Annotated in this window: 78 protein-coding genes and 3 pseudogenes; 32 read left to right on the top strand and 49 right to left on the bottom strand. The window is 62.2% G+C overall.

The annotated features are described in order from the left end of the window. The first annotated feature begins 361 nt into the window (after positions 1–361). From V5B39_RS06345 to V5B39_RS06325, 4 genes and pseudogenes are all read left to right on the top strand, one after another. A complete protein-coding gene (locus tag V5B39_RS06345) occupies positions 362–1,330 on the top strand; it encodes an IS5 family transposase (RefSeq protein ID WP_332342080.1) in 969 nt (322 codons plus the stop codon). Between the two features lie 137 nt (positions 1,331–1,467). Next, positions 1,468–1,899, top strand: coding sequence for an IS200/IS605 family transposase (tnpA, locus tag V5B39_RS06340; protein ID WP_332342079.1), 432 nt, complete (start codon positions 1,468–1,470; stop codon positions 1,897–1,899). Positions 1,900–1,995: 96 nt separating this feature from the next. After that, positions 1,996–2,403 (top strand): DUF2502 domain-containing protein, encoded by a 408-nt coding sequence (locus V5B39_RS06335; protein ID WP_332342078.1) that lies wholly within the window; start codon positions 1,996–1,998, stop codon positions 2,401–2,403. Positions 2,404–2,468: 65 nt separating this feature from the next. Further along, positions 2,469–3,545, top strand: a pseudogene (locus V5B39_RS06325) (ISAzo13-like element transposase-related protein). 335 nt (positions 3,546–3,880) lie between these two features. Here V5B39_RS06325 and V5B39_RS06320 read toward each other — a convergent pair. From V5B39_RS06320 to typA, 3 genes are all read right to left on the bottom strand, one after another. Further along, the gene (locus V5B39_RS06320) at positions 3,881–4,777 is read right to left on the bottom strand and encodes a SphA family protein (RefSeq protein ID WP_332342075.1); all 897 of its coding nucleotides are present in this window, start codon (positions 4,775–4,777) and stop codon (positions 3,881–3,883) included. Positions 4,778–4,883: 106 nt separating this feature from the next. After that, positions 4,884–6,488 (bottom strand): 4-hydroxyphenylacetate 3-hydroxylase family protein, encoded by a 1,605-nt coding sequence (locus V5B39_RS06315; protein ID WP_332342074.1) that lies wholly within the window; start codon positions 6,486–6,488, stop codon positions 4,884–4,886. 86 nt (positions 6,489–6,574) lie between these two features. After that, entirely contained in the window at positions 6,575–8,413 is a 1,839-nt protein-coding gene (gene typA, locus V5B39_RS06310; protein WP_332342073.1) for a translational GTPase TypA, read from the bottom strand. Between the two features lie 516 nt (positions 8,414–8,929). On the opposite strand from typA, the gene V5B39_RS06305 reads away from it, so the two are divergent. Further along, entirely contained in the window at positions 8,930–9,439 is a 510-nt protein-coding gene (locus V5B39_RS06305; protein WP_332342072.1) for a phasin family protein, read from the top strand. A 368-nt stretch (positions 9,440–9,807) separates the two neighbouring features. After that, on the top strand, positions 9,808–10,083 hold the full coding sequence (locus V5B39_RS06300) for an ArsR family transcriptional regulator (RefSeq protein ID WP_332342071.1): 276 nt from the start codon (positions 9,808–9,810) through the stop codon (positions 10,081–10,083). A 299-nt stretch (positions 10,084–10,382) separates the two neighbouring features. On the opposite strand, the gene V5B39_RS06295 is transcribed toward V5B39_RS06300, so the two are convergent. From V5B39_RS06295 to gpmI, 3 genes are all read right to left on the bottom strand, one after another. Continuing rightward, complete coding sequence (locus tag V5B39_RS06295) at positions 10,383–11,822, bottom strand: DUF294 nucleotidyltransferase-like domain-containing protein (protein WP_332342070.1); 1,440 nt, start codon at positions 11,820–11,822, stop codon at positions 10,383–10,385. Positions 11,823–11,970: 148 nt separating this feature from the next. Then, positions 11,971–12,978, bottom strand: coding sequence for an MBL fold metallo-hydrolase (locus tag V5B39_RS06290; protein WP_332342069.1), 1,008 nt, complete (start codon positions 12,976–12,978; stop codon positions 11,971–11,973). Between the two features lie 146 nt (positions 12,979–13,124). Continuing rightward, complete coding sequence (gene gpmI, locus V5B39_RS06285) at positions 13,125–14,771, bottom strand: 2,3-bisphosphoglycerate-independent phosphoglycerate mutase (RefSeq protein WP_332342068.1); 1,647 nt, start codon at positions 14,769–14,771, stop codon at positions 13,125–13,127. A 277-nt stretch (positions 14,772–15,048) separates the two neighbouring features. On the opposite strand from gpmI, the gene V5B39_RS06280 reads away from it, so the two are divergent. Further along, positions 15,049–16,226 (top strand): IS3 family transposase gene (locus tag V5B39_RS06280; protein ID WP_332342067.1). Its coding sequence is split into 2 segments (ribosomal slippage): positions 15,049–15,310 and positions 15,310–16,226, totalling 1,179 coding nucleotides; the frame shifts between segments, so codons are not numbered across the junction. Between the two features lie 74 nt (positions 16,227–16,300). Here the strand turns inward: V5B39_RS06280 and V5B39_RS06275 are convergent. From V5B39_RS06275 to ppa, 3 genes are all read right to left on the bottom strand, one after another. Continuing rightward, positions 16,301–16,639, bottom strand: a complete 339-nt coding sequence (locus V5B39_RS06275; protein WP_332342066.1) for a P-II family nitrogen regulator — start codon at positions 16,637–16,639, stop codon at positions 16,301–16,303. A gap of 82 nt (positions 16,640–16,721) precedes the next feature. Further along, a complete protein-coding gene (locus tag V5B39_RS06270; protein ID WP_332342065.1) occupies positions 16,722–18,332 on the bottom strand; it encodes an NAD+ synthase in 1,611 nt (536 codons plus the stop codon). Between the two features lie 70 nt (positions 18,333–18,402). Further along, positions 18,403–18,951 carry an inorganic diphosphatase gene (ppa, locus tag V5B39_RS06265; protein ID WP_332342064.1) on the bottom strand — a complete coding sequence of 183 codons (549 nt, stop codon included), beginning with the start codon at positions 18,949–18,951 and terminating at the stop codon, positions 18,403–18,405. A 331-nt stretch (positions 18,952–19,282) separates the two neighbouring features. Between ppa and V5B39_RS06260 the strand changes: the two genes are divergently transcribed. Both V5B39_RS06260 and V5B39_RS06255 read left to right on the top strand, forming a co-directional pair. Further along, positions 19,283–20,581 carry a S8 family serine peptidase gene (locus V5B39_RS06260; RefSeq protein WP_332342063.1) on the top strand — a complete coding sequence of 433 codons (1,299 nt, stop codon included), beginning with the start codon at positions 19,283–19,285 and terminating at the stop codon, positions 20,579–20,581. Between the two features lie 257 nt (positions 20,582–20,838). Then, the gene (locus V5B39_RS06255; protein WP_332342062.1) at positions 20,839–21,084 is read left to right on the top strand and encodes a hypothetical protein; all 246 of its coding nucleotides are present in this window, start codon (positions 20,839–20,841) and stop codon (positions 21,082–21,084) included. 32 nt (positions 21,085–21,116) lie between these two features. On the opposite strand, the gene V5B39_RS06250 is transcribed toward V5B39_RS06255, so the two are convergent. The 7 genes from V5B39_RS06250 to V5B39_RS06220 all read right to left on the bottom strand — a co-directional run bounded on the left by V5B39_RS06250 (position 21,117) and on the right by V5B39_RS06220 (position 27,825). Further along, entirely contained in the window at positions 21,117–21,824 is a 708-nt protein-coding gene (locus tag V5B39_RS06250; RefSeq protein WP_332342061.1) for a glutathione S-transferase family protein, read from the bottom strand. A gap of 243 nt (positions 21,825–22,067) precedes the next feature. After that, the gene (locus V5B39_RS06245) at positions 22,068–22,433 is read right to left on the bottom strand and encodes a Na+/H+ antiporter subunit G (RefSeq protein WP_332342060.1); all 366 of its coding nucleotides are present in this window, start codon (positions 22,431–22,433) and stop codon (positions 22,068–22,070) included. Then, positions 22,430–22,699 carry a K+/H+ antiporter subunit F gene (locus V5B39_RS06240; RefSeq protein ID WP_332342059.1) on the bottom strand — a complete coding sequence of 90 codons (270 nt, stop codon included), beginning with the start codon at positions 22,697–22,699 and terminating at the stop codon, positions 22,430–22,432. The genes V5B39_RS06245 and V5B39_RS06240 overlap by 4 nt, the downstream gene beginning before the upstream one ends. Then, positions 22,693–23,184: a Na+/H+ antiporter subunit E gene (locus V5B39_RS06235; protein WP_332342058.1), complete on the bottom strand. Its 492-nt coding sequence runs from the start codon at positions 23,182–23,184 to the stop codon at positions 22,693–22,695. Before V5B39_RS06235 ends, V5B39_RS06240 begins: the two co-directional genes overlap by 7 nt. Then, positions 23,181–24,695, bottom strand: a complete 1,515-nt coding sequence (locus tag V5B39_RS06230) for a monovalent cation/H+ antiporter subunit D (RefSeq protein ID WP_332342057.1) — start codon at positions 24,693–24,695, stop codon at positions 23,181–23,183. Before V5B39_RS06230 ends, V5B39_RS06235 begins: the two co-directional genes overlap by 4 nt. Beyond that, on the bottom strand, positions 24,692–25,030 hold the full coding sequence (locus tag V5B39_RS06225; protein ID WP_332342056.1) for a Na+/H+ antiporter subunit C: 339 nt from the start codon (positions 25,028–25,030) through the stop codon (positions 24,692–24,694). The genes V5B39_RS06230 and V5B39_RS06225 overlap by 4 nt, the downstream gene beginning before the upstream one ends. Continuing rightward, a complete protein-coding gene (locus tag V5B39_RS06220) occupies positions 25,030–27,825 on the bottom strand; it encodes a monovalent cation/H+ antiporter subunit A (RefSeq protein WP_434735657.1) in 2,796 nt (931 codons plus the stop codon). Before V5B39_RS06220 ends, V5B39_RS06225 begins: the two co-directional genes overlap by 1 nt. Positions 27,826–28,260: 435 nt before the next feature. Between V5B39_RS06220 and V5B39_RS06215 the strand changes: the two genes are divergently transcribed. The 4 genes from V5B39_RS06215 (at position 28,261) to V5B39_RS06200 (ending at position 33,134) form a co-directional block, all read left to right on the top strand. Continuing rightward, positions 28,261–29,415 (top strand): ABC transporter substrate-binding protein, encoded by a 1,155-nt coding sequence (locus V5B39_RS06215; protein ID WP_332342054.1) that lies wholly within the window; start codon positions 28,261–28,263, stop codon positions 29,413–29,415. A 157-nt stretch (positions 29,416–29,572) separates the two neighbouring features. Then, positions 29,573–30,607 (top strand): branched-chain amino acid ABC transporter permease, encoded by a 1,035-nt coding sequence (locus V5B39_RS06210; protein WP_332342053.1) that lies wholly within the window; start codon positions 29,573–29,575, stop codon positions 30,605–30,607. After that, positions 30,604–32,379 (top strand): branched-chain amino acid ABC transporter ATP-binding protein/permease, encoded by a 1,776-nt coding sequence (locus tag V5B39_RS06205; protein WP_332342052.1) that lies wholly within the window; start codon positions 30,604–30,606, stop codon positions 32,377–32,379. The genes V5B39_RS06210 and V5B39_RS06205 overlap by 4 nt, the downstream gene beginning before the upstream one ends. Continuing rightward, positions 32,376–33,134, top strand: coding sequence for an ABC transporter ATP-binding protein (locus tag V5B39_RS06200; RefSeq protein ID WP_332342051.1), 759 nt, complete (start codon positions 32,376–32,378; stop codon positions 33,132–33,134). Before V5B39_RS06205 ends, V5B39_RS06200 begins: the two co-directional genes overlap by 4 nt. Before the next feature lie 84 nt (positions 33,135–33,218). On the opposite strand, the gene V5B39_RS06195 is transcribed toward V5B39_RS06200, so the two are convergent. The 6 genes from V5B39_RS06195 to V5B39_RS06170 form a co-directional block, all read right to left on the bottom strand. Further along, complete coding sequence (locus V5B39_RS06195) at positions 33,219–34,691, bottom strand: DEAD/DEAH box helicase (RefSeq protein WP_332342050.1); 1,473 nt, start codon at positions 34,689–34,691, stop codon at positions 33,219–33,221. A gap of 111 nt (positions 34,692–34,802) precedes the next feature. Then, positions 34,803–36,884 carry a DUF1631 family protein gene (locus V5B39_RS06190; RefSeq protein WP_332342049.1) on the bottom strand — a complete coding sequence of 694 codons (2,082 nt, stop codon included), beginning with the start codon at positions 36,882–36,884 and terminating at the stop codon, positions 34,803–34,805. A gap of 268 nt (positions 36,885–37,152) precedes the next feature. Further along, entirely contained in the window at positions 37,153–37,590 is a 438-nt protein-coding gene (locus tag V5B39_RS06185; protein ID WP_332342048.1) for a DUF2784 domain-containing protein, read from the bottom strand. Next, entirely contained in the window at positions 37,587–38,036 is a 450-nt protein-coding gene (locus V5B39_RS06180) for an RNA-binding S4 domain-containing protein (protein ID WP_332342047.1), read from the bottom strand. The genes V5B39_RS06185 and V5B39_RS06180 overlap by 4 nt, the downstream gene beginning before the upstream one ends. A 22-nt stretch (positions 38,037–38,058) precedes the next feature. Continuing rightward, entirely contained in the window at positions 38,059–38,628 is a 570-nt protein-coding gene (locus tag V5B39_RS06175) for a response regulator transcription factor (protein WP_332342046.1), read from the bottom strand. A gap of 4 nt (positions 38,629–38,632) precedes the next feature. After that, complete coding sequence (locus V5B39_RS06170; protein WP_332342045.1) at positions 38,633–40,006, bottom strand: ATP-binding protein; 1,374 nt, start codon at positions 40,004–40,006, stop codon at positions 38,633–38,635. A gap of 425 nt (positions 40,007–40,431) precedes the next feature. Here V5B39_RS06170 and V5B39_RS06165 point away from each other — a divergent pair, with 425 nt between their 5' ends. After that, positions 40,432–41,016, top strand: a complete 585-nt coding sequence (locus tag V5B39_RS06165; RefSeq protein WP_332342044.1) for a hypothetical protein — start codon at positions 40,432–40,434, stop codon at positions 41,014–41,016. 143 nt (positions 41,017–41,159) lie between these two features. Here the strand turns inward: V5B39_RS06165 and V5B39_RS06160 are convergent, their stop codons facing one another. The 4 genes from V5B39_RS06160 to V5B39_RS06145 form a co-directional block, all read right to left on the bottom strand. Then, the gene (locus V5B39_RS06160) at positions 41,160–43,772 is read right to left on the bottom strand and encodes a DEAD/DEAH box helicase (protein ID WP_332342043.1); all 2,613 of its coding nucleotides are present in this window, start codon (positions 43,770–43,772) and stop codon (positions 41,160–41,162) included. A gap of 136 nt (positions 43,773–43,908) precedes the next feature. Further along, positions 43,909–44,130 carry a hypothetical protein gene (locus V5B39_RS06155; protein WP_332342042.1) on the bottom strand — a complete coding sequence of 74 codons (222 nt, stop codon included), beginning with the start codon at positions 44,128–44,130 and terminating at the stop codon, positions 43,909–43,911. Next, positions 44,111–45,883, bottom strand: coding sequence for a site-specific DNA-methyltransferase (locus V5B39_RS06150; RefSeq protein ID WP_332342041.1), 1,773 nt, complete (start codon positions 45,881–45,883; stop codon positions 44,111–44,113). Before V5B39_RS06150 ends, V5B39_RS06155 begins: the two co-directional genes overlap by 20 nt. A gap of 214 nt (positions 45,884–46,097) precedes the next feature. Further along, entirely contained in the window at positions 46,098–47,720 is a 1,623-nt protein-coding gene (locus tag V5B39_RS06145) for an ABC-F family ATPase (RefSeq protein WP_332342040.1), read from the bottom strand. A 120-nt stretch (positions 47,721–47,840) separates the two neighbouring features. Here V5B39_RS06145 and V5B39_RS06140 point away from each other — a divergent pair, with 120 nt between their 5' ends. From V5B39_RS06140 to V5B39_RS06130, 3 genes are read left to right on the top strand one after another with little or no spacing between them, the layout of a single operon-like run. Next, positions 47,841–48,215, top strand: a complete 375-nt coding sequence (locus tag V5B39_RS06140; protein WP_332342082.1) for a helix-turn-helix domain-containing protein — start codon at positions 47,841–47,843, stop codon at positions 48,213–48,215. Between the two features lie 18 nt (positions 48,216–48,233). Continuing rightward, positions 48,234–48,509, top strand: a complete 276-nt coding sequence (locus V5B39_RS06135; protein ID WP_332342039.1) for a DUF2281 domain-containing protein — start codon at positions 48,234–48,236, stop codon at positions 48,507–48,509. Next, positions 48,493–48,912, top strand: a complete 420-nt coding sequence (locus tag V5B39_RS06130; protein WP_332342038.1) for a putative toxin-antitoxin system toxin component, PIN family — start codon at positions 48,493–48,495, stop codon at positions 48,910–48,912. Before V5B39_RS06135 ends, V5B39_RS06130 begins: the two co-directional genes overlap by 17 nt. Positions 48,913–49,102: 190 nt before the next feature. Here V5B39_RS06130 and V5B39_RS06125 read toward each other — a convergent pair whose 3' ends face one another. The 11 genes from V5B39_RS06125 to amrB all read right to left on the bottom strand — a co-directional run bounded on the left by V5B39_RS06125 (position 49,103) and on the right by amrB (position 59,030). Then, on the bottom strand, positions 49,103–49,723 hold the full coding sequence (locus V5B39_RS06125) for a LysE family translocator (protein WP_332342037.1): 621 nt from the start codon (positions 49,721–49,723) through the stop codon (positions 49,103–49,105). Further along, positions 49,716–50,240 carry an HD domain-containing protein gene (locus tag V5B39_RS06120; RefSeq protein WP_332342036.1) on the bottom strand — a complete coding sequence of 175 codons (525 nt, stop codon included), beginning with the start codon at positions 50,238–50,240 and terminating at the stop codon, positions 49,716–49,718. Before V5B39_RS06120 ends, V5B39_RS06125 begins: the two co-directional genes overlap by 8 nt. A 106-nt stretch (positions 50,241–50,346) precedes the next feature. Continuing rightward, the gene (locus V5B39_RS06115; RefSeq protein ID WP_332342035.1) at positions 50,347–51,333 is read right to left on the bottom strand and encodes a sterol desaturase family protein; all 987 of its coding nucleotides are present in this window, start codon (positions 51,331–51,333) and stop codon (positions 50,347–50,349) included. Beyond that, on the bottom strand, positions 51,330–52,073 hold the full coding sequence (locus V5B39_RS06110) for a polysaccharide deacetylase family protein (protein WP_332342034.1): 744 nt from the start codon (positions 52,071–52,073) through the stop codon (positions 51,330–51,332). Before V5B39_RS06110 ends, V5B39_RS06115 begins: the two co-directional genes overlap by 4 nt. Next, positions 52,070–53,056 (bottom strand): YncE family protein, encoded by a 987-nt coding sequence (locus V5B39_RS06105; protein ID WP_332342033.1) that lies wholly within the window; start codon positions 53,054–53,056, stop codon positions 52,070–52,072. Before V5B39_RS06105 ends, V5B39_RS06110 begins: the two co-directional genes overlap by 4 nt. Positions 53,057–53,144: 88 nt before the next feature. Next, positions 53,145–54,992 carry an Hsp70 family protein gene (locus tag V5B39_RS06100; protein ID WP_332342032.1) on the bottom strand — a complete coding sequence of 616 codons (1,848 nt, stop codon included), beginning with the start codon at positions 54,990–54,992 and terminating at the stop codon, positions 53,145–53,147. After that, a complete protein-coding gene (locus V5B39_RS06095) occupies positions 54,989–55,549 on the bottom strand; it encodes a DUF2760 domain-containing protein (RefSeq protein ID WP_332342031.1) in 561 nt (186 codons plus the stop codon). The genes V5B39_RS06100 and V5B39_RS06095 overlap by 4 nt, the downstream gene beginning before the upstream one ends. Positions 55,550–55,965: 416 nt before the next feature. Continuing rightward, a complete protein-coding gene (locus V5B39_RS06090) occupies positions 55,966–56,628 on the bottom strand; it encodes a hypothetical protein (RefSeq protein WP_332342030.1) in 663 nt (220 codons plus the stop codon). Beyond that, complete coding sequence (gene amrS, locus V5B39_RS06085) at positions 56,625–57,734, bottom strand: AmmeMemoRadiSam system radical SAM enzyme (RefSeq protein WP_332342029.1); 1,110 nt, start codon at positions 57,732–57,734, stop codon at positions 56,625–56,627. Before amrS ends, V5B39_RS06090 begins: the two co-directional genes overlap by 4 nt. Further along, positions 57,719–58,267, bottom strand: a complete 549-nt coding sequence (amrA, locus tag V5B39_RS06080) for an AmmeMemoRadiSam system protein A (protein WP_332342028.1) — start codon at positions 58,265–58,267, stop codon at positions 57,719–57,721. Before amrA ends, amrS begins: the two co-directional genes overlap by 16 nt. Next, positions 58,257–59,030 (bottom strand): AmmeMemoRadiSam system protein B, encoded by a 774-nt coding sequence (amrB, locus tag V5B39_RS06075; RefSeq protein ID WP_332342081.1) that lies wholly within the window; start codon positions 59,028–59,030, stop codon positions 58,257–58,259. Before amrB ends, amrA begins: the two co-directional genes overlap by 11 nt. A 182-nt stretch (positions 59,031–59,212) precedes the next feature. Between amrB and ispD the strand changes: the two genes are divergently transcribed. The 3 genes from ispD to V5B39_RS06060 are packed head-to-tail and all read left to right on the top strand — an operon-like array spanning position 59,213 to position 60,964. Continuing rightward, complete coding sequence (ispD, locus tag V5B39_RS06070) at positions 59,213–59,911, top strand: 2-C-methyl-D-erythritol 4-phosphate cytidylyltransferase (RefSeq protein WP_332342027.1); 699 nt, start codon at positions 59,213–59,215, stop codon at positions 59,909–59,911. Next, positions 59,908–60,387 carry a 2-C-methyl-D-erythritol 2,4-cyclodiphosphate synthase gene (ispF, locus tag V5B39_RS06065; RefSeq protein ID WP_332342026.1) on the top strand — a complete coding sequence of 160 codons (480 nt, stop codon included), beginning with the start codon at positions 59,908–59,910 and terminating at the stop codon, positions 60,385–60,387. The genes ispD and ispF overlap by 4 nt, the downstream gene beginning before the upstream one ends. Before the next feature lie 55 nt (positions 60,388–60,442). Beyond that, positions 60,443–60,964: a hypothetical protein gene (locus V5B39_RS06060; RefSeq protein WP_332342025.1), complete on the top strand. Its 522-nt coding sequence runs from the start codon at positions 60,443–60,445 to the stop codon at positions 60,962–60,964. Here the strand turns inward: V5B39_RS06060 and V5B39_RS06055 are convergent. The 3 genes and pseudogenes from V5B39_RS06055 to V5B39_RS06045 all read right to left on the bottom strand — a co-directional run. Further along, the gene (locus V5B39_RS06055; protein ID WP_332342024.1) at positions 60,961–62,016 is read right to left on the bottom strand and encodes a transporter substrate-binding domain-containing protein; all 1,056 of its coding nucleotides are present in this window, start codon (positions 62,014–62,016) and stop codon (positions 60,961–60,963) included. The two genes, V5B39_RS06060 and V5B39_RS06055, sit on opposite strands and share 4 nt — an antisense overlap. 256 nt (positions 62,017–62,272) lie before the next feature. After that, on the bottom strand, positions 62,273–63,682 hold the full coding sequence (locus V5B39_RS06050; protein ID WP_332342023.1) for a DUF2252 domain-containing protein: 1,410 nt from the start codon (positions 63,680–63,682) through the stop codon (positions 62,273–62,275). A gap of 127 nt (positions 63,683–63,809) precedes the next feature. After that, a pseudogene (locus tag V5B39_RS06045) lies at positions 63,810–64,421 on the bottom strand (IS3 family transposase); the annotation flags it as partial. A 255-nt stretch (positions 64,422–64,676) separates the two neighbouring features. Here V5B39_RS06045 and V5B39_RS06040 point away from each other — a divergent pair. The 10 genes from V5B39_RS06040 (at position 64,677) to arsC (ending at position 72,968) form a co-directional block, all read left to right on the top strand. Beyond that, entirely contained in the window at positions 64,677–64,874 is a 198-nt protein-coding gene (locus tag V5B39_RS06040) for a hypothetical protein (protein ID WP_332342022.1), read from the top strand. After that, positions 64,874–66,493, top strand: a complete 1,620-nt coding sequence (locus tag V5B39_RS06035) for a carboxyl transferase domain-containing protein (protein ID WP_332342021.1) — start codon at positions 64,874–64,876, stop codon at positions 66,491–66,493. Before V5B39_RS06040 ends, V5B39_RS06035 begins: the two co-directional genes overlap by 1 nt. Positions 66,494–66,503: 10 nt before the next feature. Further along, complete coding sequence (locus V5B39_RS06030; RefSeq protein WP_332342020.1) at positions 66,504–67,298, top strand: enoyl-CoA hydratase/isomerase family protein; 795 nt, start codon at positions 66,504–66,506, stop codon at positions 67,296–67,298. Positions 67,299–67,355: 57 nt separating this feature from the next. Then, on the top strand, positions 67,356–69,386 hold the full coding sequence (locus V5B39_RS06025) for an acetyl/propionyl/methylcrotonyl-CoA carboxylase subunit alpha (RefSeq protein WP_332342019.1): 2,031 nt from the start codon (positions 67,356–67,358) through the stop codon (positions 69,384–69,386). Then, positions 69,383–70,306 carry a hydroxymethylglutaryl-CoA lyase gene (locus V5B39_RS06020; protein ID WP_332342018.1) on the top strand — a complete coding sequence of 308 codons (924 nt, stop codon included), beginning with the start codon at positions 69,383–69,385 and terminating at the stop codon, positions 70,304–70,306. Before V5B39_RS06025 ends, V5B39_RS06020 begins: the two co-directional genes overlap by 4 nt. Further along, a complete protein-coding gene (locus V5B39_RS06015) occupies positions 70,303–70,551 on the top strand; it encodes a DUF1289 domain-containing protein (RefSeq protein WP_332342017.1) in 249 nt (82 codons plus the stop codon). Before V5B39_RS06020 ends, V5B39_RS06015 begins: the two co-directional genes overlap by 4 nt. Before the next feature lie 2 nt (positions 70,552–70,553). After that, positions 70,554–70,745 carry a DUF1289 domain-containing protein gene (locus V5B39_RS06010; RefSeq protein ID WP_332342016.1) on the top strand — a complete coding sequence of 64 codons (192 nt, stop codon included), beginning with the start codon at positions 70,554–70,556 and terminating at the stop codon, positions 70,743–70,745. Continuing rightward, positions 70,745–71,659 (top strand): MBL fold metallo-hydrolase, encoded by a 915-nt coding sequence (locus V5B39_RS06005; protein WP_332342015.1) that lies wholly within the window; start codon positions 70,745–70,747, stop codon positions 71,657–71,659. Before V5B39_RS06010 ends, V5B39_RS06005 begins: the two co-directional genes overlap by 1 nt. 285 nt (positions 71,660–71,944) lie before the next feature. Further along, positions 71,945–72,556 (top strand): CBS domain-containing protein, encoded by a 612-nt coding sequence (locus tag V5B39_RS06000; RefSeq protein WP_332342014.1) that lies wholly within the window; start codon positions 71,945–71,947, stop codon positions 72,554–72,556. Positions 72,557–72,614: 58 nt separating this feature from the next. Beyond that, positions 72,615–72,968 carry an arsenate reductase (glutaredoxin) gene (gene arsC, locus V5B39_RS05995; RefSeq protein ID WP_332342013.1) on the top strand — a complete coding sequence of 118 codons (354 nt, stop codon included), beginning with the start codon at positions 72,615–72,617 and terminating at the stop codon, positions 72,966–72,968. 101 nt (positions 72,969–73,069) lie between these two features. On the opposite strand, the gene selD is transcribed toward arsC, so the two are convergent. The 6 genes and pseudogenes from selD to V5B39_RS05965 all read right to left on the bottom strand — a co-directional run. Further along, complete coding sequence (gene selD, locus V5B39_RS05990) at positions 73,070–74,182, bottom strand: selenide, water dikinase SelD (RefSeq protein WP_332342012.1); 1,113 nt, start codon at positions 74,180–74,182, stop codon at positions 73,070–73,072. Positions 74,183–74,288: 106 nt separating this feature from the next. Continuing rightward, on the bottom strand, positions 74,289–74,495 hold the full coding sequence (locus V5B39_RS05985; RefSeq protein WP_332342011.1) for a heavy-metal-associated domain-containing protein: 207 nt from the start codon (positions 74,493–74,495) through the stop codon (positions 74,289–74,291). A 35-nt stretch (positions 74,496–74,530) separates the two neighbouring features. Then, positions 74,531–76,777, bottom strand: a complete 2,247-nt coding sequence (locus tag V5B39_RS05980; RefSeq protein WP_332342010.1) for a heavy metal translocating P-type ATPase — start codon at positions 76,775–76,777, stop codon at positions 74,531–74,533. After that, a complete protein-coding gene (locus tag V5B39_RS05975) occupies positions 76,774–77,580 on the bottom strand; it encodes a sulfite exporter TauE/SafE family protein (RefSeq protein WP_332342009.1) in 807 nt (268 codons plus the stop codon). The genes V5B39_RS05980 and V5B39_RS05975 overlap by 4 nt, the downstream gene beginning before the upstream one ends. A 117-nt stretch (positions 77,581–77,697) precedes the next feature. Next, complete coding sequence (locus V5B39_RS05970) at positions 77,698–78,591, bottom strand: recombination-associated protein RdgC (RefSeq protein WP_332342008.1); 894 nt, start codon at positions 78,589–78,591, stop codon at positions 77,698–77,700. A gap of 191 nt (positions 78,592–78,782) precedes the next feature. Next, positions 78,783–78,944: pseudogene (locus tag V5B39_RS05965) on the bottom strand (IS5/IS1182 family transposase); the annotation flags it as partial. A 142-nt stretch (positions 78,945–79,086) separates the two neighbouring features. On the opposite strand from V5B39_RS05965, the gene V5B39_RS05960 reads away from it, so the two are divergent. Continuing rightward, positions 79,087–79,335 (top strand): hypothetical protein, encoded by a 249-nt coding sequence (locus V5B39_RS05960; RefSeq protein WP_332342007.1) that lies wholly within the window; start codon positions 79,087–79,089, stop codon positions 79,333–79,335. Positions 79,336–79,343: 8 nt separating this feature from the next. On the opposite strand, the gene V5B39_RS05955 is transcribed toward V5B39_RS05960, so the two are convergent. The 3 genes from V5B39_RS05955 to V5B39_RS05945 are packed head-to-tail and all read right to left on the bottom strand — an operon-like array spanning position 79,344 to position 84,084. After that, positions 79,344–80,399, bottom strand: coding sequence for a 2-oxoacid:ferredoxin oxidoreductase subunit beta (locus V5B39_RS05955; protein ID WP_332342006.1), 1,056 nt, complete (start codon positions 80,397–80,399; stop codon positions 79,344–79,346). Between the two features lies 1 nt (position 80,400). Beyond that, the gene (locus V5B39_RS05950; protein WP_332342005.1) at positions 80,401–82,239 is read right to left on the bottom strand and encodes a 2-oxoacid:acceptor oxidoreductase subunit alpha; all 1,839 of its coding nucleotides are present in this window, start codon (positions 82,237–82,239) and stop codon (positions 80,401–80,403) included. Between the two features lie 9 nt (positions 82,240–82,248). Beyond that, positions 82,249–84,084, bottom strand: coding sequence for an FAD-dependent oxidoreductase (locus V5B39_RS05945; protein ID WP_332342004.1), 1,836 nt, complete (start codon positions 84,082–84,084; stop codon positions 82,249–82,251). Between the two features lie 252 nt (positions 84,085–84,336). On the opposite strand from V5B39_RS05945, the gene V5B39_RS05940 reads away from it, so the two are divergent. Further along, a partial coding sequence (locus V5B39_RS05940; protein WP_332342003.1) for an alpha-amylase family glycosyl hydrolase occupies positions 84,337–85,941 on the top strand: 1,605 nt, incomplete at its 3' end.

Below are 85,941 nucleotides of genomic sequence, written 5' to 3'. Positions count from 1 at the left end.
CATGCCTGTGGGCCGCCAGTATCGGGTAGATCGCCTCCCATTCTTCGTCGCTGATTTCGAGCCGGTTCACCATCGCCAAAAGGCTTTAACCTTCGCAGTAAACGGTGCTTGTGTCAACAGAACCTAACTCCTTCAACAAAGAATGGAGAGTAGTCAGGGTGGGTCCCGACTATCCCTGGAGATGCTCGGCAACTACTACTCGGCGCCCCTACCGAAGGGCACCAGAAAGCCTAAAGACATTTATTGTCGATCATAAGGTTAAAACCACCGGCTTTAGCCGGTCAGCTTTAGCTGGGCGTTGGTGTAGTATATTAGCATGAATACCCGGGGTTCCGGGTTGGGTGGCAAAAGGAGGTGCGAGATGGCGATGCGGGTGAAGCCGGACACGGACGAGGTGGTGCTGAAGCAGCGGTATCGGGTGACGAATTGGTCGGAGTACGACCGAGCGCTGGTCAATCGCGGCAATCTGACGATCTGGTTCGACGATGAAAACCTTCGAGACCACTGGACGCCACCGCCGCCGGTGGGGCGCGGCACCCCTGGGCAGTACTCGGATCTGGCCATCCAGACATGCCTGACGATCAAGGCGTTGTTCCAGTGGCCTTACCGGGCGACGGAAGGATTGGTGAGGTCGCTGATGGGCTTGTGCCACTTGGACCTGCCGGTCCCGGACCACAGCTATCTGTCGCGACGGGCGGCGGAACTTTCGGTGAAGATTCCGCGCCGGCCGCGCCAGGGGCCGACGCATGGGGTGGTCGATTCGACCGGGCTGAAGATTTTCGGCGAAGGGGAATGGAAGGTACGCCAGCACGGGGTCGGCAAGCGGCGCACGTGGCGCAAGATCCACCTGGCCGTAGACGAAAGCACCCAGGACATCATCGGCATTGAAGTGACCACCGCTGACTGGGGCGATAGCGAAATCCTGCCCGGCCTGCTCGATCAGATCGAAGGCGAGATCGCCCAGGTATCGGCCGAGGGTTCCTATGACAGCCACGGCTGCCACGCCGCCATTGCCGAGCGGGGCGCTCGTGCCGCCATTCCCCCGCGGGAAGGTGCCGTCGCCTGGGGAGACGATCATCCCCGCGATGCGATCCTCCAGGAGATCGACACCAAGGGAAAGAGCGTCTGGAAGAACGAGAGCGGCTACCACCGGCGCAGCCTCGCGGAAAACAGGATGTACCGACTGAAGCAACTGGGCGACACCCTATACTCCCGGACCTTCGAGCGGCAAGTCACTGAAGCCCACGTCAGAGCTGCGATCCTCAACACCTTTACCTACCTGGGCATGCCGGAATCTGTCCGGGTAGGGCAAATCGCGCCTACTGCATGACGAAGGGCAGAAAAAGAGGGAGGGCTTGCCGAAAGCCAGGAATATAACCATACGGGATATCCATCCGGAGTTCATGCCAATATACTACACCAACGCCCTTTAGCTGCGAAAATATGCTGCGCTAGGGGAGGTGCGGCATGGACTACAGATATGGCAGCCCTACGGTATTTCAAATCGAATACCACTTTGTGTGGGTGACGAAGTACCGGTACAAGGTGCTGACGGGAGAGGTCGCGGAGCGAGTACGAGAGTTGGTCCGGGAGACGTGTGAGGCGTTTGAGATTCGGATAGTGAAGGGTGTGGTGAGCAAGGACCACGTGCACATCCTGACGAGTTGCCCGCCGACGATGGCGCCGAGCGAGATCATGAGGCGGATCAAGGGGCGGACGTCGAGCAAGCTGTTGGAAGAGTATCCGCGCCTGAGGAAGAGGTACTGGGGTCGGCACTTCTGGGCCAGGGGGTACTTCTGTGCGACGGTAGGGCAAATGACGGACGAGATGATCAGGCAGTATTTGGAGCATCACTTTGAGCCCAACGCGAATGACGATTTCAAAACGGAACCCAACTAGGACGCGTCGTTTAGGCGACGCGTATCCGGACTTTCAGTCCGCAAGATAAACCCACCGGCTTTAGCCGGTGGTTGTTTAGTCGGGTGAACTAAGAACTTGACCCCAGTAAGCGTTTTGGCGTACAACCCTTTCAATCTGCGTCGCTACGCTCCGACTGTCGAGCTTGCCGTGGGATACCACAACTTCAACGAAAGGCCATCAACTTTGAAAAAACTTCTGCTAGGTACTTTGATTGCAGCCTCGCCATTGTTTGCCAATGCAGGCGATATTAACGTGAATCTCGGCAACGTGCGCGTCCAGGCCCCGGGCGTCACCGTAACCTTCGGCACCCGCGACAATCGTGGCTATTACTGGGATGGTTACGACTACCGCGACCCCAGGTACTGGAAAGATCACAATGGCCCACGTGGCGAGAAGTACTACACCGGACGCGGCAACAATGGCGTCCCGCACCAAGGTGGAGGACACTGCCCGCCGGGCCAGGCCAAGAAAGGCAACTGCTAAGGGACTTGCCACAATTTAACCGAAGAATGTGTTCTCATACGACGATACGTTTTCCGGAGTAAGTAATGGAACTGACCGATGCGCTGAAGCACCTTGACCAAGCCACGGCGAAGTCTTTGAAAGGTGCCGCGCGGCGAGGATTCATGGCCGGCATCGTGCAGGCGCTGGGACGTGGTGGCCAGACGCGTGCCATGCGCGAGCTGGGATGGTCGGGGTGGTCTATCCGCAAGGGGTTGAGGGAGTTGGAGAGCGGGATAGTCTGTGTGGATGCGTCCTCACTCAGAGGCCGTTAGCCGGTCGAGAGCCGCTTGCCTCATTTGCTCGACGACATCAAGGCGATTGTGGATGGGCAAAGCCAAACCGACCCGCAGTTTCGCAACCAGCGCTTGGACACCTGGCTTTCGGTGAAGGAAGTGCGCCGGCAGCTCATCGTCCAGAAGCACTCTGCTGACGAAGAGTTACCCAAACAGGAGGCGCTGCGGTTACGTCTCAAGCGGCTGGGGTATTCCCCCCGGATGGTCGCCAAGACGCGCCCCTTGAAAAAGATTCCCCAAACCCAGGCGCTGGACCACGATTTCCAGCCCGAGGCACGGGTCACTCCGGTCGGCATTTTCGTGCCCGAGCACGACGACCTCCATCTCTTTGCAGTCACGACGAAGGTTACCAGTGATGGCCTGGCGGACTGTCTGGAGACCTTTGGGGAGGAGCAGCGGCACTGCTTTCCCGAGGTGAACACGCGGCTCCTCAACCTCGATAATGGCCCCGAATGCCATAGCCGCCGAACCCCATTCATGGCCCGGATGGTGGCCTTCGTCGAGAAGACCGGACTCACCATCCGACTGGCCTACTATCCGCCGTATCACAGCAAATACAATCTCATCGAACGCTGCTGGGGCATCCTGGAGCACCACTGGAACGGGGGGCTACTCGACTCCATCGATGCCGTACTGGGCTACGCCTCATCCATGACTTGGAAGGGCAAACACCCGCTCGTCCGCCGGATGGATACCGCCTACGAAATGGGGGTCAAACTGACCAAGGAGGCCATGCATACGCTTGAAACCAAGATTCAGCGACTGCTTGGAGTGGAGAAATGGTTCGTCGACATCCAGCCAAGTTCGGTAACACTATCCACCGGTTAAATTCCGGGAAGTCCCTTTGTTGCCAACAGGGCTACGGCTACCCTCCGCACCAATCTGCTGGGTACGCGTCGTAGGGGGCTAAACGCTTACGGCTGAAGTCGTTCCGGGTTCTCAAGCATGGCACGCCGTCGCAGGACACGTTTGGTCAGGTGTTTCGCGTTTTGGAAGCGGCGACGTTCGAATCTTGCTTCCGGCGGTGGATCGACCGCATCGTCGGCGCGGCCAAAGGCGTCGTGGCGTTTGATGGCAAGACGGTGAGAAGATCGCAGGACGGATCGAACTGCCGCACAGGCCAGCTCAGAAAAATGCCTGAGCAGATACCGGATCGCGCCTTATCAAAAGGCGGTGACGAATTTGAAGAAGAACTTGTTGCCCTGAAAGCGGTTTTCGACACGGGTTTCGTGATTCCAGCTAGCGACGAAGCTCATCCCCTTGTAGTCGTACTTGACTGCCGGGCCGTAGGCGAAGACCTTGCTGCGGTTGCCGTCCGGGTGGACTGTCCGGCCATTCCGCTCGTCGTCGCTGGTCTGGGTCAGATAATAGCCGGCCAGGCCGACGGCCCACGGCCCGAAGTGCTGAGCAAGCAGGTAGTCCATGTGGAAATCGTTGCCGGACTGGTAGTGGGTGTCGAGGTTCCTGGTCTTGAGGTTGTACATCAGCTTGGCAGAGGCTTCGAAACCACCCTGATTGAGGTAGGTAAAGGCGAAGATGGGCTCGAAGCTGTAGTAGTTGGCGCCGATGCTGTCGGTAGGGTTGGTCTTGCTGTACTTGCCGGTGGGCAGGTAGATGTCGATGCCGACGGTCAGGTGCCAGTCCGGCGGGAAATGCCAGCCGATGATCAGGGGGTCGATGACGATGTCGCCGAGGCCGAAGGCGCTGCCGTTGCCGATGCCCGGAATCGGGGTGTGCAGTCGCTGGTCAACCAGCGGCACGATCGCATGCACCGCCCAGTCGCCCCCGAGGATCTTCTGCTGGGTGACATGGATGAAACGCAGGGCATCGAAAGTGGCGCTGACCTTAAGCCCCGGCACCTTTTGACTGTCGTTGGCGCGATAGTCGCCCTGGTAATGACCGAGGTAGTTGATGAAATAGTTGCCTGCCGGCGGCAGGGCGCCGACCATGAAGTTCTCGGAGCCGTTCGGGTATTGGTCGGGACCCTCCTTGGCCAGAATCGACGGGCTGGCCAGCAGGGCCGGCAGGGCCAGGAGCAGAAGTCTTTTCGCGGTATTCATCTCTTGTATTTCCCCCCTTGTTGTTGTGCTCCGCGGTGGAGTGTGGCGACCAGTGACGGGCCTGGCGAAGCGAAATGCAATCATCCATTCCGGCAATGCCGGGCTCTCAAGCCTTGCCGGAGTGCGGCAGCGGTACCATGATCGCCTGCCCCGGTGGCGAACAGCCGGCATCACAACAGCGTCCGGGTTGGCGGTTACGCGTGATCGCACGCGCTTCATGCAGTACGCCACGGTCCAGCAACCTTTCCACCAGCTCAACCTTGTTGCCGAGCGGGTAATTGCGCCAGATCTCCTGTTTCATGGCGGCCGGCGAGCCGCCACCGTGCAGACTAATCACCGAATACCAGCCGCCCTGATACGATGCGGTCAGATCCTCGATGAAGCGGGCAACTGCGATGCGCTTGTCGTAGGGCACGTCGGGATGGGCGCGCAGCACTTCGGCGAGGGTCGCAGCGCTTGCCGGGTTGTGGTCTTCGTCGGGGCCGGGCAGCGCGACGATCAGACCACCCGACACTTCGTGCGCCAGGCGATGCATGTCGTAGATCTGGGTGGCCAGCAGTAGTTTGCCGACGTTGGCAAAAACTGCTTCGGGCATGAAACTGCCGCTGTAGGGGTCTGGTGTCCCGTAGACGCTGGCGGCGACGCCGCAGGCGAAAAAGCCCTCGGTGATCTTGATCAGTTCGACCATCGGTTCGCGCAAGCTGGCCTGGCGGCCCGGATCGAAGCCGTTGGCTTCGCACATCAGAGCGCCGGCGCCGATCAGGAGGTCGCCGAAGCCGGCACGCGCGGCGATGCAGCTATGGCGGTGGTGGGTCGCGTAGTGGTAGGTCAACGCTCCGGAATGCTCCCACTCGCCGGCAAAGAATACACGCTCCCAGGGGACGAAAACGCGATCGAAAATGAGCACCGCGGTCGATTGCCCGTAGCGGCGTGAAAACAGGGCCGCACCGTGTTCCAGCTTCTCGCCGGGGCGGCCGGCCGGTCGGGCGACGATGGTCAGTCCCGGCGCATCGACCGGCAGCGCACAGCAAACCGCGAAATCGGCATCGGCCGGACCCATGTTGCGGCTGGGCATGACCAGGAACTCGTGCATGTACGGCGCGCCGGTCACGATTGCCTTGGTCCCGGAGATGACGATTCCCCGAGGATTGCGCTCGACGACGTGGACGTAGGTGTCCGGGTTTGCCTGTTGATGTGGTCGTTTCGAGCGGTCGCCCTTGGCGTCGGTCATGGCGATTCCCAGCGACCAGTCGCTCGCCTGCACTTCTTCGAGATAGGCCGCGAAGCGCGCCCGATGTTCGTTGCCACCGCGCGCGTCATCGATTCTGGCGCTAACCTGATGGATCGCGTTGAGTGCATCGTGGGCCAGATAGCGTTGTGCGCAACCGGTCTCCTGACAGAGGAGGCGCACCGCTTCGAGCTTGTTCAACAGGTCGCCTGCAGATTCGTTGATATGCAGCATGCGATTGACGGTCGCGCCGCTGCCGGTCTGCATGGCAGTCATCAGTGGGGTTTTGTCCGGATCGCGCGCGAAATCGTAGCTGACGGCAAGCGCGTTGATTCCCGGCTGCAGCGTTGGCGCGTCGGCAACCGACGCGATCGGTTCGCCATCGACGTAGACCTTCGGTGTGTAACGGCGCAGTGAGTCGCGGTACTCATCGCCGCTGATCAGTCGGCTGGATGGCCTGCCACTGGAATTGCTGTCGGTCATCGATTTACCCTGACTCGGTGTTGGCTGATCGAAGCATGTCCGGATAATACCTTCACGCTGGCCGGGAAATATCTAGGGTCTATGATCTATTCGCGTGCAGCCCGGCGGCGCTCGTTGTCGGTGAGCAGGCGCTTGCGGATGCGAATGCTCTTCGGCGTGATTTCGACCAGTTCATCGTCGTCGATGAATTCGACCGCCGACTCCAGCGTCAAGGCGACCGGCGGCACCAGGCGAACCGCTTCGTCGTTTCCCGAGGCACGTATGTTGGTCAGTTGCTTGCCCTTGATCGGATTGACGACCAAGTCGTTTTCACGGCTGTGGATACCGATCACCATGCCTTCATAGAGCTTGTCGCCGGGAACGGTGAACATTCGTCCGCGCTCCTGCAGTTTCCAAAGCGCGTAGGCGACGGCCTCGCCTTTCTCGGCGGAGATCAGGACACCGTTGCGGCGGCCCGGAATGTCTCCTTTGACTACCGCATATTCGTCGAAGACATGACTCATCAGGCCGGTACCGCGGGTCAGGTTGAGGAACTCGCCCTGGAAACCGATCAGTCCGCGTGCCGGGATGCGATATTCGAGACGGACACGACCCCGTCCATCGGAAGACATGTCCTGCAATTCGCCACGGCGATAGCCGAGCGCTTCCATGACGCCGCCCTGATGCACTTCCTCGACGTCGAGGGTGAGCAGTTCGTAGGGTTCGCAGGCTTCCCCCCCGATCTCCTTGATGATCACTTTTGGACGCCCGACTGCGAGTTCATAACCCTCGCGACGCATAGTTTCAAGGAGGATTGTCAGATGCAACTCGCCCCGGCCGGAGACCAGGAAGCTGTCGGTATCGGTGGTCTCCTCGACACGTAGGGCCATGTTGGTCAGCAGTTCCTTGCGCAGGCGTTCGCCGATCTGGCGACTGGTGACGAATTTGCCCTCGGTGCCGGCGTAAGGCGAGTTGTTGACCATGAAGGTCATGTTCAGCGTTGGCTCGTCGATGCGCAGCATCGGCAGTGCTTCGGGCTGATCGGTATCGGTGATCGTGCAGCCGATCGAGAGATCGTCGATTCCCGTCACCAGCACGATGTCGCCAGCGATCGCTTCGTCGAGCGGCACCCGTTCGAGACCGCGGAAACCGAACACCTGGCCGACCTTGGCAGTCTTTGGCGTGCCATGTTCAAACCTGCCCTGGCCGTCAGCCTGTCCGTACATCACGATCACCTGCTGCGCTGGCTTCAAACGCCCGCGTTGCAGGCGGCCAATCCCGATGCGTCCTACATAGCTCGAGTAATCGAGGGCGGAAATCTGAAGTTGCAGCGGCCCGTCGATCTCGTCGGCATGCGGCGGCGAAACATGCTTGAGAATGGTTTCGAACATCGGTCGCATGTCGGGCGATGGCTTCGACAGATCCAGTGTCGCGTAGCCGTTGAGTGCGGACGCGTAGATCACCGGGAAATCGAGCTGATCGTCGTTGGCGCCGAGTTTGTCGAAGAGGTCGAAGGTGTGATCGATCACCCAGTCCGGCCGCGCGCCGTCGCGGTCGATCTTGTTGACCACCACGATCGGTTTCAAACCGAGGGCCAGCGCCTTCTTGGTGACGAAACGGGTTTGCGGCATCGGCCCTTCGACGGCATCGACCAGCAACAGGACACCGTCGACCATCGAAAGGACCCGCTCAACCTCGCCGCCAAAGTCGGCGTGTCCCGGCGTATCGATGATGTTGATATGCACGCCCGCATAGTCGACCGCCAGATTCTTGGCCAGGATGGTGATGCCCCGTTCCTTTTCGAGGTCGTTCGAGTCCATCATCCGCTCGGTGATCTGCTGATGGGCCGAGAAGCTGCCGGCCTGAACCAGCAGCTTGTCCACCAGGGTGGTCTTGCCATGGTCTACGTGGGCGATGATGGCGATATTGCGGACGGCGCGGGACATAGGGGGTTAAGCCTTTGAAGAAGGGGCGCTATTCTAGCACGGGCGGGCGCTGCCCGTTGTGCCGCGGAAACGGTGGGGTGTGAATGAACGTGTTGGGAGGTCCCAACAGGGTTCTCTTCCCGGCAAGGGGGAGGGTGATCACCGATGTCTCAACGCCTTTCCATCGAACAAGGGACTTCGACCAGCACTTTCATTCGCACCCGAAACGGCGGCAGTGGCACTATCGCCTTGCCGCCTGGGCCGACTGGCTTGCGCATGCAATTGGGCGGTGCTAACGGCCATGACGTTTCCGGCACACCCGATCATCACGGTCATGACCGTTGCCTTTCCTTGCAGCCGGAATCGCTCGATGAGGCACCGGTAGCTTGGCGGTCTGAGCAGCCATGTTGCGACGCAACAAAAGGCTTGACAAGCGCTCATTAACAGTTAGAATCCAGTCTTCGCTGCGCTGCAGCAATTGACCTCAGGTGATGCGAACCCGCCGGGGCAATATTTCGCAACCTCAAGGAGCATGGTATGTACAACCCGATAGAAAAATTCACCAGTGCCGCCAATTTTGATGCGCTCATGACAGCGGTCAATACTGCGCTGGATGGCATTGGCCAGTTGGCAGCATTGAACTTGCAAACGGCACGGGCCGTCGCCGAGCGCGGTCACGAAAACCTCAATGCCCTTACCGAGGTTCGGGACCTGTCGGGCTTGCTGGCCCTGCGACAACCGATGGCCATGGCCGCTGTCGAGCAGTCGATAGCCTACTCGCGGCGTGTATACGAAATCTACAACGAGTTCTCGAATGCCTTTGTCGATGTCTACGAAGGCCAGGTCGGTGGCCTCGGCCGCGGTCTGGTGGAGACGCTGGCCAAGAGCCGCCAGAAGCTGTTGCCGGTTGTCGACTTCGCGGTTGGGACTGCGAAATCGCTGCTCTCGAAGGCCGGCCAGAACGATGACCAGGGCGTCAAATTGCTGACGGACAGTTCGGCAGCAATTGGTCAGGTAGCAGCAGTTAAGCGGATCAAATCCTGCTGATCCTGTTTTCAGGATACTTATTCGAGGCGTGCCGCTTTCGTAAAACCCGGTGCCGGGCACCGGGTTTTTTTTCGCCGCACGACGACAACTTTCTCAGGAATCGTCGACCATCAAGGTCGTTCGCGTTTCCTTTCTCCGCTTGCCGAACAGGGGCGGCGCGTCGGTCGCCGGTGCGAACTGCACAGCAACGGTGGTATGTCTGTGGGCTGGCACAAGACGACAGCGAAGCGCTTGTCAGCGGGATCGCTATGCGGTAAAAACGGACAGGATTACTGGAAGGAATGTTGGAAGGAATTGCCAGAACCGAATCTGCGGCGCAAACTGCCATACCTTTCCAGTTCGCGAAGGCATTTTTTGGGGATAGTCAGATGACCGAAACGATTGTTGCTTACCTGAGAGCCAATGCGGAGCAACTCGATGTGGATATGGCCGAAGCGCTCAATATCCCGATTGTCGAGTTACGCGAGCAGATCGCCCAGCTCGCTGCATCGGGAGATGTAATCTGTTGCAGGGTAACCCGCTTCATCGATGGCCGGAAGATCGAGGGCATCAGTTGTCGCCTCTCGTGCGATCCGCCGACGCCGGCGCGCGGACGCAAACCGGGCGTAAAAAAGGACGACGATTCGGAGGTGAACCTGTTTTAATGTGGAAGTCGCGTCAGCGATTCATGAATCTCCCCTTCCCCTTGCGGGGGCGCAGGCGGGGTTTCGCGGAGCACTGCTCCGCGCCGCCGTCCGGCCCGCGATGCAACGCGGGCCGTGGGAGGGGTCGGGGGAGAGGGAAACGGTCATGACTTTCATGATCGGGGGTGCCTGGAAAAGTCATGACCGTTAGGTGGGCGCACGCAGCCGTCCACATGCTGCGGTGCCATGCGTTATGAACAACCTGCGTTCAGGCGGGAGTTCACACGACAACCGTGCCCTGGCATGACGCCGCCAGGTCATCATCTGAGCAGATGCAGCTTGAAATGGCCCTTGATGAACTCCTGGAATTTTGCGACGCCTTTCAAGGCGATTTGCAGCCTGCCGAACTCCATCATGTTCAAGCGCTCGAGCGGGATGTAGTTGTCGGGCTTGCGCCCTTCGCTCAGGGCTTCCACCTGTCCGCGCAGGCGCATCAGGACCAGGAAGTCGAAGCTCTCGGCAATGGTGGCCAGCATTTTCTTGTTGACCACCTTCTCCCTGAGCAGCGTTTCCAGGCGTTGATGGGTGCTGCCCTCGAGCTTGCCGGCCTGAATCGCCAGCGCCTTGACGCCCTCGGACAGCGCAAAGATGCCGGCTTTCTTGATCTCCAGCATGCCCGAGTGCTCCCCGTCCTTTTCGCCCTTGATCTTGCCAAACCAGCCGATCGGGGGGGCAAAGCGCAGAGTGTTCTCGACCATGCGCATCAGGAACAATTCGTTTCGCTGCACGTGCTTGTAGACCTGTGTCTTGAGCTGCTCTTCAAAGGACGGGTCGCCGTAGATGGTGCGGATGTCGACAAAAGTGCCACAACTGAGGACGTGGCTCGGAGTGGGTGCCTGCAACCAGCGGTCGAGTTGATCGCTCCACTTGCCGAGGCTGCGTCGCCACTCCTTGTTGTTCGCCATGATCCCGCCTGTGCAGGGGGGAATGCCAATCGCAATCAGCGAATCGATCAGCACCTGCGAGAACTCTTCAATTTTCCGGATCTCGTCAGGCCCCAGTTCGTCGCCATAGATGATCGCATTGTCCTGGTCGGTGAGTAAGGTCTGTTCACCGCGCCCCTCACTACCCAGCACGACAAAGGCGAAGCGTTCCGGTAGGTCGGAGAAGCGATTCTGGCGAATGAGGGCAATCAGGCGCAGGAGAATCTGATCGTTAAGATGGGCAATCATGCGCACCACGTCGCGCGTCTTGGTACCGCTGCCGCTGAGGTGAAGGACCAGGTCCTGGATTCTCGTGTAGACTATTTTCAGTTCTTCGAGGTCTCGGGCATTCTCGATATCGAGTACCAGTTGATGCGGAGAGTGTGATTGCAGGCGAATGATGTCGCTGTCAGTGATGATTCCCGAGAGTTTGCCCTGGCCGTCGACGACTACCAGACGATGGATCCGCTCGCGTGACATCCGATACAGGGCTTCGTAGAGCAGATCGTTCTCGCCAATCACCGACAATGGGCGGTTCATGATCGCCAGGACAGCGAGCGTAGACGGATCGGTGCCGGTGGCGACGACCTTGTTGCGCAGGTCACGGTCGGTCATGATGCCGCTAGGCAGATGGTTTTCACAGACCACGACGCTGGAGATGTTCTTCTCCCGCATGGTTCTGACCACCTCGACCAGCGCGTCATCCGGTTCGCAGGTCACTACGGTGCGCTGACAGAAATCCTTTACCGGGCGAAAAAACTGACCTTCTTCAGCCATCGGTCGCTGCTCCTTGTGTCTTCTGGTTGATCTGGCGCACGCGTCGGGGTGGCTGTCACAACCGGCCAGGCGGCCAAAAAGCGCGATTCTAGCATTCGCGGACAGGGTGAGCGATGCCCACGCAATATCCAGTCGGGAGCAAGGGGGGCTACTCGCGGATCGGCCCGAACTCGATCGGCACCCAGGCGTAGCCTTTCCTTTCGCTGCGGACGTGGCCAATGCCGGGGAAGGGCAGGTGCATACCGGCGACCAGCAGCTTTTCCTTCGCCGTGCGAGCGAACATGGCCTTGCGCGTGGCGATCGCCTGTTTCTTGTTGACATCGAACTCGATGACGACTTCGGGACGCGAGAACTGTACCGAATGACTATGCACGAGGTCGCCCCAGATCAGCAGTTGTTGACCGTTCGAGGCAACCAGATAGGCGCTGTGCCCAGGAGTGTGGCCAGGAGTGGCGACACTCCTGATACCGGGAACAATCTCGCCATCGGCAGCGAAGACCTTCCATTTGCCAATTTGCTGGTACGGTGCAGCGGCGTCCTGTGCCATTTTGAAGAAGGGCTGTGCATCCTGTGGTGCCTTGGCGGCAACCTCGCTGCTCAACCAGAAGTCATTGTCGGCCTTGGCCGACCAGATCTCGGCGTTGGCGAAGGCCGGTTTGCCCTCGGGGGTGACGAGTCCATTGACGTGGTCGCCGTGCAGGTGGGTGATCAGCACCGTATCGACCTGTGCCGGATCGTAGCCGGCGGCCTTGAGGTTATCGATGAGATAGCCGAGCGAGGGGCCAAACTTCTTGGCCGCACCGGTATCGATGAGCACGAGTTGCTGGCCGGTGTTGATCAGGTAAGCGTTCACCGCGGTCTGCATCTGCGGGCCCTTGACGAAAATCCGTGCCAGGAGGCTTCGGATCTCCTGTTCGCTGGCGTTTTTCAGCAGCTTGCTGTCGACATCTATGTATCCATCATACAACGTGGTGATCTCGAAAGCGCCGACCATCACCCGGTAATAGCCAGGCACCTGGGTCTTCTGCAGCGCTGACGCTGCGCCCGCAAGGTTGGAGCTGAAGAGCAGCAGAGCGGTAATGAGCGCGGCAAGAAGCGAGGCGAGGCCGGCGCGCTGACTGCTGCGGCCCGGCACAAGACAAACTGGAACTGACATCGAATTCTCCATCAATGACGAAGGTATTGCCGTTGCGGCACTGCAATTATCCCAAGGGTGCGGGCTCCCTGGATACCGGGTACCTGTCCGCTCGCACCCCTGGGCGCCGTGGGTTTCCCCGGCGCCGCCTGGTCTTTCCTGAGCTTTTATCCCTGTCCGACCTCCAGCAGGCTTTCATCCCACTTGGCGTGCTTCTCAAAGCCGAGCAGGTGGGTGATCGTCGCGGCGATGTTCGACAGACCAGCGCCGGGCAACGGTCTGAGGCCCAGCTTGCCGCCAGTGACTGCGTCATAAAGGATGAACGGTACCGGATTGAGGGTGTGCGAGGTCTTGGCCTTGAACGATCCGTCCGGGTTCTGTGCCGGTTGCCTGGTCTTCTTGTCGATTTCGTACATTTCGTCGGCGTTTCCGTGGTCAGCGGTAATCAGCGCCACGCCACCGAGCGCCTTGACGACCGGCAGGATGCGCGCCAGTTGCAGATCCACGGCCTCGATGGCCATGGTTGCCGCACGGAAACTGCCTGTGTGGCCAACCATGTCGCCATTCGCAAAATTGCAGCGCAAGGTCCGGTACTGGCCGCTCTGCAGGGCTTCGATCATGGCGTCGGCAATCTCTGCAGCCTTCATCCATGGTCTCTGTTCGAAGGGTACTACGTCGCTGGGCACTTCCTGGTAGGTCTCGCCGTCAAATTTATTTGAGCGGTTGCCATTCCAGAAATAGGTCACGTGTCCGAATTTTTGCGTTTCGGAACAGGCAAACTGGGTAATGCCGGATTTGGCAAACCACTCGCCCATGGTATCGAGGATGGCCGGCGGATCGACCAGGAAGCGCTTGGGGAGCTTGAGGTCACCGTCGTATTGGAGCATACCGGCATAGGTCACGCGGGGCATGCGGACGCGATTGAACTTGTCGAAACCCGCTTCTTCGAAAGCACGCGTGATCTCGATCGCGCGATCACCGCGGAAGTTGAAAAAGATCACCGAATCGCCATCCTCGATGGTCCCGATGGGTCGGCCATCACTGGCAATGACGAACGCAGGCAGATCCTGGTCAATCGTTCCCGGCAACTTGACGCGCAGTGCCTGCACGGCTGCCGATGCGCTCTCGTACTGCTCGCCGTTGCCAAGAACATGCGTTTGCCAACCTTTCTCGACCATGCTCCAGTTCGCTTCGTAGCGGTCCATGGTGATGTTCATGCGGCCACCGCCCGAGGCAATACAGGCATCGAAGCCATCGCGGCTGATTTCTGCGAGGAAGGCCTCGAAAGGCAGCACGTATTCGAGCGCGCTGGTCTCGGGAACGTCACGCCCGTCGATCAGAATGTGAATCCGCACCACCGGCACGCCTTCCTCTCTGGCGCGCAGGATCATCGCCCGTAAGTGATCGATGTGGCTGTGCACATTGCCGTCGGAAAACAGGCCGATGAAGTGAATCACTCCACGGCCAGCCTTGGCTCCGGCAATGATCTGCTGCCAGGCAGCGCCTTGCCATATCGAGCCGGAGGCAATGGCGTCAGCGACCAGCGATGCGCCCTGGCTGTAGACCTGACCGGCACCGATGGCATTGTGGCCGACCTCGGAATTGCCCATGTCTTCGTCGGAAGGCATGCCGACAGCGGTGCCATGGGCGCGCAAAGTGATGTTCGGGTGGTTGGCGAAAAGATGATCGAGGGTCGGCTTTCTGGCAGCCGCAATCGCACTGCCGACATCGGATTTGGCAATGCCGTAGCCGTCCATGACGATCGTCACGATCGGGCCCTGAATACCAGGGAAAGAGGCAGACTTCTGCAACATGATGGAGTCCCGGGAAAGTAAAGAGGTGTGAGCACAGGCCGCGGATCGGAAAGCCGCGGCAACGACCCCAGTATACTGCAAGCCATGCGCCCCGAATTGACAAACAATCCCAGTAACTCCTCAGGTAGTCGCTCGTGATCTGGCGTTGGATTTCAAACGAAGCGTGGCTGAGGGGCGTGGCCTTGGAAAGTCAGAGTCAGCGCGTGGAAGTGAGCTTCCCCCGAAATTTCGTCTGCCCAGGGTGACCTAAAATTGAGTCACTTTTGGAAGGCAAGACATGAAGATACCGAAGCAAGCCGATACGACCGAATTCAAGGAACTGGCGGTCAAACGGGTCAAGGATGGTCAGAGCATCCGTGCCGTGGTCAAGGAACTTGGGCTGGGCGACCAGACCTTGCGTCACGGGATAACAGCGTCAGCAGAAGGCCAGCTCAATGGAGCGGGGAGCAGAGTGGTCACACCCGAAGAGAGGGAGCTCTCCAGGCTGCGAGCCGAAAATGGCCGTCTCAAGCGGGAGAACGAAATCCTCAAAAAAGCGACGGCGTCCTTCGCAAGGGATGTGCTGTGAAGGACGCCTGGATTGCCGGGCAGGGAAATGCGTTTGCACTGACCGAAATGTGCGACGTGCTCGATGTCAGCATCAGCGGCTATCGTGCCTGGAAGCGTGGCGGCAGGCCGGATCGTCAGCGCCTGACCGACCGCCAGATGCTGGCGCTGATCTGCTCGATTCATGTCGAACTCAAAGGAGCCTACGGCAGCCCGCGCATGACGCGCGAGTTGCGCACCCGAGGCTTCTCGGCCAGTCAGGAACGGGTCGAACGGCTGATGCGCGACAACGGCATCCGCGCCCGCCACAAGCGGCGCTACCAGGTCACGACGGACTCCAGGCATGGTCTGCCAGTAGCAGAGAACCTTCTCTCCAGAAACTTCACCCCGGCGGCGCCGAATCAAGTCTGGACGTCGGACATCACGTATCTGTGGACAGATGAAGGTTGGCTCTACCTGGCCATCGTGCTCGACCTGTTCAACCGCGAAGTCGTCGGCTGGTCGCTCAAGCCCCGCATGACCGCGGACATCGTGACCGATGCGCTGACCCTGGCCTGGTTCCGCAAGAAACCAGCGCCGGGGCTGCTGCACCACTCCGACCGGGGAAGCCAGTACGCCAGTCACGCGTTTCAGGACAAGCTCAAGGAATACGGCATGATTTGCTCGATGAGCCGAAAAGGGAACCGCTGGGATAACGCACCGACGGAGAGCGGGTTCAACCGCTTCAAAAACGAGCGGGTCCATGGCGTTCGCTACGCCACACACGCCGGGATCAAAGCTGCGGCCTTTGAATACATCGAGGTCTTTTACAACAGAAAACGGCAGCATTCGACCCTCGGCTACAAGTCGCCAACGCAGTTCCTGGCGGCTTGGCTCAGCGGGCAACAGGAAGGAAAACTGGTCGCATGAAACCTACCCTTTGGCAGACGAAAAACCGAGGGAAGCTCACTTTCATGATCGGGGGCCTGGAAAAGTCATGACCGTTAGATCGCAGACTCGTCGAGTTCGCCGGTGCGGATGCGCACGACCTGATCGACGGTGCTGACGAAGATCTTGCCGTCACCAATCTTGCCGGTACGCGCAGCCTTGACGATGGCGTCGATGGCGTTGTCGACCGCGCTGTCGGAAACGACAATCTCGATCTTGACCTTGGGCAGAAAATCGACCACGTATTCCGCTCCGCGATAGAGTTCGGTGTGGCCTTTCTGGCGGCCAAAGCCCTTGACCTCGGTGACGGTGAGTCCGGTAACGCCAATTTCCGACAGTGCCTCGCGGACTTCGTCGAGCTTGAATGGTTTGATGATCGCTTCAATTTTTTTCATGGCCTCTGCTCCAGGGAAGATCGTAAGGAAATCGTATCAGAAATCAGGCGTTCGCAAGTGATCAGTAGACTTGCGAACGCCATCAGTAGAGGTCGCGGTAGCGGTTGGTGATCGGATAGCGCCAATCCTTCCCGAAACCGCGCTGCGTGACACGGATGCCGACCGGCGCCTGCCGTCGCTTGTATTCGCTGACCTTGAGCAGATGCACGACACGGCGTACATCGGCTTCGGCATGACCACGGGCAATGATGGCACGCGGACTGAGATCCTTCTCCATATACGCTTCGACGATGGCGTCGAGCACTTCGTAAGGTGGCAGACTATCCTGATCGGTCTGGTCGGGTTTCAACTCGGCCGATGGCGGACGGTCGATGATCCGTTCGGGAATGGCGTAGGCGACGGTATTGCGCCAGCGCGCGAGACGGTAAACCAGTGTCTTGGCTATGTCCTTGATCACCGCGAAGCCGCCGGCCATGTCGCCGTAGAGCGTGCAGTAACCGACGGCCATTTCCGATTTGTTGCCGGTGGTCAGTACCAGCGAACCGGTCTTGTTCGAGATGGCCATCAGGACCATGCCGCGAATCCTGGCCTGCAGGTTTTCTTCGGTGGTATCGGCCGGCAGGCCGGCGAACTGCTTGTCGAGCATGCCGCCGAGCGTCTGCATCGCCGGTTCGATGGCGATTTCGTCGTAGCGTACGCCAAGCAGGCGGACCATCTCGCGCGAGTCCGAGAGGCTGATTTCGGCGGTGTATGGAGAAGGCATCATCACCGCACGGACCTTGTCGGCACCCAGTGCGTCGACCGCGATGCACAGGGTCAGCGCCGAGTCGATGCCACCCGACAGGCCGATGATGGCGCCGGGAAAGCCGTTCTTGCCGAGGTAATCGCGGACTCCGAGGAGCAGGGCCTGATAGACCTCGGCTTCGAGGCACGGCGCCGGAACGATGGTGCCTGGCTGCGGCTGGCCATCGACGAAGTCAACGATGCCCAGAGCCTCCTCGAACTGTGCCCACTGGCAGCAGAGCGCACCTTGTGAGTCCAGTACGAACGAGCCTCCGTCAAAGACCAGTTCGTCCTGTCCGCCGGCCAGATTCGCGTACACCACCGGCAGGCCGGTGCTGGCAGTGCGCTGACGCAGGACTTCGGTGCGCCGCTCGCGTTTGCCGATATGATAAGGCGAGGCGTTGAGGACCAGCAGGATCTCGGCGCCAGCCTGTCGGGCCAGATCGGCCGCACCGGCTTCCCAGACATCGGCGCAGATATTCACGCCGCAGCGAACGCCCTTGATCGTCAGGATACAGGGGGCGTCACCGGAGTCGAAATAGCGCTCCTCGTCGAACACCTCGTAGCTCGGTAGCCGCTGTTTGTAATAGGTGGCGACCCGCCTGCCGTCGTCAATCAGTGTCGCCGCGTTGTAACAGCGTGGACCACGTTTCTCCGGGTGTCCCACGAGCAGCGCGATGCCAGGCAGGCTGGCGGCCAGGGTCGTCAGTTCGCGGTCGCAGGCAGCGCAGAAGTCGTCGCGCAGCAGCAGATCCTCAGGCGGGTAACCGCAGAGCGCCAACTCCGGCGTCAGCAGCAGGTCAGCGCCCTGTCGCCGGGCGCGTTCGGCAAAATCGACGATGCGTTCACGGTTACCGGCGAAGTCACCGACGGTGACATTGATCTGGGCAATCGCAATTTTCAGGGACATGAGAGCAGGTACCCGCCAAAGGGGCGCGCACACGCCAGTCGGCGTGCGCAGTGGAATCGTTCAGAGAGGTTCAGAATGCCGGCTTCTCTTTGGCGTTCGCGTAGGCCCTGACACCGTCGATGATTTCCTTCTTGGCTTCGTCACTGCCGAGCCAGCCTGCGACCTTGACAAATTTGCCACGTTCGAGATCCTTGTAATGGGCAAAAAAGTGCGAGATCTGGTCAAGAATGACCTGCGGAAAATCGCGCGGCGATTCGATGTCACGATACATCGACGTCAGACTATCGACCGGGACAGCCAGCAGCTTGGCATCCGGCCCGGCCTCGTCTTCCATCGCCAGCATGCCGATCGGGCGGCAGCGCACGACCACGCCGGGGGGTAGCGCAAACTGGCTCACCACCAGCACATCGACCGGATCACCGTCGCCGGCAATGGTGTGCGGGATGTAGCCATAGTTGCAAGGGTAGTGCATGGCAGTGGACATGAAACGATCGACGAAGACCGCGCCGCTCTCCTTGTCCACTTCGTATTTCACTGGATCGGAATGCATCGGAATCTCGATGACGACATTGAAATCGTTGGGGAGTGCCTTGCCAGGCGGCACGCGATCTAGGCCCATTGGCGTGATCTCTCTACTGGTTGCGGGAGCTGTGATTATAACTGTCTATCGGTACGCCAGTCACCGCTGACGCGATCGCCACGGTATGGCTGGCGACCTCGTACGTCGCTGGCCAGCAAGGCAGATTCCCCCTTTCCGATGATCACGCTCCAGACCGGGCGGCAGGGGCCGATGCTTCCTTGAAGTTTGTCAATCTGTGAACTAATCTCTTTTAAAGCATTAGCTTGAGTGTTCTTTATCGAGCCGCTCCGGAGGCTGCTCAAGTTCGCGATGAGCCGCCGATCGGGAACGGTCGAGAGTTTCCTTGTCCATCCCTCGAAAGGAGAAAATCATGTCACAGCAAGCGACATTTTCGGCTGCCAGTGCGAACGAGTCTGAGCAGACGACCGGGCGTTATCTGATCACTTTTCGTGAAGACGATGTTGCCAAAGGTCTGGGGACGATCGAGAAGCGGGCTGCAGTCGCTGGCCTGCCGAGTGCAGCCGATTTCGCCGATTCGGCGATCGATATGGAACAGGTGGCGAGGGCAGGCGGAGCAGTCTTTCCGACCTTGGGAATTGCGCTGGTCACCCTTGATCCCGATGCCCTGAACAGCCTGATGACGGCACAGGCAGAAGACGGCGACGGGGCGATTCTCGATATCGAACCGGAGCGCATGTTCTACGCCATCGGCGAGAGCGGTTCATTGTCCGGTGCTTACCTGGAGGGTTATCGGGATGCCGTCGACAACCTCTACCAAAAAGCCATGGCGATGGCCGCCGAGGAGCGATTGGGCGCCATGGCGACCTTTGCTGACGATGCATTATCGACCTGGGGTCTGAAAGCGACGCGCGCGATCCACTCGTCGCGTACGGGCAGCGCCATGAAAGTGGCCGTGCTCGATACCGGCATGGACCTGCAACATCCTGATTTCCGAGGGCGGCGGATCGTCACGCAGTCCTTCGTCTCGGGGGAAGCCGTCCAGGACGGGCACGGGCACGGAACCCACTGCATTGGGACCGCCTGTGGATACAAGGATGCCAGCGGCCGGCGCTACGGAATTGCTTGGAAAGCAGCCATTTACGCTGGCAAGGTCTTGAGCAATTCCGGGAGCGGGTCGAGTGCGGGCATCATCGCGGGTATGGAGTGGGCGATCAATAGCGGCTGTCAGGTCATCTCCATGTCGCTCGGCAACACCACCCCGACTCCTTCTACCGCTTACGAAACCGTGGGTCGTCGCGCGCTCCAGAAAAAATGCCTGATCGTCGCTGCGGCGGGCAACCACCGGTCTGCAGGCACCGTTGGGCAGCCAGCCAACAGCCCGTCAATCATGGCCGTCGGCGCCGTGGACAATGGGCTTCGGCTGGCATCGTTCTCGTGTGGATCGGGACCGGCTTCGGGCGCCAATGTCGATCTGGTCGCTCCAGGGGTGGCCGTCTATTCATCAACCAAGCTGCCGACACGATATGCAAGCTGGAACGGGACCAGCATGGCGACGCCGCACGTAGCCGGAGTTGCGGCCCTGTGGGCGCAGATGTCGGCGGCCAACCGTGGCGCTGCACTATGGCAGGTGCTCACCTCACGAGCGGTTCGTCTGCCGCTGCCGACGAGTGACGTCGGCAGCGGCCTGGTGCAGTCGCCGCTTCCCTGATGCGGCCAGGCAGGGTCGCTTCGCCTGATTTGCAAGCGGCCCTGCGGGTAGTCGTCATGGCCCTGATCGGCAGAGGGAAGTTCCCTTGCAGCGATGCGAGGGATTTTTTCACCCTGGCGCATGGTTTGTCAGCCGGTCATGGGAAGAAACCAGTGCGATCGTCGGCGGCCGACTTGCCGACGATCGCCTCCTTGTGTCAGGCTATGCAGGTTTACTACCGCAAGTAAGGGTATGACCGAGGGTTGGAGGGAAGTGAAATGAACGAAGAGCTGCTTGACGCCGTGATCGTCACGATTGATGACCAGCATCTGGAATCGATTCAAACAGTGGCGGATGCTCTGGTCCTCGCCGGGATGCAGGTTTCGGGCGTCTTGCCCACGGTGGGCATCATTTCCGGCAGCGTGGCGCGCGCTGCCATCGGTACGCTGAAAACCATTCGCGGGGTGGCAGAGGTCGAACTCGACCAGGAGATGCGGGCCATCGGCAGCCATCGGCAGCCATGATGCCCGGATCATGAGGGTCGCAGCCCAGGGCCTCAGCCCCCCCGCTGGCGCGACTGACCCATTTCAACCATCCGGCGCGCTTCTGCGGCGAACTGCTGTGCCTGCTCGTCGTTGGCATGGCGATCGATCGCTGACGGCGGCGTATTGATTCCTTTCTGTACCGCCGGGCGGGCGCGGATCTGTTCAAGCCAGCGTTGTAGCTGCGGCAGGTCATCGATGTCCACGCCTGACCAGCGATGCGTACGTACCCAGGCCCAGTTGGCGATGTCGGCGATCGAGTAGTCGCCGGCGAGAAACTCGTGCTCCTTGAGATGACCATCGAGAACCCGGAAAAGTCGCCTGCATTCACCCTGATAGCGATCAATCGCAGCGGTGATCTTTTCCGGAAAGTAACGGAAGAAGACGTTGGCCTGGCCCATCATCGGTCCGATCCCGCCCATCTGGAACATCAGCCACTGCAGGACTCGTGAGCGGCCTTGGGTGTCGTCGGGTATCAGACGGCCGGTCTTTTCCGCCAGGTAGAGCAGGATGGCACCAGATTCGAAGACCGCAAAATCGTCTTCAGCACGATCGATGATTGCGGGAATTCGACCGTTCGGATTGATGGCCAGGAACCATGGTTGTTTTTGTTCGTTATTTGACAGGTTCAGCGTGTGCATCGTGTAGGGCAGGGCGAGTTCCTCAAGGGCAATCGAGATCTTGTGCCCGTTGGGAGTTGCCGCAGTGTACAGATCGATCATTTTCTTTGTGCCTCGTAAATTTCTGGGCCAGGCCAAGACCCGGTTCGGATGGCAGGCAGGCGAGCATCCACGAATCTTACAATATTCGTAACTGGCAAAGGGATGGAAGCCCCCCCTCTCCAACCCCTTCCACGGCCCACGCGGCATCGCGGGCCGGCTGCGGCGGCGCGGAGCAGTGCTCCGCGAAACCCCGCCTTCGTTCCCGCGAGGGGGAAGGGGCCTATCGGTATCTCCCAACACTTTTCACGGGCCTTCCTGGCGTTCTTCCCTGGTCCGCTCCCGTTGCTTGCCGTCGTCAGCCCTCCTCTGTCGGTGCAGCGCTGCCTTGGCCAGCAGGTGTGCGGTCACGGGGGCGGTGATGAACAGGAAGAACAGGATTGCCAGCTCGTGCAGGCTGATGCCGCCGCTGATGCCGCCGTTCTCGCGGCTGGAAAAGAAGATCGCCGAAGCGAGCAGCAGCGCCCCGACGCCGAGCGTCGTCGCCTTGGTCGGGCCGTGCAGACGCGTCAGGAAATCCGGCAGGCGCGCCAGACCGATCGAACCGAGCAGGACGAACAGTGCGCCGAGGACGATCAGGGCGGCGACGGCGGCTTCGCTCAGCGGGCTCATTCGATGATGTCTCCGCGCAGCAGGAACTTGCACAGCGCGACGGTGCCGACGAAGCCGAGCAGCGCCAGCAGCAGCGCTGCCTCGAAGTAGGCGGTGCTCGCACTGCTGATGCCGAACAGCACCAGGAGCGCGATGGCGTTGATTCCCAGCGTGTCGAGCGCCAGGATGCGGTCGCTGGCGTCGGGTCCGCGCAGCAATCGATAGAGGTTGAGCGCCAGCGCTGTGCCGATCAGGACGAAGGCGATCTCGATGGCGGAATTCAGCATGCAAAGATCTCCTTGAGCGGCGACTCGTAACGCGCCTTGATCTCGCGCACCAGCGCCAGCGGATCGGGCGCATCGAGCGCATGGATCAGCAGAATCCAGCGTTGCCGGTCGACGTCGATCGACAGCGTGCCGGGGGTCAGCGAAACGACGCTGGCAAGCAGGGTGGCAACGAACGGGTCGCGCAGGTCGAGCGGCACTTCGACGAAGGCTGGCGATAGCCGGTGCAGCGGCCCGATGACCTGGCGTGCGACCCGCCAGTTGGCGGTGACGATGTCGAGCGCAAAGATACCGAGGAAACGCAGCGCCGGGCCGGGTCGCACCAGGCGCGGTGGGTCCGGCCAGAAGGGTCGGGTCAACCGCGGCACGACGATGGCCAGCAAGGCGCCGAGCAACAGCAGGCCGGCCGATGCAGCGTTGGTGATCACCGTCCATAGCAGAAAGACGGTCAGCGACAGGAAGGGCCGCGGGAACAGCCTGTCGATCATCGCGCCGCCTCGCGTAAGGAGGTCGCCAGGGTCGGCCCGAGCACGCCGGCGACATACGCGCCGGGCGCCTGCAGTTGGCTGGCTGTGCGTTCGGCGTAGGCAGCCAGCGGGCGCGCGGCCATGGCCAGCAACGGTCCGGCGGCGACCAGCAGCAGCGTTGCCGTCGCTCTCTGCCAGGCGATTGCTCCGGTCGGTGGCGGTGCGGCAAGCGTCGCCGGCTTCCAGATCATCAGGCAGCCGTCGCGAGCGAGGGCGATCATGACGATGAAACCCGACGCCAGCAACACGCTCCAGATGGCCGTCCCGGCCGGGGCGGCACGCAGGGTGGTCAGCAACATCAGCTTGCCGACGAAGCCGGAGAAAGGCGGCAGTCCGGCGGTGGTCGCCGCGAGAATCAGGAAGGCGACTTGCAGCCAGATCGGCAGTGGCGATCCGGAGCGGAAGTGATCGGCCGCGTCGCCACGCCGTTCGGCGATGACGCCGGCCAGCAGGAAGAAGGCGGCACCGGCCAGTGTCGAATGCACCAGGTAAAAGAACGCTGCCGCAGCGACCTGGGCGCTTGCCTGCGCCGGCGTCAGCAGCAGCGTGCCGGCGGAGAGCAGCACCAGCCAGGCGGCGAGAACGCGCAGACGGCTGGCCGTGAGGACGCCGAGCGCGGCGAAGATGACGGTGGCGATCGCCAGCGCGGTCAGCCAGTAGCCGAGCAGATCGGGGATGGCCGGCGTCAGGGCGATTGCCTGCACGCGCAGGAGGGCGACGATGCCGACCTTGGTCATGATCGCAAACAGCGCGGCGACCGGCGCGCCGGCGGCGCTATAGGTATGCGGCAGCCAGAACGACAGCGGCAACAGCCCGGCCTTGAAGACGAAGACGGCGACCAGCAGCGCAAACGCCAGCCGGGCGAGCGCCGGATCGTGCCCAGGCAGGGTCAGACGATGCGCCAGATCGGCAAGGTTGAGCGTCCCCAGCGTCCCATAGAGCAGCCCGAGGGCAATCAGGAAGAGCGCCGAGCCAATCAGATTGAGGACCACGTAACTGATCCCGGCGCGTGTCCGGGCGAGACCGCCGCCGTGTGCCAGCAGCGTGTAGGAGGCCAGCAGCATCACTTCGAAGAAGACGAAGAGGTTGAACAGGTCGCCGGTCAGAAAGGCACCGGTCAGGCCGACCAGTTGCAGTTGAAAGAGCGGGTGGAAATGCTGTCCGCGCTCGTCGAAGCCGGCACTCGCATAGAGCAGGGCGGTGAAACCGAGAAGTGCGGTGAGGAGCGTCATGCCGGCGGCGAGACGATCAACGACGAGGACGATGCCGAAGGGTGCCGGCCAGTCGCCGAGCGCGTAGGTGCGCAGCAGGCCATCGTCGGCGAGCAGCGTCAGCCAGGTGGTGACCAGGACCAGCAGGGCGGTCGCCAGCAGGCCGACGACGCGCTGGCAGGCCAGTCGATCGGCCACCATCTGCAGCAGGGCGGCGGCAAAGGGGATCAGGATCGGCAGGATCGGCGCGTGCGTGTTCATTGCCGCGCATCCTCCGTGCTAACCGCGTCGACGTGATCGCCGCCCGACTCGGCCAGACTGCGCAAGGCCAGGATCGCCAGATAGGCGGTCATCCCGAAACCGATGACGATGGCCGTCAGGACCAGCGCCTGCGGCAAGGGATCGACATAGGCGGCAGCGGCGCGGATCAACGGCGGTGCACCGACCTGCAGGCGGCCGCTGGCAAAGAGAAACAGGTTGACGGCATAGGACAGCAGCGTCAGGCCGAGGAGCACCGGAAAGGTGCGCGCGCGCAGGATCAGGAAGACGCCACAGGCGGTCAGCACGCCGACGGCGATGGCCAGCATGGCTTCCATCAGGTCGCCTCTTCGCCATCGCGGGCGCGCAGCGATAGCCGGCCGAGTCCCGAGAGGACGGTGACGACGACCGTCACAACGACGACATAGACACCGAGGTCGAAGACCATCGCCGAAGCCAGTTCGACATCGCCGAGCAGCGGCAGCGGCACGTGCCCGTGTGCGCTGGTCAGAAACGGACGGCCAAAGAGCCAACTGGCCACGCCGATGCCGGCGGCGAGCAGCAGGCCGAGGGCCAGCAAGCGAACCTGCTGTTGCGGCATGCGCGGTTGTGCGAAGGCGATGCCGTTGGCCAGATACTGCATGACCAGTGCGACGCTGGTGATCAGGCCGGCGACGAAACCGCCGCCGGGGAGGTGGTGCCCGCGCAGGAAGATATAGACTGAAACCGTCAGCGCCAGCGGCAGGAGCGGGCGCATCAGTATCGACAGAAACAGGGGATGTGCTTCCGCCGCCCAGCGCCGTCCATCCGCGTCGCGCTGTGGCGGGCTCAGGATCAGCCGGTCGAGCAGGGCCTGCGAAGCCAGCGCGACCATCGCCAGCACGGTGATTTCGCCGAGCGTGTCGAAACCGCGAAAATCGACGAGGATGACATTGACGACATTGGCACCACCGCCGCCGGGGAGCGACTGCTGCAGATAGAAACCGGCGATCGTATCGACCGGTGCCGCCAGCATCTGCAGGGTGATCAACGCCAGGCCACCACCGGCGAGCAGCGCCAGAAGCAGATCGCGGATCAGCCGGCGGGCACTGCTCCTTGGCGCATTGCGCGGAGGCAGATAATGGAGCACCAGCAGCATCAGGACGATCGTCCCCATCTCGACGGCGAGCTGGGTTAGCGCCAGGTCGGGCGCCGACAGGCGAACGAAGGTCAGCGTCACGGTCAGTCCGACGACGCTAACCAGGATCAGCGCCAACAGCCGTTCGCGGTACAGCGCGGTGGCGCCCAGCGTACCGAGCAGCAGGACGAGCAGGGCGGCGACCGCGGCCTCGTCAGCGGGTTGGGCCGCTGGCCTGACGCCGGTGTTGCCCGGTGCCGAGAAAAAGGCCCAGCCGCCGAGCACAACGACGAAACCGAAAAGCAGGGCGCTGTAACGCTGCAGCGAACCGTTGTCGACTGCCGCCACGGTGCGGCGCGCGCCGCTGGCAAGCGCACGGTAGAAGCGCTCGAAGGACGTGCGCGGGTGCATCGGCGGCAACTGGCCCTGCCAGGCGAAGAGGGGGCGGCGCAGTGCGTAGATCAGCACGCCACCGGCGAGCGCCAGCAGGCTCATCAGCACGGGCTTGTTGAAGCCGTGCCAGAGTGCCAGATGAAAATCCGGCAGCGGCGCCTGCAGTGCGGCGCCGGCCGCGGCGTCGAGCAGCGGCCCGACGGTCCAGGCCGGGAAAACGCCGACCAGCAGGCAGAGCACGACGAGGAGTTCGATCGGTGCGCGCATCCAGTGTGGCGGTTCGTGCGGCTGGCGTGGCAGGTCGACCGGTTCGCCATTGAAGAACACGTCGTGGACGAAGCGCGAGGAATAGGCGACGGCGAGCATCCCGGCGATCGTCGCGAGCAGGGGCAATGCCCAGCCGAGTGGTTCGAACTGCGGGTAACTGACGGTTTCGGCAAAGAACATTTCCTTGCTGAGGAAGCCGTTGAGCAGCGGCACGCCGGCCATCGAAGCGGCGGCGATGATCGCCAGCGTTGCGGTGATCGGCATCACGCGGAACATGCCGTTCACGCGGCGCATGTCACGCGTGCCGCATTCGTGGTCGATGACGCCGGCGGCCATGAACAGCGAGGCCTTGAAGATCGCGTGGTTGATCAGGTGAAAGAGGCCGGCGACGACCGAGAGCGGCGTGTCGAGACCGAATAGCAATGTGATCAGGCCGAGATGGCTGATCGTCGAATAGGCGAGCAGCCCCTTGATGTCGTTGCGGAAAAGCGCCGTTGCCGCGGCGTAGACGAGGGTGATCGCGCCGGTGCCGCCGACCAGCCAGAACCACCCATCACTGCTGCCGAGCGCCGGGTAAAGGCGGGCGAGCAGGAAGACACCGGCTTTCACCATCGTCGCCGAGTGCAGGTAGGCCGAGACCGGCGTCGGTGCCGCCATCGCGCTCGGCAGCCAGAAGTGGAAAGGAAACTGCGCCGACTTGGTGAACGCGCCGAGCAGGATCAGGATCAGCATCGGCGTGTAGAGGGCGTGTGCGCGGATGCGCTCGCCGGCAGCCAGGATGACGGTCAGTTCAAAGCTGCCGGCGATCTGGCCGAGGAGCAGAATGCCGGCGAGCAGCACCAGACCGCCACCACCGGTCACCGCCAGCGCCATGCGGGCGCCGATTCGCGATTCATGCTTGTCGCTGCGGTAAGCAACGAGCAGGAACGACGACAGGCTGGTGAGCTCCCAGAAGATCAGCAACAGAATCAGGTTCTCGGCGAGCACGACACCGAGCATCGCCGCCATGAACAGCAGCAGGATCGAATAGAAACGGCCGAGGCGATCGCTCGTCGGCAGGTACCAGGCGGCATAGAGCACGACGAGCAGGCCGATGCCCAGGATCAGCAGGCAGAACAGCAGGCCGAGACCATCGAGGCGCAGGCTGAGGTCGAGCCCGTAAGCGGGTAGCCAGGCCAGGCGGGCGACTTCGCGATGACCGGCCAGAGCGGCTGGTGCCAGTGGCAACAGCAGGCCCAGGCACATCGCCATCACGGTTGCCGCCGCTACGGCCGCACTGGTCCGCCCGTAGCGCTGCAGCAGCAGTGGCAGGGGAAAGGCAGCAAAGGCCGTCGCCGGGATGGCCGCAAGCAGCAGGTTCGAGTTCACAGGCGCTTTGGCGAAAAGTGGGGGAGCGGGTTCGCAAGGGGTTCCGGAGGCACGATGATTGTTGCCAGAACCGATCAGGCCGCCATCACGAATCCACCATAGCCTAACGGTCATGACTTTCATGACCGGGGTACCTGGAAAATGTCATGACCGTTAGCCAGTCTAGTCAAACCAGAAAAAGCCAGCAAGGTATTTCGCGGACAAGGAAGTACAGGCCCGGAGCGAAGCACACTCCCGGCCTGCCTCCCGGTCGACCCCGGCCGCGCGACGCGTCCCCGCATCCGTGTGATTCCAGATCGAGGTATCGACCCGGATCATGCCGACTCATTTTCACTTGTGCCGCGATGGCCATGGCCGCAGAATAGCGATACGCCGCTCAATTCAGTGGCGACAACAAAATAATCCATCGTATTGGAGGAGACCATGAAAAGAAAAGCATCGCTTGCCTGGCTGTTGACCATGCTGACAGCGGCCCTCGCCGCTCCTGTGCATGCCGACGTGAATGTCGGGGTCACCGTGTCCGCTACCGGGCCAGCGGCCTCGCTGGGCATTCCCGAGAAGAATACCCTGACGCTGGCGCCGACGACCATCGCCGGGCAGAAGATCAACTACATCGTTCTCGACGATGCCTCGGATACCACCACGGCAGTCAAGAACACGCGCAAGCTGATCGCCGAGAACAAGGTCGACGTGGTCATCGGCTCGACAACCACGCCGAATTCATTGGCCATGATCGACGTTGCCGCCGAGGCCCAGACGCCGATGATCAGCATGGCCGCGGGAACACGCATCATCGAGCCCATGGACGCCAAACGTGCCTGGGTGTTCAAGGTGCCACAGAGCGACGCGCAGATGGCGACGGCGATCGTCGAGCACATGACCAACAACCATGTCCGGACAGTCGCTTATGTCGGGTTTGCCAATGCCTATGGCGAAGGCTGGTGGAACGAGTTCTCGAAGATTGCCGAGGTGCGCAAGATCCAGATCGTGGCCAACGAACGCTTCAATCCCACCGATACCTCGGTCACCGGTCAGGTGCTCAAGATCCTGGCTGCGAAACCGGACGCGGTGCTGGTGGGCGGCTCCGGGACACCGGCTGCCTTGCCGCAGAAGGCGCTCAAGGAAAAGGGTTACAAGGGAATCATGTATCAGACCCACGGCGCGGCCAACGCAGACTTCCTGCGGGTTTGCGGCAAGGATTGCGACGGCACCTTCATGCCGACCGGTCCGGTACTGGTCGCGGCTCAGTTGCCCGACAGCAATCCGATCAAGAAGGTGGCGCTGGAATACGTCAACAAATATGAGGCAGCCTACGGCAAGGGATCGGTATCGGCTTTCGGTGCCTATGCCTGGGACGCCACGATGCTGCTCGGCAATGCCATTCCGGAAGCACTGAAGAAGGGTCAGCCGGGAACGCCGGAGTTCCGCAAGGCTCTGCGCGACGCCATCGAGAGCACGAAAAACCTCACCGCCACACATGGCGTATTCAACATGAGTCCGCAGGATCACCTCGGCTTCGACCAGCGCGCACGGGTGATGGTCAGGATCGACGGGGGTGGCTGGAAACTTGTCCAGTAAAAAGGAAGGCTGCAAACCGGCATCTGGGTACGACAACCCGCAGGGCTTGCCGGCCTTGCCGGTAAGCATGGGCAGCGTCCCGGTGTGACGACGCCTGCTCGCCTGTTCCCCGGCAGCCGGACTTGCGGCCGCCGGGGGATCGACTGGAGAAGTGCTGATGGACATGCAAATTGCCTTGCTGCTTGGGCAGGACGGTCTGACCAACGGCGCCATTTACGCGCTGCTGGCGCTGGCGCTGGTCCTGGTTTTTGCCGTGACGCGAGTGATTTTCATCCCGCAAGGCGAGTTCGTCGCCTTTGGCGCCCTGACCCTGGTCAGTCTGCAGGCCGGCAAGCTGCCCGGAACCCTCTGGCTGTTGCTGGCCCTGGGCACGCTGATCGCCTTGATCGATGGCGCTCTGGCGCTGCGCAACCGTCAGTTCAGGCGAGGCCTGTGGATTGTGTCGGTCTATTGCGTGTTTCCGCTGCTGCTCGCCGGTACCCTGTTCGCCATTCCCGCAGCCACTCTGCCATTACCGGTGCAGGTGGGTCTTGCGCTGATGCTGGTCGTACCGCTCGGGCCGATGATCTATCGCCTGGCCTTCCAGCCGATTGCCGAAGCCTCGGTGCTGGTCCTGCTGATCGTTTCAGTGGCGGTGCACGTGACCCTGATGGGCATCGGACTACTGTTCTTCGGCGCCGAAGGGTCGCGCACCCTGCCGTTTTCCGAGGTCAGTTTCTCGTTCGGCGATGCCCTCCTGCAGGGGCAGGCGATCCTGGTCGTGGTGACCAGCGTGCTGCTGATCATGGCCCTGTATTTCTTTTTCGAGCGGACGATTTACGGCAAGGCGCTACGCGCCACGGCGATGAACCGCACCGGCGCGCGCCTGATGGGCATTTCCGGAACTCTGGCCGGCATGCTGTCGTTTACCCTGGCAGCGGCAATCGGCGCATTCTCCGGCATCCTGATTTCACCCATCACGACGATCTATTATGACTCAGGTTTCCTGATCGGCCTCAAGGGGTTTGTCGGGGCGATCATCGGCGGTCTGGCGAGTTATCCGGTTGCCGCCGCCGGCGCCATCCTGGTCGGCCTGCTCGAATCGTATTCGTCCTTCTGGGCCAGTGCTTTCAAGGAAGTCATCGTGTTCACGCTGATCATTCCGGTGCTGCTCTGGCGCTCGCTGAAAACGCACCACGTGGAGGAGGAATGAAGCACGCTGCGCACACCACGACCGTCCTGCTGCTGTTCATCGCCGCCCTGGCGTTGGCACCGCTACTGCTGCCCGAGTTCTACATCACGCTGCTCAACTACATCGGGCTTTACGCGATTGTTGCTCTCGGGCTGGTCCTGCTCACCGGCGTGGGCGGTCTGACTTCGTTTGGCCAGGCGGCGTTCGTCGGCCTGGGCGCCTATACGGCGGCTTACCTGACGACCGTGCACGGGGTCTCGCCATGGTTGACGCTACCGGCCGGTCTGCTGGCCACTGCGCTGATCGCCCTGTCGATCGGTATTGTAACCTTGCGGCTATCCGGACACTTCCTGCCGTTGGGGACGATCGCCTGGGGGATCAGCCTCTACTATCTCTTCGGGAACCTCGAAGCGCTTGGGGGTCACACCGGCATCAGCGGCATTCCGTCTTTGCAAATCCTGGACCTGGAAATCAAATCCGGGCGCGCGTTCTTCTATCTGATCTGGGTGGTCTTGCTGGTTTTCGTCCTTGCCACGCGCAACCTGCTCGACTCGCGCGAGGGGCGCGCCATCCGCGCCTTGCGCGGCGGCTCGCTGATGGCCGAAGCCATGGGGGTCAACACGCCGCGTGCGAAAATCGTCATCTTTACCATCGCTGCGCTCTACGCCAGTGTTTCCGGCTGGCTCTATGCACACCTGCAACGCTTCGTCAATCCGACCCCTTTCTCGCTGACACAAGGCATCGAATATCTGTTCATGGGGGTGGTCGGCGGCATCGCGCATGTCTGGGGGGCGATCATCGGGGCAGGATTGATCACCATTCTCAAGCAATGGCTGCAGGACTGGTTGCCGAAACTGCTCGGTCAGAGCGGCAACTTCGAAGTCATCGTTTTCGGACTGCTGATGATCTTCGTGCTCCATCGCGCGCGTGACGGGGTGTGGCCGATCATCACCCGCTGGTGGCCACAGCAATCGACGCCGGCCAGGGAGGTGGTCGAGGCTGCGCCGCTGGCGCGCCGCCCATTGCCGAAACCCGGCTCGTTGCTGCTCGAAATCAAGGATGCTACCAAGCGTTTTGGCGGTCTGGTCGCCAACGAAAGGGTGAGTTTCTCGGTCATGGCCGGCGAGGTGATGGCTTTGATTGGCCCGAACGGCGCCGGCAAGAGCACGATGTTCAATGGCATTTCCGGTGTCGACCCGCTGACTTCCGGTACCGTGACCTTTCGTGGCCAGCGCGTCGAATCCCTGCCGGCGCGCGACATCGCCCGTCTCGGCATGAGCCGGACCTTCCAGCATGTCCGCTTGCTGGCCGGAATGAGCGTCCTCGAGAATGTCGCCATCGGTGCCCACTTGCGGGGACACCAGGGTTTCATCGCTGCCGCTTGTCGCACCGATCGCGAAGAGGAAGCCCGCCTGCTGCACGAAGCCGCTTCCCAGATCGAGCGCTGTGGTCTCGCCGAGCAAATGTACGAAGCTGCTGGAAGCCTGCCCCTCGGCAAGCAGCGCATCGTCGAGATTGCCCGGGCGTTGGCCGCAGATCCCTGTCTGCTGCTGCTCGACGAGCCGGCTGCCGGACTCCGCTACCTGGAGAAACAGGCGCTTGCGGACCTGCTGCGCCGCCTGCGTGATGAAGGGATCGGCATCCTGCTCGTCGAGCACGACATGGACTTCGTGATGGGACTGGCCGATCGCGTGCTGGTCATGGAGTTCGGACGCAAGCTGGCTGCCGGTCTGCCCGAAGAGATACAGCGGAATCCGGCGGTGGTCGAAGCCTACCTCGGAGGTGTCGAATGAGCGAACTGGCCGGCGCCGCCGAAAGGATCGTGGTGCTCGAGGTTTCCAGCCTGTCGGTGAGTTACGGTAAGGTCGACGCGCTGCATGAGATTGCCCTCAAGGTACACCGTGGCGAGATCGTCACCGTGATCGGCCCGAACGGCGCCGGCAAGACGACCCTGCTTTGCGCCCTGATCGGTCTGTTACCGGTACGCGGGCATCTCATCTATCTTGGTGAACAGCAGGATGGCGGGCGCAGTGTCGAAAAGCTCGTCCGCCAGGGGATGACGCTGGTTCCGGAGAAGCGCGAACTGTTTTCCGAGATGAGCGTCAGGGACAACCTCCTGCTCGGTGCTTTCGATCGTTACCGGGCCGGTCATCGCGACCAGCTCGAGACCATCGATCAGGTGTTCGAGATCTTTCCGCGGCTGCGAGAACGGCGTGCGCAGATGGCCGGCACGCTTTCCGGAGGCGAACGCCAGATGCTGGCCATGGGTCGCGCCCTGATGGCCAAGCCCCGGCTGTTGCTGCTCGACGAACCCAGCCTGGGACTGGCTCCGTTGGTCATCAAGGAGATCTTCCGAACGATCACCCAGCTCAAGAAGCTCGGCGTGGCGATTCTGCTCGTCGAGCAGAACGCGCGTGCGGCACTGCAGGTGGCAGACTATGGCTACGTTCTGGAAACCGGTCGCCTGTCGCTGGAAGGGCCCAGTGGCGATCTGCTGACCGATCCCCGGGTCATCGAAAGCTATCTCGGACTGGGGGGCCGGCACTAGATCCGGCGCGAACGCCCGGAGCGTTGTACGCATGAAAAGGCCGCCCATGGCTGCCACCTCCAGTCATGGATGTCTATGGGCCGGCTACTCGCTGCGCCCCAGGCCGCCAAGTAGCGCCGCGACCAGACGGCGGGGCTTGTGCGGGCGTTCCTTATGGTGCAGCGCTCGGTCGGCGTCGTTGCCGACTGCCGCCGCGAGCGGCGCAGGACTCTCGTAAGGTTTGCTGAAGTCGAAACCATCTGCAGCAATCTGTGAGAGACGCCCGCTGCTGGCACGGGTTGCGCCTTCGCGCTGGGCATTGCGGCCCGTCATGCGCTCGCTGCGCGGGGCCGTCAGGGGGGCGAGAGCCGGCGGCGGTGGCGAGAGTGGTCGGCGATGGCTGCGTTTGTTGCCGGGTGGGTAAGTATAGTCGTATTCGGGTTCGAAGCCGGCCACCGGAACCTGCTCGACCTGAATCCGGATCAGCTTCTCGATCTCGACCAGATACTGAACCTCACTGGCCGAGACCAGTGAAATGGCCGTTCCCGGTTTGCCCGCACGACCCGTACGGCCGATACGGTGGATGTAGTCCTCTGGCGTGCGTGGCAGTTCAAAGTTGATGACGTGCGGCAGTTCGTCAATGTCGAGGCCGCGCGCGGCGACGTCGGTGGCAACCAGCACCAGGACCGAACCCTCCTTGAAAGCTTCGAGCGCCTTCAGGCGATCCTGCTGGCTCTTGTCGCCATGGATCGAGTCGGCGGCAATCCCGGCCCTTTGCAGTTCGCGGGCAAGCCGGTTGGTTTCGATCTTGGTGCGGGTGAACACCAGCACCTGGTTGAAATCAGCCGACTTCAGGAGTTTGATCAGCAGCGCGCGCTTGGCTTCGGCAGCCACCGGGTGGACGCGGTGGGTGATCGTCTCGGACACGGTGTTGCGTTTGGCCACTTCGACCAGCACCGGCGATTTGAGCATGCCGTCGGCCAGCTTCTTGATCTCCTCGGAGAACGTCGCCGAGAACAGTAGGCTCTGCCGTTGCCTGGGTAGCAGGTTGATGATGCGCGTGACGTCGGGGACGAAGCCCATGTCGAGCATTCGATCCGCCTCATCGAGCACGAGTGCTTGCACGCTGGCGAAGTTGAGGCACTTTTGTTCGAAGAGATCGAGCAGCCGGCCGGGGGTCGCCACCAGCACCTCGACTCCGCAGCGGATCTCGGCGATCTGCGGCTTGATGTCGACTCCCCCGAAAACGCAACAACTCCGGATCGGAACATACCTGCTGTAGGTTTTGACCGACTCGTACACCTGGATCGCCAGTTCGCGCGTTGGCGCCAGCATCAACACCCGTACCGGATGGCGCGCGGGTGACGGGCTCGGGCTGGCGAAGGTAAGAATACGCTGCAACAGCGGCAGCGTGAATGCGGCCGTCTTGCCGGTACCGGTTTGTGCCCCACCCATTAGATCGCGGCCTGCAAGGATCACCGGTATCGCTTGTGCCTGGATCGGTGTGGGCTCGGTGTAACCCTGATCGGCAAGGGCTCTCAGGAGATCAGGCGCCAGGCCCAGTTCATCAAAACGCATCCGCAAAACCCTTAAATCAGTCAAAAATCAATTGCATAATAAACGATCGACGCATTATACCTTGATTGAAGACCGGTGCCCGGCTTTGCGCCAGCGCCCGGCTTGCCGCTGTCATCGCCGCTTCAGGAGCTTGAGCGCACGCTCGGCAGCCGCGTCGAAGACGGCGATACGCGAAATGATCCGGGCGTGGCCCGAGCGTAGCTGCTGATCGAGGGCGGTGTATGGCATGGCCACTGCAGAGCCCCACTCCGGATTGAACAACAGAACCCTGCCCGAGGCCGGGCTCTGCCAGCAGCAGAGACCACAGGACGACTCCTGAGGCGAGACCACGAAACGCAGCCAGTCGCCTACCAGACTCCTGCCGGCAGGTATCCCTTGGGGCGCCTTGCTGTCGACCGGATCGGGCAGATAACGGATCGCTTGTCCGTGACGCTCGCGCAGGATGATTTCGGCGATCGGCTTGCTGGCCCCGGCGCCCGGCTGGCGTTCGAGCGCAGGTGCTGCCCGCAACGGCGCTGTCGGCGTCTGGTTGCGCAAGGCACTGGTCTGCAGGTCGAACAAGGTGTCGAGAAAGGGTTTTCTCTCGGAGACTGGGACACCGATTGCGTCCAGCCCGGCGCTGATTCGCCCAAGCAGCGATGAGGCCAGCCCGGCAAGGCGTTTACGTTCGTCGGCGGTGTGCTTCGGGAGCACGCTCCAGATCAGTTCGTCGGCCGTGTTGCTGTCCTCTTGCCAGTGTTTGCCCTGGGTTCCGCCCTCGGCAGCGGCAGCGATCATGACTCGCCACCAATATTGCTCAAGGAACGAGGCAATCTCCGGCGAACCGGTTCGCGCCCGCATGAGGCGCAGCCATTGGTCAGCGAGCAGCATCGCGTATTGCCGGTTTTCGTGCTCAAGCACGGTTTGAACATGCGTCCCGGCAGCTTCCCGAACCGCTTGATCACGCTGCCTGATCAGCGTGTCGAGTTCCGCCAGTTGCGGATCGAGCGAGCCATTCTGTTCGAGCATCAGGCGAGCGCTTGCGGTCAACTGCCTGATCCGTTGGCAGACCGGATGATTCGACCCCGGTGGCAGACCAACGCCTGCCCGAGCCATGCGATTGATCAGCGAGCGAGCAGGATGCTGTGCGTTGGCCAACAAGGCAGGATCAATGATCGACAGTTTGAGCAGTGGGATCTGCAGCCGCCCGATCGCTTCCTTGATCGCGTCGGGCAGGTCGGCGGAGTCGAAGAGGGCCTCGAAAATCAGCGCCAGGGTGTCGAAGGCGACCGCTTCGTGTTTGCCCAGGGGCAGGTCGAGATCCTTCGCACTGAGGGTCCCTAGGGGGGATTCTGCGGGTGCGCCGTCACGGCTGGCCGACACCGACCGGTTTTCGAGCGCCGTCAGGCGCTCAGACAGATGGTTGAGCATGATCAGCGCGGCGGCATCGAGCGTGGGATTTCCCGATCCCGCGGCGTGGTGAGCAAACTGCAGGACGGTCGACTGATCCGCATCGAGTTGCTGGCTGACCGCCTGTTGTAGGGCCGACAGGGCGTTGGCGTTTGCGGGCAGGGTGTCGCCGGAGGGTATCCGGCCGGTTCGGGGATCGGTGCTGCCCGACGGGTTTTGTCCTGTGGGCGCTGGCCCGATGCCGTGGCCCGCCAGCAGGCCGTCAATTTCGCCATAGACTCCGGAGATCTGTTGGCAGAGGCCCTGTTCGAGCCGGTCGAGCAGCGCCAGCGTGGGCTCGAGACCCCCGCCGGCGTGTCTGCAGATCGCCCACAAGCCAAGACAGATCGCTTCCGGCCCCACCGGATTGATGGTCTCGCTCATCGCCGGCCGGGAGAGCAAGGTCATGTAGCGCGACTGACAGCGCCACAGGTTGCGACCGCCGGTCTCGCGCAAGCGAGTGATCAGGGCGTTGATCCGGATGTCGAGTTCAAGGTCCTCGTCACCCATCAAGGTCAGGCGCGAGGCTGTCAGGTTGGTATGCTGATCGGTGTCCTGATCCGAATCGGATGCGCTGGCCAACTCGTCATGCGCTGCGCCGACTTCCTGATCGAAGGCCGCAAGCACGGCCGGTACGCGTATCCCGCACTGCCTGATGATGTCGGTAAGTCGGCGCTGAAAGAGTTCCTTGCTGGCACATAGAATGGCGAAGCGATCTTCGCTTGTTTCTGGTGCTTGCGGCAGATGGCTTTGATCAGACTGCATGGCGGGCCAGGCGAAGAAAGGGGTTGCAACAAAGGGGTTTCAACTTGTCTTGTCTATTGTACTTCGCGTCCAACGGTCATGGCGATTCGAGATACCCAGGTGGGTGCGAATGACCGTGTTGGTCGAACGGCCTGGTTCGATCGAGATGCGTTGACATCGGTGGATACCCCTTCCTCGCGAGGGGGAGGGCATATCGGTACCCGATTGAGGAGCCTGGCGCAGTGACGCGAGAGCGTGTGAGGATGCTTCTCCGCAGAGCTGATCCAGCTTACCGAGCGTTCGCTTTCCGGTCACCATCCCTTCGGGCCGGCACCGCGTCCGGCAGTTTCGCCTGTTTCGAGCGGGTGTGCCGGTAGCGATGGACAAGCCAGCCGTATAGGGACAGGTTGACGACGATCACCACCGCGCCCATGGCAATCTGCAGGCCGCGCGTGAGTTCGGCCGGATAGATGATCGGCAGCAGGTAATGCTCCATGAAACTGCCGCGATAACCGGCTTCGCCGGCAGCCTGTCGCCAGCGATTTTCCAGCGGCGTCAGCGGACACTCCCTGCCGGTCAACTCGACCAGGGCGCCCCAGCAGACGGCCGGGAGGTGGGCCAGCGCCAGCCGTGGCCAGCGCAGTACCGGCAAGCCTCCGAGAACGACGAAGACGATGAACAGCAGATGAACCAGGACGAGGGCGTCTGCCAGGAATCGATCGCTCATGCGGAATTTTCGTTGAAACTTTTGATCTGCCGCCGCGCCTTCTTGGTCGGCCGACCACGCAGCTCGCTACCGGGAACCGGCGCCAGTTGCCGGGCTTCCCGGGCCGCCACGCGCCGCGCGCGGCTCTCGGCGCTTTCCTCGTAGAGCTGCTGCGCCTCACTTGCCGGGCGGCGTTGTTCGTTGAGGCTGCATACGACGATGTTCCAGACGATGTCGCCGATGGCGATTTCGAGGCAGTCGGTACAGCGCAGCTCGCGTGCCGCCTTGACGGTGTGACCGTCCATCTTGACGTGGCCGGCAGCGATCGCCTGCGCCGCCAGCGAGCGCGTCTTGTAGAAGCGTGCCGCCCACAGCCATTTATCGATGCGCATGTGCCCCAGTACGGCTTGCGTCGGGTTGGTCAAGGTCATTCCTCCCTCTCCCTGGCAGGCGGTATATCGATTCACGGAAATCGCCTTACTCATCGCCTTACTCCCGGCTCGGATGTTTGCCGAGCTTGCGCTGCAGCGTTCGGCGGTGCATTTTCAGGGCGCGTGCGGTGGCCGAGATATTGCCCTGGTGCTCGGTCAGCACGCGCTGGATATGCTCCCACTCGAGTCGACCGATCGACAGCGGCGAGCCGCCAACCGGAATCGCCGAATCACCGCTGTTGCTCTTGTTGAGCGCTGCGACGACGGCATCGGCATCGCAGGGTTTGGCGAGGTAGTGGACGGCGCCGAGCTTGATGGCCTCGATCGCGGTGGCGATGCTGGCATAGCCGGTGAGCATGACGATGCGCGTATTCGGGTCGAGTTCGATCAGTTTTTCAATCAGCACCAGCCCCGATTCGCCCGGCATCTTGAGATCGATGACAGCGTACTCGGGGGCCTGGGTCCGGGCCCTGGCGAGCGCCGTGGCGACATTGGCGGCGACGGTCACGGCATAACCGCGACGATCCAGGGCGCGTCCGAGAACGCGTCGAAAGGCGTCGTCGTCATCGACCAGCAGCAGCGTCGATCGCTCGTCGTCGGCCTGATTGGTTTCGGGAGTGGCGATCATGGCATCAGACTTTCAGGCGGTGCAGTGGCAGGGTGACGCGGGTGCAGGCGCCGCCGGGTGGGTCATCGCGGTTGCAGAGTTCGACCCGGCCACCGCAACGCTCGATGGTGGCGTTGCTGAGGAACAGGCCGATGCCGATACCGCGTGGTCGGTCCTGAGCATCAACCTTGGTGCTGAAGAAGGCTTCGCCAAGGCGCTGCGCCGTTGCCGCATCGAGGCCGTTGCCACGGTCGAGTATCTCGATGAGCAGTTGCCCGGCATCCCAGCCTGCAAAAAACCGGAGAGCTTCCGGACTGCTGCCGTTGGCATCGGCTGCATTGTCGAGCAGGTTGAGGAGCGCCTGTTCGAGCGTACGGTCGGCGGCGATCAGCGGTGCCGGCTGTGCACCCTGCAGCGTCACGCTGAGCCGTGCGTGCGGACGGATGATCTGCCATTCGTCGAGCAGACGGTGCAGGTAGGCGTCGAGCGGCAGCGAACGCAGATTTTCGTCACGCCCCTGGCCGGTCGAAGCGAGGATTTGCGAGATCGTCTGTTTGCAGCGATCGACCTGCTCACGCAACAGTTGCAGGTCTTCCTGCCATTCAGCCGGGTCTGTGTGGTTGAGCTCGAGTTCGCGGATCAGCACGGCCATCGTCCCGAGTGGTGTCCCCAGCTGGTGTGCTGCGCCGGCGGCGAGGGTGCCGAGCGAGAGAATCTGCTCGTTTCGCAACACCTCCTCGCGGGCAGCCGCGAGTTCGCGTTCGCGCTCCTTGAGGGCGTTGGCCATGCGCGTCAGGAAGAAGGCGACGACGCCGACACTGATCACGAAATTCAACCACATGCCCAGTACATGGAGGGCAAAGCCGCTGCCATGCGCGGCATGTTCGTCGGCACTGCCGGTGGCGCGTGCGAGCAGGGCGTCGAACTGCGCAAGATCGCCTTGCGGGGGAGGCAGCGGCAACTTCCAGAAGATCAGGAAAGTGTAGGCGATCAGGGTCACCCCCGCCATCGCCCAGGCCTGCCGCGCCGGCAGCATCGCCGCGGCCAGGGTGGGTGGCAGCAGGAACAGCGAAACGAAGGGATTGGTCGAGCCTCCGGCAAAGTAGAGCAGCAGCGCCAGGATGCCGACGTCGATGGCCAGATGGGCGAAGATTTCGCCTTCGGAACAGTGGTCGCCCTGGTGGATGCGCCATTGGGTCAGCAGATTGACCGCAGCGAGGACGGCGATGGCAGCGCTCATCGGTACCACTTCGAGCGGGATTTTGAGCCAGGCCACGGCCAGGATCAGGACCATGGCCTGGGTCAGCACTTCAATCCGGCGCAGGAGCAACAGGCGTTGCAGCGGGTTCGCCGGGCGCCGGTGCGGAGCCATGGGCAGCACGTGATCGGTTTGAGGCATGACTTGAGGCGACCTCTGACAGCGGTCAAAGGATGACATTCTACGCCGGCTCCTCTTTCCCGCACGGATCGCGCAGCCTGGACTGGATCAATCGCACCCATGACCGTTCATGTGAAAGTCGCGTCAGCGACTCACGAATCTCCCTCTCTCCACTCGCGTGAGAGGGTCGGAGGGTGAGAGGGGGAATTCGCAGAGACTGCTCTGCGCCCATCGAACGATTCCGGCGCGTGCCAGCCGGAATGCGCCCTGCAAGGGAGGGAAACGGTCATGACTTTGATGATCGGGGATGCCTGGAAAAGTCATGACCGTTAGCCAAGACGCGCTCGCGCCGATTATAGTGCACCCCTTGGTAGTCTGGCGGGCGCGCGTCGCTTGCCGCGAAGCCCACCGGTCGGTGGCATTCGGCTGCCGGACAGGAGGATGCAATGCGTGCTGGCAGATGGCTGGTGGTTTCATTGGGGATCAGTTGCGCGGCCTGGGCTGAGGTTCCGCCGCCGCAGCCGCAAACGCTCGAAGAGGCCGGCGCACAGCGGCAGCGGGCCGCGTCGATGCGCGCCGAGGCGGAACGTCGCCACGAGGCCGAGCAAAAGGATTGCCATACCCGGTTTCTGGTCAACGATTGTCTTGCAGCCGCCAAGAAGCGCTATACGGCAGCGATCATCGAAGCTCGCCGGCTCGATCAACCGGCTCGTGACTTCGAGCGCGAGGCGAAAAGGCAGGAAGTCGAGGCCAAGGAAGCACAGCGGCTCGCCGATCAGCCGCGCCGCGAAGCGGGGCAGCAGGAGAGCGCCGAGCGCTTTCGTGCCCAGGAGGCTGCGCAGGCCGCTACGCGCGAGCAGAAGCTGGTCGCCAAAGCGGCCAAGACCGAAGAAGGGCGCCGCAAAGAGGCGGCCAGGCAGGCCAAGAGACAGGCCAGAATCGAAAAACGGGCACAGCAGGATGCCGAGCGCGAGGCCAGGCAGGCCGCCAGGGACGCGGGCAAGTCAGCCGGCAAGGTCGCCGCCGACTGAGAGGTGGTGAATAAATCTGCTGCGCGAACGACCTGTGACGTTGCGCGCTCGTTTGCTCACTCCGCAGCTATCTATCTGATATGTCTCGTCGTTTACTGGCACCCTGCCTCCTAGCCTGCTCGCCACGATTTCTTTACCCCCTCTCAGAGGCACGGCAACCGCGTTTTCCAGTCGGGCATCAACACCAGTTCGCATGCAACGCTGGTTCCGTCCTCAATCACCAATTCAAGCTCTCCGATAGGTGAGGATGGTTCGATAGCGAACGCATCGCTCATCAGTTGCAATACGGCTTTCTTGTATTCGGTGTCGTCATTTCCGGCCAGATGCTTTCCCTTCATTTCAAGTACGGTCAAACGGTTGTGGGGGTCGCCACCTGGACCGCTGCCAAGCGAAGCAAAAATGAAATCAGGGTAGATTTTGTCGCGCCGCCACCCCTGCACTGCGTAGTTCGAGCGGGCAACGTTGCGATGCCACCATTTGAGGGCAGATTCGCCATCCAGATAGACGGCGATTTCCCGCTCGTCCTGACTCGAAAAGTCACCGCGATAGATGGGGGAAAACAGACTCTTTTCGACTGCAAGCTTCTCTGCAGTCGGCGGTTCAAATGTTTCCGTCTCGAAAGGCATGCGCCAGTTATGTCGGTCGGTGCGCAGGCGGAACTGGATTCGTCCGGCGGCGACCTCGGCACGAAAATGCGCTTCGGCACGTTGATTGCGCAGCGTGTCGAGCCACATGCGCAACTCTTCAACGATCAGCCCGGCGTGTTTCCCCAGCTGCTCCGGGGTGAAACCCCGATTCACCAGTCCGGTGCATAGGTCGCCGACAATCGTTCGCGCAATCCAGGCGTTCGGTACAAGGTCACTTATCATGCGGGTCGCATAGGTGGGGTCGAATACCTGTGGCTCCTGCGACGGCTCGCCGAACTCGGCGACGATCAGCTCGTCGCCCGAATCCGCCAGGCGAATCCGGCGCATCTGATGCTCGGATCTGGAAAGCTGGGTGGGAATTCGTTTGACCAAAGGCAATACGTCGATATCGGACCAGTCCAGCGCAAACAACACATCTGCTTCGTAATCGAGGAGGCGGACCTGGTCGTCCGTGACGCGCAGCACCAGTGGCAAATAGATTTCCGTACGGGCATGGTTCGGACGGCGCTGCACAGCGCGGGGTCCGGTTGAAGCATTGGGGTCGGAAGTTCGAATTTCCCTGACCAGATCGCCCATGCCGTCATCTTCCAGTCCCTGTTTGATGGCGGACACGACATCCGCCGTGTCCGCGTGGTGGGTAACGACATAGCTCTCATCGAGCGCAGCGATGCCGGTCTTTCTGGCGTATGGCTGACGCAGAATCCGGCCGACCAGTTGCGTCATGGCCGACAGATTGGCGCTGGCGGCGAGCACGCACAGCACATAGGCAAAGGGGCAATCCCACCCTTCCTGCAACGCCTGCTTGGTGATGATGACGCGCACCCGGTTGGTCGCGCTCATCAGGTCCTGGTTCTCGGGCGCGGCCAGATCGTTGGTGTCGGCCGTCTTGATCGCAATCTCCGCCTCGTCCAGTCCGCCGACATGGGTCAGCCATTCCTTGGCGTCGAGTGCGTGAACGTGCCCGCCGTCCCGCTGGTCGCTGCCGGTTCGCTCCACTTGCACCAGCAGAATCGGTCGAATGGTGATGCCGGTGTTGGCGTGCAGCGCCCGCGCCGAGGCATCCAGGTCGCGCAAGCGGCCCAGCGCGGCGGCCAGGGTCGATCGCCAGTCGCTTCCACTGCGCGGATCGAGGTTCAAGGGCATCTTGATCATGCCTTCCCGGTCCAGGTCGATGCCTTTGACCTCGACCAGCACATTGGCGCGACGACCCGGCTTCGGGTTTTTGCCGCCGGTCGGCGCAATGTCCTTCGGTGTCGCGGTCAGTTCAAGGACAAAACAGGGGTTGAAACCGTAGAGCGTTGAAAACGCCAGTTCGGACACCGCCTTGTGCCCTTCGTCCATGACCACGACCGGCCGAATCAGGCGCAGCGCATTGCCCAGCGAATCCTTCACCTGCGGCCATGGGTAGCTTGACCCGGCCAGATCGTAAATGTCGAGGTTGCGTGTCGCCGCAAGTGCCGCCGCGTGGGCTTGCTGCTCCCCTTCCGGCGGGAAGAACCCATGCACATCGCCCCGGTCACGGAACATCTTCAGCGAATCCTTGTTCTCGCGACTGCCCGCTTGCAGCATCAGCAACATCACGCACAGATGGCTTTCGACATCGCGTGCATCGAGCTGATCGGTCTTTTCCAGGAAGCGAACCGCGTTGCCCGACAACACATCGAGCATCTGCCGGTAGGGGTGCTGGCGGTCGGCCAGTTGCCGCCGAGTCTGTGCGTAGATGGCCTCGTTGGGAACGATCCAGAGTACAAAGCCCTTGTTGCGGCCGAGATAGCGGCCAAATATCTTCGACAGGGCGGCCACCGCCAGAAAGGTCTTGCCGCCGCCCGTGGGCACCTTGAAAACGATATTCGGCACCGCCCGGCCGATGCCGTCCTGCCGGATGGAATAGGGAACGGCGAGGCGGGAATCCGGCAGCTTGCCGCTGGCGCGCAGCGTCTCCCAGGTTTTCAGGGGGAAGTCGGGGACCGGGCGCATCAGGTCCGGGTCGGTCTCCCCCGCGTTGGCGGCCACGATCTTGTCCGCCTTCAGTTTCTGGCCGGACAATTCGGTCAGATAGTCCCCCAGCCGCGCCAGCACGCGGCCCTGGTAGTCGAGATCGCGCAACATTTGGTCACCAGCTCGTCAAGTCGGAAAGCAGCAGAATCTCGATGTCAAATCGGCGACGTCTCGGTTGCAAACCCATAGATCAGGACATTGGCGTCGAGATAAACGGTTTGTCCGGTGATCGTGTTCGGGAGCCACATCACCTGTCCCGTCTGAGTGGGTTGACGTAATCATTGACTTCCTCGAGATCACGGTAATGGGGAAATTGACCCAGCATTGTCGCGAAATCCTTGTTCACCTTGAAGGGGCGATGACGCACCAGGACCATGACTTCCGTGACGGTCCCCTCGGGTAAATCCGGCGTCGCCACATGCAGCGCATGATCGCTGCCGACCGTCGCCTCATAACGGATGGCTTGCATATCCGTCTCCTTGTCCTTTTCGCTCGACACGGTACAGCGCCCACGGCAGCGGCGCAAATTCGACCGGCAGGCACGCTTCGTCGAGCATCTTTTGCGAGACGAACTTCGCCGGCGCAAACACCAGATGTTTTTTGCCCGGCTTGCTTTCCGACAGGGCTTTGGCTTTGGCCAGCGTCAGCGCCGATTCGCGGGACTTGAGGAAGTCCAGTTCCGGCTTGTAGATCAGCCAGACATGGAATGCCGACGATTCGCCCAGATAACCGTGGCCGTCGTGTTCAAGCACCTTGGCGGGGTCGATGGCCTCGTTGGTCGCCATGTGAAAGAGCAGCGCGCCAAGCTGCGTAAAGCCCGGCAATGCGTCACCGGTCAGCAGGCGGTCCAGATCGACGGTCTTGCCCAGCGTGCAGTAGGTGAAACAGCCGCCCAGGCCTGCCACCCGCTCGGTAACTGCCTGCACGCCCTCGACCTGCAATTCGCCCGCCCGGACCTTCTTTTCGATCCGGTCGAAGCGATGGCCTTCGAGGTTTTCGATGCCGGCAATCTGGTCGAGCAGCTTGTCGGCCTTTTTCAGGTCGCTGAACGTGAGGGATTGTTGCAGCAGCGTTTCGCGCCGTGTCCCCTGAAAGGCATAGCCGTTGATCACTCGCCGGAGGCGTTCGGCGGTCAGCTTATCGGCGTAGTCTTCGCACTCGACCAGAATGAACTTGCGGTCGCCGCCGTCACGCTGGTTGGCGGCAAGCACCGCGTGCGCCGTGGTACCCGACCCGGCGAAAGAATCGAGAACGATGGAATATTCGGTCGTCGCCAGTTCGAGAATCCGGGTGAGTAGCGCGACTGGCTTGGGGGTTACGAATACGTCATCGGAACTGGCGAAGTCCAGAATCGAGAGCAGTTCCTTTTTCGCATCCTGGGTATGCCCGACTTCCGCGTATTCCCACAGGGTTTGCGGAACGCGGCCGGTTTTGACTTCAGACAAGAACCGCTTTAGCCGTGGCTGATTGTTTTTATTTTCACCCCACCAGATTCGACCATCGCAATCCAACTCTTCAAACTTGGTTTTCGATACTCGCCAATACATTCCTTTCGGGGGGGCTTCGACTACACGACCCGATGGACAAGTGATTGGGTAGGTACCTTCACCGTAGTAGTTGCGGGCCGAAAGGTCCCCAGATGTCCATGGGCCACGAGGATCATTATCGGGGTTTGTGAATCTCGCATCCATATCTTGGGTACGTTCCAGCAAGTTTGGACGCCATTCGTCCTTTCTTTTGGCATAGATCAGCAAGTAATCGTGATCTTCAGAGAAGAACTTTGCCGATGGTTTGGGGGAAAAGTTCTTGTGCCAAATGCACGTCGCGACGAAGTTCTGTTCGCCGAAGACCGCATCCAGCATCGCCCGCGCACGATGAATCTCGTTGTCGTCCAGCGTCACCCAGAGGCTGCCGGCCTCACCCAGCAGGTCATGCAGCAACCGCAAGCGCGGCCACATCATCGCGCACCATTTGTCGTGCCGCAGGCCGTCCTCGATTCCGACCGGGTTTTCACTCAGCCACTGCTGCATCATCGGGCTGTTCACGTTGTCGTTGTAGCGCCAGCCCTCGTTGCCGGTGTTGTACGGCGGGTCGATGAACACGCAATCGACCTTGCCGGCCACCATGGGCAGCAGCGACTTGAGGGCGTGCAGGTTGTCGCCGTGAATGATGAGATTGCCGTCGAGGCGCGGTTCGCCGATCGACCTTGCGGCATCGGGCACCAGGGGACGATGCGACACGGCCAGATGGTGGTTGAAGACGAATTCCTGGCCCTTGAAATTCAGTTCCGGCATGGCGCTCTCCGTGTTGTTCTGGTCGGGCGCACGGCATCGGCCGTTGGGCCGGGCAGCGGTCTACCCGATACCTCGTGGGCATGGATCAGAGGTGGCGAATTTACACTATTCGGCCTGCTCGCGATGATTTCTTCACCGCCTCTCAGGCGATGCCCTGGCTGGCAAGATACTCTTCGTAGTTGCCGAGGTAGCTGATCACCTTGCCGTCGATACGTACTTCGAGGATGCGGGTGGCGAGCGATGACACGAACTCGCGGTCATGCGAGACGAAAATCAAGGTTCCCTTGAACTTCTCGAGCGCAGTATTGAGCGACTCGATCGATTCCATGTCGAGATGGTTGGTGGGTTCGTCGAGGACCAGCACGTTCGGTCGCATGAGCATCAGTTTGCCGAAGATCATCCGTCCCTGCTCGCCACCCGAGATCACCCTGACCGCTTTCTGCACTTCGTTGCCCGAGAACAGCAGGCGTCCGAGCGTGCCGCGGACCAGCGTCGACAGGTCATCGCCGTCGCCGGCGCTGCTGCGTGCATAGCCAGTGATCCAGGCGGTCAGGCTGAGGTCGCTGTTGAATTCGTTGGCGTGATCCTGCGCATAGTAGCCGGGGCGGGCTTTTTCCGCCCATTTGATGCTGCCGCGCTGGGGTGACAACTCGCCCATCAGCAACTTCAGCAGGGTGGTCTTGCCGACGCCGTTTTCGCCGATGATGGCCAGACGGTCGCCGCCGTTGAGCGTCAGATCGAGCTTGTTGAAGATCTTTCGCTCGCTGTCGTGATAGCCGAAGCTCAGGTTCTGGATTTCGACGGCCTGCCGGTGCAGCTTTTCTTTCTCGTCGAACTCGAAGCGGATCCACGGGTACTGGCGCGATGAAGGTTTGACATCTTCCGGTTTCAGCTTGTCGATCAGCTTCAGGCGGGAAGTCGCCTGTTTGGCCTTGGATGCGTTGGCCGAGAAGCGGCGAACGAAATTCTGCAGTTCGGCGATGCGCTCCCTGGCCTTGGCGTTGGCGCTCTGCTGGCGCTCGCGGGCCTGTGTCGAGGCTTCCATGAAGTCGTCGTAGTTACCCGGATAGACGGAGATCTTGCCGTAATCCAGGTCGGCCATATGCGTACAGACCTGGTTGAGGAAGTGTCGATCATGGGAAATGATGATCATCGTGCTGTTGCGCTCGTTGATCGTGTTTTCCAGCCAGCGGATGGTGGCAATGTCGAGGTTGTTGGTCGGTTCATCGAGCAACAGGATGTCCGGGTCGGCAAACAGCGCCTGGATCAACAGGACGCGCAGCTTCCAGCCGGGAGCGACATCGCTCATCGGGCCAAAGTGCTGTGCGGCCGGGATGCCGACGCCCAGCAGCAGTTCGCCGGCGCGCGCTTCGGCCGTGTAGCCGCCATACTCGGCGAATCTGGCTTCGAGGTCGGCGGCGTGCATATAGTCTTCCTCGCTTGCCTCCGGGTTGGCGTAGATGGCGTCCTTTTCGAGCATGCAGGCCCACATCTGCTCGTGACCCATCATCACCACGTCGATCACACGCTGTGCTTCAAAGGCGAACTGGTCCTGGCGCAAATAGGCCATGCGTTCGTGCAGATCCTTCGAGATGTTGCCGGCAGTGGGTTCGAGTTCACCGGCCAGGATTTTCATGAAGGTCGATTTACCAGAGCCATTGGCGCCGATCAGCCCGTAGCGATAGCCCTCGCCGAACTTGATCGAAACGTTTTCAAAAAGGGGTTTGACCCCGAACTGCATGGTGATGTTGTTGGCGACGAGCACGAATAAACCTCGGTAAAATCATCAGGTTGCAAAAGGGCGATATTGTACCCCAGCGGCCGTCGATGCGCCTGTTCCGTCCGCATCGTTGCTCAGCAATATGCTTGAGTCTGTCAAGCATCAATACGCTACAATCAGGCATGGAAGCGTCGATGTCTCCAACAGCGGCTGTGCGAGCTACGCAAGCAGAAGAACCGGTCGCAAACCGAACTCGGGCACTTGGCCGAGTTGCACTACACGCACATCGGACGTTTCGAGCGCGGAACCTCGCGCCCCTCGGGCGACACGCTCAAACGCCTGGCTGATGCGCTCGGCGTGACGAGTGACTATCTACTCGACGGCGCCACCGACGAGGCGGCCAAGGCCAGATTCGAGGATCGGGAACTGTTGAAGCAGTTTCAGGAAGTCGAACAGTTGCCCGACGAGGACAAGAACGTGGTCAAGAAACTGCTCGCTGCGTTCCTGACCCAGAAGTACCTTCAGGCGCTGGCGCGCTGATGCTGGAGGAATGACGCGATGAACACGACTGTCGAACAAGCATTGATCTCGAAGATCAGAACGCTGTCGCCACAGCAGGTGGCAGAGGTGGAAGATTTTGTGGAGTTCCTGGCCGCCAAGGCTTCGCGGCGCGCGGCGCTCGACCGCCTGCTCACCATCGCGCCGGCTCTGGAAGCGGCCGGGGTGGCACCGATGAGCGAGGAAGAAATCGCCGCCGAGGTCAAGGCGGCGCGCGCCGAGCGGCGCGCCCGGGAGCAAGCCGCGAAGGGCGCCGCCAGTGCGGGTCGTCCTTGATACTAACGTGGTGATGTCGGCGCTGTTATGGCGCGGCACGCCGCATCAGCTTCTCGAAGCCATTCACCAGCGCCCGAGCGTGCAACTGTGCAGCAGCGCGGCGCTGCTCGAAGAACTGGCCAACGTGCTCACCCGGCCGTCGGTAACCAAGCACTTGGCGATCATCAGCAAGACGGCGCACGAGGTGCTGGCTGATTACGTCGACGCCGTCGAACTGGTCGAACCCTTGTCCGTTCCGCGCGTGGTGCCCGACGATCCCGATGACGATCAGGTGATCGCTGCCGCCCTCGCCGCGCACGCCGATCTCATCGTCTCCGGCGATTCTGACTTGCTGTCGATAGGCAACCATCAGGGCATGCCTATCGTCACGGCGGCCCAAGCGGCACAACGAATCGGCAGATAGACAAGGGCCGCATCGTGCGGCCCTTGTCTTTGCCGCCACCCGCGTGAGCCGGTAGGTGAGGCTTCTTAACGGTTATGCCAAATCAATCACAAAACCACGTAAAATCATCAGGTTGAAAAATGGCGATATTGTACACAGCGGCCGTCGAGGCGCCGTTGCTTCTGGCTTGGGGTGCGGCGGAGTCTGTTCTTCAGCGATTGTCGAGCGCCAGCTTGACACCGAAACCGAGCAGTGCGGTGCCTGCCAGGCGGGTTGCCAGCTTGCGTACCAGGGGTAGCGACCGCAGCCGGCGCGCGACCGCGTTGCCAAGCAGCACCAGGCCGGCCTGGTAGAGAAAACTGATCAGGGTCACGTGCGCGATCATCACCCCGAGCGTCAAGGCAGAAGCGTCGGCGCGCAGAAAGAGCGGGAAGAAGGCCACAAAGAAGAGTACCACCTTCGGGTTGGTGAGACCGACCGTGAAGGCTTGCCGGAAATACACCCAGGCGCTTTTTCTGGTCTCCGGGCTACTGTTGCAACTGCTGACCGGTTGGCGCAGCAGTTGCAGCCCCATCCAGCCCAGATAGGCGACGCCAAACCACTGCAGGCCCTGGAAAAGGGCGGGGTTTGCCTTCATCACGGCGGCCAGGCCAACAATCGCCGCGATCATATAGGCCATATCGCCGAGCAGTGTGCCGAGGACGGCTCCCAGGCCGGCGGTAATGCCGTTGCGCGCCGTGGCGTTGAGAATCGCCAGTGTGCCGGGACCGGGTATCAACTGGAAGACGAGAATCGCGGCGACGAAGCTCTCGTAGTTCTGGATTTCAAACACGGGTCGATTTCTTTGGCAGGATGAGAGATGAAACCTCCAGCAAGGCGTCGAGTTCTGCCCACAAAGGGTCACAGAGGCCGTCACGATAAGCGGCTTGCCGGAAGCACGGGTGCTCTTTACGGTAGACCTCCCACAGACGGTGCCGCTGGTCGGCGATGCAGCTCCTGACGTTAGCCAGGCGGTCGGCAGCCTTGACCACCAGGGCCAGTTCGGTGGCACCGCTGACCGTTGCCAGTCTGGCGTAGGTGCTGGCCTTGCGCTCGGCCCGGTTGGCACCGGGAGCGTCGGTCAGCAGGCTGACGCAGTCGGCAATCAGGGGCCCGAAGCGCTCGCGTATCTCGCTTTCGCTAATCTTTGTATCCTCGACCACATCGTGGAGATAGCCGACGATCTGGGCTTCGGCGCCGTAAGGCGACAACAGACCGACGACTGCTTCGAGATGGAAGGCGTATGGCCGGTCGCCGTACATCTGGCTACCGTGCGCAGTCAGCGCAAAAGAGCGGGCTTCATCGAGCATGGGCGGGTTTCATCATATGTCGCGGAGCGACTCACGACGCTCCCCTCTCCCCGAAGTGGGAGAGGGGTTGGGGGAGAGGGAAACGGTCATGGCGTCGTGGTCTTCGTCATTCGCGTTGGCGTTGTTCGCCATGACCGGCCGGGAAGAACGAGGCTGCAAGGGCGCACAATCCTTCCCACTGCTGTCGCCAGAAGCCACTCTGCGCAGCCGATTCCGGCAGCGGCCCTGGCCTGAGGCCGCAGGGTGGCATCGTCTGGCCGCGATACTGGGTGCCGAAGATTTGATCCCAGATGGGCAAAAGGATCGCGAAATTGCAGCCAAATCGGTATTGCCGGCCGGCCGGAAGGTCGATGGCATGATGCCAGCGATGATAGCGGGGGCTGACCAGCAGGAGTTCGCCAAAGCGTCCGAACGACAGCCAGGCATTGACATGCGACAGGTTTTCGATGGTCTTGACGACGATCAGCAGGCCAACGAAGTGACCCGGCGGGACGCCGACCAGCAGTGCAACGATGGAGAACCAAGCACCGCCTACCAGGTCGTCGAGGAGATGGTTGCGGCTGTCCGTCCACAGCGTCATCTGGCGCTGGCTGTGGTGAATCGCGTGCAGTGCCCACCACCAGCGGAAGGTGTGCGAAAGGCGATGGCGCCAGTATTCGGTAAAGTCCAGGATGCACAGATAGATCAGGAAACCGAGCAATGGCCTGGCTTCCAGGGCGGGGAACAGATCCTCGAGTTGCGGCGGGATGATGTCGTTGAAGCGTAACCAGCCTTCGAAGCTGGCGAACAGCGGGGCCAGCAGGGCGAAAACGAGCAGCGGAACGACTCCCAGGCGATCCAGAAAGGAATACAGGACGTCCACCCGCACCGTCTTGCGGTCCGGCCAGACCTCGATCGGTCGCAGCGCCTCCAGGGGGCGCAGCAGCAGGAAAGCAGCGGTGATCTGCAATACCCCGCAGAGAAAGAATTCGATGCCGTCGAAAGCCATTTCCAGATAGCTGCCCATGCCCGTGGCCAGCAGCACGGGTTGCAGCAGATGCGTCAATAGCCAGCCCTGCAGTTCGACAAACGCTTCGATGCCGGCGTTGATCATGATGCCCGCCGCGTGGCAAAACAGAAGCCCTTGTTCTTGAGGCCGAAGATCAGGGGGTCCAGCATCGGTGCAAAAGGATCCTTGCGCGACCAGATGCCGAGGTGGGCCATGACGATGTCGCCGTTCTTGAGACGGTCAAGGGCGCGCTGCAGCAACACCGGGTTGGGGTAGGTGTCGGAAGGCAGCTCATCGCCGAGAAAGCCCGCCGGCGCCCAGCCGACATGCTGGTAGCCACAGGCTCGTGCGGCGGATAGCGTGTTCGGTGTGGTACGGCCTCCCGGAGCACGCCAGAGAGGGTCGAGTCGACGCCCGGTGAGTTCCTGGAAACGCTGATCGGGATCTTGCAATTCCTTGCAGATGGCGCGCGCATCGAGGTTCTCGGTGCGGCCATCCGGCAGCCGGTAGCGCACCTGTTCGCCGCTGTCGGCACGAAAACTTCCGTGTCGCCAGGTGTGGCTGCCGAAGGCGTGGCCTTCGGCGACGCGTGCCTGCCAGTAGGGTGCCCAACTGGCATCGAGGGCGTGATCGCCACGGCTGGTGGTTTCCTGCGCCAGAAAGAAGGTCGCCTTGACCCCGTGCCTGGCCAGGGTCTCGGCGATCAATTCGGCATGGCGCATATTGCCGGTGTCAAAGGTCAGGTAGAGCGTCCCCTTGCACGCATCGGCATGTGCGGCAGGAATGGTCAGTGCCGGCAGGGTTGTTAGCAGGACCGGAAGCAGGCGGCGAAGGTCAGGTTTCATCTCAGGCCGGCGTGGTTGGTAAAGAAAACACCGTGCGGCGAACTGCCGACCGCGATCGACTGTTTGATTTTCTTGGTGACCAGATCGAGAACCTGCACTTTGCGGGCGAAGCGTGCGGTTGTCCAGAGTTCCTTGCCGTCGGCGCGGACGATCATGTCGTCTGGTCCGCCAGGGACCTCGTATTTTTCCACCACCGTCATCGTCTGCGTATCGAGCAGCGAAATGCTGCCGTCGATCGTACGGTTGGAAACATAGTAATGACGTCCATCGCCCTTGGGCTGCAGATTGTGGGCCGCGGTGCCGGTGGCGATCTTCATCACGCTCTTGCGAGTGCGCCATTCGATGACCTCGACGACGCCTGCGCCCATGCAGGCCACCAGGAGATGACGGTTGTCGGGGGCCATCATGATCCCGGCCGGCGTCGCGGCGACCGGGATGACCCAGGCGATGGTCTGCGTGCCGAGGCTGATGGCCATGATTTCGTTGGAGTCCTGGAGGGTCACAAAGACAAACTGGCTATCGTTGTCGAAAGCCATGTGCGACGGTGTTTTCGGCGCGGGCAGGCGGGCGACCAGTTGGAAGTCGTTGGGGTTGTAGAGGTCGACGCGGTCAAGTCGCAAGGAGGTGGCGACAAACCATTTGCGATTCGGCGAAAAGCCCAGTTGATAGGGGTCCGAGATGTTGCGGATGCGTTTCTGCTCCTGACCGGTGTTCGGGTCGAAGAAGACCAGTTGGTTGGAAGCGGCACAGGCCACAATCAGCGACTTGTCATCAGGAGTCGGCATCAGGTGGTGCGGCTCCTTGCAGACGGCTACCTTGCCAGTGACCTGATAGGTTTCGGTATCGATCAGGCTGAGCGTGCCATCTGCCGAATTGAGGGCGATCGCCAGCCCGGCATGCGCAGTGATGGCCGGGCACAGCAGTGGAACAATCAGTAGCCATCCGGCAAGACGGCGGAGGGAGTTGACGAGGCAGGGGATCATCGCGAGTACAAGGAGAGCAAAGAATTCCGCCAAGTATAAGGCCCTTCGCCTTCGTTCAGATCATGTGCGACAGGCTATTCATCCGCACTCAGTCGCTGGCGCCGGCGCGCACGTCGAACTCGACTTTCCAGTGCTGCGGGCCGTCGTGCGGCAGTGCTTCGAGTTCAAGCGTGCCGGCTTCGGTGACGCGCGCATGCAGCCTGACGCGTACCACCTCGCCGGCGGCACGGCCTTCGCCCGGCAGCGTGGTCTGGATTTCGTCGAGTTCCTGAAGTTCTTCGGGTTGCCAATCGTCGAGCAGGGTGCCCACCTGGTCCTGACGGCGAACCGAAGAGCCGAAGAAGCGAAAGCGCACCTGTTCGCCGACGACCAGGCCGAATTCCTGCTCCGACAGGGCGGCCTCGCTACCTTCCTCCATGCCGAACGGCGCCAGGCACAGCGCCTGTACCGGCGGCTGCAGGCCGGGCACGGCGGGCATCACCGATTCGACCGCGACATAGTACGCCTGCGCCGTGCCGCCACGGATGCGCACGCCCTGGCCACGCCGGACGTAGCCGTAATAGGCGGCACCGCGCGCAACGGCGAGGTCAAGGTCGGCGCCTTCGAGCAGGCGTGCGGCCGGAGCAGCCTCGGCGCCGAGCCAGGAATTGACCGTCGCCAGGGTGCGCTCGGCGAGCAGTTCGGATTTGAAGACGCCGCCGTTGAAGAGCACGGCGGTCGGATGCAGAAAGGTCGCGTCTTCGGGCAATTTGCCGGCAAACCCTTCGAGATCGGCGGTTGCGGCGACCTGACGGGCGAGAAAAGCGGCCAGGTGACGAGTGACGGCGGCGTCCTGTGCATAGGGCAGGCCGAGCTGCGTCAGACCGCCACGCCCACGACCCTGCGGGCGATCGGCAATGGCCGCGGGCGGGAAGAAACCTTCGAGCAGTGTCGCGCTGAGTTCTGTACGCGTCAGTTCGCTGCGGATCGATCCGCCGATCAGCTTGGCACCGCGACTGGCGATTACCAGCGGCACGGCAGCCAGATCGGGATCGCTGAGCAGCGTTTCCTTGGCACCCCGGCAGGCGTGCGTCAGCGTCCGCAGTTGCCAGGCGTCGAGTTTGCTGTCCTGCGCGGCCAGCTTGCCGGCGACGGCATAGGCGAGCGCCAGGTCCATGTTGTCACCGCCGAGCAGGATGTGCTCGCCAACGGCGACGCGATGCAGTTCGAGGTTGCCTTCGCGTTCGAGCACGGCGATCAGCGAGAAGTCGCTGGTGCCGCCGCCGACATCGACGACCAGGATGATGTCGCCGGGTCGTACCTGTTTGCGCCAGCCGCCGGCGCTCTGCTGAATCCAGCTATAGAGCGCGGCTTGCGGTTCTTCGAGCAGGGTCATGCGCTCGCAGCCGGCGGCGCGCGCCGCTTCGGCAGTCAGTTCGCGGGCCGCCGGGTCGAAGGAGGCGGGAATCGTGACGACGATCTCCTGCTCGACGAAAGGAGCCTCCGGCTGCGCCTGATCCCAGGCAGCGCGCAGATGACCGAGATAGCGCAGCGAGGCTTCGAGTGGCGACAGGCGCGCCACTTCCGGCGGCGCGTCGTTGGGCAGGATCGCTGCGCGCCGATCGACGCCGGCGTGGCAGAGCCAGCTCTTGGCGCTCGACACCAGGCGGATCGGCGTTGCTGCACCGCGGCTGCGCGCCATTTCACCGACCGCATGGTCCAGTTCGTCGGTCCATGGTAGGTTCAGATCGCCGGCGGCGAGTTCGCTCGGGTGCGGCAGGTAGATGAACGACGGCAGCAGGCCGAGCGCCTCGACCGAGCCGGGGGCGGTCAACTGCGGCACCTGTAGCACTTCCTGCACGACCTGTTCGCCATCGCAGGCGCCGATATCGACGTAGGAGAGGGCGCAGTGCGTGGTGCCCAGATCGATGCCGATCGAAAATTTTGGTTCGTTCATAGTTCCACCTCCGCGGGGGCAACGATGTTCAGTTGATGACTACCGCTCAGCCTGGGCAGGCGGGTTTCAACCACTCGCCAGCCGCGGTGAGTGATGCTGCCGTGGAAGGGCGGCTGGCCGACGACGTTGCCGGTGACGCGAATCGCCGCCGCGTCGAAGCCTACCGGCAGCGTGATCCGGCTGCCTTCGGCTTCATCGCGGATCGGGCTGATCGTGAAGTTGTCGTGCAGCACCTTGCGACAGCCTTCATGCACGACGCGCACCGCGGCGCCGATGTCGGCGTCGGCATAGGCAGCGACATCCTCCTGAATGAAGTCGATGAAGCGCGCCTCGCGTTGCAGCAGGCCAAGGAGTTGCAGCGCGCCGTCGGGAGCGGCTTCCCGGAGCGGCACGACGACCGGTTTGGGGGTCGGCGCCGGTGCCGATGGTTCGGCGCGCTGTTCTCCAGAGCGCAGCGCCTGAACACGCGCGGCAAACTGGCCATCGGAAAGAATCGAGAAAAAGGTGCCAAAGGCAAGGGAAATCCTGCTCAACAAGGAAGGATTGGCTGGTTTCATAAAATGGTCCTGGTGGTCTGCCGCTGCAGCGGCTCGGTAAGGGGCTGCAAGACTCCGCCGCGGCTGGCAGGCAAACGCCGCGCCGGGTCTTCTTCGAAGAGGGGCAATCGCTTGCTGGTTTGCGCATGCTGGCCATCGCCGGGGTGTAAGAGCATACCAGTCGAAGGGTACCTAACGATCATGACTTTTCCAGGCACCTCCCGATCATGAAAGTCATAATTGTTTCCCCCTCACGCGAGTGGGGAGGGGAAATGCGAAATGAAGGCGGGATGCCGAGTCGGTGCTGGCCCTTCCGGTAAGTCTGTTGCAGTGCAATATATACGATTTTTTCGTTTCCGGGTAGCGCCGGGCCGGATCTGATTGGTCGGATGACGCGCCGCAGGCTGATCCGCCCGGCAAGGCCGACCGTCGCTTGCTCAGATTCGTGTGGGCAGGTGCTGGACAAACCAGAGCGTCGTCTCGCGGGCGACGGCCCCGAGAGCGGCGGCCGAATCGGGCGACACGGATGGCAGCCGTTTCAGTTCCTGGAGGCAGCTCAACTCGTGCAGGGCGCGCTGATTGCTTGCCGTCACGCGCTCGTCGTCCTCGCCGACGAGAACCAGTAGGGGCGCGCTGAGCGAGCGCAGGTAGAGCATGCCGGCCAGATCGATCAAGCCACCGCGGCAGACGATGGCAAAGATGTCATGGTCGCGCAGGGCAGCCACGCGCAGCGCCACCGGCGAACAGTCGCCAGCGGCGCAGAGGCCGATCGGCAGCGTCGGCAATTCACCGAGCAGCATCCGTTGCTTGATCAGTGCCAGCGCATCGAGCAGGCGTCTGGCGAGCAGCGAGACGTTGTGGTGAATGTCGGCGAAGCGTTCTTCAGCGTGCGTCAGCAGGTCGAGTGTCAGCGTGCCGATGCCTGCGTGCTGAAGGACCACGGCGAGCGCGTCGTCGCGCGCCTCGGGATGTTTGCCGGCATGCATCAGCACGACCAGTGCCGAGAAGCGTGCCGGCAGGGTCAGCAAGCCTTGCAGCGAGGCCTGCCCGGTGGGGATGGCGATCGGCGTGTCACCCGGAAGATGGATCGCTTCGTTCACCGCCGCTCCAGCCGCACTGGCACGCGACGTGGTCCGAAAGGCTTGCCGAAACGGGTGAAGTGGCCGGCAATCAGCGTTCCGCAGTGGGGACAACGGCCATCGGCTGGCAGGTCGTCATGCCGGATGGTGTACCAGTCGCGCTCGATCAGGGCGGCCTGACAAGAGGGGCAGAAGGTCGTCCCGCCTTCGCTGTCGTGCACATTGCCGGTGTACACGTAGTACAGGCCGGCGTCGAGGGCGATGCGCCGCGCCTGAGTCAGCGTCGACGGCGGGGTCCGGGGCAGGTCGCTCATTTTCCAGTCGGGATGGAAGGCGGTGAAGTGCAGCGGGACTTCCGGCCCCAGTTCGCGTGCCACCCAGTCGGCGAGCGCCTTGATTTCGCCGGTGGAATCGTTCCTGCCCGGAATCAGCAGCGTGGTGATTTCGAGCCAGCACTTCGTTTCGTGATGAATGTAGGCAAGGGTATCGAGTACCGGTTGCAGGTGGCCACCGCAGAGTCTGAAGTAGAAATCATCGGTGAAGGCCTTGAGATCGACATTGGCGGCGTCCAGCACGGCGTAGAACTCGCGCGCCGGTTCGGGATGGATGTAGCCGGCAGTGACGGCCACCGTTCTGACATCGCGTTCATGGCAGGCACGCGCAGTGTCGATCGCGTATTCGGCGAAGATCACCGGGTCGTTGTAGGTGAAGGCCACCGACTGAGCCCCGTAGGCGACTGCGGCGGCGGCGATGCCCTCGGGGGTCGCGGCGTCGAGCAGGCGGTCCATGTCTTTCGACTTCGAGATGTCCCAGTTCTGGCAGAACTTGCAGGCGAGATTGCAACCGGCGGTGCCGAAGGAGAGGATCGACGAGCCGGGATGGAAGTGGTTGAGCGGCTTTTTCTCGATCGGATCGATGCAGAAACCCGACGAACGCCCGTAGGTGGTCAGCACCATCTGTCCGCCGAGGTTCTGGCGAACGAAGCAGGCGCCGCGCTGACCCTCATGCAGCCTACAGTCACGCGGACAGAGGTCGCACTGAATGCGTTCGTCTTCGATGGCGTGCCACCAGCGACCCGGATGGACCGATTCCGGCACCTTGGGGGAATGGTCTAGTTCTCTTTCCATTTTCGGACTCCATAACGCGCGAGGATGAGCTGCTCGTGCCAGAAGTCGGCGGGCAGCCCGGCCTTGAGTTTCAGTTGCGCCAGGAACTGGCGTGGCTCGGGGAGCGATTCCCAGACCTGCGGCAGGAAGGTCGCGCGCCGCCTGCCGTAACTGACGATCAGGCCGTCGATGCCGGGCCGCAGACGCGCCAGCGCGTCGGCTTCATCGGCGACGGCGAAGGGCTCGGGCGGCGTCAGTAGCGAGACCTCGACGTGCGTGCGGGCAAACTCCGCCGGACTCAAAGGCGCAAAGCGTGTATCACGAAAGGCCGCGGCGACGGCGTTTTCAGCGACGTCGGTGGCGAGCGGCCGGTGTGCTTCGAGGCTGCCGATGCAACCGCGCAGCTGACCATCCTGGGTGAGCGTGACGAAAGTCGCTGCCGGTTCGGCCAGTTCCGGGAGCGGATCGACGGGCTGCGCGGCGAGTCCGAAACGCTTGGCGATGGCGTTGCGGGCGATCGACAGCAAAGCGCTGCCCAGGGTGTCAGTGGGCATGTTCAGTCTCCGCGCTGAAGCAAAAGGCGCCGTAACCGACGACACGCGAGCGGTCGCCGGCGGTGTCGCCGGAATTGCGCAGGTCGATCAGTCTGGCCTGCAGTCCGTGCCGGCGTGCGGCCAGCAACAGACCATTGACCGGTGTCGCGCCACACGCTTGTTGGTGGTCGAGGTGTGCATCGAGTGCGACGATGTGGCGCGCGGTGTTGCTGTCGGTCTCGCGGGCCAGCGCGTAGGGCAGGTAGTGCGAAAGATCGGAGCTGATCACGATCAGCGTCTCGTCTCCTCCCCACAGGCATTCGAGCACTTCAGCCACCTCTTCAGCCGAAGCGCGGCCGACTGCGAGCGGCAGCAGCGTGAACCCGGAAAGCACCGTCTGCAGGAAAGGAAGCTGCACCTCCAGCGAGTGTTCGAGGGCATGCGCGGCGTCGCTGACGATGACCTGCGGCAATGGCTCGATGCTGACCATGGCTTCCTGGTCGAGCTGGACGACGCCGAGCGGTGTGGCGAAGGCGCGGGAGGAGGGCAGCGCCAGCCCCTCGACCGCGACCCGATGGGTGGGTCCGAGCAGGATCACGCGGCGAATGCGCTCGCGCAGGTCCGCGAGCGGCGCATAGACGCTGGCCGCGATCGGGCCCGAATAGACATAGCCGGCATGGGGGGCGATGATCGCCTTCGGGCGGATACCGGGTGCCGGCGGCGGGTGGCTCAGCATTTGCCGGAGGTCGCGCGCCAGAGCCGAAGGGGAGCCGGGATAGAACATGCCGGCGACTGCGGCTGGACGGATTGGCTGGGTTGAGTGCGTCACGTGCTTGCTCCTCGATGAAAGGCGGCTCGACCAGAGGGCCGCGGTGACCACGGAACGGGTGTGGCAGTGATCGTCTGGCCGTAACACTGCGGATTCATTTCGCCATCCCTGTGCAGATAACTGGTTAAAATTACGCCATGCCGAACTACTATGCAATCGTCCCCGCCGCCGGATCAGGATCGCGCTTTGGCGGCGAGACGCCCAAACAATATCAGATGCTTGCCGGCCAACCATTGATCTATCACAGTCTCGCAGCCCTTTGTCGCCATCCGCGCATCGAGCGTGTCTGGGTAGTGCTGTCGCCAGAGGATAGATGGTGGCGGCAGCATGATTGGACAAGCCTGGGTCATAAACTCGAAACCATTTTCTGTGGCGGCGCGACACGATCCGCCAGCGTCCGCAATGGCCTCGACGCTGCGGCGACGGCGGCCGACGACGAAGACTGGGTGCTGGTGCATGACGCTGCGCGCCCCTGTCTTGCGCAGGCGATGCTGACGGTCCTTTGCGACGAACTTGCTGACGATCCCATCGGCGGTCTGCTTGCGGTGCCGGTGGCGGACACGCTGAAACGCGCCGACGCCGAGCGACGTGTGGCCGGTACCGAGCCACGCGACGGCCTGTGGCAGGCGCAGACGCCGCAGATGTTTCGTTATGGCCTGTTGACCCGGGTCCTGGTCGAACCGCTCGCCGGCACCGATGAGGCGTCGGCCGTCGAGGCCGCCGGTTTCAGGCCGAAGCTGGTGCAGGGTGACGCCAGCAACCTCAAGGTCACCTATCCGGTCGATCTGCGACTGGCGGAACTGATCCTGTTGGCGAACATACAGGCGGGCCAGTGATCCGCATCGGACAAGGTTGTGATATCCATGCGCTGGTTCCGGGACGCAAGCTGATCCTCGGCGGCGTCGACATTCCGCATGCCTGCGGCCTGCTCGGCCATTCCGACGCGGATGCGCTGCTGCACGCGATCACCGACGCCTTGCTCGGCGCCGCTGCGCTGGGTGACATCGGTCGTCATTTTCCCGACACCGATGCCCGCTATCAGGGTGCCGACAGTCGGCAGTTACTGCGCGCGACGCTGGCGCTGCTGACGCAGGCCGGCTGGCAAGTCGGCAATGTCGACGCGACGATCCTCGCAGAGCAGCCGAAGATGGCGCCGCACCTGCCGCAGATGGTCGCCAACATCGCTGCCGACCTGCGGTTGCCTGCAGGCTGTGTCAACGTCAAGGCCAAGACCGCCGAACGGCTGGGCTTTGTCGGCCGCGGCGAAGGTATCGCGACCGAGGCGGTGGTGCTGATCTGCCGGGGGGCTTGAGCGCTATCAACCCGTCCTGGACGGTGCACAAGAGTCTGGCACATGGAGTCTTGCCGTGAGGCATCCCCCTCCATCGGATGGCGACGCATACCACCATCGCTTGCCCGAGGCTTCAGTTGCCGAAAGGCGTCAGATGTTCGATCTGCCGCCGTTGCGCTTCGAGGTCACGGAGCCTTTGGTTCTGGCTGCGCAGTGCGCCTGCGGCAAGATTGGCCTCGGCGAGTTTCCTCCCGGCATGTCTGCGCCGGTGCAATACGATTCTGCGGCCATGGCGGCTGCGATTCATCTCACGCACTACCCCATGATGCCGGGGCAATGCACGGCGGCGTTGAGGGGCGATTTCTTTGGCCTGCCAATGGCTGAGGCGATGGTGCTGACCTACGTTTTCGAAGTACCCGGACCAACCTGGGCCGGCGGCATGATCGACCTGCCGGTGACGGCCTGTCACGAGGTCAACGAACGGGGCAGTCCATTACCCATGCCACGCATCGCAATCTGGCGCTTCGCCACTGATCACAACGTCCCCTTCACCCACAGCCGGACAAGCCGTTCGCATGGCCAAGGTTATTCACGTTAATTCGTACCAAACCATTTTTCGTAAATCCTCTGATACGTTCCATTCTCGCGCAGGATCAGCAAAGTACCGTTGACCTTCTTGCGCAACCGGCTGTCCTGCGGGAACACGAAACCCACATCATTCTTGTTGAACTCCGGGCCAACCATCGTCACCAGGCCCTTTCCCTCGTGAGTCGCATAATAACGCTGGCCTGCGGTGCCCAGAACTACAGCATCAACCTTCCGGTCCAGCAGGGCTTGATACATCCCTGCGGTTTCATGAAACTCCTGCACGACCGCGTTCTGTTCCTTGAGATAGGCCACTGCAGAACCGCCCAAGAGCGTGGCAACGCGCTTTCCGGGCAAGTCCTCCGGTCCGTTGATCGGGCCGCGGATTTGCTGCACGGTCAATGTCGCAGTCAGTTGCGCGGTATAGAGCGCGACGAAACTGATGCCGACAAACATCCAGAGTACGGAAAACGTTCGCGCGAGCCACTGGCGTGGCATTTGTTCCGCCTGCGTCAGGAGGGTCGAAGCCGCCCAATACATGGCACATAAAATGCCGGGGAAGTAGCGGTCTGTCGGAATCATCCCGTCCTGGTAGCGACGCTCGACGATCCAGACCACATGGCCGGCGGTTACGACGAACAGCAGGGCGACACCGAGCCAGGCAAGGGTCGTTTGCGAAAACAACAAGTCCAGCATGTTTTGCAGCGGTGAGGAGGGCACGGCCTCTCTGGTACCACGTACCATGATCTGCAGGCCCGTGTTCAGGATCGGATACGAAAAATCGAACTCGCGGTCGCGGTCGGATGTGTAAAACAGGCCGGAGACTGCAATGTCTGCCTGTCCCGCGCGCAAAGAATCGAGCACGGCCTTCACGTCGGGCGTCATCTGATAATCCGTCTGCACACCCAGGCGCGCCGTGATCTCCTTCCAGAGTTCGATGCTGAAGCCGGTAAGCTCCGCGTCATGCTCCATGACAAAGGGCGGCAGAATGAAGGTAGCCACTCGCAGTGGCGGATTCCCGCCCTGCGCCAAGGCCGAGCAACACAACAGCATCGTCAGCGACAACCAGGCGACCAGGCGCCTAAGCCTTATCCGAGCGAGACACCCGCCTCCCGATGTCACCGCAAGACGGGAGGCGCAGATCTTGCCGGAGAGCGTAGAACTCCGGCCACGCCCGCTGAACGTGGAGTCGCAAAACCCGACTCAAGAAAATGGAGATCCTGAAGAGACTCCAGGCACCGGGCGCCAGTGCGCCATGAAGGGTCGGAATGAGCTGGCTCGCCGTTGAAATGCCACCCATCGCGTACCCGGCGTCGACGCATCACGCTTCTTCGACGAAAACTTCCAGACGTCCCGCGAGAGCTGCCTCCCTGAGTGTCCTGTGGTCGCGTTCGCTCTGATCCGCGTAGGCCATTGCGAAATGGGTCAATGCGCGTGGGAAGACGTCGCCCGTGCCGATGTAGCCGGCGATTCTCGCCGCCTCGCCGGTGCAGGCGTGTGCCCGTGCCAGGGCACGGGCACAGAGGGCCGCGTATTGCAACAGGTCGGTCGGCGCGAGCAGTTCGATGGGAACCTTGACCTTCATGTCCTTGAGCTGGCGGATGTAGAAGTGCCGGTCCCCGCGAGCGGTCGTCCAGCCGAGAAACATGTCGCTCGCTGCCTGCATGATCCGGGCACCGACGACGACACGTTCGCCATGGTTGGCGTGCTCGCTCGGGCCGGCAAACGGCTCGAGGACCGAGGCGCGCGCCTCCTTGACCTGTAGGAAGATGGGATCCCGCTCTTCCGCCATCAACAGCAGCACGGCGCAGGCGGTGCCGACACTGCCGACGCCGACGACCTTGACCGCGATATCGACCAGATTGAACTGGTCGAGGATATGCCGCACGTGCTTGGGAACGGTCTTGAGATAAGCACCGAATGCTTTGCGCACATGTGCCATGACCTCATCGGGATCCTCGTTAGGAATGTGGTAGATCAGCGGCGGGTTGTCCTTGATCCGGATCTTGCCGCCTTCGCTGCTCACCATCTCAGGAAAATCGAACTCGGCCACGCTACGCGTGCGCGCTTTCGCCACGCGCTGTGCTATTCCCTTGCGCGTCTGCTTGTTCTTCATTTGTTTGAGGATCCAGTCCACATCGATGCTCGCATAGAGGACGTCGAGCACGCGCATCCTGCTGAACTCGACCATCCGATCACGGTACGAGCGGACCACGGTAAGCGCCGCCTTGCGCGCGTCGCGCTTGCGAAAGCCATTGTCGCGGGCGGCGAGGACGAAGCTGGTGGCCAAGCGCTTGACATCCCACTCCCAGGGCGCGGGCAGCGTCTCGTCGAGGTCGTTGATGTCGAAGATCAGGCGCCGTTCCGGCGTCGCAAAGCCGCCAAAATTCGACAAGTGGCAGTCGCCACAGGCCTGCACATAGATGCCCGTCGTCGGTGTGTGGGCAAGGTCCGTCGCCATGTGCAATGCCGCACCGCGGAAGAAGACAAACGGGCTCTGCAGCATGCGCCCGTGACGAAGCGGCAGAAGTCGCGGAACTCGTCCTTGATCTGCCTTTTCCAGTAATTCGATCGGTTCGGGCCGGTCGGCTTGCGGTTTCCATGCGGCGTGTGAAGTACGCGGGCAACTGACACGCAGTTTCTTCCCCTGGGCATACAGTTCCGCCCGTGGCGGGCGAGCGTGCGGCCGTTCTTCCGCTTCGCCTGTCTGGATATCGTCGTTCATTGCCATCAGTATTCCCCTATTGCCGGTAAGAATACCAAGGATAGCAACTTCCTTGCCTCTCTGACATATTTAATGTGAAAGTCGCGTATGCGACTGAGGTTCCCTCGGTTTTTCGTCTGCCAAAGGACGGATTTCATGCTACCCCCTTTTCCTGACGCTGCTCGCTGATCCAGTTCTCCAGGAACTGAACGGGCGACTGGTAGCCGAGGGTCGAATGCTGGCGCTTCCGGTTGTCAAAAACCTCGATGTATTCAAAGGCGGCAACCTTGATCTCGGCAGGCGTCGCGTCGTGAACACCCTGCAGCCGCTCGTTCTTGAAGCGGTTGAACCCGCTCTCCGTCGGCGCATGGTCCCAGCAATTTCCTTTCCGGCTCATCGGGCAGATCATGCCGTACGCCTTGAGCTTGTCCTGAAAGGCATGGCTGGCATACTGGCTTCCCCGGTCGGAGGGGTGCAGCAGCCCCGGCACCGGACGCTTCCTGAACCCCGCCATGGTCAGCGCATCGGTCACCCGGTCTGCTGTCATGCGCGGCTTGAGCGACCTGCCAACGACTTCACGATTGAACCGGTCGAGTACGACGGCCAGGTACAGCCAACCCTCGTCTGTCCAGAGGTCGGTGATGTCCGACGTCCAGACCGGATTGGGTGCCGTCGGCGTGAAGTTTCTGGCCAGCAGGTTGTCCGCCACCGGCAAGCCAGGCTTCGAGTCCGTCGTGACCTGCTTCGGTCTCTTCATTTCCTGCCTTCCAAAAATGACATCAATTTTAGGTCACCCTGGGCAGACGAAATTTCGGGGGAAGCTCACCTTGGCTTTCTCCGGACCGACGCACACGAACTGGATGAGGTCTGCGTAAGCGATTGCCCTGTCTGGAACACTGGATAAGGCAGCAGCATCAGGAAAAACTGGTAGCATGAAGCCCCACCCTTGGGCAGACGAAAAACCGAGGGAACCTCACAGGGACGGGATCACGGAAATTCACCGGCAGAAGGAGAGTGCAGCATGCCGCAGTACATCGAGTTCCATTTCGACTTGACATCGCTCTATGGCTACCTGGGCCCGGAGCAGATCGAACCGCTTGCCGATCGCGACGCTTGCAAGGTCAAATGGCGACCATTTTGCCTGCTCGGCGGTGAACCGTTTTCCGGGGGCGACCGCCTGCCACGGATCGGGCGCGGGCTGAGCAGCGGAGATTTCTGATGCCCATCCTGCAAACCCGACTCGACCCTCGCAGCGACGATTTCAGGGCCAACGTCGAAGCGATGCGCAGCGTCGTCGTTGACCTGCGCACCACGGTTGACCGGATTGCCCTCGGCGGCCCGGAAGCGGCGCGCCAGAAGCACCTTGCGCGCGGCAAGCTGCTGCCGCGCGAGCGGGTCGATGCGCTGATCGATCCCGGTTCGGCTTTCCTGGAACTGTCACAGTTGGCAGCCTACGGCATGTATGGCGAGGCCCATCCTTTCGAGGTGCCGGCGGCTTCACTAATTACCGGCATCGGCCGCGTCAATGGGGTCGAATGCATGATCGTCGCCAACGATGCGACGGTGAAGGGCGGCACCTATTACCCGCTGACGGTCAAGAAACATCTGCGCGCGCAGGAGATCGCCGCCGAGAACCGTCTGCCGTGCCTCTATCTGGTCGATTCGGGCGGCGCTTTCCTGCCGATGCAGGACGAGGTCTTTCCCGACAAGGAGCATTTCGGCCGCATCTTCTACAATCAGGCCAACCTCTCGGCGGCCGGCATCCCGCAGATCGCCGTCGTGATGGGTTCGTGCACCGCTGGCGGGGCCTACGTGCCGGCGATGTCCGACGAGTCGATCATCGTCAAGGAGCAGGGAACGATCTTCCTCGGCGGGCCACCCCTGGTCAAGGCGGCGACCGGCGAGGTGGTGACTGCCGAAGAACTCGGCGGCGCCGATGTGCATACCCGGATTTCCGGCGTCGTCGATCACTACGCGGAGAATGACGCACATGCGCTGGCGATTGCCCGCAGCATCGTCGGCCACCTCAACTGGCGCAAGCGTCCGCCGCTGAGCCTCGCCGAACCGCGCGAACCGATCTATGCGGCCGACGAACTGTATGGCGTGATCCCGACCGACGCCAGGAAACCCTTCGACGTTCGCGAGATCATCGCCCGCCTCGTCGACGGCTCCGATTTCGACGAATTCAAGGCGCGCTACGGGACGACGATCGTCTGCGGTTTCGCCCGTCTCTGGGGCTATCCGATCGGTATCGTCGCCAACAACGGCATCCTGTTCTCGGAATCTTCGCTGAAAGCCGCGCATTTCATTGAACTCTGTGCGCAGCGCGGCATCCCGCTGCTCTTTCTGCAGAACATCACCGGTTTCATGGTCGGTCGCAAATACGAAAACGGCGGCATCGCCCGCGATGGCGCCAAGATGGTGACCGCCGTCGCCTGCGCGCGGGTGCCAAAGTTCACGGTGGTCATCGGCGGTTCCTTCGGCGCCGGCAACTACGGCATGTGCGGTCGGGCGTACTCGCCACGTTTTCTGTGGATGTGGCCCAATGCACGCATCTCGGTGATGGGCGGCGAGCAGGCGGCGCAGGTGCTGGCAACCGTCAGGCGTGACGGCCTGGAGGCCGCCGGCAAGGCCTGGAGCGCCGACGAAGAAGCGGCCTTCATGGCGCCGATCCGCGCACAGTACGAATTGCAGGGCCATCCCTACTACGCCAGCGCCCGCCTCTGGGACGACGGCGTGATTGACCCGGCCGATACCCGCCGGGTGATCGGACTCGGTCTGTCGGCGGCATTGAATGCCGACGCCGAAACGACCCGGTTCGGCATTTTCCGCATGTGAGGGAGCCATGATGAGCGAGTATCAATCGATTCTCACCGAAATCGACGGCAACGTCGGCATCCTGACGCTGAACAGGGCGCAGCGGCACAACGCATTCGACGAGCAACTGATCGCCGAGATTACCGAAGGCCTGCGCGAACTCGAGGCGGATGCGCGCGTTCGCGCCGTCGTGCTGTCGTCCACCGGAAAAAGCTTCTGCGCCGGTGCCGACCTGAACTGGATGAAGCGTGTCGCCGGCTGCACTCCCGAAGAAAACCTGCTCGACGCGAAAAGGCTGGCCGAGTTGTTGTCGACGCTCAATGAACTCTCGAAACCGACGCTGGCGCGTGTGCAGGGACCGGCTTACGGCGGCGGCGTCGGACTGATCGCCGCCTGCGACATTGCCATCGGGACCTACGATGCGGTGTTTGCGCTCAGTGAAGTGAAGCTGGGAATCGTGCCGGCAGTGATCAGCCCTTACGTGCTGGCGGCGATCGGCGAGCGCTACAGCCGCCGCTACATGCTGACGGCCGAGCGTTTCTCGGCCGCCGAGGCCTACCGGATCGGCCTGTTGCACGAACTCGTTCCCGGTGAGGAGCAACTCGACGAGGCGATCGCCGAGATCCTCGACAGTCTGCTCGCCAACGGTCCGCACGCCCAGGCCGAATGCAAGGCGCTGATTCGCATCGTTGCTGGCCAGCCGATCGATGCCGAGACCATCGACGAGACGGCGCAGCGGATTACGCGCGTTCGTGCCAGCCCCGAAGGCCGGGAGGGTCTGGCGGCGTTTCTCGAAAAGCGGCAGCCGAACTGGGTCGCCGACTGAAATGGCAATCACCTGTAAGCGGTTTGCATGTTGCTGTCTGGCGAAAGGTTTTGCGCAATGTTTACCAAGATTCTGATGGCCAATCGCGGCGAGATTGCCTGCCGCGTGATCCGCACCGCCCGCCGCATGGGGGTGCGCACCGTCGCCGTTTTCTCCGAAGCCGATGCCAACGCCCGCCATGTTCGCCTCGCCGACGAGGCGGTGTGCATCGGTCCGCCTGCAGCCCGCGATTCCTATCTGGTCGCCGAGCGGCTGCTCGATGCGGTCAGGCGTACCGGCGCTCAGGCGGTGCATCCGGGCTATGGCTTTCTCTCCGAGAATGACCGCTTCGCCGACGCCTGTGCGGCTGCCGGGATCGTTTTTATCGGCCCGCCGGCGGCGGCGATTCGCGCCATGGGTTCGAAGTCTGCGGCCAAGACACTGATGGCCGCAGCCGGTGTTCCCCTGACGCCAGGCTACCACGGTGACGAGCAGGACCCTGCTTTCCTGCACATGCAGGCCGACGCCATTGGCTACCCGGTGCTGATCAAGGCGGCCGCCGGCGGTGGCGGCAAGGGCATGCGTCTGGTCGAGAAGAGCGACGATTTTGCCGCCGCGCTGGCCTCGTGCCGGCGCGAAGCGATCTCGTCATTCGCCTCCGGCCAGGTGCTGATCGAGAAATACCTGCGCCGGTCACGGCACATCGAGATCCAGATCTTTGCCGATACGCTGGGCAATTGCGTGCATCTCTTCGAACGTGACTGCTCGGTGCAGCGCCGCCACCAGAAAGTCCTCGAAGAGGCGCCGGCACCTGGAATGACGCCGGCGTGCCGCGCCGCCATGGGCCAGGCAGCGGTTGACGCTGCCCGCGCGGTTGGCTACGTCGGCGCCGGTACCGTCGAATTCATTGCCAGTGAGACTTTCGCGCAGGACGGCAGCTTCTATTTCATGGAGATGAACACCCGCCTGCAGGTCGAACATCCGGTGACCGAGATGATCACCGGACAGGACCTCGTCGAGTGGCAGTTGCGCGTCGCCAGTGGCGAACCCCTGCCGCTGCGTCAGGAACAGCTCGACATTCGCGGACACGCGCTGGAAGCGCGCATCTACGCCGAGAATCCTGACCAGCAATTCCTGCCCTCGACGGGGCGCCTGCTGCATCTGGCGCGGCCGGCCGAGAGCCTCAACGTTCGCGTCGATACCGGCATCGAACAGGGCGACGAGATCACGCCTTACTACGACCCGATGATCGCCAAGCTGATCGTCTGGGATGTCGACCGGCATGCCGCGCTCGGGCGCATGCGGCAGGCGCTGGCCGATTACCGCATCGTCGGGGTCAGTACCAACATCGACTTCCTGTCACGGCTGGTGGCCTGCCCGGCTTTTGCCAACGCCGATCTCGATACCGCCCTGATCGAGCGCAGCCGCGACTTTCTTTTTCCGGCGCAAAGCGATCCTCCGAGCAGCGTTTTCTTCGTTGCCGCGGTCGCCGGTTTGCTGCGCGAATACGCGGCAGCGCTCGCCAGGGCCAGCCACTCGGGTGATCCCTGGTCGCCGTGGAGCCTGCACGACGGTTGGCGTCTGAACATCCAGCCGCGACGCACGCTGAGCTATCGCAGCGGGGATACCCGGCACGAGGTCCTCGTCGCCTACGCAGCCGATGGCTGGCGCCTGACGCTCGGCAACGAGTCGGTCCTCGCGCGTGGCCGCGTCCTCGAAAGCGGCCAGTTCGCCGGGCAACTGGCGGTCGAACTCGACGATCGCCGTTTGGTGGCGAGTGTCGTCGCGGTGACCGAAAAGCAGGAACGCCACGTTTTTCTCAATGGCACCAATTACGTCATCCTGCGCGACGATCCGCTGCACCTCGTCGCAGCGGGCGGAGCGCAGGGCGGAGGTCTGACCGCACCGATGCCGGGCAAGGTCATCGCTTTGCTGGCCGCGGTCGGACAGCGGGTGGACAAGGGCGCGCCGCTCCTGATTCTCGAGGCGATGAAAATGGAACACACGATTACCGCACCGAAGAACGGTCGCGTCAAGGCTTTCCACTACGCTGCCGGTGACCAGGTCGCCGATGCAGCCGAACTGGTCGATTTCGAGGTCGAGCCATGACCCTGCCAGCGCGCGTGAAACTGGTCGAGGTCGGGCCACGCGACGGCTTGCAGAACGAGCCAGCGATCGTTCCGACGGCGATCAAGGTCGAGCTGATCGAACGTCTTGCCGATGCCGGACTGTTGGCCATCGAGGCCACCTCCTTCGTCTCGCCGCAGTGGGTGCCGCAGATGGCCGACAACGCCGAGGTGCTGCGCGCGCTGCTGGCCAGCCCGCAACGCCGGCCGCAGCCCTCGTACCCGGTGTTGACCCCCAATCTCAAGGGTTTCGACGCCGCCATCGAAGCCGGCGCGCAGGAAGTCGCGATTTTCGCTGCGGCCTCGGAGACCTTTTCGCAGAAGAATATCAACTGCAGCATCGCCGAGAGCCTGAAGCGCTTCGCTGCCGTCGTCGATGCCGCCAGCGCACTCGAAGTCAAGGTGCGCGGCTATGTCTCGTGCGTCGTCGCCTGTCCCTACGAAGGTGCCATCGATCCGGTGAAAAGTGCGTGGGTCGCCGGGCAACTGCTCGAAATGGGTTGCTACGAAGTTTCCCTCGGCGATACCATCGGTGCCGGCACCCCGGCATCGATTCAGCGAATGATCGAGGCCTGCGCGGCAGTGGTGCCGATCGAAAAACTGGCGGGACATTACCATGACACCTACGGGATGGCCATTGCCAACATCTACGCCTCGCTCGAACTCGGCATGGCGGTGTTTGACAGCTCGATCGCCGGACTCGGTGGCTGTCCGTATGCCGCCGGTGCCAGTGGCAACGTGGCCAGCGAGGACGTCGTCTATTTGCTGCAGGGCCTGGGCATTGAATGCGGCGTCGATAGGGACAAGTTGCTGGTCGCCAGCCGGTTCATCGCACACTTCCTGGGCCGCGAACCGGCGTCGAAAGTGGCGCGCGCCTTGCTCGCCAGGCAGAGCGCCCGATGAGCACTGCTCGAAATACACTGGTCACGCAAGGGGTCGTCTCGCCGTGCATCAATGTCTGCCGAATGGACGATCGAACCGGTTGGTGTCTGGGTTGCTTCCGGACGATCGAAGAAATTGCCGTCTGGAGCCGCGCCACCGACGACCGGCGCCTGCAGATTCTGCTGGCCGTCGAGCGCCGGCGTTTCGAGCACGATCCGGCCGGCTGTGCGTCGGGAGGTGATTTCCGTGCTGATTGCGATCGTTGATCATGAACAAACCTGAAGAAGAATATTTCTGTGTCGGCATCTGCATGCCCGACCCGGATTCCGGTTACTGCCTCGGCTGCGGTCGTCCGCCGGTGCCGGTCTCGTCGATCACGCAAGGGATCGTCGTCGAGGAACTGCGCCGCGAACCCATCTATGACGCCTTGCCGAACAACGACTCGCCAGATCAGAGCTGATGCTTCCCGATAGTCTGCGGGTTCTTGAACGCGGCTGGCTGTCGTCGAACAACATCGTCTTTCTCGAAGGCGAGCAGGCGGCGCTGATCGACAGTGGTTACGTGACGCATGCCGCACAGACGGTCGCCCTGCTCGAACAGACGCTGGCCGGCCGCCGGCTGACGCGGCTCTTCAACACCCACTCGCATTCCGACCATATCGGGGGCAACGCGGCCGTGACCGAGGCCTTCGGTTGCCAGGTGATCGTTCCCCAGGGCATCGATGCGACGATTGCCGAGTGGGACGAAGAGGCCTTGCTGCTCTCACCGCTCGGCCAGTCGGGCGCGCGCTTTTGCCATGATGCAACGATCGCTGCCGGCGATGAAGTCGAACTTGGCGGGCTCAACTGGCGTGCGATTGCCGTTCCCGGTCACGACATGGATGCGCTGGCCTTTCACAACCCGGAGCGACGCCTGCTGATCTCCGGTGATGCCCTGTGGCGCAATGGCTTCGGGGTGATCTTCTCGGAACTGTTGAGTCATCCGGAGGGCGCGGGAGGGCTGAAGGCTGCGCGTGAAACGCTCGACGTCCTGGCACGTCTGCCGATCGATGGGGTGATCCCCGGCCACGGTGCGCCCTTCATTGAGGTGGCCGACGCCTTCGAGCGCGCCTATCAGCGGCTGGCCACCTTCGAACAGAATGTCGAGCTGCTGGCCAGACATGCCCTGCGGGTCATTCTCGCTTTTGCCTTGCTGGAAAGGCGGCAACTGCCGCGCGCCGATCTTCCCGAGTTCCTCGCCAGCCTCAGCTTCTGCCGGAGCGTCAACGCACGCTATCTGAGCCACAGCAATGAGGTGCTCGCACAATGGCTGGTCCGCGACCTGATCCGGGCGGGGACCCTGCGGGACGTCGATGGCATGTTGCTGGCCGTCTAACGGTCATGACTTTTTCAGGCACCCCACGATCATGAAAGCCATGACCGTTTTCCCTCTCCCCCGACCCCTCCCCCGCGAGGGGGAGGGGAGATTCGTGAGTCGCTGACGCGACTTTCACATTAACGGTCATGACTTTTCCAGCCCCCCCAATCATAATGACGCTTTCATTCACACCCGTTCGCGGCGGCCGGCATGTCTCATGTCTGGCATGTCTGGCGTAAGCGAGTCGCTATAATGGACGGGGATTGCTGTTGAAGCGCCGTTGCGCTGGATGAGGAGGAGAACGTGTTTGCGGTCTATGGCTTGAGTGGTCCAATCTACCGGGGTACATTCGAAGGCCTCAAGGATGTCGCCGAGGTTCATCGGGGCTCCGCAGTTCGACCCCTTGCCGAGAGCGAGCCGGCACCCGTCTTCAGTGCTCCGACAGCGCAGGCCGTGAGCGCTTATAAGGAAATGCTGCGCGGCGACCCTGAGCGGGGTCCGCTGTACCATGCCTATCAGATCATGCAACGGCAGATCGTCTCGGTGACCAGCAACGATCCCGTCGAACGGGCGTGGCGGATACTGCTCGAACGCCGTATTCACCAGGCGCCGGTGCTCGACCCGACTTACCGGCTGGTGGGCCTCGTCAGTGAGCGCGACCTGCTGACCGTCGTCAACGTCGAAGACGGGCGCGTGCGCGATGTGCTGGCAAGGAAGGTGAGCGATGTGATGACCACGCCCGTGGTCAGCGCCGACCCGATCACCGACATCCGGCGAATCGCCTGGGTGATGCTCGAACACCAGGTCGATGGCGTGCCGATTGTCAATGAAATGCAGGTGCTGGTCGGTTTCGTATCGCGCAGCGACATCCTGCGTGCGATCATCACCGATCCGCCGCTGAGCCTGTGGCGCTAGGCCGGCTGCCTGCCTGCTGCGTTACCATTTGCGATCGTCCTTTGCCTGAGGAAAACCGATGAGCCATGCGTCAATCCGCATCTACCACAACAATCGCTGTTCGAAGAGTCGCGCCGCTTGCCAGTTGATCGCCGAAAAGGGGGTCGATGCCGAGATCGTCGACTATCTGAAAACGCCGCCGAGCCACGAAGAGCTGCGCGATCTTCTGCGAAAACTCGGCCTGCGGCCATCGGAACTGGTGCGTCGCGGTGAAGCGGTGTTCAAGGAGCACTACGCCGGACGCTCTCTGAGCGACGACGAATGGCTACAGGCGATGGTAACGTACCCGATTCTGATCGAGCGTCCGATCGTCGTGCGCGGTGACCGGGCGGTGCTCGGTCGGCCACCGGAAAAGGTGCTCGAGCTACTGTAGCAAACGCCCGTGATCACCCCCCGACCTCGCGAGTGGAGTGGAGTGGAGAGGGGGAGGCTCGTGAGTCGCTCACGGTAAACTTTCATTCGCACCTGCAAGCTTCAGCCGGTCTGGCTCTTGAGCACGGACACCTGCGGCTTGCCTTCGCAGATCTCTCCGATCACCGTGGCGTGGTCGAATCCTTCCTGCAGGAAAATCGCCAGGACTTCGGTGACCACTTCGGGCGTACAGGCGACCAGCAGGCCGCCGCTGGTCTGCGGATCGGTCAGCAGCGCTTGTTCGGGGTCGCTGAATGATTTCTTCTGGAGACTGACGTGTTCGCCATAACTCGCCCAGTTGCGCCCGGAAGCGCCGGTGATACAGCCTTTGGCTGCGTAACCAAGCGCATTCGGCAGCAAGGGCAGGGCTGTGTAATCGATCTTTGCCGAAACGCCCGAGGCCTTGCAGATTTCAACCAGGTGGCCGAGCAGGCCAAAACCGGTGACGTCGGTCATCGCATGCACGCCGGACAGGCAGGCGAGCGCGCGGCCCGGCGTGTTGATCTGGGTCGTTGCGGCGATCATCGCGGTGTAGCAGGCCTGTGACAACAATCCTTTCTTCAGCGCCGCGCTGAAGAAGCCCACTCCGAGTGCCTTGCCGAGAATCAGCTGGTCGCCGGGGCGAGCACCGGAATTGCGTTTGAGGTTGTCCGGATGCACCAGACCGATGGCGACAAGGCCGTAGATCGGCTCGACCGAGTCGATGGTATGCCCACCGGCAATCGGAATACCTGCCTTGGTGCAGATCGACTCACCGCCTTCGAGAATCCGTTTGATGGTCGCCAGTGGCAACTGGTTGACCGGCATGCCGACGATCGCCAGGGCCAGCAGCGGCACGCCTCCCATGGCATAGACATCGGAGAGCGCGTTGGTCGCGGCGATGCAGCCGAAATCGAAGGGATCATCGACGATCGGCATGAAAAAGTCGGTGGTCGCCACCAGCGCCTGCTCGTCGTTGAGTTGATAGACGGCAGCGTCATCGCTGGTTTCGATACCGACCAGCAGTTGCCGAGGCACGATCGCTGACGAGGTCTTGGCGAGGATCTGTTCGAGTACGCCGGGAGCGATCTTGCATCCGCAACCGCCGCCGTGCGAGAACTGCGTCAGTCTGATCGCTGCGGTCGAGGGAACTTGCGGTGCAACAACCTTGTTGGTTGCGGGTTTTTTTCTGGACATTTTTTTAACCAGGTTATTAACCAGGTAGGGCAGGCATGCGGTGTGAAAAGCGATGGCGAAGATCGCTACGCGACAACATTCGTGGGTCGCGGACGCGACTTTCTCATTAACTGGCGTCGAATCCCGCTTCTTCGACCGCCTGCCGCAACTCGGTGACGCTTACCAGCGCCGGGTCACAGGCGACGCTGGCCTGCCCCGCAGCGAGGAATACTTCCACCTGCTCGACGCCGGGCAGCGCCTGGAGGGCAGCGGTAACACTCTGCACGCAACCCTGGCAACTCATCCCGGCTACTGCAATCACGATTCTTTCCATCAGACCTTTCCCATCAGAGAGCCCGGCGCTATGCCCTATTTGTCACCGGCGCGCCAGCGTTTGAGGAGCAGCGAGTTGGACACCACCGAGACCGAACTCATTGCCATGGCGGCGCCTGCGATCACCGGACTGAGCATTCCCAGCGCCGCCAGGGGAATGCCAAGCACATTGTAGAGGAATGCGCAGAACAGATTCTGCCTGATTTTCCGTAGCGTCGCACGCGAAAGCAGGATGGCATCGGCGATTCCGTTGAGATCGCTGCGCACCAGCGTCACGTCGGCGGCCGCGATGGCCGCATCGGAGCCGGCCCCGATGGCAAAGCTGACGTCGGCAGCCGCCAGTGCCGGCGCATCGTTGATTCCGTCGCCGACCATCGCCACCACCGCCTTGCCGGTTTTCAGTGCATTGACCGCTGCAGCCTTGTCCGCGGGCAGGATACCAGCCTGAAAATCATCGATACCAGTCTCCCGGGCAATCGCCGTGGCGGTTGCGGGATGGTCGCCGGTCAGCATCACGACGCGGATTCCCATGCCCTTGAGACGATCCACGGCGGCACGCGAAGTCTCGCGCAGCGGGTCGGCGATGGCCAGAAGCGCCAGGGACAGTGAGGCATCGTCTTCGGCACATGGGGGGCTGCGCTTCTCCGTCAGAACCACGACGGTCTTGCCGGCGCGCTGCAGGGTGTTGATCAGATCCTCGGGCAAGGCCAGGCCATGGCAGCCGTCCGGCGCAGCCAGTCGCAGCCAGCGCCCGGCGACCCGGCCTTCGACGCCGCGACCGGGAATCGCCCGAAACTCGTCAAGTTCCGGCAAGATCGTCCCGGCGGCGTGTGCGTGCTGCAGGATGGCCCGTCCCAGCGGATGTTCCGATCCCTGTTCCAGGCCAGCAGCCAGCGCCAGCGCTTCTTTGGCAGACGTCGCCAAAGGGACGAGATCGGTGACGACCGGTTCGCCACGCGTCAGGGTGCCGGTCTTGTCGATCGCCAGTACGTCGACCTTCTCGGCACGCTCGAGCGCCTCGGCATTCCTGACCAGAATGCCGGCCGCGGCGCCCTGACCGCTGGCGACCATGATCGCCGTCGGCGTGGCCAGCCCGAGGGCGCAGGGGCAGGCAATGACCAGGACGGCCACGGCATTGACCAGCGCGCTGCTGAATACACCGGAGAAAGCCCACCAGGCAATCAAGGTGAGCAGGGCAATGGCGCAGACGACCGGGACGAAAATTGCCGAAACCCGGTCAGCCAGTCTCTGCACCGGCGCTTTCGACCCCTGCGCCTCGGCCACCATACGGATGATTCCGGCGAGCAGGGTATGCTCGCCGACACCGGTGGCCTGGCAACGCAGCATTCCCTCGCCGTTGGCGGTGGCCGCAAAGACGCGGTCGCCGCGGCGCTTGACCAGTGGCATGCTCTCGCCGGTCAGCATGGCTTCATTGACGTTCGACGAACCGTCGATCACCTCGCCGTCGACCGGCAGGTTTTCACCGGGACGGACAATGAAGATGTCCCCTGGTACCAGCAGGACGGTGTCGATGTCGAGCAGTCGTCCGTCGCGTTCGACACGGGCCGTTCTCGGTTGCAGGCGGATCAGCGCCTCGATGGCCTCGCTGGTCTTTGCCTTGGCGCGCGCCTCGAGCAGCTTGCCGAGCAGCACCAGCGTGATCACCGCCGCCGAGGCCTCGAAATAGACATGCAGGTCGGCAGCGAGCGACAGGGTGACAACCAGGCTGAAGCCGTAAGCCATGCTGGTACCGAGCGCGACCAGCACGTCCATATTGGCACCGCCACTGCGCAGGGCTTTCCAGGCGCCATCGTAAAAACGCCAGCCGATCCAGAATTGCACCGGTGTTGCCAGTAGCAGTTGCAGCCAGCGGGGCAGGAGATCCTGGTGAGCGTCTGCGCCAGGGTTGAACATGGCCAGCATTGGCGCGACCAGTGGCAGCGTCAACGCGGCCGAGATCCAGAAACGACGCAATTCGGCCCGCTCGCTGGCGCGTTTTCTGGCCTTTTCGTCAGTCTGGGAACGATTATCGGCCAAACGGCCAGTGAAGCCGGCGCGCTCGACGGTGGCGATCAGTAGCGCTGGTGCGACGACGCCGGGAAGGTAACGAACCGTCGCTCGCTCGGTCGCCAGATTGACCACCGCGTCCACCCCCGGCAGACGGTTGAGCATTTTTTCCAGCCGTGCCGAACAGGCCGCGCAACTCATGCCGGTGATGGCCAGTTCCAGAGTCTGCGGCGGCAGGTCGAGGGGCTGCCGGGAATCGGGGCCTGAATTGCTCATCCGCTGCGAACGGTCATGACTTTTTCCAGGCACCCCCGATCATGAAAGTCATGACCGTTTCCCTCTCCCTCAACCTCTCTCTCCCCCGCGAGGGGGGGAGATTCTTGAGTCGCATACGCGACTTTCACATTAAGCACCTGTGGCGCCAACCCCAGCACCCCGAGCAGTCCCCAGATGCCAAAACCGAGAATCAGCAGGCCGCAAGCCAGGCGAACCCCTGGTTTCATGGCATAGGCCTGGAGGCGGGCGGCGAGCAGACCGGCGAGCAGCAGATTGGGCAGGGTGCCGACACCGAAGGCCAGCATCAAACCGGCTCCATGCACCGCAGAACCGCTGGTGAGGGCAGTTGCCAGGGCGCTATAGACTAGGCCGCAGGGCAGCCAACCCCACAGCAGACCGAGCGGAAAGGCCTGCGCCACGGTGCGTGCAGGCAGATAGCGGCGGCTCAGCGGTTGCAGATGTCGCCACAGTTTCTGGCCGCAGCGCTCGCTGAATGCCAGTGCCCGGGTGACGCCGATCAGGTAGAGACCCAGCGCGATCAACATCCCGTTGGCGAGCAGATAAAGGAGGGTGCGAACCGGCCATTGACTGGCCAGGGCCATGCTGGCTTCGCCAAGCGCACCGGCCATGGCACCGGCGGTGGCATAGCTGACGATGCGTCCGCTGTTGTACGCCAGGTGCAGGGCAAAGCTTGCAGGGGCACCCATCGACAGGGCGCCGACGATGCCGCCGCACATGCCGACACAGTGCGTCCCCCCCAGCAGACCGATCAACAACAGGGCGAGATAGCTGGATTCAGGCATGCCAGAGCCAGGTGTGCGTGGAGCGCCGCCGTGCAGACGGGTACGCACGATGACCATGAGTGCCCCGCAGCAAGGATGGACGACCCGAGTCGCCGGGATGTAGCCGGGAACACATGCCTACGCCGCCACTTCTCCACCCAGCGCAGTGACCAGGTCATCGAGCAACTGCACCACTTCTCCGGTCATCAGGGTGAAATCGATGTCGAAGCGTTCATCAGCGTTCTCGCCCTGGCCTTCGGCCTGTTCCTTGAGGATGTCCAGGAAGACCAGGCGCTTGATCTGTAACTGGTCGTTGAGCACAAAGGAAATGCGGTCGTTCCAGGTCATCGCCAGGCGGGTGACGATCTTGCCGGTGGCGATATGCTGGCGGATCTCTTCGCCTTCGAGGGTGTGATTGACATAGCGCACGCTGGCCTTGTCGGTCGAGCGCAGCTCGAGGTCCTGGTCGAGGGTGAATCCGACGGGGGCTTCGCCATCGGCCACCCAGCCGGTCATCGCCGCCGACGGTGATTGCGTCACTTTGAGCACCTTGGCCGGCAAGGCATCAAGCGATTTGTGAAGATGTTCGAGGAACTCCTCGGCTTTTGCCGGCGAGGCGGAGTCGATGACCAGCCAGCCGTTGATCGGGTCGATCCAGCCATAAGTGCTGCGGCTGCGGATGAAGGCACGCGGCAGCAGTTCGAGGGTCATTTCCTGCTGGATCTCGCGCATCTCGCGACGACCGATACGGCGGCCTTCGGCTTCCTCGATCTCCTTGGCCTTGTCGCTGGCGAAGCGTTTGACGATCGAGGCCGGCAGCAGTTTTTCCTCGACCCCGAGGGCGAGCAGCCATTGCTGGTTGACGGAGTGGACGAGTGCGCCGCCGTCCCGTGGCGCGACCCAGCCGATGCTGCGCGGATCGGTGGCGTGGCATCCTTGCTGGGTCAGTTTGCCGAGTTGCGCCGCCAGTTGCTCAGCGTCAGCAGCCCAGTTTCTGGGCAGGCGGTAGAGATGAAGATTTTTGAACCACATGAGCGGACCCGAAAAAATTGGCCATTATAGGTCCGAACAGCACATAATTTGCTGCCGGTTGGCTTGGCGGCAGGGCGATTGCATGAATCTTATACAAGACCCAGGAGTTCGGCGCGAAAGGCGTCCGAAGTCGCGGCGATCAGTCGCTGAACCTTGAGGCCGCCCTGGCGTTTTACCGGAGCAAGGCGCAGGAGGTGTGAGTCCAGGTCGCTCGCCCGCCATTCGGGCTGATGGCGGTTGGGCATCAGAACACGCGCCGCGGCTTTCGGTGGCAAGACCTTTGCTCCACTCTGGCTCGTCGGGTTCGCTAGCGTCATCGGTTCGTCGGGAAAAAGCGGGGAAGTATCGGTCATGGTCGTAGCCTGGCAACATCAATGACCATAGCATGGTACCCACCCGATCAGGCTCAAGTTCGCTACCTGCCATTCTCCCGATCCGGTGACGTGCAGTTCCGCCCGCTGACCAGATGCAATTGGGCATCTGTTACGTCGCATCTTGCAGTTGCCGGGCCGGCGCTTCCTGGCAAGGAAGTGGTTTATCTGCACACTCTTTGGCTCGCGCGAGCGCGTCAAGCAGGTCATCGAAGGACCGGATGGAGACATCGATCGCATCATCGGATCTGTGCGGGACAACGGCGCAAAGATTTCGAACAGGCTGATCAGGGAAATCCCGGCTCTTGCGGATGAGTCTCTCGCCGCGGAAGTCGCCACCGCAATCCTGTTGGCATTGGCGCAGATGATCTGATGGATGCCTCAGCGCAGCGAGGCGTTGATCTTCTCCAAGGCTGCCGACCCTGGGCACAGCTCGGCTGCGCCGAGCGTATTCAGTGGCAACAGGACGGTATTGAGTTCCTGGTGCAGGTCACAGGCGTCGCTGTCGAGGTAGAGCAGGCCAGTGATCAGCTCGCCACGTGCGGCGTGTTCCTGAACGTAGCTCATCGCCCGGATCCGGTCGCTGGCGTCGTAGTCGGCGTGCAGCTTGCGCAGGCGGACCACCGAACCGTCGTGCTGGCGTACCTCGGTCACTTCGCCGGCGCCGTACTCGGCGGTGATCTCTTCGCGCTGCGGGAAGAAGTCCAGGCGATTGACCGCCTCGTTGTGCTCGCGTACGTAGTCGTAGCTCTTGGTGCTGCCGCCATGGTTGTTGAAGGCGATGCACGGCGAGAGGATGTCGATCACCGCCGCGCCCTGGTGGGCCAGCGCAGCGCGGATCAATGGCACCAGCTGGGTCTTGTCGCCGGAGAAGCCGCGCGCGACGAAGGTCGCCCCCATGACCAGGGCGAGCGTGACCAGGTCGATCGGCGCGTCGTTGTTGGTCTGCCCCTTCTTCGACTTTGAGCCCTTGTCGGCGGTCGCCGAGAACTGGCCCTTGGTCAGTCCGTAGACCCCGTTGTTCTCGACCAGGTAAGTCATGTTGACGCCCCGGCGCATGACGTGCGCAAACTGGCCGAGGCCGATCGACGCCGAGTCGCCGTCACCCGAGACACCCAGGTAGATCAGGTCGCGGTTGGCCAGATAGGCGCCGGTGAGCACCGAGGGCATGCGTCCATGCACGGTGTTGAAACCGTGCGAGTTGCCCAGGAAGTAATCCGGCGTCTTCGACGAGCAACCGATTCCCGAGAGCTTGGCAACGCGGTGCGGCTCGATGTCGAGTTCCCAGCAAGCCTGGATGATGGCGGCCGAGATCGAGTCGTGGCCGCAACCGGCGCAGAGTGTCGAAATCCGGCCTTCGTAGTCGCGGCGGGTGTAGCCGACCCGGTTTTTGGCGAGCGAGGGGTGGTGCAGCTTGGGTTTGGCGAGGTAGGTCATCTCAGGCCACCATGTCGTGTCGGAGCGGGCGCACGTTCAGGCGCGAAACGCGCTCGGCGATCTCCTGGGTGATGAAGCGAGCGGTAATCGGCGTGCCGTCGTAGTGCAGTACCGAAATCAGGTTGGCCGGGTTGACGCCGGCCTCGTTGACCAGCAGCGTCGCCAGTTGCCCGTCGAAGTTCTGTTCGAAGACGAACACCTTGGAGTGCGAGGCGATGAAGTCGGCAATCTCGTTCTGGAACGGGAAGGCGCGGATGCGCAGGGCATTGATGTAGATGCCCTGCTCGGCGAGTGCGTCGAGTGCCTCCTGCATGGCCGGGCCGGTCGAGCCGTAGAAGAGGGCGGCAAAGCGCGCCGGGTATCTGGCGGCGCAGAGCACCGGCAGCGGCAGCAGCGACTTGGCGGTCTCGAACTTCTGGCGTAGCCGCTGCATGTTGTAGATGTAGTCGGCGCCGGCTTCCGAGTAGCCGGCGTAGGCGTTCTTGGTGGTGCCGCGGGTGAAGTAACCTCCCCTGGTCGGGTGTGTTCCGGGATAGGTGCGGTAGGGAATGCCGTCGCCGTCGACGTCGAGGTAGCGGCCGAAATCGGTGCCGGCGTCAAGCGCCTCACGGGTCATCACCTTGCCGCGGTCGTATTCTTTGCTGTCGTCCCAGGCGAACGGCTTGCAAAGTCGCTGGTTCATGCCAATGTCGAGGTCGGTCATGACGAAGATGGGTGTCTGCAGGCGCTCGGCGAGGTCGAGTGCCTGCGCCGACATCTCGAAGCATTCATAGGGGTCCTCGGGAAACAGCAGGACGTGCCGGGTATCGCCGTGCGAAGCGTAAGCGCAGGCCAGTATGTCGGCCTGCTGGGTACGCGTCGGCATGCCGGTGGACGGGCCCCCGCGCTGCACGTTGATCAGTACCGCCGGGATCTCGGCGAAATAGGCCAGCCCGATGAACTCGCTCATCAGCGAGATGCCGGGACCGGAAGTGGTGGTGAATGAGCGTGCGCCGTTCCAGCCGGCGCCGATGACCATGCCGATCGATGCCAGCTCGTCTTCGGCCTGCACGATCGAGTAGCGATGCGCACCGGTCTCCGGGTCGATGCGAAGCTTCTGCGCGTAGCGCTGAAATGCTTCGGCGACCGAAGACGAAGGAGTGATCGGATACCACGCACAGACCGTCGCGCCGCCATAGATGCAGCCAAGCGCGGCGGCGCTGTTGCCATCGACGAAGATGCGGTTGCCGACACCGTCGCGGCGTTCGACCTTGAGCGCAATCGGCTTGAGGCTGGAACGTGCGTAGTCCATGCCGAGTTTGAGCGCCTGGACGTTGGATTCGAACAATTTCTCCTTGCCCTTGTACTGTTCGCCGAAGAGCTTCTCGATTTCGGCCGGGTCGATGTCGAGCAGGGTGGTCAGCGCGCCGATATAGATGATGTTCTTGAACAACTGGCGTTCGCGTGCGTCACTATAGGCCTGATTGCAGATCTCGGTGAGCGGCATGCCCAGGACGTGGATGTCGTCGCGGAACTTCGCGCGCGGCAGCGGTTTCGAGCTGTCGTAGAAGAGGTAGCCGCCGGGGTCGATTTCCCGGACATCCTGGTCCCAGGTCTGCGGATTCATGGCCACCATCATGTCCACGCCGCCGCGGCGACCGAGATAGCCCTGCTCGGTGACGCGCACTTCGAACCAGGTCGGCAGCCCCTGGATGTTCGACGGAAAGATGTTGCGTGGCGAGACCGGCACGCCCATGCGCAGGATGGCGCGGGCGAAAAGCTCGTTCGCCGATGCCGACCCGGAGCCGTTGATGTTGGCGAATTTGACCACGAAATCATTGACTGCTTCGATCTTCTGCATTCTCGTTCCTTAAGCGCTTGCTGTCTGCGTACCGGCACTGCGACAGCCGGCGCCGGCATGTGTCATCTCGAGCAGAAACTTCTGCATGTCCCATGCGCCGGTCGGGCAGCGCTCGGCGCAGAGACCGCAGTGCAGGCAGACATCCTCATCCTTGACCATCACCCGTCCGGTCTTCAGCGTTTCCGACACGTACAGATCCTGGTGCAGGTTGAGTGCCGGGGCGCGCAGCCGCGGTCGCAGCTCGTTCTCCTCGCCGTTGGCGGTGAAGCTGATACTGTCCATCGGGCAGATGTCCATGCAGGCATCGCATTCGATGCATAGCTTGGGCGTGAACACCGTCTGCACGTCGCAGTTCAGGCAGCGCTGCGCCTCCTTGGCAGCGAGTTGCGGGTCGAAACCGAGTTCGACCTCGATCCTGATATTCTTGAGTGCCGTACTGATGTCGCGCAGCGGTACGCGCAGACGGCGATCGACCGAAATCGCATTGTCGTAGCGCCAGGCGTGGATGCCCATTTTCTGCGACACGAGACGGGTTTTGGGTGCCGGACGAACGGCAAGGTCTTCGCCATTCAACATGCGGTCGATCGAGACTGCCGCCTCGTGGCCATGCGCGACTGCCCAGATGATGTTCTTCGGGCCGAAGGCGGCATCGCCCCCGAAGAAGACATTCGGCAGGGTCGATTGCAGCGTCCGTTCGTCGAGCTTGGGCAGCCCCCATTTGTCGAACTCGATGCCGATGTCGCGCTCGATCCAGGGAAAAGCGTTGTCCTGACCGACGGCCACCAGCACCTCGTCGCATTCGAAGTGTGCGTCGGGCTCGCCGGTCGGGATCAGGCTGCGCCGTCCCTGCTCGTCGAATACCGCGCGCACCTTCTCGAAGGTGACGCCGGTAAGGCGGCCGCTGTTGTGGGTAAATGCCTTGGGGACGAGATTGTTGAGGATCGGGATGCCTTCGTGCATCGCGTCTTCCTTTTCCCAGGAACTGGCCTTCATTTGCTCGAAACCCGAGCGGACGATGACCTTGACGTCTTCGCCGCCGAGTCGTCGCGAAGAACGACAGCAGTCCATCGCCGTATTGCCACCGCCGAGAACGATGACACGCTTGCTGATCGAGGTGGTATGCCCGAAAGCGACGCTGGCCAGCCAGTCGATGCCGAGATGGATGTATTTGGCTGCGGCCTTGCGACCGGGGATGTCGAGATCATGGCCGCGTGGTGCTCCGGAGCCGACGAAGACCGCGTCATAGCCTTCGGCAAGCAGGTTCTTCAGTGATTTGACGTACTCGCCCGCACGGAAATCGGCGCCGAGGCCGAGAACGTAGCCCGTTTCCTCGTCGATGATCGCTTCGGGCAGCCGAAATTTCGGAATCTGGGTGCGCATCATGCCGCCGGGGCGAGCGTCGCCGTCAAAGATCACCACCTCGTAACCGAGCGGTGCGAGGTCGCGCGCCACCGTCAGCGAGGCCGGACCGCCGCCGACACAGGCGATGCGCCGACCGTTCTTCTCTTTGGCCGGTCGTGGCAAGAGCGACCGGATATCCTGCTTGTAATCGGCGGCGACGCGTTTCAGGCGGCAGATGGCGACGGCTTCCTTGCGTTCGCGCCCATCGGCCGCTTCGTCCTCGACGCGGCTGCGGCGACATGCGGGTTCGCAGGGACGGTCGCAGGTGCGACCGAGGATGCCAGGGAAGACGTTCGACACCCAGTTGACCATGTAGGCTTCGCTGTAGCGACCAGCAGCGATCAGACGGATGTACTCGGGAACGGGCGTGTGGGCCGGGCATGCCCACTGGCAATCAACGACTTTGTGAAAGTAGTCGGGTGCGCCGATATCGGTAGGCTTCAAGAAGAACGTATCCTTTCATCGGGACAAGTCAGGAGCCGCGGCCGCTGGCCCCAAAACCGTCATACTAGCGCGCTGCTGCAGTGCTGAAAAGGGTTTAATAGTGTGTAATTGTGCTCAGACCCTGGCGCCCGATTTGCCGACATACTCGTCAAGGCGCTCTTGAAAACTGGACAAGTATTCTATTTAATTAGGATCTTGTTCATCTCATCAGTCTCGTTGATTTCGTTCATTTCGTCCAGGGAGTCTTACATCATGCAATTCGTCGACCAGGCACTCAATCGTCCGCGGCCTGACAGTATCCGCCGCAATGTCAAACTGCCACGCCGGCAGGCTTATTTTCCCTCTCCGACGGACTGGCGAGACCAAGTGCTGTATTTTTTGCTGGTTGACCGTTTCAGCGATGGCGCCGAAGCGACGCGCCCCTTGCTCGACCGGCACCAGTTGGCCGCTGCCCGGCCTGCCCAGTCCAATGGTCAACCGTGGCGCTGGGATCTCTGGGCGGCATCGGGTGCCGATCGCTGGCAGGGTGGAACCCTGTCGGGGGTGCGCTCGCAACTGGCGTACCTGAAACGGCTCGGCGTGACGGCGCTGTGGCTGAGTCCGGTTTTCAAGCAGCGCGGGCACCTCGACAGCTATCATGGCTACGGTGTCCAGGATTTCCTCGACATCGACCCGCGTTTTGGCAATCGCGCCGATCTGGTCGCCCTGGTGGCGGAAGCGCATCAGGCGGGACTGCGAGTCATCCTCGACATCATTTTCAATCACTCGGGTTCCAACTGGGTTTATCCGCAGGGAACACCGGGCGGCACATCGACGCCCCACTATACGCAGGGACGTTACGCCTTCGGTGCCTGGCTCGGCGATCAGGGACAGACGGTCGGCGCCATCGCCGGTCCCGAGGACGGTGCCTGGCCGAGCGAACTGCAGGCTCCCGAGTGCTACACGCGTGCCGGCAGCGGCAGCCTGGGTGCCGGCGACATCAACGACCCGTTTGCCGAGCATAAACGCAGCGATTTCATCACCCTGCGGGATTTTGACCAGAACACGGTGCTGGCTGACCTGGCGCAGTGCTACAAGTACTGGATTGCGCTGAGCGACTGCGATGGCTTTCGGATCGATACGCTGAAGCATGTTTCGCTCGAAGACGCGCGCAACTTCTGCGGCGCGATCAAGGAATTCGCCAGCAACCTCGGCAAGGACGATTTCTTCCTCGTCGGTGAGGTCGCAGGCGGCGACTACAGCCAGGACCGCTATCTCGATGTTCTCGACCGCAACCTGAACGCCGCGCTCGACATTGGCGAGATGCGCCCGACGCTGAACGGCGTCGCCAAGGGGCTGGTGCACCCGCATGCCTACTTCAACGGTTTCAACCCGGGTTCCGCGGGGATGGGTTCGCACCGCAATCTCGGCAACCGGCATGTTTCGATCCTCGACGACCATGACCATGTGTTCGGTCAGAAACTGCGCTTTTCGAGCGAGGCGGCCTCGCCGCAGCAGATCGCCGCCGGTGTGGCCATGCAGGCCTTCACGCTGGGTATCCCGTGCATCTATTACGGGACCGAACAGAGCCTGGCCGGGCCGGAGCCGGCAGAGCGTTTCTGGCTGCCGGAGTGGAAGGGTTCGGATCGTTATCTCCGCGAAGCCATGTTCGGCCCGGCGCATCCGCTCCGGAGCGGGCGGGCCGGCCTGGAGTCTGCCCTGGACCCGGATCTGCCTGGCTTTGGCCCGTTCGGAACCGCTGGCCAGCACTGCTTCGACGAGCAGAGTCCGGCCTTTACCCGCATTGCCGCGATCCATGCGATCCGTGCGCAGTACCCTTGCCTGCGGCACGGTCGCCAGTACCTGCGCCCGATCTCC

Source organism: Accumulibacter sp., assembly GCF_036625275.1.
GTDB lineage: Bacteria > Pseudomonadota > Gammaproteobacteria > Burkholderiales > Rhodocyclaceae > Accumulibacter.
This window is presented reverse-complemented; position numbering and strand designations above follow the sequence as displayed.

Coding starts and splice junctions, on each gene's coding strand:
- V5B39_RS06345 (WP_332342080.1), top strand. CDS start 362: ATGGCGATGCGGGTGAAGCCGGACACGGACGAGGTGGTGCTGAAGCAG.
- tnpA (WP_332342079.1), top strand. CDS start 1,468: ATGGACTACAGATATGGCAGCCCTACGGTATTTCAAATCGAATACCAC.
- V5B39_RS06320 (WP_332342075.1), bottom strand. CDS start 4,777: ATGAATACCGCGAAAAGACTTCTGCTCCTGGCCCTGCCGGCCCTGCTG.
- V5B39_RS06315 (WP_332342074.1), bottom strand. CDS start 6,488: ATGACCGACAGCAATTCCAGTGGCAGGCCATCCAGCCGACTGATCAGC.
- typA (WP_332342073.1), bottom strand. CDS start 8,413: ATGTCCCGCGCCGTCCGCAATATCGCCATCATCGCCCACGTAGACCAT.
- V5B39_RS06305 (WP_332342072.1), top strand. CDS start 8,930: ATGTACAACCCGATAGAAAAATTCACCAGTGCCGCCAATTTTGATGCG.
- V5B39_RS06300 (WP_332342071.1), top strand. CDS start 9,808: ATGACCGAAACGATTGTTGCTTACCTGAGAGCCAATGCGGAGCAACTC.
- V5B39_RS06295 (WP_332342070.1), bottom strand. CDS start 11,822: ATGGCTGAAGAAGGTCAGTTTTTTCGCCCGGTAAAGGATTTCTGTCAG.
- V5B39_RS06290 (WP_332342069.1), bottom strand. CDS start 12,978: ATGTCAGTTCCAGTTTGTCTTGTGCCGGGCCGCAGCAGTCAGCGCGCC.
- gpmI (WP_332342068.1), bottom strand. CDS start 14,771: ATGTTGCAGAAGTCTGCCTCTTTCCCTGGTATTCAGGGCCCGATCGTG.
- V5B39_RS06275 (WP_332342066.1), bottom strand. CDS start 16,639: ATGAAAAAAATTGAAGCGATCATCAAACCATTCAAGCTCGACGAAGTC.
- V5B39_RS06270 (WP_332342065.1), bottom strand. CDS start 18,332: ATGTCCCTGAAAATTGCGATTGCCCAGATCAATGTCACCGTCGGTGAC.
- ppa (WP_332342064.1), bottom strand. CDS start 18,951: ATGGGCCTAGATCGCGTGCCGCCTGGCAAGGCACTCCCCAACGATTTC.
- V5B39_RS06260 (WP_332342063.1), top strand. CDS start 19,283: ATGTCACAGCAAGCGACATTTTCGGCTGCCAGTGCGAACGAGTCTGAG.
- V5B39_RS06255 (WP_332342062.1), top strand. CDS start 20,839: ATGAACGAAGAGCTGCTTGACGCCGTGATCGTCACGATTGATGACCAG.
- V5B39_RS06250 (WP_332342061.1), bottom strand. CDS start 21,824: ATGATCGATCTGTACACTGCGGCAACTCCCAACGGGCACAAGATCTCG.
- V5B39_RS06245 (WP_332342060.1), bottom strand. CDS start 22,433: ATGAGCCCGCTGAGCGAAGCCGCCGTCGCCGCCCTGATCGTCCTCGGC.
- V5B39_RS06240 (WP_332342059.1), bottom strand. CDS start 22,699: ATGCTGAATTCCGCCATCGAGATCGCCTTCGTCCTGATCGGCACAGCG.
- V5B39_RS06235 (WP_332342058.1), bottom strand. CDS start 23,184: ATGATCGACAGGCTGTTCCCGCGGCCCTTCCTGTCGCTGACCGTCTTT.
- V5B39_RS06230 (WP_332342057.1), bottom strand. CDS start 24,695: ATGAACACGCACGCGCCGATCCTGCCGATCCTGATCCCCTTTGCCGCC.
- V5B39_RS06225 (WP_332342056.1), bottom strand. CDS start 25,030: ATGGAAGCCATGCTGGCCATCGCCGTCGGCGTGCTGACCGCCTGTGGC.
- V5B39_RS06215 (WP_332342054.1), top strand. CDS start 28,261: ATGAAAAGAAAAGCATCGCTTGCCTGGCTGTTGACCATGCTGACAGCG.
- V5B39_RS06210 (WP_332342053.1), top strand. CDS start 29,573: ATGGACATGCAAATTGCCTTGCTGCTTGGGCAGGACGGTCTGACCAAC.
- V5B39_RS06205 (WP_332342052.1), top strand. CDS start 30,604: ATGAAGCACGCTGCGCACACCACGACCGTCCTGCTGCTGTTCATCGCC.
- V5B39_RS06200 (WP_332342051.1), top strand. CDS start 32,376: ATGAGCGAACTGGCCGGCGCCGCCGAAAGGATCGTGGTGCTCGAGGTT.
- V5B39_RS06195 (WP_332342050.1), bottom strand. CDS start 34,691: ATGCGTTTTGATGAACTGGGCCTGGCGCCTGATCTCCTGAGAGCCCTT.
- V5B39_RS06190 (WP_332342049.1), bottom strand. CDS start 36,884: ATGCAGTCTGATCAAAGCCATCTGCCGCAAGCACCAGAAACAAGCGAA.
- V5B39_RS06185 (WP_332342048.1), bottom strand. CDS start 37,590: ATGAGCGATCGATTCCTGGCAGACGCCCTCGTCCTGGTTCATCTGCTG.
- V5B39_RS06175 (WP_332342046.1), bottom strand. CDS start 38,628: ATGATCGCCACTCCCGAAACCAATCAGGCCGACGACGAGCGATCGACG.
- V5B39_RS06170 (WP_332342045.1), bottom strand. CDS start 40,006: ATGCCTCAAACCGATCACGTGCTGCCCATGGCTCCGCACCGGCGCCCG.
- V5B39_RS06165 (WP_332342044.1), top strand. CDS start 40,432: ATGCGTGCTGGCAGATGGCTGGTGGTTTCATTGGGGATCAGTTGCGCG.
- V5B39_RS06160 (WP_332342043.1), bottom strand. CDS start 43,772: ATGTTGCGCGATCTCGACTACCAGGGCCGCGTGCTGGCGCGGCTGGGG.
- V5B39_RS06155 (WP_332342042.1), bottom strand. CDS start 44,130: ATGCAAGCCATCCGTTATGAGGCGACGGTCGGCAGCGATCATGCGCTG.
- V5B39_RS06135 (WP_332342039.1), top strand. CDS start 48,234: ATGAACACGACTGTCGAACAAGCATTGATCTCGAAGATCAGAACGCTG.
- V5B39_RS06120 (WP_332342036.1), bottom strand. CDS start 50,240: ATGCTCGATGAAGCCCGCTCTTTTGCGCTGACTGCGCACGGTAGCCAG.
- V5B39_RS06115 (WP_332342035.1), bottom strand. CDS start 51,333: ATGATCAACGCCGGCATCGAAGCGTTTGTCGAACTGCAGGGCTGGCTA.
- V5B39_RS06110 (WP_332342034.1), bottom strand. CDS start 52,073: ATGAAACCTGACCTTCGCCGCCTGCTTCCGGTCCTGCTAACAACCCTG.
- V5B39_RS06105 (WP_332342033.1), bottom strand. CDS start 53,056: ATGATCCCCTGCCTCGTCAACTCCCTCCGCCGTCTTGCCGGATGGCTA.
- V5B39_RS06100 (WP_332342032.1), bottom strand. CDS start 54,992: ATGAACGAACCAAAATTTTCGATCGGCATCGATCTGGGCACCACGCAC.
- V5B39_RS06095 (WP_332342031.1), bottom strand. CDS start 55,549: ATGAAACCAGCCAATCCTTCCTTGTTGAGCAGGATTTCCCTTGCCTTT.
- amrS (WP_332342029.1), bottom strand. CDS start 57,734: ATGGAAAGAGAACTAGACCATTCCCCCAAGGTGCCGGAATCGGTCCAT.
- amrA (WP_332342028.1), bottom strand. CDS start 58,267: ATGCCCACTGACACCCTGGGCAGCGCTTTGCTGTCGATCGCCCGCAAC.
- amrB (WP_332342081.1), bottom strand. CDS start 59,030: ATGTTCTATCCCGGCTCCCCTTCGGCTCTGGCGCGCGACCTCCGGCAA.
- ispD (WP_332342027.1), top strand. CDS start 59,213: ATGCCGAACTACTATGCAATCGTCCCCGCCGCCGGATCAGGATCGCGC.
- V5B39_RS06050 (WP_332342023.1), bottom strand. CDS start 63,682: ATGGCAATGAACGACGATATCCAGACAGGCGAAGCGGAAGAACGGCCG.
- V5B39_RS06040 (WP_332342022.1), top strand. CDS start 64,677: ATGCCGCAGTACATCGAGTTCCATTTCGACTTGACATCGCTCTATGGC.
- V5B39_RS06035 (WP_332342021.1), top strand. CDS start 64,874: ATGCCCATCCTGCAAACCCGACTCGACCCTCGCAGCGACGATTTCAGG.
- V5B39_RS06030 (WP_332342020.1), top strand. CDS start 66,504: ATGAGCGAGTATCAATCGATTCTCACCGAAATCGACGGCAACGTCGGC.
- V5B39_RS06025 (WP_332342019.1), top strand. CDS start 67,356: ATGTTTACCAAGATTCTGATGGCCAATCGCGGCGAGATTGCCTGCCGC.
- V5B39_RS06020 (WP_332342018.1), top strand. CDS start 69,383: ATGACCCTGCCAGCGCGCGTGAAACTGGTCGAGGTCGGGCCACGCGAC.
- V5B39_RS06015 (WP_332342017.1), top strand. CDS start 70,303: ATGAGCACTGCTCGAAATACACTGGTCACGCAAGGGGTCGTCTCGCCG.
- V5B39_RS06010 (WP_332342016.1), top strand. CDS start 70,554: ATGAACAAACCTGAAGAAGAATATTTCTGTGTCGGCATCTGCATGCCC.
- V5B39_RS06005 (WP_332342015.1), top strand. CDS start 70,745: ATGCTTCCCGATAGTCTGCGGGTTCTTGAACGCGGCTGGCTGTCGTCG.
- arsC (WP_332342013.1), top strand. CDS start 72,615: ATGAGCCATGCGTCAATCCGCATCTACCACAACAATCGCTGTTCGAAG.
- selD (WP_332342012.1), bottom strand. CDS start 74,182: ATGTCCAGAAAAAAACCCGCAACCAACAAGGTTGTTGCACCGCAAGTT.
- V5B39_RS05985 (WP_332342011.1), bottom strand. CDS start 74,495: ATGGAAAGAATCGTGATTGCAGTAGCCGGGATGAGTTGCCAGGGTTGC.
- V5B39_RS05980 (WP_332342010.1), bottom strand. CDS start 76,777: ATGAGCAATTCAGGCCCCGATTCCCGGCAGCCCCTCGACCTGCCGCCG.
- V5B39_RS05975 (WP_332342009.1), bottom strand. CDS start 77,580: ATGCCTGAATCCAGCTATCTCGCCCTGTTGTTGATCGGTCTGCTGGGG.
- V5B39_RS05970 (WP_332342008.1), bottom strand. CDS start 78,591: ATGTGGTTCAAAAATCTTCATCTCTACCGCCTGCCCAGAAACTGGGCT.
- V5B39_RS05955 (WP_332342006.1), bottom strand. CDS start 80,399: ATGACCTACCTCGCCAAACCCAAGCTGCACCACCCCTCGCTCGCCAAA.
- V5B39_RS05950 (WP_332342005.1), bottom strand. CDS start 82,239: ATGCAGAAGATCGAAGCAGTCAATGATTTCGTGGTCAAATTCGCCAAC.